Annotated in this window: 105 protein-coding genes and 2 pseudogenes (2 of these 107 cut by a window edge); 86 read left to right on the top strand and 21 right to left on the bottom strand. The window is 44.5% G+C overall.

Annotated elements, in window-relative coordinates:
* The 7 genes from RT138_RS04735 to RT138_RS04705 all read left to right on the top strand — a co-directional run.
* On the top strand, nt 1-3510 hold the 3' portion of the coding sequence (locus tag RT138_RS04735) for a response regulator (RefSeq protein WP_313189776.1). Its footprint begins 66 nt before the window's first position; only the last 3510 of its 3576 coding nucleotides appear in the window; the start codon falls outside the window, past its left edge; its stop codon occupies nt 3508-3510.
* A gap of 13 nt (nt 3511-3523) precedes the next feature.
* Complete coding sequence (locus RT138_RS04730) at nt 3524-3889, top strand: response regulator (RefSeq protein ID WP_185217794.1); 366 nt, start codon at nt 3524-3526, stop codon at nt 3887-3889.
* Between the two features lie 3 nt (nt 3890-3892).
* Complete coding sequence (locus RT138_RS04725) at nt 3893-4702, top strand: protein-glutamate O-methyltransferase CheR (protein WP_313189775.1); 810 nt, start codon at nt 3893-3895, stop codon at nt 4700-4702.
* Between the two features lie 42 nt (nt 4703-4744).
* Nucleotides 4745-5110 carry a response regulator gene (locus RT138_RS04720; RefSeq protein WP_313189774.1) on the top strand — a complete coding sequence of 122 codons (366 nt, stop codon included), beginning with the start codon at nt 4745-4747 and terminating at the stop codon, nt 5108-5110.
* Between the two features lie 658 nt (nt 5111-5768).
* Complete coding sequence (locus RT138_RS04715; protein ID WP_313189773.1) at nt 5769-7430, top strand: FAD/NAD(P)-binding protein; 1662 nt, start codon at nt 5769-5771, stop codon at nt 7428-7430.
* 231 nt (nt 7431-7661) lie between these two features.
* Nucleotides 7662-8357, top strand: a complete 696-nt coding sequence (locus tag RT138_RS04710; protein ID WP_313189772.1) for a KGG domain-containing protein — start codon at nt 7662-7664, stop codon at nt 8355-8357.
* A 52-nt stretch (nt 8358-8409) separates the two neighbouring features.
* On the top strand, nt 8410-9006 hold the full coding sequence (locus RT138_RS04705; protein ID WP_313189771.1) for a DUF892 family protein: 597 nt from the start codon (nt 8410-8412) through the stop codon (nt 9004-9006).
* Nucleotides 9007-9172: 166 nt separating this feature from the next.
* Here the strand turns inward: RT138_RS04705 and RT138_RS04700 are convergent, their stop codons facing one another.
* Nucleotides 9173-9307, bottom strand: coding sequence for a hypothetical protein (locus tag RT138_RS04700; protein WP_313189770.1), 135 nt, complete (start codon nt 9305-9307; stop codon nt 9173-9175).
* A gap of 285 nt (nt 9308-9592) precedes the next feature.
* Between RT138_RS04700 and RT138_RS04695 the strand changes: the two genes are divergently transcribed.
* Entirely contained in the window at nt 9593-9781 is a 189-nt protein-coding gene (locus RT138_RS04695; RefSeq protein ID WP_313189769.1) for a hypothetical protein, read from the top strand.
* Between the two features lie 162 nt (nt 9782-9943).
* Here RT138_RS04695 and RT138_RS04690 read toward each other — a convergent pair whose 3' ends face one another.
* From RT138_RS04690 to RT138_RS04675, 4 genes and pseudogenes are all read right to left on the bottom strand, one after another.
* Nucleotides 9944-10951, bottom strand: coding sequence for a DNA topoisomerase IB (locus RT138_RS04690; protein ID WP_313189768.1), 1008 nt, complete (start codon nt 10949-10951; stop codon nt 9944-9946).
* Between the two features lie 563 nt (nt 10952-11514).
* A complete protein-coding gene (locus RT138_RS04685) occupies nt 11515-11712 on the bottom strand; it encodes a DUF892 family protein (RefSeq protein WP_313189767.1) in 198 nt (65 codons plus the stop codon).
* A 603-nt stretch (nt 11713-12315) separates the two neighbouring features.
* Nucleotides 12316-12525 (bottom strand): annotated as a pseudogene (locus RT138_RS04680) (RNA polymerase sigma factor); the annotation flags it as partial.
* A gap of 18 nt (nt 12526-12543) precedes the next feature.
* Entirely contained in the window at nt 12544-12819 is a 276-nt protein-coding gene (locus RT138_RS04675) for an RNA polymerase sigma factor (RefSeq protein WP_313189766.1), read from the bottom strand.
* Nucleotides 12820-13261: 442 nt separating this feature from the next.
* Here RT138_RS04675 and RT138_RS04670 point away from each other — a divergent pair, with 442 nt between their 5' ends.
* From RT138_RS04670 to RT138_RS04655, 4 genes are all read left to right on the top strand, one after another.
* On the top strand, nt 13262-13900 hold the full coding sequence (locus RT138_RS04670; RefSeq protein WP_313189765.1) for a class I SAM-dependent methyltransferase: 639 nt from the start codon (nt 13262-13264) through the stop codon (nt 13898-13900).
* 455 nt (nt 13901-14355) lie between these two features.
* On the top strand, nt 14356-14880 hold the full coding sequence (locus RT138_RS04665; RefSeq protein WP_313189764.1) for a penicillin-binding transpeptidase domain-containing protein: 525 nt from the start codon (nt 14356-14358) through the stop codon (nt 14878-14880).
* Nucleotides 14768-15208 carry a penicillin-binding transpeptidase domain-containing protein gene (locus RT138_RS04660; RefSeq protein WP_313189763.1) on the top strand — a complete coding sequence of 147 codons (441 nt, stop codon included), beginning with the start codon at nt 14768-14770 and terminating at the stop codon, nt 15206-15208. The genes RT138_RS04665 and RT138_RS04660 overlap by 113 nt, the downstream gene beginning before the upstream one ends.
* Nucleotides 15209-15251: 43 nt before the next feature.
* A complete protein-coding gene (locus RT138_RS04655; protein ID WP_313189762.1) occupies nt 15252-15533 on the top strand; it encodes a penicillin-binding transpeptidase domain-containing protein in 282 nt (93 codons plus the stop codon).
* 280 nt (nt 15534-15813) lie between these two features.
* Here RT138_RS04655 and RT138_RS04650 read toward each other — a convergent pair whose 3' ends face one another.
* On the bottom strand, nt 15814-16317 hold the full coding sequence (locus RT138_RS04650) for an RNA polymerase sigma factor (protein WP_313189761.1): 504 nt from the start codon (nt 16315-16317) through the stop codon (nt 15814-15816).
* A 425-nt stretch (nt 16318-16742) separates the two neighbouring features.
* Here RT138_RS04650 and RT138_RS04645 point away from each other — a divergent pair, with 425 nt between their 5' ends.
* The 9 genes from RT138_RS04645 to RT138_RS04605 all read left to right on the top strand — a co-directional run bounded on the left by RT138_RS04645 (nt 16743) and on the right by RT138_RS04605 (nt 26449).
* Nucleotides 16743-16979, top strand: a complete 237-nt coding sequence (locus RT138_RS04645; RefSeq protein WP_313189760.1) for a hypothetical protein — start codon at nt 16743-16745, stop codon at nt 16977-16979.
* A gap of 360 nt (nt 16980-17339) precedes the next feature.
* A complete protein-coding gene (locus tag RT138_RS04640) occupies nt 17340-17885 on the top strand; it encodes a ferritin-like domain-containing protein (RefSeq protein ID WP_313189759.1) in 546 nt (181 codons plus the stop codon).
* Between the two features lie 172 nt (nt 17886-18057).
* On the top strand, nt 18058-20193 hold the full coding sequence (locus tag RT138_RS04635) for a catalase (protein WP_313189758.1): 2136 nt from the start codon (nt 18058-18060) through the stop codon (nt 20191-20193).
* A 316-nt stretch (nt 20194-20509) separates the two neighbouring features.
* Nucleotides 20510-20662, top strand: a complete 153-nt coding sequence (locus RT138_RS04630) for a hypothetical protein (protein WP_313189757.1) — start codon at nt 20510-20512, stop codon at nt 20660-20662.
* A gap of 544 nt (nt 20663-21206) precedes the next feature.
* Nucleotides 21207-21776 carry a hypothetical protein gene (locus RT138_RS04625; protein ID WP_313189756.1) on the top strand — a complete coding sequence of 190 codons (570 nt, stop codon included), beginning with the start codon at nt 21207-21209 and terminating at the stop codon, nt 21774-21776.
* An 87-nt stretch (nt 21777-21863) separates the two neighbouring features.
* Nucleotides 21864-22652 (top strand): hypothetical protein, encoded by a 789-nt coding sequence (locus tag RT138_RS04620; RefSeq protein WP_313189755.1) that lies wholly within the window; start codon nt 21864-21866, stop codon nt 22650-22652.
* Nucleotides 22653-22680: 28 nt separating this feature from the next.
* Complete coding sequence (locus tag RT138_RS04615) at nt 22681-25398, top strand: hypothetical protein (protein ID WP_313189754.1); 2718 nt, start codon at nt 22681-22683, stop codon at nt 25396-25398.
* Between the two features lie 5 nt (nt 25399-25403).
* On the top strand, nt 25404-25928 hold the full coding sequence (locus RT138_RS04610; RefSeq protein WP_313189753.1) for a hypothetical protein: 525 nt from the start codon (nt 25404-25406) through the stop codon (nt 25926-25928).
* On the top strand, nt 25925-26449 hold the full coding sequence (locus tag RT138_RS04605) for a hypothetical protein (RefSeq protein ID WP_313189752.1): 525 nt from the start codon (nt 25925-25927) through the stop codon (nt 26447-26449). The genes RT138_RS04610 and RT138_RS04605 overlap by 4 nt, the downstream gene beginning before the upstream one ends.
* 285 nt (nt 26450-26734) lie before the next feature.
* Here the strand turns inward: RT138_RS04605 and RT138_RS04600 are convergent, their stop codons facing one another.
* On the bottom strand, nt 26735-28627 hold the full coding sequence (locus RT138_RS04600) for an acyltransferase family protein (RefSeq protein WP_313189751.1): 1893 nt from the start codon (nt 28625-28627) through the stop codon (nt 26735-26737).
* 169 nt (nt 28628-28796) lie between these two features.
* Here RT138_RS04600 and RT138_RS04595 point away from each other — a divergent pair, with 169 nt between their 5' ends.
* The 11 genes and pseudogenes from RT138_RS04595 to RT138_RS04550 all read left to right on the top strand — a co-directional run bounded on the left by RT138_RS04595 (nt 28797) and on the right by RT138_RS04550 (nt 41249).
* Complete coding sequence (locus RT138_RS04595; protein WP_313189750.1) at nt 28797-31214, top strand: polysaccharide biosynthesis tyrosine autokinase; 2418 nt, start codon at nt 28797-28799, stop codon at nt 31212-31214.
* 269 nt (nt 31215-31483) lie between these two features.
* Nucleotides 31484-31609, top strand: a complete 126-nt coding sequence (locus RT138_RS04590; protein ID WP_313189749.1) for a hypothetical protein — start codon at nt 31484-31486, stop codon at nt 31607-31609.
* Between the two features lie 35 nt (nt 31610-31644).
* Nucleotides 31645-32550, top strand: a pseudogene (locus RT138_RS18860) (fimbrillin family protein); the annotation flags it as partial.
* 147 nt (nt 32551-32697) lie between these two features.
* Nucleotides 32698-33525, top strand: coding sequence for a hypothetical protein (locus tag RT138_RS04585; protein WP_313189748.1), 828 nt, complete (start codon nt 32698-32700; stop codon nt 33523-33525).
* Between the two features lie 92 nt (nt 33526-33617).
* On the top strand, nt 33618-34070 hold the full coding sequence (locus RT138_RS04580) for a S24/S26 family peptidase (protein ID WP_313189747.1): 453 nt from the start codon (nt 33618-33620) through the stop codon (nt 34068-34070).
* On the top strand, nt 34067-34336 hold the full coding sequence (locus RT138_RS04575; RefSeq protein ID WP_313189746.1) for a PqqD family protein: 270 nt from the start codon (nt 34067-34069) through the stop codon (nt 34334-34336). The genes RT138_RS04580 and RT138_RS04575 overlap by 4 nt, the downstream gene beginning before the upstream one ends.
* Complete coding sequence (locus tag RT138_RS04570) at nt 34333-35442, top strand: nucleotidyltransferase family protein (protein ID WP_313189745.1); 1110 nt, start codon at nt 34333-34335, stop codon at nt 35440-35442. Before RT138_RS04575 ends, RT138_RS04570 begins: the two co-directional genes overlap by 4 nt.
* Nucleotides 35442-37064, top strand: a complete 1623-nt coding sequence (locus RT138_RS04565; protein ID WP_313189744.1) for an ABC transporter ATP-binding protein — start codon at nt 35442-35444, stop codon at nt 37062-37064. Before RT138_RS04570 ends, RT138_RS04565 begins: the two co-directional genes overlap by 1 nt.
* A gap of 86 nt (nt 37065-37150) precedes the next feature.
* Nucleotides 37151-37996, top strand: coding sequence for a hypothetical protein (locus RT138_RS04560; RefSeq protein WP_313189743.1), 846 nt, complete (start codon nt 37151-37153; stop codon nt 37994-37996).
* 814 nt (nt 37997-38810) lie between these two features.
* Nucleotides 38811-40970: a mechanosensitive ion channel family protein gene (locus RT138_RS04555; RefSeq protein ID WP_313189742.1), complete on the top strand. Its 2160-nt coding sequence runs from the start codon at nt 38811-38813 to the stop codon at nt 40968-40970.
* 24 nt (nt 40971-40994) lie between these two features.
* On the top strand, nt 40995-41249 hold the full coding sequence (locus RT138_RS04550) for a hypothetical protein (protein ID WP_313189741.1): 255 nt from the start codon (nt 40995-40997) through the stop codon (nt 41247-41249).
* A gap of 355 nt (nt 41250-41604) precedes the next feature.
* Here the strand turns inward: RT138_RS04550 and RT138_RS04545 are convergent, their stop codons facing one another.
* Nucleotides 41605-42078 (bottom strand): hypothetical protein, encoded by a 474-nt coding sequence (locus tag RT138_RS04545; protein WP_313189740.1) that lies wholly within the window; start codon nt 42076-42078, stop codon nt 41605-41607.
* A 309-nt stretch (nt 42079-42387) separates the two neighbouring features.
* On the opposite strand from RT138_RS04545, the gene RT138_RS04540 reads away from it, so the two are divergent.
* Nucleotides 42388-42636 carry a hypothetical protein gene (locus RT138_RS04540; protein WP_313189739.1) on the top strand — a complete coding sequence of 83 codons (249 nt, stop codon included), beginning with the start codon at nt 42388-42390 and terminating at the stop codon, nt 42634-42636.
* Nucleotides 42637-42704: 68 nt separating this feature from the next.
* On the opposite strand, the gene RT138_RS18855 is transcribed toward RT138_RS04540, so the two are convergent.
* A complete protein-coding gene (locus RT138_RS18855; protein ID WP_409529445.1) occupies nt 42705-43112 on the bottom strand; it encodes a helix-turn-helix domain-containing protein in 408 nt (135 codons plus the stop codon).
* A 407-nt stretch (nt 43113-43519) separates the two neighbouring features.
* Between RT138_RS18855 and RT138_RS04530 the strand changes: the two genes are divergently transcribed.
* From RT138_RS04530 to RT138_RS04380, 31 genes are all read left to right on the top strand, one after another.
* Nucleotides 43520-43798 (top strand): hypothetical protein, encoded by a 279-nt coding sequence (locus RT138_RS04530; RefSeq protein WP_313189737.1) that lies wholly within the window; start codon nt 43520-43522, stop codon nt 43796-43798.
* A gap of 519 nt (nt 43799-44317) precedes the next feature.
* Entirely contained in the window at nt 44318-44593 is a 276-nt protein-coding gene (locus RT138_RS04525) for a hypothetical protein (RefSeq protein WP_313189736.1), read from the top strand.
* Between the two features lie 922 nt (nt 44594-45515).
* Entirely contained in the window at nt 45516-45665 is a 150-nt protein-coding gene (locus tag RT138_RS04520) for a hypothetical protein (RefSeq protein ID WP_313189735.1), read from the top strand.
* A gap of 1044 nt (nt 45666-46709) precedes the next feature.
* Nucleotides 46710-47189, top strand: a complete 480-nt coding sequence (locus tag RT138_RS04515; protein WP_313189734.1) for an adenylyltransferase/cytidyltransferase family protein — start codon at nt 46710-46712, stop codon at nt 47187-47189.
* Between the two features lie 261 nt (nt 47190-47450).
* Complete coding sequence (gene rfbB, locus RT138_RS04510; protein WP_313189733.1) at nt 47451-48506, top strand: dTDP-glucose 4,6-dehydratase; 1056 nt, start codon at nt 47451-47453, stop codon at nt 48504-48506.
* Nucleotides 48507-48523: 17 nt separating this feature from the next.
* The gene (rfbC, locus tag RT138_RS04505) at nt 48524-49084 is read left to right on the top strand and encodes a dTDP-4-dehydrorhamnose 3,5-epimerase (RefSeq protein WP_313189732.1); all 561 of its coding nucleotides are present in this window, start codon (nt 48524-48526) and stop codon (nt 49082-49084) included.
* Nucleotides 49085-49090: 6 nt separating this feature from the next.
* Nucleotides 49091-49963 (top strand): dTDP-4-dehydrorhamnose reductase, encoded by an 873-nt coding sequence (gene rfbD, locus RT138_RS04500; RefSeq protein ID WP_313189731.1) that lies wholly within the window; start codon nt 49091-49093, stop codon nt 49961-49963.
* A gap of 21 nt (nt 49964-49984) precedes the next feature.
* On the top strand, nt 49985-50854 hold the full coding sequence (gene rfbA / locus RT138_RS04495) for a glucose-1-phosphate thymidylyltransferase RfbA (protein WP_313189730.1): 870 nt from the start codon (nt 49985-49987) through the stop codon (nt 50852-50854).
* A gap of 83 nt (nt 50855-50937) precedes the next feature.
* The gene (locus RT138_RS04490; protein ID WP_313189729.1) at nt 50938-52734 is read left to right on the top strand and encodes a hypothetical protein; all 1797 of its coding nucleotides are present in this window, start codon (nt 50938-50940) and stop codon (nt 52732-52734) included.
* Nucleotides 52735-52826: 92 nt separating this feature from the next.
* The gene (locus RT138_RS04485; protein ID WP_313189728.1) at nt 52827-53339 is read left to right on the top strand and encodes a winged helix-turn-helix domain-containing protein; all 513 of its coding nucleotides are present in this window, start codon (nt 52827-52829) and stop codon (nt 53337-53339) included.
* 45 nt (nt 53340-53384) lie between these two features.
* A complete protein-coding gene (locus RT138_RS04480; protein ID WP_313189727.1) occupies nt 53385-54764 on the top strand; it encodes a nucleotide sugar dehydrogenase in 1380 nt (459 codons plus the stop codon).
* A gap of 20 nt (nt 54765-54784) precedes the next feature.
* Nucleotides 54785-55267, top strand: a complete 483-nt coding sequence (locus tag RT138_RS04475) for an adenylyltransferase/cytidyltransferase family protein (protein WP_313189726.1) — start codon at nt 54785-54787, stop codon at nt 55265-55267.
* Between the two features lie 11 nt (nt 55268-55278).
* Nucleotides 55279-56601, top strand: a complete 1323-nt coding sequence (locus RT138_RS04470) for a nucleotide sugar dehydrogenase (protein WP_313189725.1) — start codon at nt 55279-55281, stop codon at nt 56599-56601.
* 16 nt (nt 56602-56617) lie between these two features.
* Nucleotides 56618-57739, top strand: coding sequence for a non-hydrolyzing UDP-N-acetylglucosamine 2-epimerase (gene wecB / locus RT138_RS04465; RefSeq protein ID WP_313189724.1), 1122 nt, complete (start codon nt 56618-56620; stop codon nt 57737-57739).
* A 5-nt stretch (nt 57740-57744) separates the two neighbouring features.
* On the top strand, nt 57745-58953 hold the full coding sequence (wecC, locus tag RT138_RS04460; RefSeq protein WP_313189723.1) for a UDP-N-acetyl-D-mannosamine dehydrogenase: 1209 nt from the start codon (nt 57745-57747) through the stop codon (nt 58951-58953).
* Between the two features lie 5 nt (nt 58954-58958).
* Nucleotides 58959-60008 carry a dTDP-glucose 4,6-dehydratase gene (rfbB, locus tag RT138_RS04455; protein WP_313189722.1) on the top strand — a complete coding sequence of 350 codons (1050 nt, stop codon included), beginning with the start codon at nt 58959-58961 and terminating at the stop codon, nt 60006-60008.
* A gap of 5 nt (nt 60009-60013) precedes the next feature.
* The gene (rfbC, locus tag RT138_RS04450) at nt 60014-60550 is read left to right on the top strand and encodes a dTDP-4-dehydrorhamnose 3,5-epimerase (protein WP_313189721.1); all 537 of its coding nucleotides are present in this window, start codon (nt 60014-60016) and stop codon (nt 60548-60550) included.
* Between the two features lie 12 nt (nt 60551-60562).
* Nucleotides 60563-61420 (top strand): dTDP-4-dehydrorhamnose reductase, encoded by an 858-nt coding sequence (rfbD, locus tag RT138_RS04445; protein WP_313189720.1) that lies wholly within the window; start codon nt 60563-60565, stop codon nt 61418-61420.
* 13 nt (nt 61421-61433) lie between these two features.
* The gene (rfbA, locus tag RT138_RS04440) at nt 61434-62294 is read left to right on the top strand and encodes a glucose-1-phosphate thymidylyltransferase RfbA (RefSeq protein ID WP_313189719.1); all 861 of its coding nucleotides are present in this window, start codon (nt 61434-61436) and stop codon (nt 62292-62294) included.
* Between the two features lie 5 nt (nt 62295-62299).
* Nucleotides 62300-63553 carry an oligosaccharide flippase family protein gene (locus RT138_RS04435; protein WP_313189718.1) on the top strand — a complete coding sequence of 418 codons (1254 nt, stop codon included), beginning with the start codon at nt 62300-62302 and terminating at the stop codon, nt 63551-63553.
* 10 nt (nt 63554-63563) lie between these two features.
* The gene (locus RT138_RS04430) at nt 63564-64733 is read left to right on the top strand and encodes an EpsG family protein (RefSeq protein WP_313189717.1); all 1170 of its coding nucleotides are present in this window, start codon (nt 63564-63566) and stop codon (nt 64731-64733) included.
* A gap of 9 nt (nt 64734-64742) precedes the next feature.
* Nucleotides 64743-66476 (top strand): DUF4838 domain-containing protein, encoded by a 1734-nt coding sequence (locus RT138_RS04425; protein ID WP_313189716.1) that lies wholly within the window; start codon nt 64743-64745, stop codon nt 66474-66476.
* A 1-nt stretch (nt 66477) separates the two neighbouring features.
* Nucleotides 66478-67479 (top strand): glycosyltransferase family 2 protein, encoded by a 1002-nt coding sequence (locus RT138_RS04420; RefSeq protein ID WP_313189715.1) that lies wholly within the window; start codon nt 66478-66480, stop codon nt 67477-67479.
* A gap of 1 nt (nt 67480) precedes the next feature.
* On the top strand, nt 67481-68434 hold the full coding sequence (locus RT138_RS04415; RefSeq protein WP_313189714.1) for a hypothetical protein: 954 nt from the start codon (nt 67481-67483) through the stop codon (nt 68432-68434).
* 6 nt (nt 68435-68440) lie between these two features.
* Complete coding sequence (locus RT138_RS04410) at nt 68441-70030, top strand: alginate lyase family protein (protein WP_313189713.1); 1590 nt, start codon at nt 68441-68443, stop codon at nt 70028-70030.
* 6 nt (nt 70031-70036) lie between these two features.
* Nucleotides 70037-71239: a glycosyltransferase family 4 protein gene (locus RT138_RS04405; RefSeq protein ID WP_313189712.1), complete on the top strand. Its 1203-nt coding sequence runs from the start codon at nt 70037-70039 to the stop codon at nt 71237-71239.
* Entirely contained in the window at nt 71226-72125 is a 900-nt protein-coding gene (locus tag RT138_RS04400; RefSeq protein ID WP_313189711.1) for an NAD-dependent epimerase/dehydratase family protein, read from the top strand. Before RT138_RS04405 ends, RT138_RS04400 begins: the two co-directional genes overlap by 14 nt.
* Nucleotides 72126-72145: 20 nt before the next feature.
* On the top strand, nt 72146-73114 hold the full coding sequence (locus tag RT138_RS04395) for a glycosyltransferase family 4 protein (protein WP_313189710.1): 969 nt from the start codon (nt 72146-72148) through the stop codon (nt 73112-73114).
* Between the two features lie 3 nt (nt 73115-73117).
* Complete coding sequence (locus tag RT138_RS04390; protein WP_313189709.1) at nt 73118-73543, top strand: WxcM-like domain-containing protein; 426 nt, start codon at nt 73118-73120, stop codon at nt 73541-73543.
* Between the two features lie 110 nt (nt 73544-73653).
* Nucleotides 73654-74409 carry a polysaccharide biosynthesis/export family protein gene (locus RT138_RS04385; protein WP_313189708.1) on the top strand — a complete coding sequence of 252 codons (756 nt, stop codon included), beginning with the start codon at nt 73654-73656 and terminating at the stop codon, nt 74407-74409.
* A gap of 10 nt (nt 74410-74419) precedes the next feature.
* A complete protein-coding gene (locus RT138_RS04380) occupies nt 74420-76798 on the top strand; it encodes a polysaccharide biosynthesis tyrosine autokinase (RefSeq protein WP_313189707.1) in 2379 nt (792 codons plus the stop codon).
* A 147-nt stretch (nt 76799-76945) separates the two neighbouring features.
* On the opposite strand, the gene RT138_RS04375 is transcribed toward RT138_RS04380, so the two are convergent.
* A complete protein-coding gene (locus RT138_RS04375; RefSeq protein WP_313189706.1) occupies nt 76946-77164 on the bottom strand; it encodes a helix-turn-helix transcriptional regulator in 219 nt (72 codons plus the stop codon).
* A gap of 841 nt (nt 77165-78005) precedes the next feature.
* On the opposite strand from RT138_RS04375, the gene RT138_RS04370 reads away from it, so the two are divergent.
* The 3 genes from RT138_RS04370 to RT138_RS04360 are packed head-to-tail and all read left to right on the top strand — an operon-like array spanning nt 78006 to nt 84231.
* On the top strand, nt 78006-81299 hold the full coding sequence (locus tag RT138_RS04370) for a SusC/RagA family TonB-linked outer membrane protein (RefSeq protein WP_313189705.1): 3294 nt from the start codon (nt 78006-78008) through the stop codon (nt 81297-81299).
* Between the two features lie 4 nt (nt 81300-81303).
* Nucleotides 81304-82680 (top strand): RagB/SusD family nutrient uptake outer membrane protein, encoded by a 1377-nt coding sequence (locus RT138_RS04365; protein WP_313189704.1) that lies wholly within the window; start codon nt 81304-81306, stop codon nt 82678-82680.
* Between the two features lie 27 nt (nt 82681-82707).
* Nucleotides 82708-84231 (top strand): thioredoxin family protein, encoded by a 1524-nt coding sequence (locus tag RT138_RS04360; RefSeq protein ID WP_313189703.1) that lies wholly within the window; start codon nt 82708-82710, stop codon nt 84229-84231.
* Between the two features lie 81 nt (nt 84232-84312).
* Here RT138_RS04360 and RT138_RS04355 read toward each other — a convergent pair whose 3' ends face one another.
* Both RT138_RS04355 and RT138_RS04350 read right to left on the bottom strand, forming a co-directional pair.
* Nucleotides 84313-84645, bottom strand: a complete 333-nt coding sequence (locus tag RT138_RS04355; RefSeq protein WP_313189702.1) for a hypothetical protein — start codon at nt 84643-84645, stop codon at nt 84313-84315.
* A gap of 26 nt (nt 84646-84671) precedes the next feature.
* The gene (locus tag RT138_RS04350) at nt 84672-85172 is read right to left on the bottom strand and encodes a MauE/DoxX family redox-associated membrane protein (RefSeq protein ID WP_313189701.1); all 501 of its coding nucleotides are present in this window, start codon (nt 85170-85172) and stop codon (nt 84672-84674) included.
* A gap of 290 nt (nt 85173-85462) precedes the next feature.
* On the opposite strand from RT138_RS04350, the gene RT138_RS04345 reads away from it, so the two are divergent.
* Nucleotides 85463-85741 (top strand): hypothetical protein, encoded by a 279-nt coding sequence (locus tag RT138_RS04345; protein WP_313189700.1) that lies wholly within the window; start codon nt 85463-85465, stop codon nt 85739-85741.
* A 270-nt stretch (nt 85742-86011) separates the two neighbouring features.
* On the opposite strand, the gene RT138_RS04340 is transcribed toward RT138_RS04345, so the two are convergent.
* Nucleotides 86012-86251: a hypothetical protein gene (locus tag RT138_RS04340; protein ID WP_313189699.1), complete on the bottom strand. Its 240-nt coding sequence runs from the start codon at nt 86249-86251 to the stop codon at nt 86012-86014.
* Nucleotides 86252-86324: 73 nt separating this feature from the next.
* Between RT138_RS04340 and RT138_RS04335 the strand changes: the two genes are divergently transcribed.
* The 7 genes from RT138_RS04335 (at nt 86325) to RT138_RS04305 (ending at nt 94189) form a co-directional block, all read left to right on the top strand.
* Complete coding sequence (locus RT138_RS04335; protein WP_313189698.1) at nt 86325-86453, top strand: hypothetical protein; 129 nt, start codon at nt 86325-86327, stop codon at nt 86451-86453.
* Between the two features lie 125 nt (nt 86454-86578).
* The gene (locus RT138_RS04330) at nt 86579-87529 is read left to right on the top strand and encodes a hypothetical protein (protein ID WP_313189697.1); all 951 of its coding nucleotides are present in this window, start codon (nt 86579-86581) and stop codon (nt 87527-87529) included.
* A gap of 79 nt (nt 87530-87608) precedes the next feature.
* Nucleotides 87609-88661, top strand: coding sequence for a hypothetical protein (locus RT138_RS04325; RefSeq protein WP_313189696.1), 1053 nt, complete (start codon nt 87609-87611; stop codon nt 88659-88661).
* 10 nt (nt 88662-88671) lie between these two features.
* Nucleotides 88672-89418 carry a LytTR family DNA-binding domain-containing protein gene (locus tag RT138_RS04320; protein WP_313189695.1) on the top strand — a complete coding sequence of 249 codons (747 nt, stop codon included), beginning with the start codon at nt 88672-88674 and terminating at the stop codon, nt 89416-89418.
* A gap of 82 nt (nt 89419-89500) precedes the next feature.
* The gene (locus RT138_RS04315) at nt 89501-90649 is read left to right on the top strand and encodes a hypothetical protein (RefSeq protein ID WP_313189694.1); all 1149 of its coding nucleotides are present in this window, start codon (nt 89501-89503) and stop codon (nt 90647-90649) included.
* A gap of 889 nt (nt 90650-91538) precedes the next feature.
* Nucleotides 91539-93467 carry a nucleoside-diphosphate sugar epimerase/dehydratase gene (locus RT138_RS04310; RefSeq protein ID WP_313189693.1) on the top strand — a complete coding sequence of 643 codons (1929 nt, stop codon included), beginning with the start codon at nt 91539-91541 and terminating at the stop codon, nt 93465-93467.
* Between the two features lie 569 nt (nt 93468-94036).
* Nucleotides 94037-94189: a hypothetical protein gene (locus RT138_RS04305; protein WP_313189692.1), complete on the top strand. Its 153-nt coding sequence runs from the start codon at nt 94037-94039 to the stop codon at nt 94187-94189.
* Nucleotides 94190-94285: 96 nt separating this feature from the next.
* On the opposite strand, the gene RT138_RS04300 is transcribed toward RT138_RS04305, so the two are convergent.
* On the bottom strand, nt 94286-94774 hold the full coding sequence (locus RT138_RS04300; protein ID WP_313189691.1) for a hypothetical protein: 489 nt from the start codon (nt 94772-94774) through the stop codon (nt 94286-94288).
* A 235-nt stretch (nt 94775-95009) separates the two neighbouring features.
* Between RT138_RS04300 and RT138_RS04295 the strand changes: the two genes are divergently transcribed.
* A complete protein-coding gene (locus RT138_RS04295) occupies nt 95010-95585 on the top strand; it encodes a KGG domain-containing protein (protein WP_313189690.1) in 576 nt (191 codons plus the stop codon).
* Between the two features lie 65 nt (nt 95586-95650).
* Complete coding sequence (locus RT138_RS04290; RefSeq protein ID WP_313189689.1) at nt 95651-96250, top strand: ferritin-like domain-containing protein; 600 nt, start codon at nt 95651-95653, stop codon at nt 96248-96250.
* Nucleotides 96251-96352: 102 nt separating this feature from the next.
* Here RT138_RS04290 and RT138_RS04285 read toward each other — a convergent pair whose 3' ends face one another.
* Nucleotides 96353-96718 (bottom strand): hypothetical protein, encoded by a 366-nt coding sequence (locus RT138_RS04285; protein WP_313189688.1) that lies wholly within the window; start codon nt 96716-96718, stop codon nt 96353-96355.
* Between the two features lie 484 nt (nt 96719-97202).
* Between RT138_RS04285 and RT138_RS04280 the strand changes: the two genes are divergently transcribed.
* The gene (locus RT138_RS04280; RefSeq protein ID WP_313189687.1) at nt 97203-97400 is read left to right on the top strand and encodes a hypothetical protein; all 198 of its coding nucleotides are present in this window, start codon (nt 97203-97205) and stop codon (nt 97398-97400) included.
* A 398-nt stretch (nt 97401-97798) separates the two neighbouring features.
* On the opposite strand, the gene RT138_RS04275 is transcribed toward RT138_RS04280, so the two are convergent.
* Complete coding sequence (locus RT138_RS04275; protein WP_313189686.1) at nt 97799-98041, bottom strand: hypothetical protein; 243 nt, start codon at nt 98039-98041, stop codon at nt 97799-97801.
* On the bottom strand, nt 98042-98164 hold the full coding sequence (locus tag RT138_RS04270; protein ID WP_313189685.1) for a hypothetical protein: 123 nt from the start codon (nt 98162-98164) through the stop codon (nt 98042-98044). It lies immediately after the preceding gene.
* A 538-nt stretch (nt 98165-98702) separates the two neighbouring features.
* Here RT138_RS04270 and dnaG point away from each other — a divergent pair.
* Together dnaG and RT138_RS04260 are read left to right on the top strand one after the other, a co-directional pair.
* A complete protein-coding gene (gene dnaG, locus RT138_RS04265) occupies nt 98703-100685 on the top strand; it encodes a DNA primase (protein WP_313189684.1) in 1983 nt (660 codons plus the stop codon).
* A 348-nt stretch (nt 100686-101033) separates the two neighbouring features.
* Entirely contained in the window at nt 101034-102086 is a 1053-nt protein-coding gene (locus RT138_RS04260; protein ID WP_313189683.1) for a glutaminyl-peptide cyclotransferase, read from the top strand.
* Here the strand turns inward: RT138_RS04260 and RT138_RS04255 are convergent.
* Entirely contained in the window at nt 102083-102739 is a 657-nt protein-coding gene (locus RT138_RS04255) for a response regulator transcription factor (protein WP_313189682.1), read from the bottom strand. The two genes, RT138_RS04260 and RT138_RS04255, sit on opposite strands and share 4 nt — an antisense overlap.
* 91 nt (nt 102740-102830) lie before the next feature.
* Entirely contained in the window at nt 102831-104051 is a 1221-nt protein-coding gene (gene def / locus RT138_RS04250; RefSeq protein ID WP_313189681.1) for a peptide deformylase, read from the bottom strand.
* Nucleotides 104052-104148: 97 nt separating this feature from the next.
* Here def and ruvX point away from each other — a divergent pair, with 97 nt between their 5' ends.
* From ruvX to RT138_RS04220, 6 genes are all read left to right on the top strand, one after another.
* Nucleotides 104149-104562 carry a Holliday junction resolvase RuvX gene (ruvX, locus tag RT138_RS04245; protein WP_313189680.1) on the top strand — a complete coding sequence of 138 codons (414 nt, stop codon included), beginning with the start codon at nt 104149-104151 and terminating at the stop codon, nt 104560-104562.
* A gap of 1 nt (nt 104563) precedes the next feature.
* A complete protein-coding gene (gene ybeY / locus RT138_RS04240; protein WP_313189679.1) occupies nt 104564-104998 on the top strand; it encodes an rRNA maturation RNase YbeY in 435 nt (144 codons plus the stop codon).
* Between the two features lie 759 nt (nt 104999-105757).
* Nucleotides 105758-108388 carry a cyanophycin synthetase gene (gene cphA, locus RT138_RS04235; RefSeq protein WP_313189678.1) on the top strand — a complete coding sequence of 877 codons (2631 nt, stop codon included), beginning with the start codon at nt 105758-105760 and terminating at the stop codon, nt 108386-108388.
* Nucleotides 108378-109226 (top strand): cyanophycinase, encoded by an 849-nt coding sequence (locus tag RT138_RS04230; RefSeq protein ID WP_313189677.1) that lies wholly within the window; start codon nt 108378-108380, stop codon nt 109224-109226. The genes cphA and RT138_RS04230 overlap by 11 nt, the downstream gene beginning before the upstream one ends.
* 195 nt (nt 109227-109421) lie before the next feature.
* A complete protein-coding gene (locus RT138_RS04225; RefSeq protein WP_313189676.1) occupies nt 109422-110942 on the top strand; it encodes an FAD-dependent oxidoreductase in 1521 nt (506 codons plus the stop codon).
* 377 nt (nt 110943-111319) lie between these two features.
* Nucleotides 111320-113149 (top strand): Xaa-Pro dipeptidyl-peptidase, encoded by a 1830-nt coding sequence (locus RT138_RS04220; protein ID WP_313189675.1) that lies wholly within the window; start codon nt 111320-111322, stop codon nt 113147-113149.
* Between the two features lies 1 nt (nt 113150).
* Here the strand turns inward: RT138_RS04220 and RT138_RS04215 are convergent, their stop codons facing one another.
* Both RT138_RS04215 and mobC read right to left on the bottom strand, forming a co-directional pair.
* Nucleotides 113151-114677: a hypothetical protein gene (locus RT138_RS04215; RefSeq protein ID WP_313189674.1), complete on the bottom strand. Its 1527-nt coding sequence runs from the start codon at nt 114675-114677 to the stop codon at nt 113151-113153.
* A gap of 148 nt (nt 114678-114825) precedes the next feature.
* A protein-coding gene (gene mobC, locus RT138_RS04210) for a conjugal transfer protein MobC (protein WP_313189673.1) crosses the window boundary here: on the bottom strand, nt 114826-115343 show its end. 1456 nt of this gene lie beyond the right edge of the window; 518 of the gene's 1974 nt are visible here — the last part of the coding sequence; its start codon lies off the right edge, out of view; the stop codon is at nt 114826-114828.

Raw genomic sequence — 115343 nt, 5'->3', positions numbered from 1 at the left:
TCATCGGCTGTCATGTTCTTTTCGTTCCGAAACCAGCGGGAAAACAAGGTCCTTATGGATCAGTCCCAAAGGACCATACTCAATTCACAGTTGATACTGATCGACCTTCAGAATGCGGAAACGGGCCAGCGCGGCTATCTCCTGACAGGGCAGGAAAAGTTCCTGGCTCCTTACAGGGACAGCCAGAGAGATCTCCCACAGCACCTCAGTGGTCTTGTGAATGGAAATCTGAGCTCCGAGCAGTTGGCCCGGGCCCAGCAGCTAGGCCGTTTGGCCAGGGAAAGGATTGAAGTACTTGACGAACTCATAGGACAGCGACTGAGGTCCGACGACCTTTCCCCGGGCCTGCTGGACAGGGGAAAATCGATCATGGATTCATGTAGGAACCTGATCATCGAGATCCAGCATGAGGAAGAGAGCCGGGCAGGGAAACGTTCCCAACAACTCGATAACTCCACCTTAAGAACAAATATCCTTTTTGCTTTCGCCTCCCTGCTGTCCCTTTTCATCACAGCCATCCTGTTCTGGAAACTTAGAGGAGACTACATAAGGCGGGCAGAACTACAGCAGGAATTGCTAGAGAAGGACCTTGACATGAAGCACAGGCTGAACATTATCAGGGGAATAGCCCGGCAGATTACCCAGGGGAACTATTCTGTGATCATAGATGACACGAAAAAGGATGACCTTGGGAACATTGCGGAGAGCCTTCGCATAATGACCGAGTCATTGAAGAAGAACTTTGATCAGCTCCAGTGGAACGATTGGCAGAAAAATGGCATGGCCCAGCTGAACTCCGGATTGATGGGGAACCCCGATCTTGCAGAAATTTCGAAGTACAGCATGGAATTCATCACCGACTTCATGGATCTGGAGAACGGAGCAATTTTCATGGTCCAAGGGGGATCCTTCAAGGTCATGCATACGGTGGGTCTTCAATCCCTTCCTTTCTCAGAGATTCCTTTAACGGACGGGATCTTCGCAGAGGTCCACAGGACCAAACGCCACCGGGTCATCAAGGACCTATGTCCCGATGAATTCAAGCTCTCATTTGCACAGGGGGAGATATCAATTAACCAGATAGCGTTGGTACCCATTGTCTACCAACAGGAATGCATGGGCATCATCGAAGTAGGTTCTCGAAGAGAGATAAGCGAAGAGAAGCTCGAGGTTATTTCCGACTTCTGTGAAATCATCGGGATTTCCCTGGTCGCGGCACAGAGCCGGCGCAGGGTACAACAGCTATTGGAAGAAACGCAGACCCAGACAGAAGAGTTGCAGGTCCAGCATGCGGAACTGGAGACCCTCAATAGCGAACTGGAAGCACAGGCCGGTAAGCTCAGGATCTCCGAAGAGGAGCTAAGGTCGCAACAGGATGAACTGCTTATCTCCAATGAGGAGCTCGAGAAAAGGTCGCATCTTTTGGAAGAAACCAATCAGTTGATCGTCGCACGGAACAAGGAAATACAGGAAAAGGCGGAAGCCCTAGCCCTGAGCACAAAATACAAATCTGAGTTCCTTGCCAATATGTCACATGAACTGCGGACTCCCCTTAACTCAATCCTTTTGCTTTCACGTGTGCTCACTGAGAACATTGAGGGCAACCTTAACCATGAACAGGTGGAATCAGCCCAGGTCATCTGGTCATCCGGTACGGGACTGCTTAACCTGATAGACGAAATATTGGACCTTTCCAAGATCGAGGCAGGTAAGATGGACGTAGAGCTCGAGGAATTTAGGTTGGCCGACCTCATTTTGGAGCTTCAGCAGATGTTCCGCCCCCTAACCAGGGAAAAGGACCTGGACCTCCGGATCGAGAACACCCTGCCGAAGGATTTTAAATTGAAAAGCGACCGCCTAAGGTTGGAACAGGTCCTTAGAAACCTGCTCTCCAACGCCACCAAGTTCACAGAAAAGGGATACATAACCCTCAGCGTAGAGCTTATCGATGGAAAGGACCCTTCTGTCCTGTTCCATGTCAGAGATACCGGGATCGGGATTCCCCAAGAAAAACAGAAACTGATATTCGAGGCCTTCCAGCAGGCGGACGGATCTACCAGGAGGCAGTACGGTGGAACCGGCCTGGGACTTTCGATCAGCAGGGAAATCGCACGATTGCTGCACGGCGAACTTACCGTTGAGAGCACCCTGGGCAAGGGAAGCTGTTTTACACTCTCGCTGCCCATGGATTTTTTAGGCAGAGGCGATATCAGTGTGCAACAGGAGCAGCCCATCGGTCCCATAGTGCAGGCAGTTGGTGCACCCGTTGTTGGTCCAGAGAGCTTTATCCCGCAATTCATTGCCGATGACCGAGGGGACATTGTACCGGGAGACAGGACCATATTGATCGTCGAGGACGATGAAGCGTTCGCCAAGCTGATACTGCAGTATGCAAGAAGGGCTGGCTACAAGGCAATAGCTGTCGGGAGGGGTGACCTCGCCATGGAAGCTGCCCTGCGGTTTTCCCCCAATGCCATCCTCCTGGACATCGTCCTGCCCCATATGGACGGGTGGCAGGTTCTCGAAGGGTTGAAGTCCAACCCGGATACCCGCCATATCCCAGTCCACATGATGTCGGCCGAACAAGCCAAGAAAAGCGATAGCATTCGTAGGGGCGCCATCGATTTTATCAGGAAACCTTTCCAAAAACAGGGTTTCCAGGAGATTTTCTCCAAAATAGATGCTGCCCTCAGCAATGGTCCAAAAAAGGTATTGATCTTCGAAGAAAATCCCAAGCATGCCGAAGCCCTGTCCTCCTACCTTGAGAGCTTCGACATATCCACAGAGGTGAAGTCCTCCCTTGACCATGGCGTAAAGGCCCTTAAATCTGGAAACGTTGAATGTGTAATCCTGGATATGGGGATCCCGGGACAGGGGGCATATGAGATATTGGAAACCATAAAGGGGCAGGATGGACTAGAAGATCTTCCAATAATCGTCTTTACGGGAAAGAGCCTCTCTGGGCAGGAAGAGATGCGCATTAAGGAATATGCAGACTCGATCGTCCTGAAAACGGCCCATTCCTTCCAGAGGATCCTGGACGAGGTGAGCCTGTTCCTTCATTTGGTTGACCATAAGTCTTCAGGGACCCCTTCGCAATTGAATCCCAAAGGTAACCGACTGTCCGAAATCTTGGATGGGAGAAAGGTCCTGATTGCCGACGATGATATCCGAAACATCTTTTCGATATCTAGGGCACTTGAAAAATTCAACATGGAAATCTACTCTGCCATCGATGGGGTTGAAGCTTTCCAGATCCTGGAAGGACATCCCGATATAGACATCGTGCTGATGGACATAATGATGCCAAAGATGGATGGTTTCCAGGCCATCGAAAAGATACGTTCTGAGGAAACGTTCAGCAAACTTCCCATAATCGCAGTCACGGCAAAAGCGATGATGGGGGACCGAGACCGTTGCATGAAGGCAGGAGCCTCCGATTATATCTCCAAACCAGTGGATGTGGACCAGTTGGTCTCCTTGCTCCGGGTGTGGCTTTTTAACCGTTAAACCTTAAAAACAGATGAGCATATTGATTATTGATGATGACAGACGGAATATATTCGCCCTCAAGACCGCGCTCAGATCAAGGGGCTACGATGCCCTGGGCGTCATTACCGCCCAGGAAGGCCTTGATATCCTAGAGGTGGGAAATGGGATAAGCGTAGTGCTGCTGGACATGATGATGCCGGAATTTGATGGATTCCAGTTTTTGCAGCACATCAGGGATTCCCCAGGAAAGGATTATCCGCCCGTTATTGCCGTGACCGCAAAGGCCATGAGCGGCGACAGGGAGAGGTGCCTTAGCGCGGGAGCGGATGGGTATGTTTCCAAGCCAGTTGATATCGATCTCCTGTTGACCGAGATCCGGGGATTAGTGAAAGGCTGAGAAATGGAAATCGGATCCCATTTAGATATGTTCCTTGCCAGGTTACTCGAGGAATTCGGCTATGATTTCACCGGTTATAGCCGGGACTCCCTTCAGAGGAGGATTGTCCGGATAATGTCCCTATGGAAGGTTGCCGAACTGGAAGGGCTCCTGGAAAAGATGCTCATGGATCCCTCCATGGCAGGGAGCTTCGTGCAACAGGTCACCGTTCCCCTGACCTCCATGTTCCGAGATCCCTCATTTTTCCTCGACCTCCGCCAGAGGGTGATCCCTTACCTGAGTACATACCCCCTGATCCGGGTCTGGATAGCGGGTTGCTCCACGGGTGAAGAAGCATATTCAATGGCCATACTGCTAAAGGAGGCAGGACTGATGGAACGGTCCCTAATTTACGCAACCGACCTAAACCCGGTCTCTGTAGAGATTGCCTGCCAAGGCCTTGTTCCCATGGAGAACCTTGGGGAGTATACGGAAAATTATTTCAGTTCGGGCGGTACAGGGGAACTATCGGACTATTTTTCTTCGAAGCAGGGCAGATTTCGGTTTAGCGATGAGCTCCGCTCCCGTATGGTGTTCTCTACCCATAACCTTGCTGGTGACTCTTCCTTCAATAGCTTTCAGCTGATCCTGTGCCGGAATGTACTGATCTATTTCCGCCGATCCCTGCAGGGCACTGTTCTAGAACTCTTCCATACGAGCTTGGAAAATGCCGGGTTCCTAGGCCTGGGTCCCAAGGAAACCCTCCTGTTTTCCTCTCTGAGGGGCAGGTTCCAACAGATTGGTGACCAAAAAATCTGGCAGAAAATAAATTAATGTTTCAAAATTTGGGGAGATTTGATATTTTCGCATAATACAATGGAAAACAAAAAGATACTTATTTTCGATGACGATAGGCACGTGCTTGAGATATTTACGATCGTATTGGAGGACATGGGTCATATAGTCTATCAATCGCGGACGTCGCACGACGTGTTGGAGAAAGTGAGCAGTTTTAAGCCTGACCTGATCTTTATGGACAACTGGATTCCGGATATCGGAGGGGTGGCGGCTACGCAGATGCTGAAATCCAGCCCACTTTATCGGGATATCCCGGTAATCTTGGTCTCAGCGAACAGTGACATAGAATTTTTGGCCGGTCAGGCAAAAGCAAATTGTTTCCTTTCCAAACCTTTTGACCTGGTCAGCTTTGAGGCAATAGTAAATAGGATCCTCCAACCATAGAAAAAATCTCCATTATCAAAAACAATTAATTCAATCTCCACTAATATTTAACGGGTTTCTCATGGTGCTCTGAAATTTTTAGTATCTTTATGGGATAATAATTGTTTGGTTAATAGGGGCTTGGGTCGTCGATTCAAGCCTTCCTTCTTTTATAAGGACTTTTTAAGGAGGATATAAATCATTATCAGCATGAAAAGTACCGTTAAAAAGATATAGGAATAGAAAAAATATCTCATTCCTCTATCTTCCTGGTCTATTTCATATCCCGCCTCCCACAGGTATTCCTTAAGTCTCCGGATGAGATCTCGCATATTTCGGTCCCCCACGTATTTTTTTATATATATAAAAAAGATTTGTTCATTGGTTATTGTTCAGCTTGGGTCTAACATCTATATAAATATACAAATCACAATCCGGTTTCGAAATATTTAACTGGACTATGGTTTTTTTAAAGCAGATATATTAAAAGAGGATTGGTAATTTAAAAAATGCATTTACATCTAACTTTTCCATAGCGTTTATGTTTATGGATTGTCCCACTAGCCATGGGACGATAATGTTAGCACTTGGCTCATATCAAATTTATATATAACAATTCCATGGACAAAAATAACATACAGCAGAATATTGCGATTGTCGGAGGCGGTCCAGCATTTTTATGCTCAAGCACATTGTTGAACGCAAAATTACCCTTCAAAAGCTTACCATTTTCGAAAGGTTCGATAGATTGGGGGTGGGTATGCCCTACGGCAAAATGGGGGCAGGAAAGGAACACCTGGCCAATGTTTCTGCAAATGAACTTCCCTTACTTGCAGAAGATTTTGAATCATACCTTCAAAGATTTCCGCCAGAGGGATATGCGTCTTTCTGTCAAGGGAAAAAAATAAATCCCTACGAAGTGATCCCTAGGAGGTTATTGGGTGATTATCTGGAACATTCCTTCCATAGCTATATCGGAATGGCTAGGTCATTGGGGATTACCGTAGATATACGTTTGGATACCTGTGTGGAGGACATTATTCCCGGCGATGGAGGAGAACCATTCAAGATACTGACATCCCAGGACACCACCCATGCGGACGTTGTGATCCTGTGCACCGGCCACGTATGGCCCCTTAAAAATGAGGGAAAGATCAATTCGTGGTACGATTCTCCCTATCCGCCCTCAAAGCTATCTTTGAATGCAGATTTCCCGGTAGCGATCCGGGGGGCGTCGTTAACGGCAGTTGATGCCATAAAAACTTTGGCCAGGGCAAACGGAAAATTCAGGGAAAGACCTGAAGGCGGCTATGATTTCATATTGAACGAAGACAGCAGCGGTTTTCGGATCGACCTTTTTTCCATCAGAGGGTTCCTTCCCGCCCTAAGGTTCCATTCGGAGGATAAGGCATTTTCCAGCGAGTGGACGATGGGTTTGGACGAAATCAATGAATATAAAGCGAAAAACGGGGGATTCGTGGATCTCGACCACGTATTCAAGAGAAACTTCCTGATCCCTCTCAGTCAGAGGGACCCCGAGTTTTACTCCAGGGTGAAAGATCTGGGAATTGAAGAATTTACCGAGAGAATGCTGCAACTCCGGGAAGAGATCGATGCCATAAAGCTATTTATGGCCGAATTCAGGGAAGCTGAAAAGTCTATAAAGCGGCAGCAGTCCATAAGTTGGAAGGAAGCTCTGTCTGCCTTTAGCTATGCCATCAACTATCCGGCAAAACATCTCAGCGCCGAAGATATGGTCCGGCACAAAAGAGTGCTTATGCCGCTCATTTCAATTGTTATCGCGTCCCTGCCCCAAGCTTCCTACCATGAGATGATTGCTCTATATGAACAGGATCTCCTTCGTAACTACGCCGTTGGTGAGGAAAGCGAGTTCGTTCCCAATGCAACAGGTTCAGGATGTAAAGTAACGTTCGCAGATGACGAAGGGGAGAGATTTGTAGAAAACTATGAGATTTTTGTAGATGCCATTGGGCAGAGGCCCATGCACTTCAACGACCTTCCCTTTGACGGGCTCAAGACGGGTAAGGTCACTTCCGGATTCCTATTTTTCAAGGATGAGGAAAATGCAAAAAAACATGTTGAAGACAGTGCAGCCAATGTGTACAGGGATGACATGGGCAAGTATTTCATGAAAGTGACGGGACTGGCCATAAATGATAACTTTCAGGCACTGGACAGGTTCGGGGCAGTCAATCCCTCACTCTTCATTATGGCAGTGCCCTTTCTCAGTGGGGTAAACCCAGATTTTTCTGGCCTGGATTTCTGCGATACAGCGGCTAAGAGAATTGCCAATATGTTGGGGAATAACGATATTGATTGAATATTATAGGACTGACCCTGCATTTCGGAGTTAAGGGGACGTCTCCCTCTTTCAGGAAATCAAAGAGTGATAATTGATCAAGTCTAAAAGCCTATTGTAAAATTTACACTAATTGTGAACCTTTTATATTTTAAAGGGTTCAATTTTAAGAAACCGGTTCTAGAGAGTGTTTCGTTATTTAATTATTATAAACAACTGTATCAAAACAGTTTAACATTTAAGTAATTTATCATGAAAAGAAATAATTCAAGCAGCCGCTCAAGAGGGGGGTCCTCTGACAATAACGAACATTCATTAGAAAACATTTACCAATTAGGGTACAGTCATGGATTCCGCGACGCATCAAATGATGAAGATTATGATGATGAGTTCGACGAAGAAGAATATGATGACTATGAGGACGAGGATTACGATAACGAGGATGAAGACTACGATTACGATGAGGATGATGATTATGACGAGGATGATGAGGATGATGAGGATGATGACGACTCTTCGGACGGCAGATCATCAAACCGACGCCGCGATAGCGATGGAAGGTTTACTTCATCCAGCTCTGGTTCCAGAAAAGGTAGCACTTCGGGAGGTAGGTCAAATGGTTCACGTCGCGAGTCTACCAGCTCGGCACGCGGATCGAATAACTCTGGGGCTAGCTCAACTAGATCCGGAAGGGGAAGATCAGGAAATTCAGGTAGAGGTGGATCAAACAGCTCCGGTAGAAGTTCTTCAGGCTCCAGGGGGAGATCAAGGAACTCCTCATCCAGCTCGGGTTCTTCCTCATCCAGCTCGGGTTCAGGTTCCAAACGCGGATTTGCCTCAATGAGCAAAGCTGAACGTACCCGTATCGCCCGCATGGGAGGCAAGGCATCTCACGGTGGAGGACGCTCATCCGGTCGATCGGGAATTGGGGGCAGAAGGAATTCTTAATTAATATCATCACTTCAGTGCCCTTTCATAGGGCGCTGAAAAAAAAATACTTATGGCAAAAAAAGAATTGCTCAAAGAAGGGCAGACTGAAGGTACCGAGGATACCAATCAAATAAGCGGAACTGATAAAAAAGCGGACCAATCCGCTCAAAAAGGTTCCCAATTATATGTCTTTTTCCTTTCATCCCTAAAGGATATACTTTATGCTGAAAACAAATTGGTTGAAGCTCTCCTAGAGATGGAAAGTGCAGCTTCTGCAGAGGAACTTAAGGATGCCTTTGAAGATCACCATCTGTTGACCAAGAAACACATCAGCAGGCTCAACAAGATATTTGGTATATTGGAGGAAAAGGCGGAAGCCAAGGAATGTAAGGCAATAGAAGGTATCTTAGGGGAGGCACGGGAGATTATCAAGAATACTCCTGAGGGCTCTGCCACTAGGGACGTGGGACTTATCATTGGTGCTCAGAAAGTTGAGCATTATGAGATAGCTACCTATGGAGGACTTGTCCAATTGGCAATCACCCTGGGATTTGAAAAGATTGCGGATCTTTTAGAAAGAACGCTCGAAGAAGAAGAAGAAACGGATCAGGAACTCACGTTTATTGCAGAGAACCATATTAATCCAGAAGCTGAAAAAGAGGATTAAACCTAATTTTAAAACATATCCATAATCTCTAATATCTCAAAAACGTCCATTTTTATGGACGTTTTTTATTCTTTATCTATTTTTGCAATTTTGCTGTTGCACTCAGGTCAGAGATAAGAGCCACCTATTTTCTGCAACTCGAGAACAGCATTCTAAAAAATTGGGATCAATTATGACTGTTTTCCATTGCACTATCTCCCTTAGAACCATTTTCTTGGCCATTCTCTCCCAAAATGGCTAACCATAATAGATAATATCCCTTTTCCTGACCAAGTTCTTCTGCTGTTTTAAAATTTTCCATATATAGATTATTTAGTTGATTTATTTTTAGATATTAATGCAAAGACCGTTCAACTTAATATCTTTTATGGAGTTTTCTTGAAAATATTTTATAACTGATAATTTTCGTGAGAAATAGATCAAATTATTTCTGTTCATCTTGTCCTAAAGAATTGAGTAAAATCATTAACCTATAGCTCGTCGCCTACAATTTTTAATCAAATCATTCATTTTCATTCAGAATTTTCACCGTAGAATGTTCTTTATCTATTTTAGTATTAAGACACTAAACCTAGATCATTATCCTATGGGAAACAATAATATGGACATCCTTGCATATGCGAAAGAAAAAGGGTTTGATGGATATCCTGACCCGACCAGTATCCAAAGCTGGTTGAGAAATAAGGGAGTGATTGTATTGGTAACACTCCGAGAAGTTGATGAGGGGGACTTTAGGTTTTCCTATCAGGTGTTTGAACCTTCATCAATCTATTAACACCATCCCCCCCTGAGCTCCACAGTTTATTGGAATATGTATGAAGAGGCCCTAGATCACGGGTTAAAACATGGTCTCAGCTATGTCTGATCGGTGCCGTGTGTTTACCCACCATAACAAATTACTCAGATTTTTTACGGGATAAAAACAATGATGATCTATCTAACACCCTTTCAATAGCATCAAGAGCTTTTTTTGGACAATTGTATCCTTCTCCTTCTTTGCAATTTTTGCATACCTTCTCATCCAGCCGTCAAGACTGCCCTCTTCAAACCTTTTTAAGATAACGGGACAGATGTAGTTTTTGCGTGCCACCGATGGTGTGTTTCCCAAAATGTGCGCGACGGAACAGACAAGTTCTCTGCAGCTTTTGTTTCGGTTCTTAGTGTTGCCAGGGTAAGTCTCCAAAAGATGACCCAAAGCCAAAAAGCATGCGTTCCACGTTCTTATGGTTTTACTGGTAACATTCCCGCCATATATTTCAGAAAGATAGCTGTTCAGATGGCAAGGCTTTATGGCTCTTTTAACATTCTGTTGGTCCACGTATTGGAGAAACTGTTTTCCCGATAGTTGCAATATCTTCTCAATCTTATCATACAGCCTTTTCTTACTTAATGCTTTCTCCTGCTTTACACCTTTTTTCCCCCTATATCTAAATATTACCTTTCCTTGCTGTAATTTAACATGTTTATTCTGAAGTGTGGTGAGACCAAAGGAACCATTGGAATTTCTATATATGGTATTTCCTGGGCGTATGGAGGTGTGCTGGATGATCATGATTGCCAGAGCACAGACATATCTCTGGTCACACAACTCCCTTTTGATATCTTTCTCCAACTGTTTTTTTAATACTGGCAGGCTCTTTCCAAAGTGATATAGTCTGCTGAACTTATCCTGGTCCTGGAAAGCTGTCCATCGGGGATGGTAGATATATTGCTTACGTTGCCTAATATCCAAGCCCGTGGCCTGGATGTGCCCATTTCTATTCGGACATATCCATACATTGGTCCAATTAGGCGGGATTACCAAGGAATGGATCCGAGATAGGACAGATGGATCCACAATCCTCACCTTTTTTTGGTCGTAGTATTCAAATAGCTCACCGTTTTGTATCCTAGAGATGCCCTTTGAATTGCAGTTTACATATTTAAAAGGTTTCTTTGCTTCCATACATTGTCATTGAATTATTCCTATACCTTTAATCCGTTTCGAATGTATTTTGTTTTAGCATATATAATTTAAAGGTCAAATTATGCTAGAGCTGCGCTGCCGCCATTATTTTAGTACGTCCTGTTCCCCTCCAGTGGGTGAAGTGCAGCTTTGTTTTCATTTTTGCCCATTCCTGGTTTATTTTCAGATGGAAAGTTGAATTCTATGTCCGTGAATGTTGATCCACCTTTCAGCGGGTAATTTATCTCTTTTTCCGTCAGATATGTTGCCTAGAATAGTTCGGGGATCAATTCGCTTGATAATTTTAAGTTTAATAATGATATTTCAGAAAGTTAAATGGGACATCGATCAAGGCGCTTATTTTCTCTTGTGATATCCGGCCATTTTTTTTGGGTTTAGTGAAAATTGCACGCTTTGGCTTGTAAGATAATATCTTACTGGATTTTTAAATGCCAACCTAGAAGGTTGGCATTTAAAAATACCTATTTTACTAGATATATATTACTCGGCTTTTGAATTTAAGTTCGTATCCGCAATGGCGCTTATTTTTCATCGCACGAGTTTTATTCTTTTAATGTCTTCAAGAGTAACTTTAATGTATCCTTATGTTCAAGCGCTTTTGCGAATTCTGCCAGCGTCCCATAAGTTTCAATCTCATAATGCTCTACTTTTTGCGAAGCAGCGATTATTCCCGCATCACGTACAGCTCCGGGTTCTGTCAATTCCATAATACTTTTACCATCTTCTGATAGCCCGGTCATAGCATCACATTTGTAAGCTTTCGCTTTAATCTCGATCGATTCAAAACTTCTTCAAGTGTTATGACATGTTCTTTGGTCTCTTCAAGTTGAGATAATAGATTTTATTGTTGCGATGATTAATATTGTTAAGATTGTTTGAGGAAATAAAAACCGATTTTCATAATTGTTCTGAAATGTCAGTAGTTATCCAAGCTTTTGTAGGTACTAGTTAAAACTAATGAAGATTTTATTCTGTAGATATAAATTTGGGCAGGAAATATTTTTATACAACATCAAACATATTTACCTCTAAACTGTTTATACTGGAAAGGTAAATTAATAGTCAAAAAACCCCATGCCACCTATATCCCCACTATAGGTGGCATATTTTTTTTAAATACGAGAAGGAGATAAAAAGAAGAGGATTGCATAGAGTAGTCAGCTTTTATTGGAGTGTGTCTGACAGTCTCGAATTTGAACTGATTTTATGTTAATCAAAAGTATTTTGTAGGGGGTTAAATCAATATTTTTTTATATTTTATAAAAAATTACCCCTCCCATAGGGAACATTTTTAGCGGAAAAAGGTCCTAAATTTTATATTAGGACCTTTACTTTATATTAAGTTAAGAAACTTTATAGCTTTTAAGTTTTTCCTGCAAAAGTTTTCTAGCGGTGTATATTCGAGTTTTGACGGTTCCTTCCGGTAGGCCTAGGTGTTCTCCTATTTCGTGGTATTTATAACCTTCAAAGAACATCATGAACGGCACATAATATTTTTCAGGTATTGATATTAGGACAGATTCAATGTCCTCTGCCAAAAAATTGTCCATACATTTGTTTTGGCTCTGCTGTTATGCGGGGTCAGAATCGGGGAAGACTGTTGACGCGTAATTTCTCTCCACTCCATTTTTACCGCACCTATTAATGAAAATGTTTTTCATGATCGTATAGATCCAGCCCAAAAGATTTGTGCTCTTCTCAAATTTTTTCTGGTATCGAATGACCTTCATGAGGGTATCCTGGAGGAGATCCTCCGCATCATCTTGGTCCTTGGTAAACTTGTTCGCATATTGAAGCAGCATGTCCGAATTAACCAACACTTCATTTTTTATAAAATCATTGTTCATTTTAAAAAGTGATTTAGTAGAAAACTGGTATTAATTCACCATTGCGCAAAGATGATTTAGATTGAAATTGGACCAGAAACAAACCTCGCGTTAAATCTCCGGCCCAATAAAAATCTTATGGTTGTAAGTAATTGAAGTTGCAATGAGTCTGCCAAAGAAATTTCTGGACATTTTCTTATATAACGGTGAGATCTGATTGAGACAATCCCTGGTATATCAATGTTAAAATAAAATATTCAAATAAAGATTGATTGCTATTTTTAATCTAAATAATCCATTAACTTTAATGAACGGATCGAATCGAGGTTTAAATTTCAATGATTTCCTTAAAACGTTTTTTAAAATAGAAAGATCGGCAGATATTAAAAGGAGGCGCTCCCCTATTACATTACTTTTTAAGTATAAGGATACTGCCTATATCTTTGAAACCTAATGGGAGCTATTGAAGAACCTTGCTTTTATCGAAGATGCTAGAAGATTTATGACTGAATTTTGGGAAAATGCATTTAAAGTTAAGCAGGAAATGTGGGGATCAACCCCTGCGAAAACTGCCGTCCTATCCGCCGAAATGTTTGCAAAAAAAGGTTTGAAGAAAATATTAATTCCCGGTATAGGGTATGGTAGGAATGCTACCCCGTTCCTCAATAAAGGAATGGCCGTGACTGGAATTGAGATTTCCGAGACCGCTATCAAACTTGCAGAACGAAATTTTGGAGAATCACTGAAAGTCCACCAGGGGTCGGTAACTGAAATGAAGGTCCATCCCGGTATCTACGATGGTATATTCTGTCATGCCTTAATACATCTGCTAGGAGAAAATGAGAGGAAGAAATTTATTGCAGACTGTTTCTATCAGCTTACTGCTGGAGGCTCAATGATTTTATCTGCAATCACCAAGGATGCTTCTACCTTTCGACAAGGAACACTGATAAGCAGGGATCGGTATGAACAATTTGGCGGTTTGAATATGTTTTTCTATGACCCGCAATCCATTCAAGAGGAATTCGCTAATCATGGACTTCATCAGATCGAAACGGTTCAGGAAAATTATCCATTCTATTTGATCCAATGCAATAAGTAACCAAATAGATAAATTGGGCCATTTCTGGACTATTATCCGAGGACATTATTTCGATCAGTAGGTTGGAGTATAGTGAAATTTAAAAAGATTTATTAAATGCGATTGGAGGTTGCTGGGATCTGGTCTCTAAATGGACAGAAATATTTTAAGAGCAGATTTTTATGCATTTCTGAAAATTTTTTAATCGAGTCTTATGGGATAAAACAGGAATTGGGATTATCAGATTCTGTAAAAGAGTCTTTAGAGTGTAATCGACAATGAATTTGGTGCGAGGAAATCCTGGATATCCCTTTGCATCCCCAAATATCTGTTGTCCATTTCTCCTAAAGCTCTCTACTTCGTGTCGGGCGGCCCACAAGATTCTAAAAATTGATTCTTGATTTTCGTCCTCCCGTGTGCTTTCTAAAGCTAACTGGACATGGTTATTGCTTTAATTAGTCTATGAATAGCTAATTATGGTCGCTGACGTCCATAACCGGCCCCAGGTAAGTTTTGCAAATGGGAAATATGACCGAGATCCTGTATATGGAATGGAATTCTCGGGTACCCTGGATATTGATCTCCAAGAATTTGGAGAGAAGCTGATGGGGAAAAGAAAAGGAAGTATTGTTGCAATTGAACCTAATTCAGGAGAGATATTAGCCTTTGTAAGCAGTCCGACTTTCGATCCCAATGATCTGATTGGGGACAAAAGGGCAGAGGGATTTAAAAAATTGCTTAATGACCCGGATAAACCATTATTTGTAAGACCCATTCATGCCCAATATCCACCCGGTTCAGTCTTTAAAGTGGTCAGTGCCCTAACCGCACAGGATATGGGAGAAATTACTGGATCTACGGTTTTAAACTGTCAGGGGGGATACCGATATGGTAGGAACGGCTATGGGATGTACCCATGTGCACGGACCTATAAATCTGTCTCAATCGATCCAAACCTCTTGCAATACCTATTACGGTCACATTTATTCAGCAATACTTGAAGGAGGTGATGTCTTACCTAGCCAACAGTATGATATCTGGAGGGAAAAGGTGATGAAGTTCAGTATCGGCAGGAGAATTGGTATTGATATTCCAGGCGAAAAACCGGGTTTGTTGCCTCCCAGCCAATATTATAGCAAGCGGTTTGGAAATGAAAAATGGATGTCGGGCTATAACATTTCACTATCGATCGGCCAGGGAGAAATGGGTATTACTGCACTGAAGATGGCTAATATAATGTCTATAGTGACAAATAGGGGTTATTATTACAATCCTCACCTTGTGAAAATGATGGACAATAGTTTTGGAATTTTCTCTGCATTCGGTTGAAACAAAGGACCGTTTTTTTGAACCGGTCATCCAAGGCATGAGCATGGCAGTTAATCAGCCGGGCGGCACGGCATATTCCGTAAGGATCTCTGGTACGGAGATGTGCGGAAAAACTGGCACTGCCCAAAACCCCCACGGAGAAAACCATGCTGTGTTCTTTGGTTTCGCCCCACGGAAAGCTCCCAAGATCGCTATAGCAGTTTTCGTTGAGAATGCAGGTTACGGAAGTACCTGGGCCGCACCCATTGGCAGGATGATGATAGAAAAATTCCTCCATGGAAAGGTCACTATACCTGATCAGATATACCAGAGGATCATAAATTGAAATATTTTTATCAGCATCAATTTCATGTGATCGGTAGGCGCATTTCGGATATTATTTGTGTTCTTGCCATCCAGTCCTCTTTTCCCTTAAGGATGGAATATAAGAAAGATTGTAGGTTCAAAAGACTGATATTATTGGGTCTTAATAATGACCTACGGACGGTAGAAAAATTTATTAGGTTAAAGGCTATCGATTTTCTTGCAGAGGTTGGCCATAAAGGAAACAAACGCTTAGCAGGGGTTCTGTTGCCATCACCCCTGGAAGCGCCTTAAAATTTTAGCTAATCAATCCTATAGTTGCGCAATTTTTTCTGTAGGATTTGCCTTGCCGTATGAATTCTGGTCTTTACAGTCCCTTCTGGGATCCCGAGATATTCAGCTATTTCATAATATTTGTACCCTTCATAAAACATCATGAATGCAGTATAATATATTTCAGGAATTGTTTTGATGACATTGTCTATTTCTTCACTTATTAGGGGCCCTTCGGACCTATCCTGACTGATCCGATTCTCCATATCCTGGGATTCCACAATTCCATTAATATACTTAAGCTGATGGGATCTCTTACGGCAATCGTTAATGAATGTATTTCTCATGATCGTATAGATCCATCCCAATAGGTTGGTTCCATTGACAAATTTCTTATGATACTTCAGCACCTTGACCAGTGTATTCTGAAGTAGGTCTTCTGCATCATTCTGATCTTGAGTAAATTTATGGGCATACTGCAGAAGTTTTGGTGTGTGCACCAAAACCTCCTCTTTCAAAAATTTGTAATTCATCTTTTAGTAGGGCTTTTGTGAACAAATATTACTATTTAATTACCCTTTGCGCAAAGGAAGATGTTGATATGACCTGTCATGGCACCTCGCGTGCGGACGGCTCATACCTATATGTAAAGGTTGTGTGATTTAGCAAGATTCAATACCCATGCCAAATACATTTTTGAAAATCCCCTGCCGGTGGAAATGGATTGTGCCATGTATTACATCCTTTGGACATTGATTTTCTTTTTTTTCAGTAGCTGCAAAAAAAGTGGTGTGTTCAATTTAATGTACACATGGCTATCTTTTTTTATACATGTAGCTATATCCCTACAGCTTGAGTCCTTTATGTGCCTTAAAATTGTATTTTAAAGGAAATACGAGAAGAATGAAACTATTTCTTCTTTGCCTTGTTCATATTTTGAACTAAAAAAGAAAACATTATGGCAATTAACACAGCGAACGAAGACCAGATAAGTAAAACTATTGAAAGTCAAACAGCAAAAATACCATCAGTGGTATTTCTAGGTGCGGCATTATTGTCGATGGGAGTTTCTGCAGCATTGAAATGCTCCCGGTGGAAAGATGATAAGGATGCTCTTTTCATTGGGCAGTGGGCCGCTCCGTTCCTTCTCTTGGGGATCTATAACAAGATCGTAAAAACTGAAGGACATGATTGATAATCCTTAACAATTAATTTGAAAAATTCATCAATAACTACAAAAGTTCCCTAAAACTGTTTTTTGGGAACTTTTATTCCTTTTGGTAGTGCGAACATGTTTGTTCGGTTCGGATCGGTCTTGCGATCGGTGTAGAACAACAATTTTGTTTAACCCAAAAAGTCCCCATCAACTGATGGGGACCCAAATAAACAACATTTCACTTCTTAAGAATGCTAAAATAAGAACTGAGGGCCATAGCCCGCAATTTAATGAATTATTTGGACTGTTAAAATAAGTCCTTGATCCATTTAAGCTTGCCAGAAGTAAAGAGAGAAATCAGAAATGAACATTTTAAACCTTACATCAAAATAAACAGCCATGGAAAGAAAAAAACAAACTTCAAATGCCAAAGATCTCAGGGATATATTTTTGACTGGCCTGAAGGATATTTATTGGGCAGAACAGGCATTGACAAAAAAACTTCCTGAAATGGAGGCAAAAGCTTCCGATGTGCGCCTGAAAACTGCAATAAAGGACCATTGCGCTCAGACCTATGAGCATGTCGCCAGGCTAGAGAAGGTATTTGGACTGATCGGAGAAAAAGCGGAAGGCAAAAAGTGCCTGGCAATGGAAGGGATCATGAAGGAGGGCGATGAATCTCTGGCTGATATCCAGGAAGGGACAGTCCGGGATTCTGTACTGGTTGCTGCATGCCAAAAGGTGGAGCATTATGAAATCACATGCTATGGGACATTGGCCGCATATGCCAAGACGCTCAACGAAAGGGAGGTACAACAACTTCTTTTGCGCACACTGGGAGAAGAAAAGAAATCTGACTGTATCCTAACCTCCATCGCAGATACTGACCTAAATTCCCGGGCATTGTCGGGAAGCCATCAGTCCAAAAATTTAAAAGCTGTTTAAGGTTAGTCGCCAAGCATTAAGCGGGCAATCTTTTTTAACAGAAAGCAAAACCAGGGACTATCCAAATATGCTGGATCCGCAAATACCTGAGGACATTGCTTCTCCGGATCTATTTGCAGCAACGATAAAGATAGTCCAGATTTTCCATCTTACCTTAAAATAATACGATAACATGAAACCCAACGAAAACGAGCCATTTGAAAATGGCGCCAACCCTAAGCAGGAACAGCTTGGCCGGTATACCACAGATACCCAGGGCGAGTTCCTGACCACTAATCAAGGCCTCAAAATTAACGATGACAACAACTCTTTGAAAACCGGGGACCGTGGTCCTTCCCTATTGGAAGATTTTATCCTAAGGGAAAAGATCACCCACTTCGATCATGAGAGGATACCGGAAAGGATCGTGCACGCTCGGGGTTCCGGAGCCCACGGAGAGTTCCAATTGTACAAATCCATGCAAAAATATACCAAGGCAAAGCTCTTCAACGACATCTCGGTGAAGGTCCCGGTCTTTGTCAGGTTTTCAACGGTAGCGGGCTCCCGAGGTTCGACCGATATGCCAAGGGATATCCGGGGGTTTGCCGTGAAGTTTTACACCCAGGAAGGTATATATGACCTGGTAGGGAATAACACACCGGTCTTTTTCATCCAGGACGCCATAAAATTTCCCGATCTAGTACATGCCGTTAAACCAGAACCGGACAATGAGATCCCTCAGGCGGCATCTGCCCACGATACATTCTGGGACTTTATTTCCTTGATGCCCGAAGCGATGCACAATATCATGTGGCTGATGAGCGACAGGGCCATACCCCGAAGCCTTAGAACAATGGAAGGGTTCGGTATCCACACTTTCAGGTTCATTAACGAGCAAGGTCATTCACACTTTGTGAAATTTCACTGGAAACCTTTACAGGGAGTACTGGGCCTAGCATGGGATGAATCTCAGCGCCTTGCGGGAAAAGACACAGATTTCCATCGCCGTGATCTTTGGGAGGCCATCGAGGCAGGCCATTTCCCGGAATGGGAATTAGGAGTACAGATTGTACCCCAGGAGGATGAACATAAATTCCCTTTCGATCTCCTAGACCCGACAAAAATTATACCTGAAGAAATGGTGCCGGTGGAGATCATCGGTAAAATGACGCTGAACCGTAACCCTGACAATTTCTTTGCAGAGACAGAACAAGTTGCCTTCCATCCGGGACATATTGTACCGGGAATCGATTTTACAAACGACCCCCTTTTGCAAGGCCGTCTATTTTCATATACAGATACACAGATATCACGTCTCGGAGGTCCAAATTTTCATGAAATTCCAATCAACAGACCCATTCAGGAAATCACCAATAACCAACGAGATGGAATGCACCGAATGCAGGTGAACAAAGGGAAGGCCAGCTATCATCCCAATACCCTGGGTGGTGGATGTCCTTTTCAGGCAATGATAAAAGAAGGCGGGTTCAATTCTTTTGAGGAGCGAGTGGAGGCTTCGAAGGTGCGAAAACGCAGCAAAAGTTTTTTCGACCATTTTAGCCAAGCAACCCTTTTCTACAATAGCCTGAGTAGGCATGAGCAAAGACATGTGCAGGATGCTTTTTCGTTTGAACTTGGAAAAGTCAAGACTGTACCGATCCGCCAGAGAATGGTAAACATGCTCTTAGAGGTAAGCGAGGGACTCGCAAAGATCGTTGGGGAGAATCTGGGTCTTAATCCTGAGAAACTTCCCCAACCCATAACTGACAGTATCCCTGCAGGTGCGGAATTGGCCGAATACCACTCCTACAGCAATCCACTGCCCATCGATTCTTCACCAGCCCTGAGCATGGCGGAGAAACTACCAAAGGACATTAAATCCCGCAGGATCGCGATCCTGGTTGCCGACGGTGCCGCTGACCATACGTTTACGGAATTTAAGCATAAGCTTTGCCAAAAGGATGCAATCGTTAATATAGTTGCCCCTAAACTGGGATTTGTGACCACCGAGAACGGGGATAGGTACCCAATTGATCATAGCTTTCTTACGTCCGACTCTGTGATGTTCGATGCTGTCTTTGTTGCCGGGGGGTGTGAAAGCTCCCTATGTAACAATGCAGAAGCTGTTCATTTCGTAGCAGAGGCATTTAAACACTGTAAGCCAATCGGGACTGATAAGAACGGCAGTGCATTTCTGAAAAAAGCACTCCCTTCCATTCCCCCTGAGGAAAAGGGAGTGGTTACCTCGGGTGACTTGGATGAGTTCATTGAAGCCCTAATGCAGCATCGCTTTTGGGAGCGTGAGGAGAGAAATTCGGTTCCCGCCTAAAGGCGAAAATGCAAATGGATGCCATTATCTATAAAAAATGTCAATTTTAATTAAAACTATCCTATTGCAATATTGTTAATATAACAGACATTTACGTTTATAACTAATGGTCATTTCAGGATGACCTATTCCCCGGTTCTTCATGGTCCCGGGGATTTTTTGCTGCAGTGGGCCAACAGTGTCCGATCCCTATAGCGTGGATTATATAAAGAATAAGACGCTAGGACTGGATGTAGGCGGTACTGTGGTGTCATTTATTGAATATTGATCTCAGGCGGGTTCGGCCCAAAGAAAGCGTCTGTCTGCTCAATTAGCGATGAACTACTATCATTATATTTTTAACTTGGGCGGAGCAGCGGGCTCTGCTTATATCTATTTAAAAATCGGTGTGTTTCACAAGGAAATCCAATTCTCCGAAGTAAATACCAATGGAATGATCGGAAACTTAACGGTTAATGTGTCAATTTAAGATTTTGTGAATCAATACCGATACCAGTGAGAGAGGAATCGTGAAGAGGTAATAGGAAGGGGGTAGCCCGTTGGCGACATATCTTGCCGCTACCATGATCAACAATGCGCACACAATAGAACAGCCAAGGAATACAGCAATGGCATTATACCAGTCCGTCCTCGTGAATTGAAAAGGTGCCAATCTGTCCTTTGCCGTCAATAATGTTCTTATTGCCCTGACAAGGTAATAGATAAAAAATATCCAGAACAGTAATACTAAAAAATAAAAAACTGTACGTCCTTCGCATCCCATTGTCGATGTTTGTAAAATTCATGTGTCCCTCCCAAAGCGACCATCACCACGGGACGGTATTTGCAGAGCTACTGCAATGCCCTAATTTACCAATATTTCCAGTTTCTTGACGATTTTTTCTCATTGGGTCCACATACACTGCAGAACATCATTTCATTCCCTACCAACTTAGGGGGGTTATTCCCATAAAAAGCGGAATGTGGAAAATAATTCATAAATTAGGGATATTCTCTCATAAACCAAGTGAATCATGAAAAATATCCCCTTAAAAAGTTATTTGGTTGCCATTATACTGATGGCCTCCTTGAACGCCCATTCCCAGGACACCAATGCCGACTTCCACACCATCACGATCGGTGTTCCCGAGGTTGCGATCGTGGACATCGAACCCATGGCCAGCAAAAATATAGTACTGGGCTTCACCGCACCGCTGGAGGCGGGTCTTCCCATAATTGCAGATGCCGCAAATAATTCGCTCTGGCTCAACTATTCTTCGATAAAATCGGAAACCGATGCTACAAGGACTGTCTCAGTTAGGCTCTCTGCGGTTGTTCCGGGGATCGACATCCAGCTTACCGCTGCGGGTGCGACGGGCTCTGGAGGTGGTAGCCTTGGCACACCATCTGCACAGCTAACCCTAACGGCTGCCGACCAGACCGTTATATCAGGTATAGGGAGCGCATATACCGGGGACGGGGTTTCCAACGGCCACAACCTTAGCTATGTTATCGCTCCATCGGCTTCCGAAGGCGGTTACGCGGACCTGGAGGCAGCTGCGGCAACGGTCGCCACGGTTACTTACACGATCTCGGACAACTAAAGGCCCAGACTCAATCAGAACAGGATAGGGACCTATTCTCCTTGGGGGAATTGTGCCCCTTTCCTAGTACCCCAAAATTTACAGAAAATGACCAGAAACGTCCTTATATTGACGCTGTTATTCCTGTTGAGCGCAGAGCTGCATGCAGGGATCGTCATATTAAATGGCCTTACCCATAGCTACCGGACCCAGAAGGGAAACGTCTACAGGGGAAAGATCGAACTGCAGAACACCGGTTCACGGCCGCAGTCAGTTAAGCTCTACCTCCAGGATCTTACCTATCAATATGACGGGACCATCCTATATTTGCCCCCATCGAGCAACCAGGGGTCCAATTCGCACTGGATCGACCTGCAGAGCGGTCTGCTAAACCTCAAGGAAAGGGAAAGGACGGAGGTATTCTATGAGATCCGGGTCCCGGACAGTGTGAGCCAGGGCGGGAGCTACTGGAGCACCATCATCGTTGAGCCCGTCGACCACATGGAGCCCAATGGCAGCGGCGGTGTCCAGATAACCTCGGTCGTCAGGTATGCCATCCAGGTCATCACGGACTTTGCCACGGAGGGTCTGCGACCCGAACTTGTCTTTAAGCGGATAGATGTGTCCCGAAAGGGAGATCAGGCCTTTTTGAACGTGGCCCTTGCAAATTCGGGGAAAGTCTATTGCAGGCCGCGGACCTCCATTGAACTCTTCGATGCACGTAATGCCGAAAAGGTCTCACATCTGCATGGCCAGGAACTCGGCCTGCTTCCCGGGACTTCCAAGACCTATTCCATTGATGCGGGCAAGCTGCCCCCGGGCAGGTATAAGGCAGTTCTTTACGCTTCGGACCGGGAGCACAATGTTTTTTCAATCCAGGTGGAACTAGAAATTTAGGATGAATGGAATCTGCAAACTGTTCCTTATGGTGCTCTGCATCTATGCCGTCCCTTCAAGGGCCCAGGGTGTGATCCAGTCGGAAGACCGGGGTGAGCTCAGGCCGGGGTCCGCAAGTTCGGTACCCTTCCTCATCAGAAACGCCTCTTCCCAGAGCAGGTCGTTCCATGTTCGGGTCCATAGCTCCGACAGTCTTGTACGTGCGGTTCTCCCCACTGACCGCCTGGTTCTGCAGGCCGGGGACAGTGCCGTGCTTATCGTCCCGCTGGTCGTCCATCCGGGTACATCTCCGGGGGAGAAGGTCCTGACGGTCTCGACCGTTGACGAATCGGATGGATATCTCAGGGACCATGTTGCCAAGATCCGCATCTCAAGCATCCGTGAGCTTTCTATCCGACCGCTGGATCCCTTGGTCTACGTACGAGCAGGGGAGCCCATGCGTCAGCAGGTTGTGATAAAGAACCTGGGAAACGCTCCAGAGGTTCTCTCGCTCAGGAGCCGTGGCCACATCCAGGGGAACATGCACGTCCTTTCGCTTTCACCAGGGGAGGAAGTCAGCGTTGGGCTGTACCATCAGACGGACCCCGGCCTGGGAAGTGTACAGACCCATAACCTGGACCTATCTGTCTTTACGGCTGATACCTCCGCAGCCCCATATATATTCAACCATGTGGTATCGGTCATCCCGGTCCGTCCCAAGAAGGACGACATCTACCAGAGGTTCCCGATTTCGGGCTCGCTCTCCCTCCTGGGGATGAATGACCGGGGAGTGAAGGAGACGGGCCTACAGGGCGAGGTCCATGGCAGGGGCAGGTTGAGCAAAGGAGGCAAGGACGAACTTGAATTCCGCGCCGTTACCAAAAATCCCATCCAGTTCAATACATTTTCGCGCTATGAGGAATACTATGTAAACTATTCCAGGAAAAACCTGTTTGTCCACCTTGGGGACAAGGTCTTCTCTTCCTCCATGTTAACGGAATATGCCCGGTACGGCAGGGGAGCGGAGATCAGGTTCGATGTGGGAAGGCTGTCCGTGGGAGGGTTCTATAATAGGCCAAGGTTCTATCGGGACATTGACCGGGAGTACGGTCTGCGAACGACCCTGAGGCTGGATTCGATCACCCGGTTCACCGCGGGCTACCTGTACAAGGTTCCCTCGCAGGGAACCGGTACCGGCCCTGGTTCCCCATATCTGTCAGGCCGGCCGGCACACCTGCCATACATCATGGGCCAAACAAGGCTGTTCAGGGACGTGGGTATATTGGGTGAGCTGTCGGTTAGCCGCAGCGGTCTGGACTGGGGGACGGGATACCGTCTGCGCGCCAATCTAAACCGGTCCGGCCTGCAGGCCGGTCTGGACCTTGTTGGGGCAAGCCCGACCTATGCCGGCTATTACAACAATACCACCATGCTCAACGGTAACCTGAGGTACCTTCTCCTGAAGAGGGTGGAGATCCTGGGGAGCGTCCACCGAGATGCCAGGAACTTCCACCGGGATACCCTGCTCTATGCCGCACCATTCAGGAATACCATGCAGTACGGCCTTAACTTTCGTTACCACAAGGACGGCAGCATCATGTTCTTCAATGGGTATCAGAGGTACAGGGACCGCCTGGTACCCCAACAGTTCAATTATGACGAGCTGTTCGTAAGGATTTCCCTTGAACAGGTCATTAGCGATCTCCACGTCAACCTGGAGTCCCAATTCGGAAAGACCAGGAACCATATCACGGCCTTCACCGGCAGCTCGAACTACTTCACGGCCAACCTGAGCATCGATCGCTTAAATACGCTATTCAGTCTCTTTGGGAGCCTGGCAAGGACCTCCAGGTACACAGAGAGGGACCAGCGCCAGCTATATTACGGAGGGAGGGCCATAAGCAGGCTCTCCCCAAGGACATCGGTAAACCTGTTCTACCAGAACAACTATATGCCCGAGGATTATTTCCGGGACAGGAGCCAATTTGAGCTCGGTGTCAACCAGAGGGTCGGTGAGAGCCATTCGTTCGACCTATCGGGCAGGTATATGATCCAGCGGGGGAGCCTGGGAAACAGGGACTTTATCTTTTCGCTGCGATATACGATGAAACTGGGCATCCCTATAAGGAAGCTGGCCAGATATTCCTCCCTCAGGGGGAGTGTCCGGAACCTTGGGGTGGGGAGTATCGAGGGAATAAGACTTAACCTTGCGGACAATATCTCGGTCACTGATCAGAACGGTGCCTTTTCTTTCAAGAACGTCGTTCCTGGAGACCATATCCTGGAGATCGATAGGTCGGGGATTCCACTGGGCGACATTCCGGACGTACCTTTGCCCGTTCGGCTGAACATCTCGGAGGACAGCGAGAGAACATTTGACTTTGGGATGACGCGTGCGGCCAGGATCTCTGGAAAGTTCAGCCTGGAAAGACCTCAGAGCGCCGGCACAGTTGGGGAGAGGACGGGTAAGCCTCCACGGACCGGAGGAATCATCATAGAGGCTTCCAACGGTTCGGAGGTCTACAGGAAAAGGTGCGGTATCGGTGAAGCTTTCGATTTCAGTTACCTAAGGCCCGGGAAATGGACGGTCAGGGCCTACCTGGGAGATCTCTCCAAAGAGTACAGAATGGACAGGGACCACATTGAGATGGATCTTGCCCCGGGTACGGAATCCCAGTTGACGTTCCGGATCACAAGGAAGGAGTTTGAAATACGGCAGCAGGCAGAGTCCATAGAGATCGGTCATATCAAGGAGGAAAAGAAATGAGATACATGAAGACTTTTTTGCTCACTTTGCTGATGGGAGGTGCCATGGCCTGCCTCAGCCAGACTACGGGTTCGGTAGGCATGGGGATAGCACTCCCTCCAGTCGCATTGGTCGACGTGGAGCCACCGGGCAACATTTCAATGGAGTTTCTGGCCCCGGTCCAGGCCGGTCTGCCCATTACACCTCCGAGGGCCAATGGATCAAAATGGCTGAACTACACCTCGGCCGTTTCCCCCGCAGGCAATAGCAGGAGCATCTCGGTTTCCATAAGCCAGACCCTGGAAGGGGTGGAACTCAGCCTCCTTACTGGAACGGCTGTCCAGGGTCGCGGCGTGCTGGGGATACCAAGCGGGCAGGTGGTACTGGGGACCACGCCCGTGGTGATCCTCAGCGGTATCCGTGGCGCCTCTACTGGCAATGGCGCCAATTCCGGTCACCAGCTCCTGTTTACGATTTCTTCAAGCGACTATTCAGTGCTGAGGAAGCTTCCGGCAACCAGCATAATAATTAATTTTACGATACTTGAATGATGAAGTTCAATCCAATAGAACGCAACACGATCCTTAGGCTGCTCTTTCTTCCCCTGTTGCTTTTGCTCGCTCCTTTGGCCAAGGCCCAAAGGAGCATAACGGTCTCGGGGTCCACATGGAACGTGGCCCCTGAACCGATAGTAGAGGCCGGAGGGGATTATCTGGGGTCCTACCAGAGCGCCCCTGACCAGGTCCTCTTGAATGTCAGGGTCCCCCTTCTTCTGGCCAGTGGAAGGGTCTCCGTACGGTATGAACCGAACCCCAATTGGCATGGGGACCTCAACCTATCTGCAAGACGGACCGGGGACGGCTCCACCCTCTGCCTGCTTTGTGCCATTTCCGGTGGAACTGCCTATCAACAGGTTACTTCCGTAGACACGGAGCTCTTCATAATCCAGGCCGTGCTCGCCCTTGCCTCCTATAGCAACATACCCGTCCAGTTAAGGCTGAGCGGGGTTTCCGTCACGCTCCCGACGGGAAACTATCAGGCCAAGGTCGTCTTTACGATCGGTCCGACCTAGGAGCGTAATCCCTGCTGGCACCTGGCAGGGATGGTAAGCACTTCTTTTTCCCTGCCCTAGCACTGCCCCCTGTTACAGGTCAGTTCTAAGCCGTTCTTCCTAATTTCCTAGTTAACAGTTCGGTATGGTTGGTTGTTTCAAAAAGAATTGTTAATTGTAGTTAAACGGCTATAAAAATTGAAATGCAATGTGATTTTTTTTTGCCGTGTAGCTATATTTGGAAATCATTTTCCTTAGAGGATTATGAACACTTGGTTAATGGGCCCCGATCTCCTGATCGGGGCCCTATTTTTTTTCCTTGTGGACTGCACGTGAAAATGCCCCCTTGAGGAGATCCATGAACTGCTCGGTTCCATAGGTGCTGTAGTGCTCGGTATCGTATAGCATCACGGACCTTCCATCGGAGAACCTCGTGCCCGAGTGCGCAAGAATGTCGATGTATCTTTCCTTCCCGGCAGCGTTCCTTACGAAGTCTCCGGCCCTGCGGCGATCGTTGCGGACGTACCTTTCCGGAGGGATCCCGTACCTTTGGTGCATCCACGCTGCAACAGGCGCCTCGATCCGGTAGCCCTCGACCTGACCGATATACGTGATGGGGATGCCGAGCCGAGTGAAGAAAAGCCTGTTCCGTTCGATGTAACGTCCCAGCTGCGAGCGGCCATATGCCGAATAGTTTGCCATGATGATTATTCCCTGGATGCGGTCCCTGTTGGAAGGGATGAACCCGGAAAAGGCACCCCTCATGAAATCCCCGGGCCCGGTATAGTCCGATGGGCTCTCGGGGGTGGGGAAGGTATCGTCAGCGGTGAGCTGGATCAGGTTGACACCCCTCTGTTCTGCTGCACGGCGGAGTGTGGCTGAGAACATAGCGGCGTAGCAATCCCCGATAAGGAGGTAGTTGGGCCTTTCCGGGTCAAATGCCAGGTCCTGTATGGACCTGAAGGAGGCCGTATCCTGGTTGTACCGGATGTGCGAGATATCGAAACCGAACTGTTCCGGTGCATGGTCCGCGTGGTATCCGTACATAAAGGAAGAAAGTTCCCCATGGCGTCGGAATAGCGCTCCCGCGGTCAGGCACATCGCAATGGAGAAGGTTCCCAAGATCACCATCACCATGGCCCTTCGGGGCAGTCCGGCTCCCGTGGTACCATACCGCCTTTCTACCAACGAATAGCTCAGGCAGGCCATGGCGAAGCTTATCGACAGTATGTAAAGGGAATGCCAGTCCCCCGTTTCCACACCAAAATAACGGAAGAGCACGATCATCGGCCAGTGCCAGAGGTAGAGCGCATAGGATCTTTTTGCCAGCTCACCGAAAACCTTCCACTTCACCAGGGCCGACCCATGGTCGATGGCGATTGCGGTCGCGCTGCACGCCACCACAAGCAGCGTGCCCGAACCGGGCCACTGAAAGCTGGCCAGGGGTATAGTGCCGGATGCGCACAGCAGTAGGACGCAGACTGCCACATAGAACACCGTCGATCGCAGCAACCGTTCCTTCTTTTTCCTCGTCCCGGTATCCTTAATGGAACCCGTTATCGCCCATACCAGGACACCGGCCATAAATTCCCAGAACCTTGCCGGCAGCATGTAGAAAGCAAACGATTGGTCCCTTTGGCCCAGGTACACCATGGCCAGGTAGGAAAGGCAGGCCAGGGCAAGGCTCGCGCATGCCGAGGTCATCCTGCCCTGTCCCAACCTGTTGGCCATTGCCAGGACCACCGGCAAGATGAGGTAGTACTGCATCTCCAGGGACAGCGACCAGGTGTGCAGCATGAAATTCAGTTCCCCTTTGGGACTGAAGTAGCCCGATTGCAGGTAATAGTATACATTGGAAACAAACAGTATGCTGGATGTTGCGTCCTTGGCGTAGTCATAGGCCTTGATCCCCAGTAGGGTGCAGACCAACAGGAGAAAAGAAATGACAAGGGCAAGAAGGGGAAGAAGGATCCTTTCGGCCCTCTTCAGGTAGAACCGGCGGAAGGAGAAGGTGCCCGAGGCAATCGGGGGGGCGACGATTTTGCCCATCAGGTAGCCCGAGAGGACAAAGAAGACGTCAACACCGATAAACCCGTTCTGCAGGGCGGGCCACCGTAAGTGGTAGCCGAGGACGAAAATGATGGCCATGCTCCGCAGAAAGTCCAGGTCGGCCCTTCTTTTATGGGTGGTGTGTTCCATGATCACTTGGTTAAGTCAACTAATATAGCACATACCGCACAATATTTGTCGCCCTGTCAGGACAAAGGTTCAGATCTTTCAAAAAAAATACAGAAAAGCCATTAAAAGACGGAATTTTACGCGTATTATTGCGTAGGATTAAGATATTACCAAGTGTCATAACTCTAAGATGGAAAACTCTGCCGGACCAAAATCTGTAGGGGCCGGTCCCGTATCGCTTAAACAGCAGCTGGACCTGTACCTCCATTTCTGGAAATTCATTTCTGCCTTTCTCTTTCTGAGCCTGGTACTTTCGCTATTGTACCTCAGGTATGCACCAAAGACCTACTTTGCCCAGGGCATTGTCATCCTGCAGGACGAGAAACAGGCCGGTGGGGAGATGGCAGGGCTGGCAGAACTTGCCAACCTTGCGGGCAGGACCTCGTCCTCGGCCGCCTATGTGAACGACCAGACCCAGATCCTCCGGTCCAGGAGACTGTTGCGCAAGGTCGTGGAATCCCATGAACTCAATATCGGTTACTACGTACAGGGGAAGATCAGGGAGAGTGAGGTCCTCAGGGATCTCTCGCCCGTAAGGTTGGTTCTAATTGAGCCCAGGCACCCACGCCTGGACAGCTCTGTCCATGACCTCTGGGTAAAGAGGTCAACTGAAGGGCTGGAAGTCTGGGACGAGTACGGCCCAAAGAGACCATATAGGCAGGGGGAGAGGCTTTCCAGTCCGATAGGCCCCCTGGGGCTGCTTGACCGTGGCGGCGCAAATGGCTGGACGGGGGTGATACGTATCCAGTACCGTCCCGTGGATCTTGAGGTCAGTTTGCTCCAGAACATCGTCTCGGTCGAATCGAACTCCAAGGAACAGTCATTTGCCATCAGGCTCTCTGTGGAAAGCAGCTCCCCGGAGAAAGGCGTAAGGATCATAAATTCACTTATCGAACATTACGATATGGACCGGAGCAAGGACAAGGAAACCGTGTTCAGGAACACTTCCAGTTTCATAGATTCCAGGTTGGAGCTGATAGGCAGGGAACTGAGGTCAGTGGATTCCAGGATCGCTTCCTTCAAGCAACAGAACAGCCTTGCAGACATTAAGGCCCAAAGGGAAATGACGATGCGCGATGCCTCTGATCTTGAGAAGAAGCTGGCAGATTACAGGACGCAGCTCTACCTGGCCGATCTGCTAAGGAATAGTTCGGGTGCGGACCAAAGGGGACTGCTACCCTCTAACATAGGGCTGGAAGACGCTTCGGTCGAAAGGGCGGTAAAGGTTTACAACGACCTTGTCCTGGAGAGGGCCGACCTGCTGCGTTCCGCAACGGACCAGAGCCCCACGGTTCTCCGGCTGGATGAGAACATCGATATGCTCAAGGGGAGCCTGCATGCCTCCCTGGAAAATTATGGCGTAGGCCTGAGGGAAAAGGTGAGGGTGCTGGAAGCCCAGCAAAATGGCCTATCGGAGACCCTGGGGAATATCCCCGAGCAGGAAAAGGGGTACCAGGAGATTTTCCGCCAGCAGAACGTGGTGGAATCCATGTACCTTTTCCTGATGGAGAAGAAGGAGCAGAACGCGATAAATGCCTCGGCCGCGCCGGCCAACCTGAAGGTCGTCGACTTTGCCTACGGCTATGGCGTTCCCGTTTCCCCTAAAAGGGCATATGTCCTGTTAGCGGGCCTCTTGCTTGGGCTCGGCGTCCCTGTAGGCCTCCTGTACGTGAGGTTCATGCTGGACAACAAACTGAGGAACAAGAAAGAACTGGAGCAACTGGTGGGTGCACCTATCCTCGGAGAGGTGCCCAAGGGTAAGGAGGGCATAGTGAAGGACCACTCCAGGACACCGCTGGCCGAGTCGCTGCGGATCCTGCGCACCAACATAGCCTTTATGCTCGGACCCCGCAAGTACCCAGGGGGGGCTGTGCTCTACGTGACCAGTACGGTTGCCGGAGAGGGCAAGTCCTTCATATCAACGAACCTTGCTAGCATCATTGCACAGTCTGGGAAGAAGGTACTGCTGGTGGGCGCGGACATAAGGTCGCCGAAGGTCCTGGAATACCTGGGGATCGAACACCTGAAACATATCCAACCGGGAATCACGCAATACCTTGTGGATCCCCGGATAAGCGTCTCATCACTGGTGATCGAAAGACCCAAGGGATTCCCTTTCGACGTGATATATTCGGGTTACATCGCCCCGAATCCTGCCGAACTGCTGATGAACGGCAACTTTCGCGGGATCGTTGATTACGGCCGGGAAAATTACGACTACCTGGTGGTGGATACCGCCCCAGTCAGCCTTGTGGCGGACACGGTCCTTATCAGCGAATTTGCGGACCTGACCGTTTTCGTGAGCCGGGCAGGTTTCCTTGACAGGAGGCTCACTGAGGTAGCAAGGGACCTGTACGAAAAGGGCAAATTGAAGAACATGGGGATGCTGCTCAACGATGTGGAACTCAAGAGCGGGTACGGATACGGTTACGGCTACGGCTACGGTTACGGCGCACAGGAAGGGAAAGTGGGAGGAAAGATGGCACGGTCATTTAGGGTATTAGCCGTAGCTGTCCAAAAACTTTTCAAAAGAAGAAATCTTCCCTGAAAAATTTTAAATTAATAAAACTTTTAATTAACATTGTTGTTTAGCTATTGTTCAGCGGATAGTCCTTCTAAAGGCTGAAAGCCAGTAAAAAAATTATTAATCGAATCTAAAAAACACCATAAAAGCACGTGTGGAGCTCCCGGTAACTAAAGTGACGGCCAGGGACGGACATTGAATCAAAGAGAATGAAATAGATCAAAAACAGAAATTTTAACCAAAAAAGTGTTCATATGAAAAAAAAGGAAAATCAAGTTTACGAAGCGCCGCAGATGAAGGTGCTCGTAGTAGAATTGGAGCAGGGCATTGCCGGAGCATCGACTACGGCAGGCCCCACTCCTTCTGTCAATGACTGGACGGGCGGTCCCACAGAGACCGGAAACTGGGAAGGCAACTAATTTCATGTAATCAATCAAACTAAAAATCTAAAAGCATGAAAATTAGACTTCAACGCGCAAACTGGGTGTTGGCCATGGCAATGCTCGCGCTACCAGCTACGCTTATCACAAGCTGTTCAAAGGAAAACAAAACAGAAATAGTTGACACAAAAGGTCAAAAACTGACCATCTCGGTTGCAGGCATCAACGAAAGCCAGCAGGCGGGCCAGCCGGGCGCCAAGGCGTCTGCTTCCCATAAGGGAAGGGCCGGTTCAACCGCTGAGGCTGCAGATGCCAAGCTTTACCAGTTCCCTGACGTGGATTTGGCGTTATCGGTAGGAAATTCACTGCCGGCAAAGCAGTCCCGGTCGGTCGTTGTCCCGGCCAGCCGTGGAAAGTTCTCAGGAACCGGGGCAAGGGCCGCTGCTGAAATGGACCAGGGCATCAAGTACGTAGTATACATCTACGAGGGCGCGAACCTGGTTGCATCAAAGGAACTTTCGGCGGGCACCTCGGGGACCATCGATGGCCTTGACGCTACCAAATCCTACAGATGGGTAGCCGTATCGCACAACAGCGAAAATACGGCACCTTCGCTGTCCCCGTCGGCCGGTAGCCTGGAAATCCCTCAGGACACGGATTTGCTGTTTGCCAGTGGGAACCTAAGTATCGCCACCGATCCTAACCTGGCCATAACATTTGACCATGCCCTCTCGCGCATAGGCATCGAACTCAACACTATCGGTATATTCGGTGAGATAACGGGGAGTCCGACAGTGACTGTCACCGGGCTGAGCCTTGCCGCGGGATCGATAGACCTGATGGACGGATCGATCACACCGGGCGCCAGCTATGAACCGGTGCTTAGCTATGCTGACTTCCAGAACGTGGACCCTGATCATGAAGATGCCAAGATCGCATATGTCTATACGGCCTCCTCTGCACAGCAGAACATCACGGTCAACGTCCAGAACCTCACCATCCAGCATGTGGACCAAGGGGCTTCGGGCGCCGTGGTTACGACAAACCGGACATATTTCGCAAACGGTGCCGAGTTCACATCAGGTATCACTCCGGAGGTGGGCAAGAGCAGCCACCTGTTGCTGAACGTGATTGAATCGCCCCTGGTAACATCATATGGAGGCAATACCGTGAGATGGGCAAGGTCCAACCTGTACTATAGGGGCAACAATGGCGGTGGTAGGAACTATGCCTTCTATGCCAACAACGCCCAGGGATCACGCGCAGACGGTTATTTCGGATTCGGGGGAACGGTAGCGGGCACCTTTGCCACTACCTCGACCAGTGGGGACCCATGTGCCCTTGTATACCCTGAGGGTACCTGGAGACAGCCCCGCAATACCGATTTCAACAATATGGTAAACGGTCAGGGACTGCTTACCAACCTCCTTGGTAACATCCTTGGCGGACTACTTGGCGGGACAGACGCTCCGAATGCCGTACGCGGTGCCAACTACGTGGAGTATACCCTGGGAGCCAATTCAGGAGCCCCTACAAGCGGATCCAACGCTTTCGGCAACGCAAACAGCACATCTAACAAGCTAAGGTTCTACTATAACGGCCAGATCAACAACGTTGCCGTACTGACAGAGATCGGGCAAGGCGGCGGTCTGTTGGGACTTGGCCTGAACGACCTTTCTGTCAGCCTTGTAGGACAGACAGCGATCAACCTTGGGGTGCCACTGTTGGACAGCTACGGTAACCTTACGGCCCTTTGGACCAACGAACAGGTCCTGAACCTGTTGGGCCTTGTAGGCACGGGCACCTGGGGATACCTGGGAGCTACGGTTGACCCATTACTTGGCAGTGAATTCGTGACTGCGCAGAAGACCGCGGAACTGCTGAACGGCGTATCGGCCCTTAACATAGACGTTCTTAGCACGACGATGAAGAACGTCAGATGTGTGAGGAACTAAGATAGAAATGATAATGGGTTGAGCCCAGGAACAGAGCGGCCCCGATAATGCGGCCGCTCTTTCCTTTAATGTCCCAGGAAATCCAATGTCACATGAGAAAAACAGAAAATCTTATCCTCGAAAATGCCGATTTTTTCCAGATTGCCCAGGAATTCCTCGAGAGCGGACAGCAGGTCAAGTTCACGCTCAAGGGCTTCAGCATGCTTCCCTTCCTCCGTCAGGGGGACGCGATATGGCTGGAGGCCGCCAAGTACAGTGAACTCCGTACGGGCGATATACTGCTTGTCAAGTGGAAAGGGCTCTTCATCCTTCACAGGCTGGTCTTCAGGAACCGGACCCAGCTCTACCTGGCCGGGGACAACAACCTGTTCAGGATCGAGAAGGTTTCCTGTGATGACGTGATGGCAAGGGTCACCCGCTTTGAGAGCAAAGGCAAGCAGGTTTCAGCTGCAGGTGCCGAACAGAGGATCCGGGGCATCCTGTGGTTCATGATGAGGCCGGCACGTTGGGCCAAATATTCGATTGCAAAAATTTTAAGAAGATGAAACTAAGAAATGATCTCACTTTGAGAAAGATCGGGGGGGAATACCTGATCGTTGAACCGGGGAAGGGAACAACTGACCTTTCCAACGTCTATTCGCTGAACTGGACAGCAGCATGGCTGTGGGACGAACTAAAGGGGAAGGAATTTACCACCGAGGACGTGGCCAGGCTCTTGATCGAGGAATACCAGCTTGATCCAAGGACCGCTTACATCGACGGGGACAAGATACTGACCAGCTTCAGGGCCCAAAACCTGATCCTGCCATGAAGGGCGGTAAGCCCCAGATCGGCCCGAGGGTGAGGCTCGCCTTCCTTGAAGCCCTTCGGTCTTCCCTGTGGAACAGGGCTGCCATCCCTTCTTGCTTTGAGGGCCTTGACAGGCAGGACTGGCGGGAGATATTCACACTTTCCTTCCAACAGACCGTTGAGGGGCACATAGCCGATGCGATTGCAACGCTCCCCGCAGATCTCCTCCCTCCACATGAACTGGTGCTCAAATGGGCCGTAAGGTTACAGCGCATGGAAGAGCGGGACATCCAGATGAAAAAGGTCATCGCCTACCAGGGATGGATGTTCAGAGAAAACGGCATCAGGTCCGTCCTGCAGAAAGGCCACGGGGTCTCCCTGTACTATGAGAAACCTGAAATCCGCCACATGGGCGACATTGACTGGTTCTTTCCCGAAAGAGAGGGCTTTATCAGGGCCAACGGCTTGGTTTCGAGCACCTGTCCATCGTTCAGTCTCCATACACGTTACAGCTCGGGATATACATTCCAGGGGATCGAGATCGAGCACCACCGCAAGTTGGTCCAACTGAGGAACCCCTTGATTTCGCGATATGCCGAAGGCCTGGTGGGTGAGCTCCAGAAGGAGAACCTCTGGGTCGACATCGCTGGGGAATCCATCGAGATACCCTCACCGATGCTCAACATCATCCAGGTCAATGCCCACATCCTAAAGCACCAGGTGACCTATGGGATCGGCCTGAGACAGCTATGCGATTCAGCCAGGCTCTACCACCGCTTCAGCGGCCATTATGACGGCAATGAGCTAAGGCTCATCTATGGGCGGTTGGGGATACTCAGGTGGGCACATGCCTTCCATAGGGTACTGGTGGAGCTGCTCGGCCTTAAATTGGAGGACCTTCCCTTTGGGATCGAGGGCGACCAGGATGTCGAATGGATGAAGGAGTATATCCTTCGTACCGGCAATTTCGGTTTTTACGATCCTGAAAATCCGGACATAGAAAGACCTGGTGGCAGGATAAACAGGAGTAACAGGCTTTTGGAAAATTTCAGGAGGTTCTATCCCCTGGCACCCGCTGAATCGGCGTGTTTTCCAGTGGTGCACCTTTACAACAAGGTATTCAGGTAATGGCAGGACAGAAAGGGGATATGCTTTGGGCATGGAAGTTCTGCGGGACTTACCGCTCTGAGCTATTGGGGTTCTTCCTTTTGGAAATTGCCTCGCTTGCGCTGGGCCTTGTGTTCGTCTGGGCCTCCAGGGATGCGGTTGACATGGCTGTTAGGTCAGGATCACAGGAGCTGCTGCCAAGCATTGCTGTACTCAGCGGCTCCCTGCTCCTTGCATTCTGGTGCAACCTGGAGGCAGGGAAGCTAAATGAAAGGACCCGGGCAAGGATGTTCATGGACCTGCAGTCCAGGATCACCAGGGCCCAGCTCCACTCCAGGATCGACAGCGTCGGGGAAATGGACTCGGGCGACCTGTTGGTGCGGGCGGGATCGAATGCCCAGGAAACCGTCCAATTGCTAGGTAACTCCTGGATCTCTGCCCTTCTCACGGCGATCCGGATAGCTGCGGCCTTGGCCCTCCTGGGGAACCTCGACCCCCAGCTTAGCCTGATAATCCTGTTCCTCCTTCCGTTGGGACTGCTTTCCCGGGCCTATTTCCGGAATCTCAGGAGGCTGAACAGCTCCCTGAAGGAAAGTGAAGGGAGACTGGGCAACCTCATGCAGGAAAACTTCCGGAGCAGGCTCTTCATTCGCCAACTCAACAGACAGACTGAACGATGGGAAATGCTTCAGCAGGAAAACGGCGCTATATTCGGCCAAAGAATGGCACTCCTGAACTTTTCGACCCGCTCCCGGGGGATCCTTGGCACGTTCCTTCAGATCGGTTACCTCCTTACGTTTACCTGGGGGCTCTTTAAGCTGCAGCAGGGAGCAATTTCCTTTGGTACGATGACCGCTTTTTTGCAGCTTGTTGGACGGATCCAGGGACCTTTCGTCTCCCTGTTGGCTCTCATTCCATTAATGGTCCGCTCTCGCACCGCAATGGAAAGGGTGACCCAAGCCCTTTCGGTCCCCCAGGAGGTTCCGGCAATAGGATCCCAAACGGGAGCTGAGGTCAAGGGGATGGAAATCTCGCGGGTGGAATATGGGTACGGGGAAAAGTCCGTGCTGAGCGGAAGGTCCTACATTTTCAGCAAAGGCGTGCCAACATCGATCCTGGGACCGAGCGGCAAGGGTAAATCGACTCTTTTGAGGATCCTGATGGGCCTCCATCGCCCAATTTCCGGCCAAGTTTTGCTCCTCACCGATTCCGGGCCGATCGACATGTCCCCCGATTACCGTGAAAAAATAGCATTTGTCCCCCAGGGCGACAAACTCCTATCGGGAACCGTACTCTACAACCTGATAGGAATGGGTAAGGAACTGACGGAGGAAAGGCTGGAAGAAGCTTTAAGGACGGCATGTGCGGAATTTGTTCACGACCTTCCCCAAGGTCTACTTACCCAGGTGGGTGAGGGTGGATATTCCCTGTCCGAGGGACAGGCGCAAAGGATCGGGATTGCCAGGGCCCTTCTGCAGGACTCAATGGTCTGGTTATTCGATGAGGTCACCTCATCGCTCGACAGGAGAACCGCAGAGGCGGTCATGAGGAACCTCCTGAAAGCTGGTTCGGACAAGGTGGTCATCTTTGTAACACATGATCAGTCCCTAGCGGAACTTTGCGCACAAAAGATCTATATTTGATTAACTAAAAAAGTAAAGGAATGTCATCTATTACTCCATGCCAATATTTTAGGATTGCCGACCACCTGGTCCGGATCCATTGGAACATGAATGTCGATCTTGGCAGGACCCTTCCGAGCTTTAGGCCATTTCTGGCCAACTCCACGGCTGGGGAGGGGACCCTTATTGACATTGAGGTCTCCGATTCCCCGCAGCAGCGTGATATGGAGGGATTGGAGAAACTTAACGATGTCGATTACATCTTGGACGAAAGGTTTGTCCTTGAAAGGGCACCTGAGTCCTACCTTACAAGCATCCTTTCAGACGACGGTGAAAGGAAATGGACCATGGAGAGCTCCATGGATTTCTCTGTGTCCACGGTTAGCATACAGGCTTCCGAGCTCTACACCACCAATAAACTTAGCTGGTTGATCATGATAGCCTTCGGCCAGGCTTGCGTAAAGTGCGATACACTGCTCCTGCATGCCTCGGCAGTAAAGGTAGGCGAAATGGCCTATGCTTTCCTGGGCAAGAGCGGTACGGGTAAGAGCACGCACAGTGAGCTCTGGATGGATCATGTCGATGGATGTGAGCTGCTAAACGACGATAACCCGGCAGTAAGGGCATTTGAGGACGGTTCCATTTACATATATGGGACACCCTGGAGCGGTAAGAAGGACTGCTACCTCAACCAGAGGGCAAGGCTTGCGGGCATTACCAGGCTAATCCAAGGACCCGTGAACGAATTCTCACAAAAAAAGGGGACGGATGCGCTTGTCGCACTTCTTCCAAGCGGTTCGGGGATCAGGTGGGATGAAACGATCTATTCACGGATGGTCGGAGTGCTGGGCAAGCTCATTGAATGCGTTCCGGTCGGGGAACTGGTAAACCTACCGGAAAGGGCGGCAGTTGAGCTACATTTTGGTGCGATCAGGGATTCCTGCAGAAAATAGGTCGGTAGCAGATCGAACCTTAAAACCCATAGTAGACTAGGACGGAAATATTTCACAGCAAAACAATATTATGAAATTCCGATTTAAATGTTTGGTTTCAATGTGGCTGTAGTAAATATAATTATGGATTTATAAATTTTTGTTCCCGTTCGGATTGCATGAAAATGGCAAAGCATTGAATTACTAATCTCATTTCATAAATTCTGATGATGCTAACTATCCGTTATAGTCTTTAAAAGGTTAATGGAATAATCCTGTAGAACTTATCTCCACAATGAAATAAAAGTGACTTTGATTTAGAAACTAATTCAATCGATATTTACCATTTGGTTCCTATTGTATTTCCAAAGTTGCTGAACCTCGACCCTGCTAACGTTGGTCGTTAGAAAATGGGAAAGGACACGGCGGCGAAAAAAGAGCTAGTTCAAGCTTTTTTAACAAATTTTAGCATTGTCGTATTTAATATGATTTTATTGCCATAATTTTATTTTCGACCTATCGATTCCAAATATAAATTGAACATAACTCATGTCTAAGCCCAACCACAGAATATTCATATTAAAGTGGCAAGAAACCATGATATAATCTCGTTTCCTGGCGTTTTCAGTTATTGGTTTTTCGCATTCTTTTATAGCAAATTGCTGGTTTGTAGGCCCTGGTAATTTTGCGGTACCAATAGCTCATTGCCTTTCTAATCGAACAATTTTGGTTTTTATTGTTTAATATATAAAGCACACTTTCAAAAGGGCAGAAAAATGTGTTAACTCCCGTTATGAAGGACCTTTTTTGTTCAATAGTAATGTAAATTAAAACTATGGTGATTTTTGTTGGTGTTCCTCACCCTATTGTGAAGGTTTTGATCTCTATTATTCTTTTTAGCTCTTTCGCCCACGGGTTGAAGGGACAAGAGAGGGATTCTGTTTTTTCTGCGGATACTGGTCATGCACAGGGTAATTACGTTGATTTGCAGGGCTTCCTTGAAACACGCGAGAACAGATTGGATAGTATAAAACGGGAGCAGGCCTGGGAAAGATTAACACCCCAACTGCACGAAATAGACATTGTCCTTGCCGATTTGGAAAATCTCTATCAGGAACTGAATGTTTACCATAGCACGATCTCGAAATCTTTACAAAATGGTATAGTTACCGACACAATAGGTGTTCCTCAGCTCGAACTTCAAGATTCAGCAATGACTCGACCAAGAATTAGAGATACCCTGGAGTCAATGCTTAACCAGACTCGTAATTTAATGAAGGAAGTAGAGCACCAACTTCTCTTAGCCAAAAAGTTACGCGCCGAAATCCTCGCCAAGGGCACGAGTGGTTCGAACTCCGAAAGGTGGATTCCACGATTGAAAAAGGTAGCTGATAAGAATTTGGCGAAGGATGGATTTAGTATGCCTTTTCTTTCTATTGCAGCTTGGCATGGACAATTTCTTCTGCTGTTGATTAGCGGTCTCTATTTCTATATCATTTACAAGCTAGGTCGTACACGAGAGGAAAACGACTCCTTGCCGCTGCACAAAAACCAACCTCTCTATATTCCTATACTCAAGACACTCATGTTTTTTTTGGTGCTTTTTCCATTGTCTTACCCAACTCTGCCGATATGGACCCTAGAACTGATTTTTTTATTGGCCTTTGGTATTATGTATATGCTGCTATATGCTAAATTGTCTAGGTTTAAAAGGAATGTAATGAATGTATTATTCATTTACTACCTTCTGTTAATTTTTACCAATTTAATTTTGCATGAGGGGGTTTTCATCCAAGGTAGTGCTATAGCAGCGAATGTTGTGGGTATTATCCTATTATGGAATCTGGGAAAGAAAACAGATAGCGACAATCCGATTGGCTTTCTTCCTGCCTATATTGTTTGGGTACTGATTGGCTGTCACCTGATAAGTGTCCTTTTTAATGTGTTTGGTTATCTAAATATTGCCCGTATCGCCAGCCTGACAGCAACATTGGGTGTCGTGCACGCGCTATCTTTGAGAACATTCCGTGATATGTTGCTCCATGATTTGACATCAAAGTTAGAGCAGGCAAAGCCAGAGTCTTTTATTGCTAAACTCAATCCTCACAAAGTTTATCGAAGCCTCGATAGGCTGATTTTATTTTGCTGCCTAGGATTGGTTACAGTAGTATTATTAGCGAATCTCCATCTCTCTGCAGAGGCTTTGCGGCATTTTCGCGATTTTTTGCAAAAGCAGTTTAGTCTCGGAGGCTTAAAGATAGAATATGGTGATTTCTTTACAGCAGCGATTGTTGTTTGGCTGGCGAATAAAATACAGCGCTCACTTGGAGCATTTTTCGCAGGGTCGAATACTGGTCACCGCGGGGCTGTAGTGACTTTGTTGCCCCTTTTAAGACTATTGGTTGTGATCATAGGTTTGTTATTCGCGCTCAGCTTGCTCGGGTTGGGGGTCGATAAGCTTACGGTAATCGTTGGAGCGCTTAGTGTAGGGATAGGCTTAGGATTACAAAATATCGTCAATAACTTTGTCTCCGGAATTATTCTCATTTTCGAGAAGCCCTTTAAATTGGGAGATTACGTGGAATTAGGCGATAAAAAGGGACAGGTTACACAGATTGGCATACGTTCGAGCACGCTGCATGTCGATAGTGGTGCGCGCGTCGTTATTCCCAATGGAGATCTTCTTTCAGGCAGACTTGTTAATTGGACAAAAGATAACTATGGAACATTCCTTAATCTCTCCCTCTTTGTAGAGGAGCCTATTGAAATTGATGAGTGGAAGAAAGAACTGATAACGCTGGCAAAAGCTCAGCCGGAAGTGGGTAACGATGCTCCTGTCCGGGTTACAACCGTTGAGATCGAATCCCAACGATATCTGCTGTCCGTTCAGGTAAGTATTCAGAGCGATGAGATAGAAGTCGTTAGGGGACGCTACCTTGAAGCCATAAAAGATGCGGCTCGCACAAATAACATAAAGATTTCCTCAATTAATTAATACAAACCTAAGACAACAATTGTTATGGAAGAAGCAATACGTCCAAGAGAAATACTAATTATACGGCAGATGCAAGGTGAAACTACAGACGTTTTTCACGAAGAAATTTTTATGCGCTGCCCTGATGGACAGGTAGTGGAAGAAGCCATGAGAAAGATACATGACTATTATAAACAAGACTGCGATTTTGATGACTTGAGCATTAAAGAAACGCCCCTTATGTTAACTTTTAGAAACATGCATACTGGAAAGCTTATTAAGTTTCTGACCAGTGGTTAAGCAGATCTCTACAACGAAAGACGTCTATAGGTCATAATATATAATTTTAAGAGAGAAAGGAAAGCAGAACTATTATGCTTGAAGAATTATTCAGCGAACAACAATATTTGCACAGGAATACGGCATTTTCGCTTAACACTGTAACCTTCCTTTTTTAGGACTGGCATCCAGGCGAGTTCAAAATATAATGTGTTTCTCCTTGTTTTTCAGACAGTTTGACTTAGGGTTATGGGTGTTTGTAGTTGTAAACCTGTATCAATTCTTCAGCGAGTATACTTCCGAAAATTAAACACCATAGACCGAATACCGACCTATAAAGGATAAGTTATTGAGAATATAAAATATTATTAATCGATTAATGTTTTTCATTTACCTCATTGTAAACAACCTGAGTATTATTTGTTTTTTCTGTCAATACTCCTCCCTTATATATTAATTGGCAACACTCATCAGTGAAATTTAAACCTGGGTTTGTTAAATCTAAAATATAGAACTTTGAGTTTCTAAATATCCCATATGTATACTTCTTTTTATCTTTTTTCATATTATTTGAATTGATTATAATATTACTGGGGGATTTAGCTTTTATTAAAGCAACAAATGGGTATTGAACTATAATAGTTAAAAAACCGCTATCTTTGCTTATAAATTCTTTTTTTCCTGAGAATAATGAAGTATAATAAAATTCCTCATCTTCAAATTTTTGTGTACTTCGTGCTTCCAACAGATCTTTACTTAAAGAAGAAATATAATTATTTATTGGCCCACCAAAGGTGATTCTCGGAGGGATTGAATCATTATAATTTGATTTCGCATCGATATTTATCATATCATTTGAAATTCTGGAATTTTTATTTTATCTATTATTACACCCGTAGATAAAGAAGATTATAACAATTATGGTAATAAATTTCATTAGAATGTTAAATTGTTGCCTTTCCATTTTTTAAACAATAAATAAATATAAAAAAACGCCTAAGAACCTAATGTTTTTTAGCGAATAACCAAAGGCTTAATCCTTTTAATGCTTTATGGAGGGGACTTATCGTATCTAACCAAAATAGGTCTCTAAGCTCCTTGTGAGATATTTAGACGAAAGATCTATAAGTTTATCAATAACGATTTGATTCTTTTTTATATGAATAGTAGCATGTATTACTACAACTACGATCAACAAGCTCTTTTAGAGTTTTCCTTGGGCCGTTCCCTGATTTCCGTGACAGTCCGTGCCCGGCAGAGCGAAAATGTTCATCCTGATCAATTTTTTGGGCGGAACCCAAAATCGCTTCCTGTGATGGACCATGGTGTTGAGGCCTTATTTACGGTACTGGCACAGGTGCTGACTGTTGCAAGGGGTTTCTCCCAGCTAGTAAGGAGGGAATCATGATGACCAAACATTCAGTTAGAATACATAGTCCAGTTCGGGCCATACGGTCCATGCTTGTATATCGCGTATTAAAAAATCCTTGACACATCAATAGGTCGATCGATGCTGAAAAGTTCTTTTGGAGAGATTCCGTACTCAAGGCGGATAAAACGTGCAAACTTAAAATATGATGAGAATCCACATTTGGCGGACAGGATCGTGAGATTTACCTTCGAGGAGTCGCCATTGTTGCCGAGCAACTGTAACATATAATTAGTCCTCAGCCGGTTAACATAATGCGAGAAATTTGTGTCGAGATTCCTGTTTATTATGTGCGTAATATATTTATGATTGGCCCCGATTTCCTTTGCAAGCGATTTTAGATCGAGTTTGGGGTCTAGAAACCGATTTTCCTGCTGCCAACGTTTTAACTGGCCAATAATCTTATTTTCAGTCAGAGCGCTTACGTAAGGTTTACCGTTCTTTTTGTCCTTCATTGTCTTGCATTTATTTAACTTATTTAAATCCCTGTAACTTTAAACCTATGCTTGTTGTGCGAGGGTTCATAGCTGAAAATTTTTTTAAGTTTAGTAAAATACCCGGCTAATATACTGTATTCATTTATCTTTTTGGAAAAGTAAATCTTCTTTGGTCATCAAGCGCACAGAAATCATCTGTTAGGAACCTGTTAGGGAAGACAATAATACCTGTCTTAGCCTCTTAAATTTTTGGAGAGACCATATATATGGTCCAAGTGACCTGAGAGAGAAGCTAACCAGGAATCCGATACAAGCACTCTGATCTCCAGGTGGAGGTTTGCCGAGGAGGATCAATGACCCTGCTCCCGGATTGCTGACTGAAGAATTCAAGCTATATAGGAGGGGGATCTGGCAAACCATTTAGCTTGAAAATTGTTATAGAAGAAAGAATCCATATGCCAAAGATATTGACTATAAGACGACCCCTTCTATGCGAGAAGGAAGATTATGATGAACTTATTCGACAATACGTCCAAGAAATAGAAAAGCATTTCTATTTTATAGAGGAGCTTTCCGATTATGTGTTCGTGGGCCATGATATCTGTTCAATTAATGACAGTACGAAAATTGTGAAGCTAAAGTTTTGTGTAAAGTGGCATGAGGACACCTCGCATCGTTCTTCCGAAGAGGCCTTGAGCTATTAAAAATAACATCCTTGGCCATTCCCCAACTTAGGAATCTGTCCAAAGGGTATAGGAAAGTGGAGTTAACGGGTGGCCGACCTGAAATTTGAGGTGTTCTGTCCGCAAAATTGCTGTTAGCCTGGGAAGTGGGAAGAAGTTGAAGCCACCAAACACCACTTGGCAAATATGGACCGGTTTTATGGACCCCACATCTGTCCGAGTTTGATAGTGTCGGGGGTAAGCTCCTCTTGACACTAACTCTTCTGATTGACCCAGAGCCATCAAGGTAACATAAAAGAAATGTGCAAAAGCTTTTTGGGGGGACATCTGTCCCCACCTTTTTAAGATAGCCTTTAGGTGAAGTCATTTCCAGAAGGTCAAAACAAGAAAAAATAGCGGGTGACACTCCCATCCGGAAGGAACCTTTCCGCCAAATGTAAGTATCACCTATATGGTGCTCTCGCGGGTGGGACAGGAGTCAAAATGGGGGGGGGGAGGGTACGAGCCATACGCACCGATCCAAGAAATCGAAATATTTGAATGGTGAACCAGTTTAAGAATGACGATATGTTAGAGATCAGTAAATCCCTCCTGGAGGAAGCGCTCGGTAAAGGTTATCAGATAATGGTCCTGCAGATAAGATCAAAAGACCCAAACCAGAATATGTGGGTATTTAAAAAGGTGCAAGAGGAACAGCTTGAGAAATATATAGTTAAACTAGATGCTGCCCAAGCAACCTATCATTATATTTTTGAAGCTATAGAAGATTTCCATTACCATCCCATATCTGGAAAGATAAGCTTGCCTTGGCAGTAATTTTTTATAAGAATACCATGATCCCGGCTATTAGCGGTGGGAAATGAAACGGATTTAGTGTATATCCCAGGGGAATATAATTTTTAATTTCGCTTAACGGGATTGAAGATTTGATGACGAGATTCCCAATGAAAGATGGCGAAATCAGGAAGGGGGGGCTTTAATACGGAAGGCCCTGACAGGCAGGGCATTTTCCGAAACAAATATAGTTCACTTTGAAACTTAACCCCGATTACCTATAAATTGACTGATGGTCTTGCCTAGGTAATTGCATTACAGAAATTTCACTGCAATATAAAAACCCCGTGCTGTAAAACCTAAAGAATGATATTAAATCTGACATAGTTCAGTAAGGCACTTCCTACGTTGAAAATTGCAATCCACGGTACGGTAACAGATAGAGGCAATGTACATATAAGGGTATGGAGGAAGGATATATCCTTGAATCATTGATAAATCCAAAATAATCATTTTTGTCCCTACAGTGGAATCCAGAAGGAAGTCCGATCGCTTAAATAACTAAGTACCGATGGATCGGAGATAATGAAGATCTCCTTATCTCCGGCATTCCTGCTGGCCATACCCTTGTTATTTCTTTTAAGGGCATACCTGTGGCCAGAAAATCCCCGTACCAACAATTTAAAACTTTTTGAGCCTAAGTTGGTTAACTATAGGTAAACCAAGGTTGTTGGATAAGATAACTTCAGATTGACTTGCCCGAGGGGGCCAGTAGTAATTTTAGCCTAAATATGGTAGGTGATTTTTTGCAATGACAAAAAAACGGCCCAATAACGAAAGGTGATATAGGTTTATCGTTTGGCTCAAGGCAATCCTTGTCGAAGGTGCATAGACAGGATTAGGCTGGGAGGCCTCGAACAGCTTTTATTGTCTCAATATTATTTAACGTACTTAATGATTTGTAATGGAAGTAATAATTTCTCTTTTACTGGTGGTGTTAAGTTTCCTCCTTATCAGGTATGGATTCAAGATAAACAAGATCATCGGGATTGTGCTGTTTGTCGCTGCCGTAGCTATTATAGTAAGGCAGGTCTATTTTAACGTATTGGAGTAAGGTACGTTAGTAATTAACGATGGACTTGATATTCAACAACCTATTATGGTCAAAATGTGAATAGTATTATTGACTTCCTGTAGTACTTATGTTTTTTGGACGGATGTAATATTTCATTTATTGTTCAATGCACCTCCAGCTCAACTGTTTTACCATCTGTCCACCCGGCACCAAATCAGGCCCCTCATGTATTGCTCTATAGATGGAACTGATCCATTTTCCCCTAACCTATCGGGAAGGTAAAGGGCCCGGCTCAAAATTTCGAGTACTGCCAAAATCAACCAAGGGACGCTGTAAGCTTCAGGCATTAATGATGGTTGCTCAGGCTTTGTTAGCATTCCGATATGAAGTTTCAGATAATGTTTGAAAGGCTTTTGCCATCATATTGTTATTCCACAGATAGCCAACCTGGGGTTCCAAATGCATATTAAACAGTCTTTCCTTTGCAAATCTCCAAATTGCCCATGGAACTGTATTGGCTTTTGGGTACGATCCTCCACATTATCCAGAGGTTTTTGTTTTTCTTCGCCAGGGGTCGCTACCGCTGCCGAGAACGCGCGCATCATTAGGCTCTTTTGATAGTTCCTCCAAATAGAAAATTAATTGCAAAATGCAGGTTAGGTATAATTCCCCACTACCCAGGTCAGTAGGGAGCTTTCATTGCATTCTTATTGACAGAAAATCAGGGCGGGAAAATTTTGGCACCGGCCTCAAGGGCAGGTTCAGGCTTTCCTAACCCTGCGATGGGTTTTTCCAAGAGCTTCGGATTTTTCTGGCGAAATCTGGGCTGGACTTCGGGGAACTTTCAGGAGATGGGAGAAGTATGTTTTTTGAGAAAAATGATGTCTTGGATATGGTTGCCATTATACCGTATCCATTAAATTGAAAAGGTGACCATATAGCCAAAGTTCTACAAAAACTTAGATTGTGGCATGGAATAGACGTATTTGTCGGTTTATGGCCGATTAGGGGCGTTAGTTTTTTGGACTCAAGGAACTTTTTCCTAAATTGAGAAGGTTTACATTATTGTACAATGCATGAATTATGAAACAGGAGAAAAAAGACCCTAAACATCTTGACTATAATCCGGGCCCCCGGGTAGGTATTACATTTTCGACATTTGATCTCTTGCACGCTGGCCATATCATGATGCTGGCAGAGGCTAAGAGGCAATGTGATTACCTGATTTGTGGGCTGCAGATGGACCCTACCCTTGACCGTCCCGAAAAGAATGCCCCTACCCAGACCGTTGTTGAGCGTTATATCCAATTGAGAGGTTGCGTGTCTGTGGATGAAATCGTTCCCTACTCTACCGAACAGGACCTAGAGGATATCCTTAGGTCCTTTAAGCTGGATGTAAGGATCGTTGGGGATGAATATCGGGATAGGGACTTTACGGGAAGGAAATATTGCGAGGAGAAAGGCATCGAACTATATTTCAATAGCAGGGACCATAGGTTTTCAAGTAGCGGCCTGAGAAAGATCGTTGCGGATAAGGAAAATCAAAAGAATAACCATAAATAGCATTTACAGTTTAAAATTTCAGCGTGGATCCAATGTTTCTATTGAAAGATAGGAATTGGGAGATACTTTATGCTTGTGGAAAACGTAGGTTAATGGCTATCTGGATGGAAGATCTGGATTATAGAAAGGATAATCCCATATATCGCATAATCGATAATCTACCACGAAATTCCAGGAATTCGGACCATATGGGTTCCCTAATTTATTGGAATTTGGGATTCACTGTTATAAGTAACTGGTTTTATTTATTTATTTTGTAGTATGAACAGAACGATTATTATCACTGGAGGAGCGGGATTTATAGGATCTCATGTCGTTAGGCACTTTGTGCACAAATATCCCGGATACCAGATTGTGAATCTGGATGCACTGACCTACGCAGGTAACCTGGAGAATCTGGTGGACATAGAGGATCGACCAAACTATAAATTTGTGAGGGCCGACATCCGTGATGGGAGAGCACTGGAAGGAATATTTTCAGAATATAGACCCGATTCAGTTATCCATTTAGCTGCAGAATCCCATGTGGACCGCTCGATCACGGATCCGCTGGCATTTGTGAACACGAACGTAATCGGTACGGTGAATCTATTAAATGTGGCAAAGGAATATTGGAAGGACGATTTAGATGGTAAACGGTTCCACCATGTCTCCACCGATGAGGTATATGGCACACTGGGAGAAACGGGATTTTTTACAGAAGAGACCAGTTATGACCCACATTCACCCTACTCAGCCTCCAAGGCGGCTTCTGATCATTTTGTAAGGACTTACCATGACACTTACGGAATGCCGGTTGTGATCACGAACTGTTCAAACAATTATGGACCCAACCACTTTCCTGAGAAACTTATCCCTCTGTGCGTCCTCAATATCCTCAATAACCGACCCTTGCCGATCTATGGAGATGGAAAATATACACGTGACTGGCTGTATGTGATCGATCATGCACGAGCGATAGACACAGTTTTCCATGCAGGTGTGAACGGACATTCCTATAATGTTGGAGGTTTTAATGAATGGAAGAACATAGACCTGGTGAGGGAACTGTGCAGGCAGATGGATGAAAAATTGGTCCGCGAGCCTGGGACCTCTGAAAAATTGATCCAGTTCGTGAAGGACCGACCCGGACACGACCTGAGGTATGCAATCGATGCGAACAAGATAAAAGATGAACTGGGTTGGGAACCGAGCGTGACCTTTGAACAGGGTCTGTCCCAGACAATCGATTGGTTCTTAGCCAACCAGCCATGGCTGGAAAAGGTCGCTTCGGGAGACTACCAGAATTATTATGATAAGCATTACGGTGGTATTTGATTCATAAAGTGATATTCATGAATGTCATAGAGACCGGTCTTAAGGACTGTTATATTTTAGAACCCCGTGTCTTTGGAGACAAAAGGGGGTATTTTTTCGAGAGTTACAACCAATCCGTTTTTAGGGAGCTGACCGGATTGGACGTGGACTTTGTGCAGGACAACCAGTCCTTCTCCTCCAGGGCAGTTTTGCGCGGACTTCACGCACAGTCAGGGGAATTTGCCCAAGCTAAATTGGTAAGGGTCCTGCAGGGCGAGGTACTGGATGTGGCCGTCGATGCCAGACCTGGATCGGAAACCTTTGGACAGCACTTTTCCGTACTGCTGTCCGCGGAAAACAAAAGGCAGCTGTTTGTCCCGAGGGGCTTTCTGCACGGATTTATCGTGCTTTCCGAAACTGCAGAGTTTTTCTATAAGTGCGACAACCTGTACAACAGCGCCGCAGAGTGGGGCGTGTCCTACAAGGACCCGCAATTGAATATTGATTGGCAACTTCCATTTGATGATCTGATCGTTTCAGAAAAGGATCTAATACTGCCTTCATTTAAGGATGCAGTTGCCAAATTGTTTTTAGATTAGGAAAAGATGAAAGCCCTCAAAATATTGGTTACGGGAGGTTCAGGGCAGTTGGGTTCGGAGCTTAGGGATATCTGGCAATCTGGTGATATCGCCGATTTGGTCTTTTTAGATCGTCAGGATCTGGATTTGTCCCACCCAGAGTTGGTTCAGTCCGTATTAGGAGTGTATCACCCCGATTATATCGTTCATTCCGCAGCATTTACAGCAGTAGATTTAGCAGAAACTGAAGTTGACCTAGCCAATAGGGTAAACCATCTATCAACGCTGGAAATTTCAAAATATGCGAAATCCCGCGGTTGCAGATTGATCTATATATCCACGGATTATGTTTTTCCTGGCAATGCTGACCAGGCCCTGGATGAAAACTATCCTACCGACCCGATTAATGTCTATGGCAGGACCAAACGAAGTGGAGAGGAGGCAATAGAGCAAAACTGTCCGGATGCTATCATCATTCGCACATCTTGGGTCTATTCAACCTTTGGGAAGAACTTCGTGAAGACCATGATGAACCTGATGAAGAGCAGGCAAGAGATCAGTGTGGTCTCTGACCAGATAGGATCCCCGACCTATGCCCGTGACCTTGCTGAACTGATAGAGCATATAGTGGTTTCAGGGCCCTGGGTTCCGGGAACCTACCATTATTCAAATGAAGGCAGGGCCAGCTGGTACGACTTTGCTGTCAAGATAAGGGATGTTTCAGGCCTTCAATGTAAGGTACATCCGATTCCCAGCTCCAGTTTTCCGACACCTGCCAAACGACCGCACTTCTCCCTATTAGATAAGGGTAAGGTCAGGACAACGTTCGGAATCAATGTGCCGCAATGGCAGGACAGCCTGGAGAGGATGATGGCAAAGCTTTCTGAGCGATCCAAATAGAAAACTAGAAAAAAATAGAATATGAAAGGAATAATATTAGCTGGAGGATCCGGGACCAGGCTACATCCGCTTACCCAGGTTGTTTCCAAGCAACTCCTGCCTGTGTACGACAAGCCGATGATCTACTATCCGCTTTCGGTATTGATGCTTGCCGGTATCAGGGACATCCTGATTATTTCGACTCCCCAGGATCTACCGAATTTCCAAAGGCTCTTCGGGGATGGCAGTCAGTTGGGGATAGCGATCAGCTATGCCGAACAACCTTCGCCCGATGGCCTTGCGCAGGCATTCCTCATCGGTGAAGAATTTATCGGAGGAGATGACGTGTGCCTGATCCTGGGGGACAATATTTTCTACGGGGCCGGACTTCAGCAGCAATTAATGGAGGCCAGGGCGAAAATCGAAAATCAGCAAGAGGCTGTGGTTTTCGGATATTACGTAGAGGATCCGGAACGTTATGGCGTTGCGGCTTTCGATGCAGCCGGTAAGGTCCTGGACATCGAAGAAAAACCAAGCGAACCAAAATCGAACTATGCCATTGTGGGGCTCTATTTCTACCCGAACTCTGTTGTGGAGATCGCCAGGGGGGTGAAGCCTTCGGATAGGGGCGAACTGGAGATCACCACGGTAAACCAGTCTTACCTCAACCAAGGGACGCTGCAGCTCCAGCTCCTGGGACGTGGATTTGCCTGGTTGGACACAGGTACACATGAGTCGCTCTCTGAAGCAACCGAGTTCATCAAGACCATCGAGAAAAGAACATCCCTGAAGGTTGCCTGTCTGGAAGAGATCGCTCTATCCAAGGGCTATATCGAAAAGGAAACCCTCTTCCAGAGGGTAAAGGACCTAAAGGGCGTCTATTTTGACTATCTAAAGAAAATCAGCAGATAAGGACCTAATTTAAGGTTAAATGTCCGTTTATTGATACGTTTGTTCCCTGAACATGATTTGTAGGTCGGCCGAGCGCCGATAATATGATAAAACCATACCGATATGTGGTAATTTACGATTTGGGGCTTGCATTTTCACCAATTGTCGCGAAATTTGAGATGATGAAACCTAGACCAAGTACATTGACCCTCCTTCTGATATTAGTGTTACAATTCCTGATGCACCCTGCCTTCACCCTTGCCGCACAATCGCAAAAAGAGAAGGACCTGGCAGAATTGGAGGAGATCCTAAGGACCAATGTGAACTTCAATGGCGATACCCTTACCCTGGTGGCCCGCTTGGACTCCGTAAAGTTGTTGGCGGAGGCGAAAAGGAGCGTACCCCTAAAATGGGCCTATTATATGTTGATGGCAGATGGCTTCTCCATGGCTTTTGACAGGGTAAACCCTGTTACCGACCGTTATTACCGCATGGCCAAGGAACTGGTGTCCGCAGGAAAGTACGATGAACTACTCCAGGTGGGCCTGATACGCCAAGGATACTATCATTTTATCTACAGGGACGTTTCAAATGCGATCCCCTTTTTCCTCAGGGCAGATGACATGGTTAATGATGTTAAGCTGGAGCGGGTTCCCAATATTGCGGAAAACTATGTGTTTGTCTCGAGCTTTTACAGTTTCATCGGCAATCAGGCCAAAGCAAAGGAATATCTCCAAAAAGCTCTTCCCTTTGCCAAAAAACCTAGCAGGAAACGCATCGATATGTTAAATTCGCTCGGAGTATACAGTATGAAGGATTCCCTTCTGGGGGCTGGATATCGATATTTCAAGCTCGCTCTGAAGGAGGCAAATCTGGCTCATGACTCGGTGTGGGTCGGGATCGTTACTGGAAACCTAGCCGATATCGAGGCCAAAAAGGGCAACAGAGAGATAGCCATAAAGCTTCTACTGGAGAACGTGGCGCTCTCAAGGAAGTTCGAGGAGACCCAGGATGCGATGCGTGCCAACCTTGAACTGGCAAACCTATACACAGAACAGGGAGAATGGGAAAAGGCCAAGAGCCATGTTTTGGAAGCCCAGAGCGACATGGAGCCGAAACCGTATTACCTACCATACATGATGGAGTCTAAAAGAGTCCTTTCCAAAGTGGCAGGGGGACAGAAAAGGCCCCAAGAGGAACTGAAGTACCTAAAGGAGTACCTCCAACTAAAGGACAGCATGGACGAAAAGCTTGATTTTGAGAAACTCCAGAAAGTGGCCTACCAGTGGGAGGTACAGCGATATGCACAGGGCCTAGAGAACGAAGGGCTGAGGCGGAGGAAAGATTTCCAGACATACATCTATGCGTTCATCTTTATTGTCTTGGGCCTAGCCCTGATCCTCTTACTGGTGAACCGCTCCAAGAACCGGATCATGTACATGAACGCTGTCCTTGAAAGAAACCAAATAGAACTGTCCTATGAAAAGCAGCTCGTGGACCACGAACTGGGTGTCCTGAACAGGTCTTTGCAGGATTTTGTTAATACCATCAAACAGAATGACCTAACTATCCAGAGGTTTCGCAACGAGGTGATGGAGAACCTTGACCACTTTCCCGACCGTCAGGAAAAGTTAAATGACAGTCTGAACAGGATGCTGGAGAAACAGGTGATGACGGAAGAGCGATGGACAAAGTTCAATGATATCTTTGAGCGTGTTTATCCGGGTTACCTGGCAGAGGAGAGGGGGGCCAACCCTAGGCTGACCGAATATGATATCCGCCTAATTTCTCTGATGAAGCTCGGACTGAACAACAGGAGCATGGCCGATCTGCTCGGTATTACACTAGAAGGGGTAAAGAAGGCCAAGCAGCGGTTGAAAAAGAAAATGGAAGCGGAGTAACCTGTTATTAAATTGTTAATTCTTTCCCTAAATTATTATATTCTTGAAATTACGGAAATCGTTGAGTACTTTTGTTGCTCACTTTCTATGGTATGTTAGATTCGCTGATCACATCAAAGACCCGACTGAAACTCCTGATCAAGTTTTTCGTAAGCTCGACCAATAAGGGGTATCTGCGGGGGATCGCTGAAGAATTCAATGAATCGACCAACTCGATCCGAAAAGAGCTCAACCAGCTCTCAGACGCAGGATATCTGATCAAGTACCAAGACAACAATAAAATTTATTATCGTGCGAATGTAGAGCATCCTCTTTTCCAGAGTTTGCAGAATTTGGTGCGTACCTTTTTGGGTATAGACCAGGCTATCGACCATGTGCTTGAAAGGACAGGTGACGTGGAGCAGGTTTCATTGTTGGGGGATTATGCAAATGGAGTTGATTCAGGGGTTATTGAAATTTTGATCACTGGAAAGGTAATCGATTCGGCATATTTATTGCAGGTTAGCGGCAAAACCGAGAAACTGTTGGGCAAAAGGATCAAGATCTATCTTGAAAAGCCAAAAGAAGTGAATGGGCAGATAATTTTATATCAGAAAGAAAATTGAAAACTGTAAATTGGTGCATGCCAATTATCACTTGGTAATTCAACAATGAAAATCAAAAAGATTGCATGTATAGGAGCAGGATATGTTGGGGGACCAACGATGTCTGTCATAGCTCAGAAAAATCCAAATATCCAAATTACGGTCGTTGACCTAAATGCAGCGCGCATTGAAGCTTGGAATTCAGATGATTTAGAGGAACTTCCAGTCTATGAGCCCGGACTTGACGCAGTTGTTAATGAAGCCAGAGGCCGTAATCTATTTTTCTCGACTGAAATTGAAAAAGCCATTTCTGAGGCAGATATGATCTTTATTTCAGTGAATACCCCTACAAAAACATATGGAAAAGGTAAAGGGCAAGCTGCTGACCTGAAGTTTATTGAATTGTGTGCGCGTCAGATTGCAGATGTAGCGACATCCTCGAAGATCATCGTTGAAAAATCAACCATTCCGGTCAGGACCGCTGCTACCATCAAAAGTATCTTGGACCATACAGGCAAAGGAGTACAGTTCCATGTATTGTCGAATCCTGAGTTTTTAGCTGAAGGTACGGCTATTCCAGATCTGCATAATCCGGACAGGATTTTGATCGGCGGAGAAGATCCTGAGGCTATAAATGCTCTGAAGTCAATCTATGAAGCATGGGTGCCCTCTGAAAGGATAATCAGTACCAATCTTTGGTCATCTGAACTGTCTAAATTGGTAGCAAATGCCTTTTTAGCGCAACGTGTTTCCTCGATCAATTCTATTTCGGAACTATGTGAGGTTACTGGAGCGAATGTGGACGAGGTAGCACATGCCATAGGACAGGATTCCAGGATTGGATCAAAGTTTTTAAAGGCATCAGTTGGTTTTGGTGGATCGTGTTTTCAGAAAGACCTGCTGAACCTGGTCTATATCTCTCGTTCCTATAACTTGAACGAAGTAGCTGATTACTGGGAACAGGTGATCTTGATAAACGACCACCAAAAGACAAGGTTTGCAGAAAAGATCATCCGATCCATGTACAATACGGTTAATGGCAAGAAAATTGCTTTTCTCGGATGGGCTTTCAAGAAAAACACTAATGATACAAGGGAATCAGCTGCCATTTATGTCGCAGACCATTTGCTGGATGAACAGGCTCAAATCGTAGTCTATGATCCAAAAGTGCAAGAAAATCAAATCTTTAAGGATCTGGATTACTTGGATACAAGATCCCCAGAAGAAAATAAGGAGCTGTTGTCTGTTGTGTTAGATCCTTATGTAGCTGCTAAAGATGCCCACGGTCTTGCCATCCTTACAGAATGGGACGAATTCAAGGACTTGGATTGGAAAAGAATCAAAGAGTCCATGAAAAAGCCTGCCTTTGTTTTTGATGGCAGAAAGCTGTTGGACAGAAAGAAAATTGAAAGCCTGGGATTTGTATACTATGCTATTGGTGAATAAGCAATAAATCTTAACTGTATATGAAAGAGAAGATTAAAGACATAAAAGAAGTTAAACATCAGGATTATAATCCTGGTCCTCGCGTAGGTATAACATTTTCAACATTTGATCTTTTGCATGCCGGACATATCATGATGTTGGCAGAGGCAAAACGTCAGTGTGATTATCTGATCTGTGGTTTGCAAATGGATCCAACATTGGATCGCCCTGAAAAGAATGCGCCTACTCAAACTGTTGTTGAGCGCTACATTCAATTGAGAGGGTGCGTTTCAGTGGATGAGATTGTTCCTTACTCAACCGAGCAGGATTTAGAGGATATATTGAGGTCCTTTAAATTGGATGTGAGGATTGTAGGGGATGAATATAAGGATAGAGACTTTACGGGAAGGAAATATTGTGAGGAGAAAGGGATAGAGCTTTATTTTAATAGTAGAGATCATAGGTTTTCGAGTAGCGGTTTGAGGAAGATTGTTGCGGAGAAAGAGAATCAGAATAAATATTAAAGAGTTTTTAAGTGGGAGATATTCAGGAGGTAAATAATCGGACGATTTTAGATCAGGTCAATATAGCCATAATTGGTTTGGGTTATGTTGGGCTCCCTCTTGCTGTTGAATTTGCAAAAAAATACACGGTTATAGGCTTCGATATAGATGCCGTTAGAATTGACGAACTTAAATCGGGTAGGGATCGGACACAAGAAGTTAATGAGGTAGATTTAAAAATCGTTTTGGAATCTTTGCCTGAAACTTCGAAAGGCTTGTCTTTTTCTTCAAATATGGAAGATATAAAAAAATGTAATACTTTTATTGTAACAGTTCCGACCCCGATAGATTCCTTTAAATTTCCAGATTTAAGTTTTTTAAAGAAGGCGTCTACCATGATAGGTTCAGTATTGAAATCTGGCGATATTGTTATTTATGAATCAACAGTATATCCTGGCTGTACAGAAGAAGAATGTGTGCCAGTTTTAGAGGAAACATCTGGATTGAAATTTAATCAGGATTTCTATGTAGGTTACTCACCAGAACGTATCAATCCAGGAGATAAAATCAGGACCTTACCTCAAATCCAAAAAGTAACATCGGGATCTACCCCGGATATAGCCAATCGAGTGGATGATCTTTATCGTTCCATAATCATAGCGGGTACTCATAAAGCTCCATCGATCAAAGTTGCTGAAGCTTCTAAAGCCATCGAAAATGCTCAACGTGATGTTAATATTTCATTTGTAAATGAATTGGCACTGATATTCGATAGGCTTGGTATCGATACCAATGACGTGATTGAAGCAGCTGGGACGAAATGGAATTTCTTGAAATATAAACCTGGATTGGTAGGGGGACATTGTATAGGTGTTGACCCCTATTACTTGACCTACAAGGCTCAATCAGTTGGTTACCATCCTCAGGTTATCTTGTCAGGAAGAAGAGTTAATGATAACATGGGGTCATTTATTGCAAATAAAGTAGTGAAAATGATGATCCAAAAGGATATTCCTGTAAAGAACTCCAATGCCTTGATTTTAGGAATTACATTCAAGGAGAATTGCCCAGATATAAGGAATACAAGGGTTGTGGATATTTATGAGGAGTTGGTTTCGTATGGGGTGAAGGTACATGTTTGTGATCCCTGGGCGCATAAAGAAGAAGTGAAGAGGGTTTATGGGATTGAGTGTATTGATAAATTAAGTAATAATAATAGGTATTCGGCCATAATCTTAGCAGTTGCACATAATGAATTTCTAAAATTGAATTTTGGGAAGTTATTGAATGATAAAGGAATAATATTTGACAGTAAATCTTGTTTAAATCGAGATTTAGTGGATAGTAGATTGTAAAACAGTAAATATATATATGAAAAGGAATCTAATTGTGTTTGGTACACGTCCAGAGGCTATTAAAATGGCTCCATTAGTTAAAGCTTTTCAAAATCAATCAGATTTTGAAACTAGGGTATGTGTGACAGCACAACATCGTGAAATGTTAGATCAAGTACTTGAGTTCTTTGATATCAAACCGGACTATGATTTGAATCTAATGAAACCAAATCAGAACCTATATACTTTGACTGCAGATATAATTACAGAATTAAAACCTGTATTAGAGGATTTCAAACCTGATTATGTTTATGTTCATGGTGATACAACAACCACAATGGCAAGTAGTATAGCAGCTTTTTATTCAGGAGCTCAAGTTTGTCATGTTGAGGCTGGACTAAGAACCCACAATAAAAGATCACCTTTTCCAGAAGAGATCAATAGACAGGTGGCTGGTCGTATATGTGATTTTCACTTTGCGCCAACTGAAGCTTCTAAGGAAAACCTTCTGCGAGAAAACATTCAAGAAAAAGACATTTTAGTTACCGGTAATACTGTAATTGACGCTCTTTTTGATAGTTCAGAAAGGGTGAAAGACCTAGATAACGATGAAATTGAACAATTGAAAGGTATCGTTGATACCAGCAAAAAGTTAATTTTAGTGACTGGACATAGAAGGGAAAATCATGGACAGGGATTTATTAATATCTGTGAGGCGTTAAAGGAAATTGCATTAACAAATCCTGATGTTCAAATAATCTATCCAGTTCATTTAAATCCGAATGTTAAAAAGCCAGTTTATAAGATCTTATCAGGAGTTGATAATATTCAATTAATTGATCCTTTGGCTTACCCAGCTTTTGTCTGGTTAATGAATCAATCTTATTTGATTATTACTGATTCTGGAGGTGTTCAAGAAGAGGCACCTAGTTTAGGTAAACCAGTTTTGGTAATGAGAGATACAACTGAACGACCGGAAGCCGTGGATGCAGGAACAGTTATCTTGGTAGGTACCGATAAAAATAAAATCGTTTCTGAAGCGCAGAGTTTGATCGAAGATACAACTAGGTATAAGGAAATGTCAGGACTTCACAATCCATATGGAGATGGAAAGGCATGTGAAAGAATTGTTAAATTTATTAGAAACATAAATAAATAAAAGAAATGCAAGCGAAAGTTGTTACCGTAGGTTTAGGTTATATTGGATTACCAACCTCAGCATTGATTGCTAATAGTGGGATCCCAGTTCACGGAGTAGATATTTCCCAACATGTAGTTGATACCATCAATGCTGGAAAGATTCATATCGTAGAACCTGATTTAGATAAAGCTGTTGCTAAAGCAGTTCAGGATGGATTATTGAAAGCAGGAACTACCCCAGTTCCAGCAGATACTTACTTAATAGTAGTGCCAACTCCTTTTAAAGGAGATCATGAACCGGATATTTCTTACGTTCAAGCAGCTACTGAGGCAGTTTTACCCTTATTTAAAGAAGGGGACCTGTATATTATTGAATCTACTTCGCCAGTTGGAACAACTGAAAAAATGATGGCATTGATTTTTTCAAAACGTCCGGAATTAGAAGGAAAAATTTCATTAGCTTATTGTCCTGAACGTGTATTACCAGGAAATGTGATGTATGAATTGGTGCATAATGACCGTGTAATTGGTGGTGTGAATGAAGATTCAACGAAAAAAGCGATTGAGTTTTATAGCCAGTTTGTGAAAGGTGAATTACACCCAACAAATGCGAGAACTGCCGAGATGTGTAAATTGACTGAAAACTCTTCAAGAGATGTTCAAATTGCCTTTGCTAATGAACTGTCATTAATCTGCGATAAAGCAGGGATCAATGTATGGGAATTAATTAATTTGGCAAATAAGCACCCACGTGTAAATATTCTTCAACCTGGCTGTGGTGTAGGAGGCCACTGTATCGCGGTTGATCCATATTTTATTGTTTCAGAATTTCCTTTGGAATCGAGAATTATTGGAAAAGCACGTGAGATCAATAACCATAAAGCATTTTGGGTTGCTGAAAAGATAAAAGAAGCTAGAAAAGAGTTTCAATTAAAAAACAATAAAGAGCCAAAGATTGCCTTGATGGGAATGGCTTTTAAACCTAATATTGATGATCTAAGGGAGTCACCTGCGAAGTATATTGTTCAAAGGGTATTGCAAGATGCAAATGAAGAGGAATATTTCATTGTTGAACCTAATATCCATGAACATAAAATTTTCAAATTGACAGAATACGGAGAAGCTGTAGAAAAAGCAGATATTATTGCATTTTTAGTAGCGCATAATGAATTTAAAGATCTAAACATTGCCAACAATAAAGTAATCCTTGATTTCTGTGGCGTAAGGAGATAATTAATATGAAAAGAACAATAATAATAACTGGTGGTGCTGGATTTATTGGTTCCCATGTAGTTCGGGAAATGGTGCAAAAATACCCAGAATATAAAATCATCAATCTTGATGCATTAACTTATGCGGGAAATTTAGAGAACCTTATCGATATCCAGGATTCTCCTAATTATACATTCGTGAAAGCAGATATTACGGATGCAAACCTTATCAATGAGATCTTTGATAAATTTAAACCTGACGGTGTTATACACTTAGCAGCTGAATCACATGTGGATAGGTCAATAACAGATCCTTCTGCATTTGTTATGACTAACGTAATTGGCACAGTAAATTTGTTAAATGCATCAAAAGAGTTATGGAAAGATAATTTTGAAGGGAAATTATTTCATCACGTATCTACAGATGAAGTTTATGGAACATTAGGCGAAACAGGTTTATTTACCGAAACCACTTCTTATGATCCACACTCTCCTTACTCAGCTTCAAAAGCATCTTCGGATCATTTTGTCCGTGCTTATCATGACACTTATGGGCTCCCTGTAGTTATTACAAACTGTTCTAATAATTATGGTCCTAACCATTTTCCGGAAAAACTAATTCCACTTTGTATCCATAATATTCTAAATAATAAACCACTTCCCATTTACGGAGATGGAAAGTTTACGAGAGATTGGCTTTTTGTTAAGGATCATGCAAGAGCAATTGATTTAGTATTCCATAATGGAAATTTAGGTGAGTCTTATAATGTAGGTGGGTTTAATGAATGGCAAAATATTGATTTGGTTAAGGAACTCTGTAGACAGATGGATTCTAAATTAAATCGGGAACCGGGGACTTCTGCTCAATTGATCACCTTTGTAAAGGATAGACCTGGTCATGATTTGCGATATGCAATTGATGCAGCTAAAATTAATAAAGAAGTAGGGTACCAACCATCTGTTACATTTGAAGAGGGATTATCAGTTACGATCGATTGGTTTTTAAACAATCAGGATTGGCTTGACAATGTAACTTCGGGAGACTACCAAAATTATTATAATAAGCAATATTCTTAGTAACGATGAAAGCTATTGAAACAAAATTAAAAGGCTGTTTTATCATTGAACCTTCAGTTTTTCAAGATTCAAGGGGATATTTTTTTGAATCCTATAATCAAATTAAATTTGAGGAGCTAACGGGATTGAATCCAGTATTTTTACAAGACAATCAATCAAAATCTTCCTACGGAGTGATTAGGGGGTTGCACCAGCAAACGGGAGAATTTGCTCAGGCGAAATTAGTACGAGTGTTAGAGGGGAAGGTTTTGGATATTGCAGTTGATGTGAGGGAAGGTTCTGAAACGTATGGAGAATATGTTGCTGTTGAATTATCAGAAGAAAATAACCGTCAACTATTTATTCCAAGAGGTTTTTTGCATGGCTTCGCCGTATTATCAGCTTCAGCAACATTTTTCTATAAATGTGACAATGTTTATAATAAGGAGTCTGAGGATGGAGTTAATCCACTAGATCATACTTTGGCTGTGGATTGGCAAGTTCCTCTTGAAGAAATGATACTATCTGAAAAGGATAAGAATGCAAGATCATTTAAAAAATAAAATAATTTTATAATGCAGAGAATATTAATAACTGGTGTAAATGGTCAATTGGGTTCCGAATTGAAGGATCTTTTTGAATTAGAATCTGAATTTGAAGTAAGTTATCTTTCTCGTGGAGAACTGCCTCTTGAAAACACGGAAAAGATTAAAGCTGTTTTAAATGAATATCACCCAGAGATTATTATTCACGCTGCTGCATATACTGCTGTTGATAAAGCAGAAACTGAAGAGGAGGTTGCTGATCGAATCAATCATTTAGCGAGTAGAGAAATAGCAGAATATTGTGTTGAAAATGATTGCAGGTTAATTAGCATTTCTACTGATTACGTTTTTGACGGTAATTCAACCAGCCCATTAAATGAAGAGGCAGAGGTGGATCCTATAAATGTATATGGAAAGACAAAGTTATTGGGAGAAGTTGCGATTCAACGGGTTTTATCGGAGGCAATCATTATTAGAACATCATGGGTTTATTCGATCTATGGGAATAATTTTGTAAAGACGATGATTAGGCTGATGACAGAAAGAGAAGAAATATCTGTAATTAGCGATCAAATTGGTTCACCAACCTATGCAAGGGATTTGGCAAAGGCTATTATTAAAGTTATTAAATCCGGTGAATGGATTTCTGGAATTTATCACTATTCCAATGAAGGTGAAATATCTTGGTTTGATTTTGCTCAAGCAATCAAGGAACTCAATGGTTTTAACACAAAAATAAACTCAATATCAACTACTTCTTATCCAACGCCTGCAAAAAGGCCAAAATTTTCTCTTTTAGACAAAACTAAAATAAAAAGGGTTTATCAGGTGGATGTTCCATCATGGAAAGATAGTCTAAAGGAAATGATGGATTCATTGAACAATTAAATAAACTATAAAAATGAAAGGAATCATATTAGCAGGGGGATCTGGTACAAGACTTCATCCTCTTACATTAGCTGTTTCTAAACAATTAATGCCAGTTTATGATAAACCAATGATCTATTATCCCCTTTCCACCTTAATGTTGGCAGGGATTAATGAGATACTGATTATTTCAACGCCCCAAGATCTACCCAATTTTGAGAAATTATTGGGAGACGGGTCGCAAATTGGCTGCAAATTTTCTTATATAGAACAACCGTCACCAGATGGCTTAGCCCAAGCATTTATCCTTGGGGCAGATTTTATCGGTGATGACAAGGTCGCATTAATTTTAGGCGATAATATCTTTTATGGCTCAGGAATGTCCAAACTTCTACAGTCCTGTGCAAATCCAGATGGAGGTTATGTATTTGCATATCCGGTCCATGATCCGGAAAGATATGGTGTGGTTGAATTTGATAAGAACAAGAACGTAGTTTCCATAGAAGAGAAACCAACTGATCCTAAATCCAATTATGCAGTTCCTGGCCTTTATTTTTATGATAATGATGTGGTTGAAATTGCTAAGTCAATAAAGCCATCCCACCGAGGTGAATTGGAAATCACTGACATTAATAAGGAATACTTAAAACGAGGAAAATTAAAAGTTGGAGTATTTGATAGAGGTACAGCTTGGTTAGATACCGGCACCATTCAATCACTTATGCAAGCAGGGCAATTTGTGCAGGTAATCGAAGAGAGACAGGGAATGAAGATTGGGGCGGTAGAAGAAGTAGCATATAGAATGGGATATATTGGAAAAAACCAATTGGTCAAAATTGCGGAACCTTTGAGAAAAAGTGGGTACGGCGAATATTTGTTAAGAGTAGTAAAATAGTTAAGGTGTCTGTTTTAAGTAAATTCAAGTCTGGTTCAGCAAAAAAAGTAATAGAGAATTTTTTATCACTTTCTGTATTAAACATTGTTAACTACATCTTTCCTTTACTAATTATCCCCATTTTGATAAAGAGGATGGGTGTTGAGAATTATGGGATTTATATATTTGCATATACGATCTTAAATTATCTGAATTTACTGGTTCAATATGGCTTTAATTTTTCAGCAACTAATAAAATAGCCAAAAATCAGGAGAATCGCGATCTGATTTCTCGGACTTACAGTTCTATAACTGTTATTAGAGTCGCAATTTCAGCGGTTTTGATTCTTGGTTTAATCTGTTTTCAACCTTTTATACCTGATACACTTTCTATTTACCTATTCGGTAGCGGAATATTTTTAGGACAGGGATTGATTCCAGTTTGGTTATTTCAGGGGTTGGAAAAGATGAAGTTTATTACGGTTATTAATTTAATTGTAAGGGTAATTGTCTTTGTTTTAATCATCTTCTTTATTGAGAATGAAAAGGATATGGGGTTATTAATGGGATTTCAATCGATAAGTTTTTTACTTGGTGCGTTAGCCTCGATATGTATTCTTCATTTTGTATTGAAAATAAAGTTCGTTTTTCCCAAATTACAGGAATTGCTGATGGAGCTAAAAGAAGGTTGGCAATTGTTTCTATCTACCATAGGCATGAACTTTTATAGAGAATCCAATATTATTATTTTAGGATTAATGACGAATTATACCTTTGTAGGTTTGTATGCTCCCGCAGAGAAACTAGTGAAAGCAGTTCAATCTTTTACCAATATTATTGTAACTGCACTATATCCCCATTTCAGTAAAAGGTTTGCAGACTCAAGTAGCTCAACCATGGATACCTTTAATAAAACAGGCCAAATTTTATGCGGGCTGTTCTTATTTGGCAGTTTATTGCTTTGTGTTTTTTCCCCGACCATTATTAATTTATATTTGGGAGAATATATTCCTAATACTATTCTTGATCTAAGAATTTTGAGCTTTATTATCCTTTTTGGAGGATTAAACTATTATTATGGTATTATTGGAATGGTCAATATGGGGATGGATAGATATTTTTCTAAAGCAGTTTGGATAAGTGGATTGATAAGTGTGGTAATTTGTACCTCATTGTCGTATTTTTTACAAGATTTAGGGGCAGCGATTGCAATGGTTAGTGCAGAGATAGTTTTGTTTTTATTAATTTTAAAACAGGTTTTCACTCTGAAAGATATTTAAAAAAGGTAGAATGGTTTATGCTATTATATTAATTATTTTATTATTTGGTGTTTACTTTGAGATAAATGGTTTTATTAAAAAGGATCCAAATTTGGATATATTGTATTATTTTATTTTAATAATAATTATCTGTTTAAGTGGTTTTCGATATAGAGTTGGCGGTGATTCTTTGTCATATTTTATGATGTTTCCAGAATTACCTTCATTAGCAGAATTAAGACACTTTGATTTTATTAATGCTAAATATAATCCTCTATGGTATGTATTTAATGGAATTGCTAAAGTTATTTATAATGATTTCACGACTTTTCAATTTTTACATGCTATTCTTGTAAATTCAACCATCTTTTGGTTTGTTAAAAAATATTCTTCAAAAAAGTATCTCTTAATCACAGCTTATTTTATTTTTTCCTTTCCTTATTACAATATGGAAATTTTAAGGGAATCATTAGCAATTTCGGTTTTTTTAATTTCAGTTCCATTTATACTTAAAAGAGATTGGAGAAAATATTATTTTTTTTGTGTTATTGCGTTATTATTTCATACCTCAGCAATTATCCTTTTCTTTCTGCCATTCTTTTTTAGACCCATAAAAAAAATATATTTAATTATAGCTGGAGTCATTACAATCTTTTTCTCATTTATCGACTTATATTCTTTTGTAGAGGTTTTGCCGCTTCCTAGTCAAATAAGCGATAAGTTTAATTCCTACTTAACGAAGGAAATTAATATATATGGAAAAATCATGCAATCCTTGTTGTTTCTACCTCCAGTAGTGTTCTATTTCATTAGGAAAAGAATAGCTATCCAACATCCATTAGACAATTTTATTTTTGTTACATTAATTTTTGGTACACTTTCAATGGTAATTGGTGGGGCTTATAGAATATTGAATTATTTTTTAATTATTAATTTGGTCTATTCTATAGATACGATATTATTGGTCTTGCCTAGAAGATTTAACTTTTTGGTTCCTTTGAAAGCATTTGCTGTGTCCTGTATGTTGTTTTATCAATTTTATTACTATTACAGAGATATGTCAGATAGATTTCCCGACACTCGATTTTACATGTTATATTATCCATATCATTCCGTTATTAATCCTAAAATTGAAGAAAATAGAGAGAGAATGTACTATAATATTATGTACATGGATTATCATAGACAAAACGTATTATAAAAAACAGTTATGAGAAATACTACAGTTGTTATATTGCTTTTATCTTACATTTTTATTAGTTGTAAGTCTTTTGGAGTTGATATAATCAAAAATGGTCAGGCCAATGCAGTTATTGTATTGAAAAAGGAAGATAAAGACGGGATAAAGATTGCAAATATATTGAATGAATATATTGAAAAAGTATCTGGGACAAAGTTATCTATAAGTACTAAACCCGGCAGATATAATTTACATTTAATACACAATGATAATAAATTCCGATCTAGGTTAGCGAATTTTTCTGAAGATGCTTTTTTAATAATTTCTGATGGAACAAATATTACAATTTATAGTAATTCCTCTTTAGGTTTAGAATATGGTGTATATCATTTTTTAGAGAGTTATTTGAATGTAACTTGGTTGATGCCTACACATTATGGTGAATATTTTGAAAAAAAGGAAACTATATCTATTCCAAATATTGATCGTGTATTTTCTCCGAGTTTTAAAGGAAGACAATTATCTCCTATTGATATTAATTTAAAAGATGATATTCATTATTGGGGTAGAAGAAACAAATTGAATTATAACCCTGCGTTTCATCATAACATGAATTCATTTTTCGCTGAAAAGGAAATTAAGAATTATAATAAATCTCTTTTTCCAAAATATAATGGGAAGATTTATTATCCAAAAGATAAGTCTGATATTAATTGGAACCCTGATTTTAAATCTAATTTGTTTTTTGAACACTCTGTTGATGTAGTGGGAAAGTATTTGGAGAAAAATCCAACTGCTAGTAGTTTTTCTTTAGGAATCAATGATTCTCGCAAATCTTCAGATGGTGCTTCCCAAGGGAAGAATTATTTAGGATTAAACAGTTATTCAAATGAGTATTATGCTTGGGTTGATAAACTAATTACAGCTGTTAATCAAAAAAAACCAAACATAAAGTACGGTTTGCTAGCTTATTATAACGTTTCTGAACCGCCAAGTCTGAATTTCGAAAATAAATCCCAAATAATTCCATTTATAACATTTGAAAGGTTGAGATGGACAAATAATACTTTTAAATCTGAAGATCAAAAATTAACCTCTCAATGGAAGACAAAAGTTAATGAATTGGGTTGGTATGATTATTATTATGGAAGAAGCTACTTGTTCCCAAGGGAATATTTCGGTTTAACCTCTGACTATTTAAAATGGGCAAATTCAAATAATGTTAATTATTACTATGCAGAAATATACCCTAATTGGGGCGAAGGTCCAAGATACTGGATTCTATCAAAACTGCTTTGGGATGTGAATTTAAACGAAAAGGAATTATTGAAAGAATGGTGTACAAAAGCTGTTGGTCAGGACGCATCACCATATTTAGAAAAGTTTTATTTAATGATTGATGAAATATGGATAAAAGATATTTCAAATAGTCAATGGTTTAATCGAAATGTTGCCTTCTTACCCTTTAATGATTTGGGGTATATAAACGTAATAAATGAAAGTAAAATTAGTGAATTAAATAAGTTAATGACCCTAGTTCAAGAAAAAGCTAGGAACTCGAATCCAAGTCAGGTAGACAGAGCACGTTTACTGAGAAACATGTGGGAATTATATAAATCAGCCTTTGAAGAAGTCTCTAAAAACAGTAAATATAAAAATATTAAAGATCTAAATGGTTCAACTAAGTTTATGAATACTTTAGAAACCTTGAAGAAAAATCCTCTTCATTATAATACTTATTATTTAATTAAATCAAACTTATAAAATGAAGGATGAATTATTTATTGTTATACTCAATTGGAATGGTTGGCATGACACAATATTTTGTATTGAAAGCATTAATAAAGGAAGTTGCAATATAGTTTTAGTTGACAATGGATCTAATAACGAAGAAGTATTAGAAATTCAAAAATATCTGAGGGAAAAATTTTCGAACTATATTGAATTAACTGGGCCGGAAGTTTCACAACAAATTATTGATTCTAATCATGTTTCCTTAAATAATAATGGATTTTATTTTATTAAGAATGATGAGAATTTAGGTTTCGCAGGCGGTAATAATGTAGGTTTAGACCTTGTAAATCGAATCGGAGGAAGATATGCTTTATTGTTGAATAATGATACAGTAGTTTATGATAATTCTATTGAAAAGTTGTTTAGATTGTTAAAGTCAGACAAACATATTGGAGCTGTTATTCCTCAAATTCGTTATTTTAATCCTTCTGATGTGATTTGGAATTGCGGTGGTAAAATTAATTTTTTAGGTATTAGAAAATACTATTACGCCTTTAAAAATATTAATGAAACTCCGCAAAATGGAACTAAGGTTGTAGATTATGGAACAGGTTGTTGTTTAATGTTTGACTTAGATAAGGTAGGAAAACTATCAGAAAAATTCTTTTTTGGAGAAGAGGATATGGAATTTGCATTTAGGGTAAAAAAACTAGGTTTGAAAATAATATGTGATTTTGAATCTATTATCTATCACAAAGTTGGTTCTTCAAGAGATTTAATATCCAAAAATTCAGTAGGTAAAATGACCTATCATTACAGTCAAAGAATATCTAATTTGGCTGATAATTTGCCCAAATCGGCTTGGATGCTCTCAGTTGGTTTACATATGCTGTCTTCAATAAGATTATTGATAAGAATGAAGAAATTTAATTTAAGAACCTTTTCAAGAATATGGAAAGAAGTATTAAAAAATACAAATAAGGAAAAATTTTTAAGGGAAGATTTTATCTCCATTTCTAATAAAAATTATTAAGATGTCTTTGGTAGGAATACTAATAATAGGTAAAATCCCTCCTCCAGTTGGAGGAGTCACTATTCATGTTCAACGATTGTTGCATCTGCTGAAGATCAATAATGTGAATTATTCTTTTGTTGATTTAAGAAATTTCAGAATTCAAGAATTATTTAATAAAATTCTAAAAGCAAAAGTTGTTCATATTCATGTTTCAAATGTGTTTTTTCAATTTTTTCTAATTTTTATTGCATTTTGCTTAGGAAAAAAATCAATTATTACTTTCCATGGGGATTTGAATCGATTTTCAGGACTGAAAAAAATATTTTCGTTTGTTAATATTAAATTTACAACCATCCCTATAATGTTAAATGTTAGTTCCTATGAAAAGGCAAAACAAATTAATAAAAGAGCGGTGCTAATGTCAGTTTTTATTCCTCCAATAAATGAAGATAAATTAAATCGAGATATCTTAAGTAAGTTAACTACATTATCAAAAAAATACAAGAATATTTTCGCCACAAATGGTTCTGCATTAAATTATGATAAGGACGGTGTTGAAATATATGGAATTATTGATTTAGTGAATTATTTTAATTCACCTCTTGTAGAATCTTCCTCTTGTTTAGTTATTTCTGATCCATCTGGAGATTATGGAAATTATTTCTCTTCGAATAATATTAATATTAGGGATAACATTTTATTAATCTCAGAACCACATTCATATTTTGAAGTGTTAAAAATTTCCGATGCTAATATAAGGAATACTAGCACTGACGGTGATTCAATATCAATTAGGGAGTCATTGTATTTAAATAAGCCTACCTTCGCAACAAATGCAGTTAGTAGGCCAGAAGGTAGTATTTTGTATAAAAGGGGAGAATATAGGTTCGTTGAATTAATTCAATCTGTAGAGTTAACAGCGAAATCCAAAGATTCGCAAATTTTTGAAAAATTATCAATTATCTATAGTTAAATTTTAATGTACGAATTCGGAAAATTATTAAATACTATAAGGTTTCTACGGCCAATTCAAATATATAGTCAGTTAAAAACTAGATTTAAGGAGAAATCTTATATTTCAAATAATGATTACAGTTTAGAAATTGATAATGGCATAAAATTTAGGTTTTTCCCGTTATCCAATTATAATAAGTATTTAAAAAATAATGAATTTGTTTTTTTAAATATTAAGCATCAATTCGGTGATTCGATTAATTGGAATCTCACAACATATGGTAAACTTTGGAATTATAATTTAGAATACTTCGATTTTCTTAATCAAAACAATTTAGGAGTTGAGAAGAAAAATGAACTAATTCATGAGTTTTATGCTTTTTCCATAATAAATAAGAGAATATTAGAGCCATATCCTGTTTCTTTGAGAAGCATAAACATTATCAAATATTGTTTAAAAAACAATATTGTGAATGAAAAGGTGTTAAATTTCTTAAAACAAGAACTTGCTTATCTACATAACAATTATGAGTTCCATCTTTTGGGTAATCATTTGTTGGAGAATGGATTTGCGATGATTTTGGGAGGTGTTTTTTTTAAGAATGAGGATTGGGTTAAAAAAGCTAAAGAGTTAATTATTAGAGAGCTTAATGAACAGATTCTTGAAGATGGCGGGCATTTTGAATTAAGTCCAATGTACCATAATATAATATTTTTCAGGCTACTTGAATTAATTGATTGGTACTCCAATACATATCCAAAGGATAATGAGTTTTTAGGTTTTATCAAGGGGAAAGCTTCAAAAATGAAGAGCTACTTAGAAAACATTAAATTCCAGAATGGTGATATTCCTCTGTTTAATGATTCAGCAAAAAATATAGCATTAGATACTAAAGAGCTGCTTTCCTATTCTGAATTACTGGGTATTGAAGCCATTAAGACTCTAAAATTGAATGAATCTGGCTATAGAAGTTATATAAATAACAATTATGAGATTAAAGTGGATGTGGCAGAAATTGGCGCATCATATCAAGCAGGGCATGGACATTCAGATGCCTTAAGCTTTATCTTATATTTTAAGAATCGACCTTTCCTAATTGAGCAGGGAACTTCAACCTATAATGATAATAATAGAAGGAAGTTAGAGCGATCGACCGAAGCCCATAATACAGTAGTTGTAGCGGATAAGAATCAATCGGAAGTTTGGGGCGCATTTCGTGTAGGGAAAAGGGCAACAACCAAAATATCAAATGAAGGGATTGATTTCATTGAAGCTCAGCATGATGGATATAGTGATCTGAACGCACTCCACAAAAGAAAGTTTGTTTTTAAAACTGATTTCATTGAAATCATAGATAAAATTTCAGTAGAGAAGTTAACATGTTGTGCTTATTTACATTTCCCAGATTATTATGATCTTATTTTAGTTAATAATACTATTAGAGTAGAATGTAAATTGGAAAAGAAGGAAGTTGCTGTTTTGAAATTTGATCATGTTGATTCAATCGAAATTGAATCGTTTTTATATGCAGAAGAATTTAATATTCTACAAGAAGGGAGTAGAATAAAAGCCAAGTTTAGTAGTTCACTTAATACGGAAATAATTTTTAAATAATTATAGATGAAGATAGTATATTTTTATCAGTACTTTTCTACTCCAAATGGTTCATGGGGAACAAGAGTTTATGAATTTGCAAAGGAATGGGTAGATCAAGGTCATGACGTAACTGTTGTAACTAGTATTTATTCAAAATCAGATTTGGTTGCTGAGAAACTAGTAGAAGATCAAGTTTTTGAAGGAATCAAGGTAAAAGTTTTAAATGTTATTATTGACAATAAGCAATCTTTTATCAAAAGGATTTTATCCTTTATTAAATATAGTCTTCTATCTTCCTATTATGCAATTAAACTGCCAGCTGATGTTGTCATTGCTTCTTCTGGACCAATTACTATTGGTATTCCCGGGTTGATAGCTAAATACATTCGAGGTAGAAAATTGATTTTTGAAACAAGAGATCTATGGCCGGAGGGAGCCATTGAACTCGGCATAATAAAAAACAAAAATATTAAAAAGATTGCATATTGGTTTGAAAAGAAATGTTATGAAGCATCATCATATATAATTACTCTATCCCCTGGTATGACAGAGAATATTGAAAAAAGATTTGGCTATAAGAATGTTATTGATGTAACAAATGCTGCTAATATTGAATTGTTTTCCACAAAAAGACCATTTAGTGGTAATAATATTACAAGTAAGAGTTATGCAATTTACACTGGAAATATAGGCATGGTGAATAATTCTTATTGGTTATATAATGCTGCTAAAGAATTGAATAAAATGGGAAGAGAAGATATTAAAATTCTCTTAATCGGGGAAGGTCAGCAAAGAGAGGAATTAGAGAAATTAGCAGAAGAAGAAGGTGTGTCAAATTTTATCAGGCTTGGGTTAATCCCAAAGAATGCATTGGTTGGCTATGTTCAGAACGCATTTGTTTCATTAGTTCCATTAAAAGGTTCTCCAGTATTAGATACTTCATCTCCTAATAAGTTTTTCGAATCATTGGCTGCAGGAGTGCCGGTTGTTCAAAATACCCAAGGATGGCTAAAAGATTTTTTAAATGAACATAATGTCGGTTATACATTAAATCCAAATGATTCAAAGATGTTGGCTGATAAATTAATAGAATTACATGATAACCCAGCCATTACGAGTGAAATGGGAGAAAATGCCTTAATAATTGCTAAAAGATTTTTTGACAAGAAATACTTGGCAGGAAAAATGTTAGGTGTTCTTAAACAGGTTAATAATGATAATAGTTAGTGGAAGCAATGGTTTTGTTGGCCAATATTTATTAAACAGCATTCCGGAAGCAGTTGGAGTCTCACTGAGAGATAAGAATTGGCCAGAAAAGTTCAAGGATTCTAGCATCATAATAAATCTGGTAGGCAAAGCCCATGACCATATGGGAGTTGCCACAAAAAAAGATTATTACACGGTAAACTTTGATCTAACAAAATCAATCTTTGAACAGTTTGTGAGGTCAAAATCGAAATTATTTATTCATATAAGTTCAATTGCAGCTACTGAGGAAATTGAGTCTGTGGAGCCATTGGTTGAAGAAGGAGTGTGTAATCCAGTTTCTTGGTACGGAAATTCTAAAAGAGATGCTGAAGAATGGTTGTTGAATCAGGAAATGCCGGAAGGTAAAAAGATGATTATTTTACGTCCACCAATGATTCATGGTCCAGGAGATAAGGGGAACTTGGGATTACTTTATAAATTTATTTCAAAAGGTCTACCTTATCCATTTTCTAATTTCAATAATTCAAGATCTTTTATTTCGATAACAAACTTCATTTTTTATATTAAGGAAGTGATAGCTAAATATGAAAATATGGAAAATGGGATTTATCATGTTGCTGACAATGAAACCATATCCACAAACGATATAATTGAAATAATTAAAGAAGTTACAGGGAAAAATGTTTTGAGGTTTCGCCTTCCAAAATCAATTGTTAAATTAATAGCAAATATAGGTGAGGTATTACCTATTCCCTTAAATAAAACCAAATTAAAAAAGCTGACATCTACTTTAGTAGTTTCAAATAGAAAAATTAACAGGAGCTTAAATATAACTAAATTGCCTGAAACAAGTTCTGAAGGAGTAATGAGGACTATTAATTGGTTCAGAAGCAATAATCATTAAACATCGTTAAATTGGAATTAATGTTCGAATATCTGCTTGTTCTAGCAATTTTAATAATACTAGAGCTTTGCTATTTTAAAATTGCAGATAAATTTAATATTATCGACACACCAAACTTGAGGTCTTCTCATACTAAAGTTACATTAAGAGGCGGGGGGATTATTTTTTATTTTGGTGTTTTATTATTTTTTATCAGTTCAGGGTTTCAATATCCTTGGTTTTTCTTGGGGTTGTCACTTATGGCTATAATATCATTTTTGGATGATATTTTGACTTTGTCAAATAAAATTAGGTTAATTATTCATTTTGCTTCCGTTTTATTAATGGTTTATCAGCTTGAAATTTTCGATCTTCCGTGGTATTATTTATTGTTTACTTTCATAATAATAGTGGGAGTGATAAATGCCTATAATTTTATGGATGGTATTAATGGAATTACTGCATGCTATAGTTTCGCTGTTTGCCTGTTATTAATGCTAGTAAATTCTGATATTTCATTTATTAATCAAAAATTATTAGTTTTTTTAATTGTTTCAGTTTTAGTTTTTGCATTTTTTAATTTTCGAATAAATGCAAAAACTTTTGCAGGTGATGTTGGGTCAGTAGCAATTGCGTTCATTTTATTGTTTGCGCTAGGAGCTCTTATAATTAAAACTGGCAATTTGATTTATATTTTGTTCTTATCTATATACGGAGTTGATGTTATTTGGACGATTTTACGTAGATTAAAATTAGGCGAAAATATTTTTGAAGCACATCGGTCGCACTTATATCAATATTTAGCAAATGAAGCAAAATATAACAAGTTATGGGTTTCATTTTTCTTTGGTTTTTTTCAATTCTTGATTGGAATACTTGTAATATGGGTCACTAATTATGATTATTCAATGCAAATTATTTTTTCTGTATTACTGTTAACCATTATTAGTATATTATATCTAATATTAAAACGCTTTGTTGTTTCACGCTATGTAATAAATAAAAAATAATTTATGATCGATATTATTTTGGGAGGTGTCCATAAGGATAAACGTGGTCAAATTAAATTTTTCAATGGTTTTGATTTGAAAGATGTACGGAGATTTTATGTGATCAATAATTCTAATTTGAATGTTATTAGAGGCTGGAGAGCGCATAAAATTGAACAACGTTGGTTTTATCCAATTTCAGGAAGCTTTTCTTTTGACTTAGTTGAAATTGATAATTGGGAACATCCAGACAAAGAACTATACATCTTAAATAAGATTATTTGCTCAGGAGACAATAATATTTTACATGTGCCAGCAGGTTTTGGTACCGCAATTAAGGCACTTGAACCAGGCAGTGAACTGTTAGTTTTTGGCGATCATCCAATTGAACATGCTTCGTTGGATGATTATACTTTTGAATTGGATTATTTTGTGAATTTTAGAAAATAATTCTTTTTTTTCCATTATGGTATCAAAACTGGAATTCTTTCAAATATTAATCTATTTTTGTGAGAATTTATTTTTGTGGTTTAATATTTGATTGACTTAAAAAAAATATTATGAGAATACTTCTATGTTTCATTCTTTTTTTAGGAATGTTCACATCTTGTGCTTCTAGAAAGGATTTAATTTATTTTCAACCTGATTCACTTGACCTTCGGACTTCTTTTGAATTGAATTCTCCTAAACTTCAACCTGGAGATATCTTAACAATTTCTATTACAGCTGATGATGTTAGGGCAACAGAGCCTTTTAACCAGATTAATGCCTACCAAGTTGGAACTCCTCAAAATGCAAACCCTTTTATCCCTACTTATGCGATTGATAATGATGGATATATTGATTTTCCTAAAATAGGTAGGATCAAACTCACTGGGCTAACAAGAACTCAAGCTGTTAAGAGGATCAGGGAAGAAGTCAGTAAATATATAGTTAATCCTGGGGTGAACATGACGATAAGGAATTTTAAAGTTACAGTTTTGGGAGAGGTTGTTAAACCAGGAACATATGCTATAGATAATGATAGGATTACATTATTAGAAGCATTAGGATTAGCGGGGGATATGACCATTAATGGTGTTCGAAATAATGTTCTTGTCATTAGAGAACAGAATGGCAAAAAGACCGAATACAGAGTGGATTTAACAAAAAGAGATGCTTTGAACTCACCAGTTTATTATTTATCACAGAATGATGTCATCTATGTAGAACCAAATGGAGCTCGAATTCAATCATCAAAGTATACTCAGAATACTTCTATCTTTGTCTCCATTGCTAGTTTAATAATTACAATGGTTGCAGTAATAGTTCGTTAATTATCGATTCATGAATAATATCCAGAATAAAATGCAGGAAGAAACGAAGGAACAAGAGATAAATCTCAAACAAATTTTTGAGCAATATGTTTTTTATTGGAAATGGTTTATTCTTTCTGTAATTATTTGTTTAATAGGTGCATTTATCTATTTAAGATATGCAAATAAGATTTACAATATCACCGCCAAAATCCTGCTTCAGGATGAAGATAAAGCTTCAGGCGAATTATCTGGTCTTTCTGAATTAGCCTCATTAGCGAATGTATCTACAGGATCAGCATTTGTCCTGGATCAGATTGACGTCTTAAAGTCTAGGAGAATATTTAGAAAAGTAGTGGAACAAAACAGGTTGAATATATCATATTCAATAAAAGGAAATGTGAAGAATTCTGAAATGTTGGAATCACATTCACCTGTTAAAATGGTGATTTTAGATTTCAGTAATCAAAAATTAGACTCTCTTTCCTTGGATTTTATATTGAAAAAGAAAGGAAGTTCCTTTACCCTTGATGACAAGAAAAATGGAAACAGAAGTTATAGTTTAGGCCAAAGAATACAGACAGAAATAGGTTCAGTTATGTTTTTGCCACAAGGGAAAAAAGTAATTGAAAATGATATTTTAATTTCATATGAACCAGTTAACATTACTGTAGATAATTTACTTAAAGAGGTTCAAATTACACCTAATAAAGAAAAACAATCTTATGTGGTTAATTTTGCTTTAAATTCTAGAAATGTTGATAAAGCTGAGTTGATTTTGAATTCTTTGATTGAACAATATAATAAAGACGTTACTGATGATAAATCTAAGGTGACTAAAGCAACTTCTGAATTTATAGATTCTAGACTGACTTTAATTTCAAAAGATCTAGAATCTGCTGACTCCAAGGTTGCAGATTATAAAGACCGTAATAATATGGTCGATATGAGTTCGGAGGTTCAACTTTACATGCAGAATGCTTCTGATAATGAAAGGAAATTAGTTGAATTTCAAACCCAATTAAGGTTAGCGGATATGATGGGTTCAGCAGTCAATTCTAATGCAGGAAATTTACTTCCTTCTAATATTGGATTAGAGGATCAATCAATTCAATCTACTGTAAAAAGTTATAATGATTTAGTTTTAGAAAGAGACGATCTCTTAAAATCCGCTACACCCGATAACCCCGTAGTACAGAATTTAAACAAGAATATTAATGAATTAGGGGCAAGTTTAAGAAGTTCATTGAATAATTATAGGCAAGGCTTACAAAGTAATGTAAATTCTCTTTTATCCCAAAAAAATAAATTTGAAGGGAAATTGAATCAATTGCCAAACCAAGAAAGAGGTTTTAAGGATATTTCTCGACAACAACAGATTGTTGAATCCTTGTATCTATTTTTATTGCAAAAACGAGAGGAAACAGAAATCAAAGCTTCAGCTACTCCTGCAAATCTTAAAGTTATTGATGATGCCTATGGTTCGGATGTTCCTGTTTCGCCAAAAAAAGCAATCGTAGTTTTAGGTTGCCTTATTTTAGGTTTACTTATTCCATTTGCGATCCTTTATTTGAAGTTTTTATTGGATAATAAAGTTCATTCTAGAAAGGATATAGAAGATAAATTTAATGCTCCTATTTTGGGTGAGATCCCTAGTTCTGATGATCCGGTGGTTAAAGATAATGATCGTTCATCATTGGCAGAGGCTTTTAGGATTCTTCGCACTAACGTTTCCTTTATGCTAGGTGCTAAGAAAGATTCTGCAGTAATTTTCGTTACTTCTACAACCTCAGGAGAAGGAAAGTCTTTCGTATCGACGAACTTATCTAGGATTCTTGCTATGTCTGGAAAACGAGTGTTATTGATCGGTGCAGATATTCGCTCACCTAAGGTACTTGATTATTTAGGTTTGGCACATTTACAACATACTAATATTGGTATTACTCAATATTTAATTAATCCTGATATGCCAGTGGAAAATATCATCATCCGTAAGCCTGTTCCTTATGATTTTGATATTATTTATTCGGGTTATATTGCCCCTAACCCAGCGGAGTTGTTAATGAATGGTCATATCAAGGAGGTAATTGACTATGGACGCGAGCATTATGATTATGTAATAGTGGACACAGCACCAGTTAGTTTGGTTACAGATACACTCCTAATTTCAGAGTTCGCTGACTTGACCATGTATGTTACTCGTGCGAATTACTTAGACAAGCGCTTGTTGAATGTTCCTAAAGAATTATACGAACAAGGAAAGCTTCGAAATATGGCCGTTGTGTTAAATGACGTGGATTTCGCGAGAGGTTATGGCTATGGTTATGGTTATGGATACGGTTATGGTTATGTGGATGCTAGCTCAGTATCGTTGAGAGCAAAGCTGAAAAAACTATTTAAAATAAAATAAATATTATTAAGTTAGGAGCATTTTGAATGCTCCTTTTTTATTGCTTTAATTTCGTATTAAGTATATAAAATAAATGCTAGTGTTTTTATTAAATATTATTGCAAATTGGTAGAGGAATAAAAATCACTACGACAAAATTTAATAGGATTATTTTTTTATCCATTCACTAGGATAAAGTAAGTCTCTAATATCTACTTTGAGGAACTTTGCCAGGTCATTCAGGGTATTTAAAGTTGGCTGTTGCTTATTATTAACCCACCTTGATACCGTTTCTTTTTTTAAATTAAAATGAATTACTACATCATTGTTTTTCATCCCTTTTTCTAATAATACTTCAGCAATACGATTGATCTTGTTATTAAGCATAAAATTATTTTATTATTTTGTTGATTTTTAAAATCAACTTTTGTATATTTGTATTTGATTATTAAATGTTAATCAAAAAGTTTGAGCAGTAATTAGGAATTCCTAATTAATAAAACGAGTCTCCAACTTCTCAATTGGAACCTGAGATGGAGGCAGTAAGATTATGCTCATTTCCTGCGATTTATTTTATCTTTGAATAAAATTGCGTGGGAGTGAGCCTTACTGTGAATCCGCTTTCAGGTTCCGCCTAAGATTAACCTTAGGTCTGACCTAGGGTTTAGACCTTAGGGAGAAGAGCGGTGGATTGTAGGGCTTCACTCCTTACGTAATTTATCAGGCTCGTTCCATGATAAACCAATTAATTATGTGGACGAATTCTATTCCAATTAAGAAAATGCGACCTTCCCTGATCAAGGATCAGAGGTGGTTTTCTCGCGACCAGCAGATTAAGAATATTATTCGAAATCCTGAATAAATTCTATTCATAATCAGGGGAAGCAAAAGGCCCTTAGAATCGTAGTTTCTGGCTAAAATTCTCACATTCCCCTGTAACCAGTCATCCGAAAACAAACAGCAAAGGCTCATTGACCAGGACTAAAACAATGTAACCAGATTTATTTCTCGACTATCTAAATCTAGGTTTATTTTTTCAAACTGTCAAGTCTCCTTTATATGCTTATGGGCTTAAAAATCCATGAGCGTGGCTGTTATTTTCTAAAATATACTGAAAATCAGTCCTTGGAAACCAGTTATGAGAAACAATTATCCAAGACTTTATTAGGTAGGTCATCCACTAAAGGATATCCTTTAATATAAATGCGTTCCAGAAATCATTTAACCAATGAAACTAAATTATCGGATCAAAAATTTAACCCATCTAAGGTCACTCTCCATTCATCTGAGCAGGATGGAGGTTCAATTCCTTTCAAGATTATCAACAAAGAAATTTATAGTACTATTGTTTTCATGTTGTTTCAGTTTGTTTAATAATCAGTTAGACGCCCAGGAGCCCCTCACCGGGGCAAATGGGCAAACTGAAATAAGGGGAACCGTCAAAGACGGTCAAACTGGTCGGGCCTTGCAGGGTGCAACGGTTAAAATTGGCAGAATTGTGGCTAAGACCGCTATAAACGGCCAATTCCAGCTAAACGGAAAGTTCTCAACAAACAAGATCGAAATAACCCACCTGGGGTACCTTGATACCGCCATAGACTTTATGAGTACCAAAGAGGACATCCTGGTGCTGTTAAAACAGGTTGGCCACACGATAAAGGAAGTAGAAGTGGTCAGTACTGGATACCAGTCCATTCCCAGAGAGCGGGCTACAGGTAGCTTCTCCTATGTGGATGCAACTGCCATGCAGCGAAATACGGGCATGAATATCCTATCACGGCTGAACGGTGTGGCCAGTGGGCTACTGCTCGACAGGAATACTGGGAATCCCGACGGAATCAGTGTCCGGGGAAGGAGCACGATCTTTTCCAGTACGCGACCTCTGATCGTAGTGGACAATTTCCCCTATGAGGGCGATATTGACAATATAAACCCAAATGACATAGAGAGCGTTACGGTATTGAAGGATGCAACCGCTGCCTCGATCTGGGGCGTTAGGTCTGCAAATGGGGTAATCGTGGTCACAACCAAGAAGGCAAAGGGTAGGACCAGGATAGAGTTCTCTTCTGTTCTTTCAACCGCAGTGAAACCCGATCTGTCCTATCAGCCACAGATGTCCTCGAGTGATCTGATAGAGGTCGAGAAATTCCTGTTCGATCAAGGGTACTATGATCAAAAGATCAACACCGGGTATGAAGACATTTCTCCGGCCGTTGAGCTTATGGAACAGGTGCGCTCGGGAAAGCTTTCCGCTATAAATGCTGAAAAAAAGCTTTCTGAATATGGAAAGGTCGATAACAGGGGGGATTACCGAAAATATTTTTTTCGCAACAAAACGGAAAACCAGCAGTATGTGAGCATTTCCACTGGATCCTCCTCGGTCAGGAACCTTATCGGTGTCGGATATGACAGGTCCTTGAGCGAACGGGTATCGGTTGACCAGGAGCGGTTCAATTTGCGCACCTCAAGTCAGTGGACGGGGCTTGGTGAGCGGGTCAACGTGGACCTCAACATCTGGTATGCGGGCAATAAGCATAACAACGGTAATGCCGCGGGATATTCCCCGCGCTATCCATATGACCGGTTCGTAAACGAAAACGGCGAACCTCTGGAGGCCTCAGGACCTTCTACCCTTAGGGGATCCTACACGGATACGGTTGCGGCAGGCGCACTCCTGGACTGGAAATTCCGACCATTGGCAGAATTACGCAACAGGTGGAACGAGTATTCCAGCAGCGATCAGCAATTGAGATATGACCTTGGCATTAACGCCAGGATCTACCGCTCGCTTTCCATGAAGCTAAATTTCCTTTCCAGCAGGAACTGGATAGAAACCAAAACACATTATGACCGAAATTCATTTTTCGTAAGGGACCGCGTTAACAGTTTTAGTAGCCTGGACCCCAATTCAGGCATCCTTAGCAGGCCTTTGCCGTACGGGGATATCCTGGACCGCAATTCATCGAAACAGGATTCCCGGTATGGCAGGGCACAACTGGACTGGAACGAGACTCTGGGTGGAAGACACCGGGTCACCGGTCTGGTGGGCGCAGAATGGAGACAGGACCGCCTGCTATTTGACAGTCCCGGTTATCTCTATGGCTACGATCCCGACCTGGAGAATTTTATGGAAGTGGACATATTCAGCTATTTTCCGATATTCCATAATGGCGACTACAGCAAGATCCCACGCTATGGTTCCAGGCGCCGGCAGGTGGATAACAACCGATCCTGGTACGGTCTGTTTTCCTATACCTACGATGATAATTTCACCCTTACCGGGAGCATCAGGAAAGATGCATCGAATATCTTCGGGGTAGCTGCAAACCAGAAGGGGGTGCCGCTGTGGTCCGTGGGAGCTTCCTATTCCCTGGAAGGTCTCATCGGATGGAGACAACTTGATCGCCTGAAAATGCGGATGACATACGGTCACAACGGAAATGTCGACAAGGGTACCACAGCGTACCTGACCTCCATGCTCTACCAGAACATGAACCTATGGGGGAGCCCTGCAGATGTGATCGTGAACCCGCCCAACAGTTCACTGCGCTGGGAGCGCGTTTCAAATATCAACATCGGGATGGACTTCCAGGCTCTTGGAGGCCGTGTGGGGGGATCTGTCGAATATTTTGTCAAAAGGGGGCGGGACCTGATGGGGAATAGCCCGATAGCCCCACAGACGGGAGTGAGCGAATTCTACGGAAATGTGGCAGGTACATCGACAAAGGGTACCGATCTCCAGATCTGGTTCGACTGGACAAGGAAAAAGCAATTCAGTTTCCGTACGGACCTCAACCTAAGCATAGTAAGGGACAGGATAAGGGAGTACTATAAGCAGCCGGGCAGCAACACCGACATGGTTACTTCCTTTGACCTGGTGCCAATCGTAGGGTCACCGATTAATTCGCTGATCCTATACCGTTCGGCAGGACTGAGCTCCCAGGGGGACCCATTGGGCTATCTCCAGGGAAAGCCCACAGATGATTACAACGGAATACTGAACGGTTTTGACAGGGAGGCCATACGGATAGTGGGCTCCAAGGTGCCAACTCACTTTGGAAGCCTGCGCAATACCCTGGAATATAGGGGATTCGAACTGTCCTTCCAGGTCCTGTTCAAGTTCGGGAACTTCCTTCGTAAAACCAATTCCCTGAATTCCAATGAGCTCATCAATGGGAACTATCGTTTTGACGATTACGGTGACCGATGGAAAGAGCCCGGGGACGAGCTGTCCACCACTGTCCCCAGGTTCATTTACCCCATAGATATCGTGCGGGAGGAATTCTACCAGCGCTCCGATGCCCTGGCCTACAGCGCAAGCACCGTACGCCTCCAAGATGCCAGGCTATCATATACCTTGCGACCATTTCCAAGGGCAAGGGAATCCAGCCTGCAGCTATTTGTGTACGCCACCAACCTGGGGTTGATCTGGAGGGGCAATGGGCTGGGACTGGACCCGGATGTGACCACTGGCTACCCGGCTCCCCTGGGAATGTCTTTTGGATTAAAATTTAACTATTAGAATTATGGAAAGAGCAACAATCTATCTTCTGGCCGTGATCCTTCTGGTCTCCTGTAACCGGGATTTCCTGGAGGAGCGCCCGAACAGCAATATCATCGTGCCGAGCAACGAACATGATTTTCAGCGCCTGCTGGACAATTTCAATACCATCGGGCACACCGCAGCCCTTCCGCATTTGGCCGGTGATGAATATTTTATTCCTAAGGAGTCGGACTGGCTCTCGAGCAGGACTGCGGTCGAACGGAACTCCTATGTCTGGGATGCCGATGTCTATGGCGGTGAGGGGAACATCGAGGACTGGAACGGGCCCTATAGGAGCATTTTCTATGCGAACAGCATTATTGCGGAGATCCAGGGATCCCAAGGGAGCCCTGCAAAGGGTACTCTGCTGGCAGACACCTATGGGCAGGCGCTATTCCACCGCGCCAAGGCCAATTTTGACCTACTGAAGAACTTTTCCGTACCCTTCGATCCAAATACACAGAAAACGGACCTGGGAATACCTTTGAGAACGGACCCCTCGATCGACCATGTCCAAGAAAGGGCAACCGTGGAGGAATGCTACGGAGCAATTTTCCGGGACCTGGAGGAATCCCTTGGTTACCTGGTCCATCAGGGGCCCGTCGCTCAGCGCAACCGTGCGACCAGGCTGGCAGCCATGGCCCAGCTCTGCAGGATCTACCTCTATCGGGGAGAGTACGGCAAAGCAGAGGATTTTGCTGACAGCGTACTGAACCGATATGATAGGCTCATGGACTACAATACCGTTTCCACGAGCTCAAATACCCCGTTCTCCCTGACCAATGATGAACTGATCATGTACGGACGCACCAACAGCTACAACAATTCCGATCAGCTCAACCAGAAGGGCACGGTCTTTATCGACAGCAACCTAATAGATCTATATGATAGGGACGATTTGCGCCTATCGGTCTACTTCAAGGAGCTTGGCGAAGGTCGCTATATCATGAAAAGGGGATACAACGGAACGGGTCTGTCCCCTTTCAACGGCCTTGCAGTAGACGAGATAATGTTGGTAAAGATGGAGTGCCTGGTGAGACGGGGCGAATTGGGAGCGGCAGCGGAACTGTACAACAGGTTGAGAAGTAAAAGATATAGGAAAGGGACCTACGCACCGTCAAGTTTTACCGAAAAGGAGGCTGCGCTCAGGTCGGTTCTGACCGAAAGGAGGAAGGAGCTCGTCTGGCGCGGGCTTCGGTGGGACGATATCAAGAGGTTAAATAGACAGGGGGCGGGGATCGTACTGACCAGGTCCCTGGGTGGAAAGGTCTATACCCTTCTTCCCGGTTCAGGGAGATATGTCTTCAACATACCTCAGGATGAGATCAACCGTAGCGGAATTACACAAAATGAACGATAGTAAATTAGCAAAAAACAGAAAATAAGGATGGAAAAGAAAATAATTTTATGCATGGTGCTATTGGTCCTGGTGCTGTGTCCCATGGTGCAGATCAGGGCTCAGGCCGTTTTTAAGGGGAAGGTAGATCCTTCACTGGACCTGGAATATATTGAGGTAAGGTATGCAGTAGATAGGGCTCAGGTAGGTAAGATATACAACCTGGGCATCCCCTTGATAGGCAAGGTGGAATCGGGGGAGTTTCAGTTGGACTTTCCGGATATCGACGGACCTTTCTATCTGTTGATTTACCAATTTAAATCCAAGCGGGCAGATGTGGCGGGCATGTTCATCCCGATCCTCTCACATACCTTCCTGATGGAAAGTACCGATACACTGGACTTTAACATAACCAGGGATGGAGTTTTGCTAGCGGACCGATCTAGCCCCTCCCTGAAGTGCCAGATGGACCTCATCGGTCTGAACGCGAAAAATCTAAAAGACCGCATTTCCCTTACCCGTAGCTATCGCCTGGAGGATACGGTCGACCTGGAGACAAGGGCCCTGGCGTATTTCCAGGAGCTGCAGATATTCTATGACCGCTGGGAGGGCCAGATCCGAGAGGTGGTGCGCGGGCATTTCAAGGATCCCCTTCCTGAAATTGCGGAGGCCATCCTGTACAATAAGATCGGCGATACCCGGAGGATGGAGATCGCAGCTTTTGGACATATGGCGGAAAGGGCCGGGCCCGAACTCCGCAAGATAGCGATCAGGCATTACCTTGAGCACTATATGGGCCGCCAGCATGGACCGACCTTTGCCGCATACCGGGGAGGGGCTCCCGGGTATGCATCTTTTTTGGGCCAGAAGGTCGTGTACGACCTATTGGTGGGGCTTAACCTTGTCGAGCGCAACATGACCGTACAGCTGGAACCTGTTGTGGACATAATCGGCAAGAGGTATACTGGACGACTGTACGACGAGGTAGTTTTTGCTGCCTATCTGGACCGTGCCAGCAAAAGGTTCGTGGACGAAAAGACCTATTCCATCCTCACATCCCGGATCCGGGATCCTGAAATGCTGCAATATGTGGCCCAGCAGAGGGACCGTACCGTTGGGGGCAGTAAGTTCTATGAGTTTGAACTCCAGGACCAAAACGGCGGTCGCATCAGCAACAGGGACCTGGAAGGCAAGGTCGTCATCTATGATTTCTGGTTTACGGGATGTAGGGGATGCATCACTCTCCATAGATATATGGGACCGATCAAGGCCCGTTTCAGGGACGATCCGAACGTCGTATTCCTGAGTATCTGCGTAGACAGGAAAGAAGAGATGTGGAAGGGGTCGCTCAAGAGCGGGAATTACGCGGACATGGGCGATACCAATCTCTGGGTTGGGGAAATGGGGGATAACCATCCTATGGTACAGCACTTTTCCATCAATTCCTATCCAACACAGATCATCGTCGACGGGAACAATCGGATAGTAGCGATGAACCCTCCGGACGTTAGGAAGAAAGGGGAAGAGGAGGCCTTCGTCGAGATGGTCAAGGAGGCCCTTGAGAGGCGGAGATAGGCAGGAACAATATTTGGAAGTGCTGGATTTTGTCCGGTACCTAGGAATGGGTGTTCCCATAAAGGGAACACCCATTTGCGGTTAAGGAATATAGATTCCCTTTTTGGAATCCATTTCCTCGATCAGCCCCTGGTTCTTGAGGTTTTCGGCCTCTTCAGCTGAAAAGGTGCTTGGGACGCTCCCAGGCTTGTCAGTCCTTTTCCAAGCGCACGTATTTGGGCTCGTATGCTGGCAGTTGTCACTGTCATAGGGGTCGGTCAGTAACTTATATTCCCCTAATTCCGAGTTGTAGTAGACCTCGCCAGCAAATTTGCTTTCATTTGTACGTGTCGTAAAGGCACTTGTTGATAATGCCAGTCCTATCACGGCCAATCCCAACAGGAAAGGACCGGAATGTTTTTTGATCATCTTCATGATAATTCTTTTAAATGGTTTATCGATCAGTTACTTTGTCGGATGGACCATACGCCTAGCATCGATACGGCGATGTTGAACAAAAGATGTTCGTGCCATCCCAATGATCCGATGATGCCACCGCAATTGCAGAGTTTTTCCTTGACAAGTGTGATCATCAGGAACAGGTAAACTGTAAAGGCCCACATCAATGCCACCGAAAGTTTCATGGAAACCTCCCTCACCTTTGCCAATGGTAGGACCATTCCGATCGCAAGCAGGATCTCCGCGAGGGGTACTCCCCATGCAACGGCCCTTGCATACTGTCCCAAGAAAGGGACCTTGCTGATCCCTTTCGCAAAGGAGTCCAGATCGTTGAGCTTGCTGTAGCCAGTATATGTAAAAAGGAACACATAGAACAGCGTAATTGCCCTTGGTACCGCCCATAGTGGATTGCGGTGCCTTAAAGGTTTGGTACGGACCCAAGGTCCGTTCCCTGTCATTGGGCCCCTTCCCCTGTGTGGGTCCCTGTGTGATGGTTGTTTCATGGAACTGCAGTTAATGGTGCATCATGGACCGATTTATTTATCCCTATGGGAATACCGAAATCCCCGGCATTTCCCGTGTAGAATTTTCCTTTCCCCCTCAAAGGGGGGAATACCGCAAATTTTCTGTTATGGAGTGTCATATCTGTATCTGTTAGTCCTAGGTCAAATCTCGCGAGTATATCCCAGGGAATCCGGACCGGCTGGACATGCAAATTCCCCTAAAAGCGCGAAAAAAGGAGTTCTTTTTTTGTCTTTTGGACGGTATCCCTTGAAATTCCCAAAAGCGCGGCATGTTCTCTCTGGGTTGTTTCCTTGAGGACCTCGGGGAGCAGCAGCGAGAACTGCCTGTAGCGCTCCCTTGGAGGGACCAAGAGGCAACAGCTCCTGATGAGGTGAAGGAACCGGAGCTGCTTATTGCCAAGGGCGGATATCAGCGTGCTGAAGCAGGGATCCATTTGGATTGGTTCCAGAAGGTTCCGATAGGGGATACGGAAGACAAGTCCCGCTCTCAGGGCAACAATCTCCCCCGGGACAAAGGAGCCGCTGAAAAGGTGGGTGGTGGTCGTTAGGGACATGTTCGTCAGTGCGATATTCAGGATCCTGGGCCTTCCCGATGCGTACTGGACATTTGCCAGCAAACCTCGGGACACGATGAACATGGCTTTCTGGGACATACCGTCTCCATGGAGGACCTGCCGGCGCTTGACAGCTATCAGCTCCATGTGGCTGGATGCCCATTTGGCGTGATAATCTTCCAGCGTGCAGAGGCGCTCCCAGAATTGCAGGAAATCCCTGAAAGGCTTGTTGTTTGGGTGGATTGGTTTCATGGGCAAGTGTCGCTATGGTTTGGTGTCAGGTGAAAGATGCCTATCGGTCATTCCTAAATTGACTGCCCAAAGTACCTGAACATCCGCATTGTATTCCAAACGGTTTTGTGTGAAATGGACTTTGCTGTGTGCAAAATCTCTCTTGGTCCCCAAAAAGAGAGCAGAACGTAACATGCACATGGCAAATGGCATCACGGCACGAGATTTTTGGCAACTGGTCCCATTAGCGACATCTTTGTTGCGATCGATCATAAAGACTTCAAGGCCTGGAGCCGTTCATCCGATGCGAGATCGGAACATGGTAAAAAAACAGAAGACCTGATCTATGGAATGGTTACAGCTCATGGACCTGTCGGAGATCCTATCGGATTCTCCGGTCTCAATGGAGGAAATGCTGGAATTCCTGGGAGATGACCCGGATGACCGCAAATGCAATATCGTATTTCCCTTCTAGTCCACTGGTGATGCGTGCAGGACCCCCTGCACGCATCTTATCCTATCCCTCAGGTATTCTCAACAGCCCATAGCTCCCTGACGTTAAGGGGGATTGGAACCTATGGGGCTATAATCAACCTGTAAATGACCTACTCTCTAAAATCACTGTATGAAGCATTTGGCGAATGTAAGTGGAGGGATTTTGCCTATTTCATGGCAAATGCCCAACATGTCCTGGGTCCCACCGACCTTGCGACAAGCGTAAGGGACTATTGCCTTTTACGGGATTATGCGGACAGGCAGTCGGCCCAAGACCTCAGGGGCGGCTTTCCCTGCTCGCAAAGCGACCGTCAAGCGGCCCAGGAGATCGCCTCAGTACCGGGAATGTTCGTGTCCTTTCACTATGGGGCCTATAGGACGCTCCCGTTGCGCCTGCTATCGGCAGGCATATCGGTTTGCGTTGTCATCTCAAGGGACCTCCTGGCCGATTACAGTTCCTATTACCGGGAACTGTTGTCCGAGCCCCTCCGCGGAGCAGAACTGTATTTCCTTGCAGCGGAAGATCCAATGCTGTTTTTCAGGCTCAAGGGAATGGTCAACCGGGGTGTCCATCCCTTTGTGTATGCCGACGGAGCGAGGGGGGCGCTGGATCCCACCAGGGAAAAGGCACTTCGCAGGGTCATTGTCAAGAATGCCGGTCTACGGGTCAGGTGCGGGTTTCTGGATCTTGCCTACCTCCTGGGCATTCCCGTAAATTTTTTGCTGGACATCTCGGGCGACCCCGGGCAGTGCCAGGATTTCCGGGTATTGGGCCGGTACGGTGCCCATGGCTCTACAACCAGGGAAGAGTTTGTGGACAGTGCCGTAAAGGATATCTTTGGAAAGTTCTCCGGGCAGCTCGAGAAGGAACCTTTCCTCTGGGAGAGCTGGTTCTACCTCCACAGGTACTTCCTGCCCGTATCAGATCAGCTGGCATGGGACCCGTCCGATAGGCTCGTACCTATCAGGCGTGGGAAATATTTCTACCTGCTGGACAAATATTCCTACAGGGTACATGAAATAGGAGAGTGCCAGTTCAATGAATTGTTGAAATAGAGTTTTGTATTTTTAGTAATTTTCATATTTTGTGACATTCAGGGCGATTTTAGCCCAAATAACCTTCAAAAACCTAGACATGACCCATTTAGATAAATCCGCAATTGGAAGGCATACGGTGTTTTGGACTGCCTATCTGGTTTACTTTTACCTGATCAACCTGATGGGAAATCCCGAGCTCTCCTTCCTGACCGTGATCTACTCCTTTCCGTTCTTCCTATATATCTTTTATTCCGTTTCCTATATCCTCAAGAGGTTCCTTTCCGACCATAGATGGTTCCACCTGCTAGGCTCGCTTGTTATCGTTTACGGATCCTGCGGGGTATTGCTATACTGGATGACCTATGGTTGGTCCGGTAGCGGCCTTGTTTATGGAAGGTACCTGGTGGCTGGCCGCCCGTTTCTCTGGATGCAGTTCATTCAGGTGTATCTGATCATGATCGGGCATTTTACCTTCCTTGCGGTCCTGAACTTTCAGTACAGTAACAGGCTAAAGGCAAGCAGGGAAAAGATCGAGGAAATGCAGCTGCGGCTACAGGAGGAAAGATTGCGCAAACGGTACGAATATTTCACCCTTGCCCAGCAGGTCCCGGCGCACCTATTGGTGAATGTCTTTCAGTCCTGGGAACAGCAGCTCAAGGGGACCGAGCTGCCCATGAAGGCCCAGGTGGCAGATATGTACAAATTAATGCATTATTTTATGGTGGCATGCCTGCCCGAGGGACCCAAATTGGTCTCTCTGGACACAGAGATAGAGATCTGCCGGCGCTTTGTGGCCATCCAGCAGAAACTATCGGCGAGCCCCCTGTACTTTAAATGGGAGGTGGTGGGAAATACACAAGGGGCATGTATCCCGCCCACCGGCCTCCTGACCTTGGTAATGAACGTGTTCAAGCACGGAACGGCCCTTCACCCGGAAGCCCCGGCCAAGGTCCGGATCGATGTTGCCGGGGAAAGGTACAATATCGTGGTCTCGAATATGGTCACCGGTCCGGGAAACAGGCTTGCAAGCCATGGGCTTGGGCTTGACAATCTCCGTAAGAGGCTTGAATTTATCTTCAGGGACGGATTCCGTTTGAATTGTGGCTGCACGGGCGGAACGTACCTGGCGGAACTTACTGTAAACTTTTAAATATCATATCATGAAACAATGGTCCGTTATTATTGTCGATGATCAGCAAGCCAGCATAGACCGCTTGCTCGAATGGCTGGAGGTACTCCCAAATGTCAACATCCTCAGCACCTTTACCGACCCCATACGCGCGCTGACGTTCCTGCGCTTTAACCAGGTGGACCTGGTCATCCTGGATATCCAGATGGAGAACATGGACGGGTTCGGATTTATGTCCGCCATGCCCAAAAAGAAATCCAAGGTCATCCTCTACACGGCCTTCCCCGAATTTGAGGACAGGGGCTATCAGAGGAACGTGGTGGATGTGCTGCTCAAACCCGTCTCTCAGACCAGGTTGCTGATTGCCCTTGACCGGCTTGATACGGAGATGCGCCTGAATTCCCCTGAACTTGACGACCGCCACTCCTTGGACCATTACGATGCATATTTCAACGTAAAGGGCCCTACAAGGTACATGCGCAAACTGGTGCGGTTCAAGGATATCATCTATATCACCAGCTCAAACCGGTACGTGTTTATCTACTGCAATGATGGAAACGACCCACTGGTGAGCAATTCGCTCCTGAAGGACATAAGGGACATGCTCCCACGCAATTGGTTCATCCAGTGTGCAAAGGGATATATCTTCAACTCCATGTACTTTAATTCATACAGGAACAACAAGGTAAAGTTGAACCATGTGGAACAGGAAATCCCAGTAGGAAACAAGTCCCTGTACAAGGATTTCTGGGACCTGATCCAGAGGAACGTGATCTAGGGTCCTGAAGGTCCGGGATGCCGTGGGATGGCTTTTTCCAAACATCCATAGAACAGGTCTCCCAGGCAATAAAAGCAGAAAAATGGAAAATTTCAAGAACTTTCAACACCATTGTTTTGATGACCTCGTACAGACCATAAGGTCAGGGACCTATCCCAAACCTGGGGCCGAGTTCCAAAAGTGGTTAATGTCCGCAAAGGAAATGGTCTCGGCGGAATACCATTTATTCCTGAAGCGTGTAAAAGAGCGCGTTGCGGGGGAAACCTCAAAACGGGATATCTGCATGTACATTGACCAGCAGTACGCCGAATCGGTCGAAATCCTGGAAACGATCTCAGGAATTAGGTGCCAGCGAGCAGGACAGGAGCCAGGCCTGCAGGAGGTCCTTGAGAGCACCTCCAGAGTGTTGCTGGACGTTTGCGAATTCCTGGAAACGAGGTTCGGTGACCTGATCAGCCAAAACAGGAAAGTGCCCCGGGTAATCTTAGTGCCAGCCCTGAATGGATTGAGGCACCGGATTGAAGTTCTCGAGCAGCGCCTCCCTCGGTGCGATATCTCAGAACTGATCTTGAAGAGGGCCTGGGACTTTGTAGACCTGCGAGAACTTGACTTTACGCTCGATAAACGGGCACTGGACTATAAGGGCTCCCTTATAAGAACATTGGAGGGATGGGATTGGCAGGATAGGCAATCCCTTTTCGCTCCCATGGAGAGGTTGATCGTATACATGAACTTCAATAGCAAAAACGCAATCGACGCCATCTTGGGCAGGATCGATAAGATCGTTCGCGGACATCAAGACACAGTTGACAGGAAGTTCGCCCTAATGGACTTCCAAAGGGAATTCAGACAGCTCCACCGAAAACCCGGGGTTATCCTAAATCCCGGATATCATACCGTGGACGACTTTATGGGCAACTGGTTCCAGGCCGAGATTTCCTATTTCGATCAGATCGGCCAAAGGTCCACGCCGATGGCGCCCAGCGGAACGGGACAGGGGCACGCACCCTTACCGGCCCGGACTTCCGGGTACGCCAAATTGCGTTCAAACCTAACGGTGGACCAGCTTGCACTGGTCCTGAGGTCAGTGGACGAGGCCGGTCTGGTAGAGGCCCGTTCCCTTAACCAGGTCTTTCGGGAAATCGTGCCCTACCTGTCCACCCATTTCCGAACGGAGATCTCTCCAGGATCCATGCGCGTAAAATCCTACCATCCTGAAGAGAGGGACTAGGCTATAGTTATCGAAAAATTGGAACTGATGATCAAAAAGGTAAGGGACTGCTGATAAATGGCCTGGTGGTAATCGCTCACGGATATTTCCGTTGGGTTGCGGACATGGCGGAGGCTGTCCTACCGTATCCTACGGTCCGCTCATAGGGAAAAGGGATCCGCAAAAGGGCCTCCTCAACCGTTTTTTCGGTCCGTTGGGAGGACCGGGGAAATTGGCACAGGGGCACAGGAAAGCCGGCCCAAGTCATGAACGGTGGCCCTTAAGCCCTTCCGGCCGGACGCAGCTATTGCCTTACCATTTGGATCTCAGGTGCACTCCATTCAAGGATAAGGAGAATTACTGGATGAAACGGTCTAACCCCTGTCCAGAGATAGAACTGCAGCCGGCAAATTTCCATTTCATTCGGCTGCTTCACCCTTTCCTGGCCACTCCGTGCGCCCGGATAGGGATAACTGTTTGGCTCAGGGCAGTTTTTGGTAAACCTACTTGGCCAGCCCTGGGGGCCTAAGGGCCCGATTTCCCGCTTAGCGGCATTTGCCACACAAAAACTAGGACACCTGCCCTTCAAATGGCAATCATCGCACTTATCATCTCAATCACCTCTTTCTAAAATTTCGCCGGGTCGGTATATAACTGCCGGGAAAAGCATATTAATATAGGGTTTTGGAAGTATTAAGTTTTTTTGTTTTGCACCCCCAACTCGCTTTTATGATATATATTTGCCTGAGGGATGCGCCTTTCAGAACCTGGCATGTGCCCTCGAGCTCATCACTAATGGGACGGTTTATCCTTTTAGCCAGGTTATGGCATCAACTTTGTGAGGATTTGATGTCATGCGAACGTTCCTTGTTCTCACCGTCCGATAGGTTTATTAAGAAAATTACACCAAATGAATATTCTTGTATTAAGGAAATATTTTAAAAAGGATAGCCCTAGATGGGTAATCCTGTTCATAGATATGTTGATAGTGCTTTTCTGCTATTATTTTTCAAACTTCGTAATCAACAGCTTTAAGGGTAATTTTGCGATTGATCTAATGGTCAAGAAGTCCATAATCATCTCATTGGCCTACTATCTATCCTTTCTGTACCACAGGACCTACAGGGGAATTGTCAGACAGACGGGGTTTAGGGATGCCTGGACGATATTTAAGGCTGTTTTTGCTGCGTGGGCGTGCCTTACGTTGGTTTCTGGCCTTATCAGGATGAACTTTCCACAGGGATCACCTGTCAGTGATTTCATGCGGCCGTCATACGCGGTTTTGTTTACCCATGCCTTTTTCAGCACGGTCTGCTTGGTAGCGGCCAGGGCCTCTTACCGGACCCTTTACGAAAATTTCTTTTTTGGGGGACGGCAGGTTGAGAACGTTTTGATATTTGGAGCCGGGAACATGGGCACCATTACCCTGAACCTTCTGAGAAATGAAACCAGGAGGAAGGTCAAGGTCGTGGCCTTTGCCGATGATAATCCCAACCGGATAGGAAAGTTGATCAATGGGTACAAGATCATCAGTATGGACAGTCTAACGGTGGAGTTCGTGCAGAAACTCCAGCTTGACAGTATCATAATTGCCCTGGATGATAACAACAAAGAGCGCCTTTCCAGGATTTCTTCCAAAATAGAGCCCCTTCCCGTCAAACTGAAGATAATGCCGACTTCGGCGAAACTGATGAACGGAAAAGTGGCGACCCGCCAGCTGAGGACCTTAAAAATCGACGATTTGCTGGGGAGGGAGGCCATTAAGTTAGAAAATCCAGTTGTTCAAGAAATGATGCAGGGCAAAGTGATCCTGGTGACCGGTGGAGCTGGCTCGATCGGTTCGGAACTGGTACGGCAGATAAGCTTTGCCGATTTTGACAGATTGGTAGTCGTGGACCAGGCAGAATCCGCTCTTTATGACCTCCAGCAGGAGCTCAGGGCAAATTGCCATAAGGACGTAGTCTTTATGGTCTGCAATGTCCGTGATAGGCAGTCCATGGATTCTCTCTTCCAGCAGCACAGGCCGAACATCGTATTCCACGCTGCGGCCTATAAGCACGTTCCGCTGATGGAGCAGAACCCCTATGAATCTATCCTGACCAATGTCTGGGGCTCAAAGAACCTGGCAGATATGGCGGATAGGTACGGTGTGGAAAAATTTGTCATGGTTTCCACCGATAAGGCGGTAAACCCCACAAATGTGATGGGAGCGACCAAGCGGACTGCTGAAATCTATGTCTCTGCCTTGAATAAGAACAGTGATACCAATTTTATCGTCACCCGATTTGGAAACGTGCTGGGTTCCAATGGATCGGTGATCCCACTGTTTGAGAAACAGTTGAAACGCGGAGGTCCCTTAACGGTGACCCACCAGGATATCACCCGTTATTTCATGACGATCCCTGAAGCCTGCCAATTGGTCCAGGAAGCAGCTGTGATGGGACAGGGGGGCGAGATCTATGTCTTTGACATGGGCCAGCCGGTTAGGATCATGGACCTGGCAATACGCATGATCAACCTGAAGGGGTATAGATACCCTGATGATATTGCCATAGAGGTGACCGGTCTGAGACCAGGAGAGAAAATTTACGAAGAGCTGTTGGCCGACAATGAAAATACGACCCGGACCCACCATGAGAAGATCATGGTCGCAAGGGTCAGGACAGAAGAACTTGATGTCAATAAAACAAGGATCGAACGCCTATGCTCCCAGGTCGTATCTCAAGGAGCGGACCATAGCCCAATGGTACTGGTGGAACTGATAAAGGAGATAGTCCCAGAATATATATCTAAAAACTCTGTCTTCGAGAAGCTCGACAGGCATCAGGTGCTTGAATAGATTCTCCCCCTGCACAGGTATGGCCAGGTACTTCATGGATCTCTCTGTCACGCAATAGCGGTTTTCGGCAATATTGCCCGCTTGGAAAGCAAAAAAACTAAAGGAAGGGGATAAGGGAGGATCCCAACCCGCTTGGAAGCCCCTTTAGGGCCATGAGGCCAAAAGGGGGGCCATTTCGACCACTATTAAAAAAATCGCTTATTTGCCGTTGCAGGGCCCGATACACCTCTGGGCACAGGTACTTTGAAGTTGGTAAAATCGCTTTTGGGAGGGCCTTCTTCTGACAGCAGTACCTCCGTCCCGAATCACCGCGATGCCCATTGGCACCCTGAGGTTTTGGGACACCAAACTCCACGTGCCGCTCCCAGTCCCCATCAACAGGTTTCTCTCCGGAGGCAATCCATTCCCCGGATATCCGGCTTATCCATCCTTACTGTAATATACCACGTGGTGAAAGCGCAGCGCCTCCCCAGGGACCATGGGCAAGAGTCAGTGCACGACAGACCGATTGGCCAAATTTCTCTCATTGTTCAAGGGCATCTGGTACGGCGGATTTTCAGGTTGCCCCCATGTCGATCGTTGCGCTCAATCTAGGGAAACCTCTGTCTCTGGAAATCAGGGATGTCCCAGGTTCCGCAGTAACGACCGTTCTCTGTTGTGACGACTTGGCCTTACCGGCCCAGATATGTATCCTTGGTGAGATTGACGGGGATTTAGAGTAATGGAAAAGAACAATACCTGGGTTATATCGACCGATAGTTTTTAACCTGCTTATCCTGGCGGTGCGATGGCAGGTCCCACCGGCTCCTGATGAACTCTCATAATGGTCTGCCCATAATCCGGGGCCACAGGGCAATTGGTGCAATGGAAATGAAGGCAGCTGTTCCCAACACCGCCCGTTGTTTTGTAAAAGATAACAAAAGAGCCCCAGTTGAATGCTGAAAAACAACCGGGGCATAAAACGAAAAATACCATGTCGGACATGATTTTCCCAATATACCGAAAATTCCCCAGAACCATGACGGGCCGGGGAATCGTCTGAAAGGAAACGTATTCCTGATAGCTGTCCCTATGCCACAGACAAAGATTGCTGGAAATGGTTTGCAATGGGACCGGCTTTGACCGAGCAAAGTACCTGTGGACAAAAAAACCTGACAGGAGGCTATTCCGTCAGGTCCTTTTGATTTTCCTTCAAAGGTTGTAAAAGAGATTGTCAAAATACGCAAAAATTTCCGAAATGCAAAACGGCTGCCGTCCATATCCGGACCATTTTGCCTTCTGGGTCCAATAAGGTATACTTTTTTCATGGTTAACCGCCGCCCCTATGAAGGACGGTACATTTTGAGATGATACAAGGATCTTCCAGGGCATTACGTGTTGGGGTGGTCATGGACATGACTGCTGGAGAATTTCAAAATTTAATATTTTTCCAACCTTTTTGCCCGTTAAGGTTTCATAGATAGGAAGCACAATTCTAGATCCTGTTTCCATCGTTTAGTGCCCTGGAAATAATCAGGGGAAACATTATAAATATTAATAGCTATGAACAGGAAAAATTCAAGCAGGAGCAATTCGAGAGGTTCTTCAACAGGGAACCGGGAACATTCAATGGAAGACATCTATCAGTTGGGATACAGCCATGGATTCCGCGATGCATCCAACGATGAGGATTATGATGATGATTTCGATGAAGAGGATTTCGATGATTATGATGATGAGGACTATGATGATTATGATCGAGATTATGATGAAGAGGATAACGATGACGATGACGATGATAGATCAGACGGCAGGGGATCCAATAGGAGAAGGGACAGTGACGGCAGGTTCACCTCTGGGAGCTCACGTTCTTCATCCGGTAGGGGGAGAAACGGTTCGGGAAGTTCCGGAAGTGGCAATTCCGGCCGCGGTTCCTCATCTAGAGGTCGTTCGAGCTCATCGAGTTCCTCATCCGGTTCTGGGTCATCGAGAAGCTCCAGCTCCGGAACAAGCAAGCGAGGTTTTGCTTCCATGAGCAAGGCCGAAAGGACCAGGATCGCCCGGATGGGTGGGGAAGCTTCACATGGAGGCGGACGCCGCTCCGGACGTTCTGGAATTGGCGGGAGAAGAAATTCCTAATAAATCCATTTTTTTAACATGTGCCCCTACCTAGGGGCATTTGTAACTTAAACGAAAGAACACATATGGCAAAGACAGAATTGCAGCAGAAAGCAAAGAAAGGAACAGATGATTCCAAAAAAGACGATAATACCCCAACAATTTCATCATCAAAAAACAGCGCTGAAAAGAAAACCCCCTTATATGATCTCTTTCTGTCCGGATTGAAGGATATCCTGTATGCAGAGAACAAATTGGTGGATGCGCTCCAGGAAATGGAGCAGGCCGCAACGACAGAGGAACTCAAGGATGCTTTTGAAGACCACTACCTCTTGACGAAAAAGCACGTCAGCAGGTTGAAGAAAATATTTGAGAGACTTGGCGAAAATGAGGAGAGCAAGGAATGCAAGGCAATGGATGGACTTATTGAAGAAGCCAGGGAAATTATCAAATCCACTCAAGAGGGTTCGGTCACACGTGACGTAGCATTGATCATCGCTGCCCAAAAAGTTGAGCATTATGAAATTGCAACGTATGGAGGTCTGGCACAGATAGCCATTACGTTGGGGCTTGATAAAGTAGCCGATATCCTCGAAAAGACATTGCAGGAAGAGGAAGAAACCGACGAAACCTTAACGGATATTGCGGAATCCCATATTAATCCGGAGGCAGAAAAGGAAGATTAAGGAGCCAAGGAACAACAATTGGTTCATTTTTCACTCTATATCCAAACGTCCATTCATGTGGCTGGACGTTTGCTCTCCGGTGGCCAATCGAAAGCATAATCGCTACGTTAACGGTTTTCTGGCGGGCATCAGTACGGAGCGCCTTTTCGGGTGGCGATTGCCGCGCATTTGGCTGCCCTTTAAACTGTCCCTAATCAAAAAAGCGCAATTAGGATCAGCCGCCAGTATAGACATCTGGATTCCCAGGTCAATTACTTCCTCACCGATCTTTATCAGCCACTGTTTACCGTCCACCGTGTACATTGTCCACATTTCACCCCGAATCTCATTTATCTGTGAGTCCGGGGAATAGAACGGTCTACCTTCTGCCGTAACCGGAAAAGTTATTTTTTTTCGATTGGTCTCAATTCCTTCCTGCAAGAGTCTCTTTGCAGCCGACAGCACTGTTTCTATGGGTATCTTTTTCATAAGCCTTATATTGGTTGTCAATGTACATGCGTGTCTCAGGATAATGTGATTTGACTTCCACGGCACCCTATGGTCATAAAAATTCCCCGGTCCTATGGGTTACCGGGGTCAATGGACGATCTCCCAATAGGGATTGTTAACCGCGAGCTTACCGATTTCATTGCTGATGTGCAATATTTCAACCTGTCCTGAAAAAATTGCCACCTATAAAGGGGATTTATAGGCGGCAGGGTATTCTTAAGTTGTTACTTGTTCACATTGAACAATCCAGCCAGGTAATTGTTCTCTAGAAACGATCAATTTATATTCCCGCAGGGAGGACCTTAAATGGGGCCCTTGAGAATTCCGGTCTTTTATTTGGACCATGGAGCCTTGGCAGGGTACGAAAATACCGGAATATGCAAGAGAATTGCCCACAGACCTTCCAAGGGTAACACGCAGGAACTGCTCCGTTGAATTAACCGTAAAATGTAACGCTAAAGAAATGACAAAAGAACATATCAGCCAATTGATGGAACAAGGTTACCATATAATTGAATTCGGTGTCCCCAGGAAAGTTGAAGGTGATCTCTGGGAGTATCTTTCTGGCCTGGACGGTGAACTCCTCGAAATTTTTATACTGGAGGAACTGCTGACATGGGACGATGTGCAGCTGGAAAAGATTTACCTTAGGTTAACCTGAAAATACCCACGTTTTCCATTTTCGAAAAAAGTCGGGGAAATACCCTGGGTAATGTTATAGGCGGGTAGCCGGGAGAATTGCAGGGAAATACGCTCCGCAATTTTTTCTGGGTGCCCCTAAAGCTGTGCCTTGTCCGGTAGTTCTTTGGAAACAGGCATTAGTTCAAATGGATAAGCAGCCTTTGCTAGAACTACAATTTGGTCCGCTCAGCATAAAGCCCCGTGCCCAAAGGCATCCATTAATATAAGTTCCTGAACCTGCCCAATGTTTGGTTGAAGGTCCACTGGGTGCAGTTACATGGAATCCTTTCCGAAATGGTCCGTCTAAAACCCTCAATTGGGCTTTCAAGGGACATGCCCCGCAAAGAGTTAGCCCTGTTTGCGGTATGACCGGAATTATCATGTCATTTTCCATTTCAGGATTCCCAAGGGGGCATTCCATCTATGTGACCGTATTACCAGATTTGCACCATAGGACGGTCCACATTCCCCGGGACTGGACCCCAACAATCCGATATTGGCGAACCAGGTCCCCACCGGCAGCCATTCTGTGGGTATGATGGCCTTCCCCTGGATGGATCCATTGGTAGGCATGCCCAATTTCATGGTGGCACCCCTGATGCGCCATCGATCCTTGCCCATCTATCTTGCATGCTTCCCCTTATCGGTCCTCTCTAAGTCCTTGGCATCTAGTATTGCCAACAGTAATAGGTAATAGCCTTTTTCCAGTCCTAGTTCCTTTGCTTTCTTTTCGATCTTGTCCATTTCCATGCGATTAAATTTATAAGTTGTTCAGTCCCCGGGTTAAGTGCAAATCCGGTACTAATATCCGCGGATTAGCTACTTGTGAAATGAATTTTATGATAAAGAAAGCTGCCATTGGCTGTTGTGCAAGCAGTGTTCACTATGAGGAAAAATTGTTTCCCTGTTTTTGGTATTGGCTCTCTTGTGACGTCCTAAAAAAAGGACAGTTAGGTGCGTCCATGTTCAGCTGTTCCGCATCACAGCGCCCTTTCCCAAAGCCTGGCATTAGCCGGACCTATGTGGCTATGCCGGCCCAAAAGCCCGGTCCCGCCACCGTCCTGGCAAAATCTGTGATCTACCGCAGGAGGCCCCTCTGTCCTCAGGGATTTCCTTGCCAGTAGGGGGGACCCCCGGCCAATTGCGGCGGTACAGAAAACATCAGGATATCCATATGCAAGAAAGGACTTCTTTGGCGCCGTCTGGTTTGAGGGTAGGGCGGTGAACATTTTGTCCGTAGGGTTCACCATTCATGCGCAGTATTGCTATATTTGTTCCTGGGATGATTAAAAGAGAGACCATAGAGAAAGTACTGGACGCAGCTCGGATCGAAGAGGTGGTCGGAGATTTTGTCGATCTCAAAAAGAGAGGGACATCCCTGATCGGGAACTGTCCATTCCACAATGAGAAAACGCCTTCCTTCCATGTGTCGGTATCGAAAGGGATCTATAAGTGTTTCGGCTGTGGGGCAGGGGGAGATTCCCTAAAGTTCGTGATGGAGCATGAGAAGTATGCCTATCCCGAAGCCATTCGCTATTTGGCCAAGAAATACAATATTCCAATCGAGGAAGTCGAGCGAAGTCCCGCCCAGCTTGCCGCCCAGGATAAAAGAGAGAGCCTGTACGTCCTGAGCCAGTGGGCAGCCAGGTATTTCAAGGCCCAGATCTGGGAAACCGACCTTGGCAGGAGCATCGGCCTGAGCTATTTCCGCGAACGCGGATATCGGGACGAGACCATTCAAAAGTTCGATCTGGGGTACTCTCCTGAAGCATGGACAAGTTTGGTGGACGCCGCATTTACAGAAGGGTTCAGCAAGGAATACCTTGCCGAGGTCGGCCTTGCCGTGGAGCGTGATGACAAGTCCCTGTACGATCGCTTCCGTGGCCGGGTAATCTTCCCTATCCATAACCTCACTGGCCGTGTCATTGGATTTGGAGGGAGGACCCTCAAGACGGACAGGAACGTCCCTAAGTACGTGAACTCTCCTGAATCCGAGATCTACCATAAATCCAATGTCCTTTACGGATTGCATTTAGCAAAGAAAGCGATCTCCGAGCAGGATATGTGTTACTTGGTTGAAGGTTATGCCGATGTGCTCTCGTGCCACCAGGCGGGCGTGGAGAACGTAGTCTCCTCCTCAGGGACATCCCTCACGACAGGCCAGATCAAACTGATTTCCCGGTACACTAAGAACGTCGTCATCCTGTACGATGGGGACGAAGCGGGGATCAAGGCATCCATGCGGGGGACCGATATGCTATTGGAAGAAGGCCTGAACGTCAAGGTCCTGCTGTTTCCTGATGGGAATGACCCAGACTCCTACGTTCAGAAATATGGAGCATCCGCTTTCAAGGAGCATATCGAAAAACATCAGGAAGACTTTGTTTTCTATAAGACCAACATCTTATTACGAGACGCCAAGGAAGATCCTATCAAGCGAGCGGAAGTGATCCGAGAAGTCGTAAACAGTATTGCACTTATCCCCGATGAGATCAAGGTATCTGTGTACCTCCGCCAATGTAGCGGACTGTTGGACATTGAAGAACGCGTCCTGCTTACCGAACTTAACAAGATCCGGATGGATAAGGCTAAGGCAAGGGATAGAAAGGCAGCAAGTGCAGCTCCTGAACCTAGTCCAGATTACCCAGCGGATGATTTTATTCCGGCAGAGATGCTTGCTGCGATGGCCGCCGAGGGAATTGCTGTTCCAGAGCCCAAGGTAAATCAGGTAACTTCCGAAATCCTGATGGAAAGGGAGCTTGTGCGCGTACTGCTGAACTATGGGCGTGAGCTCGTGACCTGGGAAGGGGATGGCGATATCCCGGTGGCCCCCTATCTATTGGCGAGCATGGATGACGTGAGCTTCCAGGACAGGGCCAGCCTCAAGATCATCGAAGAGTTCAAGAAGCAGGCTGGAAACTTTGAGGTACCTGAAGCCAAGTTCTTCTTCTCCCATGAGGATGGAGAAGTTTCCAGGTTGGCCGTTGACAGCATTGCCACAAGATACGAGATCAGCCCCAACTGGAACGACGATAAGCGCAAGATCTTCGTGCCTGAGGAAAAAGATCAATTGAAGGACCTGGTCAACCAATTGATCTATAGGGTGAAGAAGAACAAGATCGAACAGGAGATGCACAGGATCAGGGAAGAACTCAAAACATGCAGTGACCCCGATGACATGCTTCTGTTGATCGCCAAATACCAGAAGCTGAAGGAAGGCGAGAAACTGTTGGGCGATTTTCTCGGAAATACGATCGTAAAATAATTAAAATTGACCGCCAGGACCCTTGGGCAAAAGGTAGAGAATTAGCGGTTTCATTTAAAATGATCGGTTTTCAGATTATTGGACCAAAATGGCGGGATAAAAAAACTAACGGTAGATATTATCGCCCACGATAATGGGTTTTGGTATTTTCGCAAGTGAAAGCATGGTCCCATTCGGCATTTGGTGCCGAAAGGGATATGGCCAGATCACAGCACAAAAATACAATGAGCGGGGCAAAAGAAGCCCATTTCAGGCAATACTGAAACCGTGGAGTAACCGGGTTGGATGTCATGACCCTTATCGAGGGTGGGCCAACATACATAAAAGACGAATTTTGGAACTATTGATATGAACAACAAACTAAAGCTTAGCATCCGGGCACTGACTGCCCTTTCCATTTCCTTGGTCATTGGTTGTAAGACCCAACAGAGCAAGGTTGAATTTCTCAACCCCACCGATGACAGCAAGGTCCTGAAAGGGGAGAAGGTGCAAGTGAAGTTGAAATTTCCTGATGCAGCGGTAGACTCGGTCGTCTATTCGGTGGACGGTGATATCTTTGACCGCAGGACCGACACGACAGCGGTCGTGTTTGATACCGAGGCCTATAGCTATGGAAATAAGAGATTGAGTGCAAAGGTGTATTCCGGGGGCAAAGAGGATATCGCATACAGCGAGGTCTTGGTCGTACCGCCCGCTCCAAAGCAATACGCTTTTGAAGTGGTAAATACCTATCCGCACGATCAGGGAGCCTTTACCCAGGGGCTATTCTTCGAAAACGGGACCTTATATGAAACTACCGGTCAGTTAGGCGAATCTACCCTGCGGAAAGTGGAACTCTCAACAGGAAAGGTCCTTCAGAGAGCGGACCTGGCCGCTGATGAATTCGGTGAGGGCATGACCGTAGTTGGAAATAACATGTACGTACTGACCTGGCAGAACAACAAGGGACATGTATATGATAAAGATACTTTCAAGCTATTGAAGTCCTTTGATTACCGGAACAGCAAAGAAGGCTGGGGCCTGACAAATGACGGCAAACGGTTCATCAAATCCGACGGATCCAACAATCTATACTTCTTGGATCAAGCAACATTGGAAGAAACAGGTTCCATAGCCGTATTTGACGATAACGGTCCCGTTGAAAAATTGAACGAATTGGAATTCATTGACGGAAAGGTCTATGCAAACCTCTATTACGGCGACAGGGACGAAATGGTGATCATCGATCCTGAGACCGGAATCGTTGAGGGCAGGATCAACTTTGTTGGCCTATATAGCGATAACCGCGCTCCTTATGATAATGAGATGAACGGGATAGCCTATAAACCGGACAGCAAAACCTTATTGGTAACAGGAAAGCACTGGACCAAATTGTTCGAGGTCCGCCTAAAGGAGCGCTAGATCAATCTGTTCTCTGTCGTTATCTTGATCAGCGACATCATGTTTTTTGTTTTGAACTTGCTCATCATCCTTTTCCTATGGGTCTCGATGGTGAGCGGGGACAGAAACAGTTCCTCCGCAATCTGGACCGATGTCTTCCCTAAAGCGATCAGTTTCAGGATTTCAGTCTCCCTTTTCGTCAGCTTGGGTAACAAGGGCAGGTCGGAACCTGTCGGATTGGCGATGATCTCCTGGACGGCAGAGCTGAATACCATCTGTTTGTTCACCGCCCGGTCCAGGCATTTTTCCAGTTCCACGATATCAATGTTCTTGAGCAGGTAACCTGAAGCTCCGTTCTGCATGAGCTGAAGGATCACGCTGCGCTCCGTATGGTTGCTCAGGCCCAGGATGATCACATCCGGAGCGATCCGCTTGATCTCCAAACAGAGGTCTAAACCGTTGATATCGGGAAGCGAGATGTCCAGCAGGACAATATCCACCGGGTCGGTGCGAAGGAATTGCAACAGTTCATTACCCTTGGTAAAGGTGGCGCTCACCTCATAGGACCTAATGCGGCCCAAGAGGCTGACCAACCCCTGTAGGATTAGCGAGTGATCATCGACAATGGCTATGCTATAGGCAGAATTGTACATGTTATGAGGGAAAGTTGTCAAATAATGATCCTAAAGATAGCCAAGTTCCCGGCAAAATGGATGGCCGATCTGAAATATCCCTGTTTACGGGTACACCGGGGTTTGCGGTCAATTAAGGTCTGATGCTCCCTTTGGGCACCATAAACTCCACCTTTCCTTTCAAAGGTTCAAATTCCAGCCTGTGCGACTCCTCTATCCGGTCAGGAAAAAGTATACCGTAGAGATGGTCTACCTCATGCTGGAATATCACGGCCGTAAAGCCTTCGATCAGTTCCTCCTTCACGTTGCCCCTGCGGTCGATATGCTGCAATTTGATTGCGTAGCTTCGCTTTACGTCCTGTTTCAGGTCGGGAATCGACAGACAGCCCTCGGCCCCCAGACGGGTAAGCTTCGACCGCCAGATGATCTTGGGGTTCAGATAAAACTCGAAAGGTTCGCCCTTTTTGTCCAGACGCTGTACCCAAATGACATTTTTGCTGATGCCGACCTGGGGGCCCGCAATCCCAACCCCGCGATGTTCCGGGGCCCTGACCGTAAGCAGCATCCTTGCCGCAAGCCTGTCCAGTAGTGGATCATCAAATTTAATGTCCTCAGAAGGTCTCTTCAGGACCGCCGACTCCCTTTCATCTGTAATCTGGTAAACGTGCATCAAGCTGTTCTGATCAGCGTCATTGATCAAAGATTTTTCAAAATCGTTAAAGTTCTTTGCCGTACTCTTATTCACGTTCCTTTCGTTTTTAGGTCCTTTGTACTTTTTCTCTCCCGCTTCGATCGCAGCATCCAAAACATTGTCCTTTGGAGGCTGAGGGCATCGGTATCCGTTGCTGTATGCGCAGTAGGGATTATATGCCCTGTTGAAATCGATCGTTATCTTTCCATCCTCAATGTCTGAAATGCTCAGGTCCAGATAACGGCCGCCCTCATAGGAGGTCTCTCCAGTGGTACTGTCCATGAAAGGAACAAAAAGGTGGTTTTTATAGGTCGCATTCTGGAATAGCGCCACACTTTGGTAAGCCGTGAGCCTGTGTTCCTTCCCATTGAGTTCAAAGCTCAAAAGTCCATACCTCCTGTACTCGTTTGATGTACCATCATAAGTTGGCATCCTGAAGGTAGGCTCGTTGAAAAGCTGCTCTACCCTTGCCGTAACGACATAATCTCGTTTTGCAGGATAGAAGGTCACATATTCAACCTGATCTTTTCGCAAGGGACCAAATTCATCCTTTGCCATTTCCTGGATCTGTCTGTCCCTATAGGACTGGATTTCCTGTTCCAAGGATTGGGCCATAAGAACAAACGGTGCAAAAAAGCTGATGAAATAGATAAATACTTTCATTTTTTGAATAAATATCTATCAAATGTATAGATATTTTGCGATTATCGGATAGGGGTATTCTAAAGTTTAATTGTAATTTTGTGAAAATTGCAGAGACATGAGAATAATGGCGTTTGATTATGGGACAAAGAGAATTGGAATCGCTGTTTCCGACAGCATGCAGATTATTGCAAGCCCATTGACCACCATACACCCAGAGGAAATCTGGGGATTCCTGTCCGGCTACCTTGCCAGCGAAAAAGTGGAAACGTTTGTCATTGGCAGGCCCAGGCAAATGGACGGAACTGCCTCTGGATCTGATCAGCATGTGGTCGGTTTCAGAAGGAAACTCCGCAGGACATATCCCAATATCCCGATTGTAGAGGTGGATGAGAGGTTTACCTCAAAGATTGCCTCCCAGGCAATTGCACAGTCAGGGATGAAAAAAAGCAAGAGACAGGACAAACAGTTGATTGACAAAGTTTCGGCAGTATTGATCCTGCAGACTTATATGGACACCAAATCTTTTTAATATGGCATTGAAGGACATTCAGTTTTTTACGGAGGACATCGATTTTACGATCAAGGAAAAACAAAGGGTTAGGGAATGGATTGGCGCAACGATCAAGGCCGAGGGATTCCGGCGCATAGGGGAGCTGAGCTTTGTTTTCTGTTCAGATGCCTATCTCTTGGAAATCAACAAACAATACCTAGATCATGATACCTTCACTGATATCGTGACCTTTGACTCTTCCGAGGAGCAGGGGGTCATTGCGGGCGATATCTTCATTTCGGTGGAGAGGATCAGGGAGAATGCCCAAAAATTCCATGTTTCCGAGCGCGATGAACTGCACCGTGTGATTATCCATGGGATCCTCCACCTGTGCGGATATGGCGACAAAGGCAAACGGGACAAAGCCCGGATGACCGAAAAGGAGGACCATTACCTATCTGTGAGGGGATTCTGAGGAGCTGCGGCCGAAAGCCGCTTGCCCCCTATATTCCGTTTTGGGCAAACCCTGCGTTCCTTCCATGTTTATCCGGACAGGGCTGTGCAACAGGACAATGCCACCGGAGCATGGGACTGCCAACAAGAGGCAGGCCTATAGGATTTTTGCACATTTTGCCACATCCCCCGTTCGCATATTGCAAAAGCCCAACCTTTTTCGTCCCCAGGGGACAGACATAACTTCCGAAAACTATCCCATAGACCTTTCCAGCGCAAAATAAAGGCCAAAGGTCCGGCACAGGACATTTGTCCCAGCTTGCCGTTGTTCAAGGACCAAAAACAGAAGGACCGAGTTTGATGCCCCCGGCCCATGGAAGTGCAGCATCTGGGTGGTTGCAATAATGCTCTTTCTTGCCCGGTGCAAAATGGCCTGGATGGACCCCTGGACCCGAGCGGAAAAAACCCCCCTAGGAATAGGGAGATCCCTAACATTTACTTTTGAGCCCGATATCCATGCCGCCGTTGGTGCTCAGGGATCCCTAACGTTGTCCATGGCTTGGACCCTACGGCTTTGTTGGCAGGGGCCCGGAAAAGGGAAAGAGGGCCTGGAGGGAAACAGTTAAACAGGTGTGGCATAAACGCCGATAGCAGGAAACAGAAGGTCAACAGTTTCCGTTCCCGAGTATTTTATCCAAAGCGAGGATGAACTACCCGAGGAAGAAAGGGTATTTTGGAACAGGCATTTTTGTGCCCCCGCTTGTTCTTCATTAAACACCATATGAATATCGAAGACATAAAAGTGCTGAAGGGCCCTAACCGCTGGTCCATCAAGCGGACGGACCTCATCCAGGTCACCTTGGACATACAGGAGTATGAATCTCTCCCCAGTAACCAGCTCGAGGGGTTTACCGAAAGGCTCTTCGAGCTTATCCCCTCACTCTATAGCCACCGCTGCTCGGAAGGGCGGGCTGGGGGATTCCTCCAAAGGATGTTGGACGGTACGTGGATGGGGCACATCATGGAACACATTGCGTTGGAGCTACAGTGCCTTGCCGGGATGGAGTGCGGGTTTGGAAGGACCCGCGCTGAAGGCAGGCCCGGGGTGTACTATGTGGTCTTTTCCTACCTATTTCCGAAAGCGGGGGCCTTTGCCGCAGAAGCGGCGGTGGACCTTGCCGATCGCCTTGCCAGAGGACTCCACTTCGACCTTGAACCATGCCTTGCCCGGCTCGCCCAGATCGGCCGGGAGGAAAGGATGGGGCCCAGCACCCAGGCCATTGTAGATGCCGCCACCAGGCGGGGAATCCCATGGAGAAGGCTCGACGAGAACTCACTTGTCATGCTCGGACATGGGATCCACCAGAGGCGCATCCGGGCGACCATGGCCGACAGCACAAGCAACATAGCCGTAGAGACTGTCCAGGACAAACACCTGGCCAAAAAAATTTTGATGGAAAGCTATCTTCCCGTACCGCAAGGAACGGTGATCAGCAATATATCGGGACTGGAGGGAGCCATAGCCCAATTGGGCTATCCCGTAGCCATCAAGCCCCTGGACGGAAACCATGGAAGAGGGGTAAGCTCTCATGTAGTTGACCTTACCTCTGCTAGGAAAGGGTTTGAAAAGGCGAGCAGCCATTCCCATGAGGTAATCGTGGAAAAGCACATCAGGGGCGAGGACTATCGGTTGCTGGTGGTAGGCCACAAACTGGTCGCGGCAGCCAGAAGGACCCCTGCCCATATCATAGGAAATGGACGGGCAACGGTCAGGGAACTTATTGTGGAACAAAATTCCGATCCTCGAAGGGGCAAGGGACATGAGAATTTCCTGACCAGGATCGAGGCGGACCATCAGACCCTTGCCATTCTGGAGGAGAACGGACTTGAAATGGACAGCGTGCTTGCCTTAGGTACCAGGCTTCTGTTGAAATATACGGCCAACCTGTCTACCGGGGGTACCTCGGAGGACGTGACGGGACTGGTCCATCCGCAAACAAAGTCAATGGCCGAAAGGGCATCCAGGATTGTGGGCCTTGATATCTGCGGGATAGACCTTGTGGCCCTGGACATTGAGCGTCCCCTTGGCGGGGGAAATGGAGCGATCATCGAAGTCAATGCCGCCCCCGGGTTGAGGATGCATACCCACCCCACCAAGGGAGATGCCAGGGATGTTGGAAAGGACGTGGTCGATATGCTGTTCCCGGCTGGAGTCCCATTTCGAGTCCCCATTGTTGCTGTTACCGGAACCAACGGAAAGACATCGACAGTCAGACTGCTGGCCCACATGGCGCAGGTGGCTGGTAAAAAAGCAGGCTGCACGACCACCGAAGGGATCTATATCGACGGTCAATGCATAACCGAAGGGGACTGCAGCGGTCCGATAAGCGCCGGAACCGTACTCAGTGATCCCCTCGTCGACTATGCGGTACTTGAATGCGCCAGGGGGGGCATCCTAAGGGCCGGCCTAGGTTTCGACCGTTCTATGGTAAGTATCCTGACCAACATTGCCGAGGATCACCTGGGCCTGGACGGAATTGAGGATGTGGAGGCCCTTGCCATTGTAAAGAGGACTGTACTGGAGACGACACAGCCGGACGGACTTGCCATCATCAATGCAGATGACCCCATTGCGTGCAGGTTGGCAGCGGGCCTGGGCTGCGGGGTGGGATATTTCGGGATGGTGGCATCTCCACTTCTATCCGAACATTTCTCCAAGGGCGGGGCGGTTGCCTATATTGATCAGGGCTGGTTAACGTTGGGCTGGAACGGGATCCTCCAAAAAATAGCCGAAGTAAGGAAAATGCCACTGACAATGGGCGGAAAATACGATTGCATGGTGCAGAACTGCCTTGCCGCTGCACTGGGTGCCAGGGCGTCGGGGATACCAGTAGGCGCAATAGCGGTTGGGCTCTGCACCTTCAATCCCGATGAAAAAATGAACCTTGGACGCATGAACACCTTTCAGCTGGGATCCAACAGGATAATTGTAGACTATGCGCACAATTCCCATGGTTATCGTGAACTGGCAAAATACCTTTCCAGGGTGGGGCCCTGCAGGAAAACGGGAATAATCACGGGAACTGGGGACCGTAGGGACAAGGACATTGCCGAGATAGGTTCGATATGCGCGCAAATCTTCGACAGATTGGTCCTGAGGACCGACCGAAACTGCCGCGGCAGAAAGCCCAAAGAGATTATAGAACTGCTCCTAACGGGCATCAGGGAACGGGACCGCGAAATGGAAGTGGTAATAGAAATTCCGGAAACAATGGCTATTGGTCGCGCACTGGACTCCCTTGAAGAGGGGGAATTGGTCTTCATCAGCAGTGATGACAGCCGCGCCACCCTTGAAATCGTAAAGAATGAAATTTTAAAAAGAAAATCTGGATATAGAAAATATGGAACCTAAGGGAAAGATCTTTCTCATTGGAGGAGCTGAGGAAAGGGCAGGCAATATGCAGCCCGAACGGTCCAAGGAATGCAGTTCGCGTTATGAAATCTTGGGACAGCTGTTGCCATCAAAAAAAATGAACGGACGGATAGAGGTAATAACCTGTGCATCGGGGGTACCCAAGGATATCGCCAGAACCTACGAACGTACCTTTGGGGAGATAGGATATGCTAACGTTGGATTTCTCCACGCGGACCGCCGCTCTGAGGTTTCTGCACAGGATTGGTCGCAGCGAATAGGGGATGCAGAGGTAGTTTTCCTGACAGGGGGCGACCAAGCCAAATTGGCCGCCATACTTGGCGGCAGCAGGCCCTGGGGCACTATTGAGGAAAAATACAGAGAAGATAAGGGCTTTACCGTGGCAGGGACCAGTGCGGGGGCTATGGTCCTCTCCTCTACCATGATCATGGGGGGAGGGAGTTCCGATAGTCATATCGAGACGCCTATCAGGCTAGGCCCCGGCCTGGGGATTGTAGACCACTGCGTTGTGGATACACACTTTGTGGAAAGAGGCAGGTTCGTAAGACTTGCGCGCTCTCTGCTACTAAACCCACGGTACTTGGGACTGGGCCTGGGCGAGGACTCCGCCGTGGTCATAGAGGGTGGCATTAAGGCCACCTGCATAGGTAACGGAATGGTAGTGGTGATCGATTGTTCAGGCGTGACCCAGACCAATAGCGAGGAAATCGATGCGGTAAATTCGATCTATGCACGAGACATCCAGGTCCACCTGCTCATCAAGGGATGCAGCATTGACCTTACGGAAAGAGGCCCGAATTTCTCAAACGGAAGGTGATGGCTGGAAATCTTTCGTGAATCCCCAGACTCAGGAAACCTGTCCAGGTAGGCAAGATTGAATCCCTTTGTGCTCAAAATTGGAAATCCCCTATGAGTTTTTAGAAAATAAATCTTTATTTGCTTCAGCCCCAACCAATCATTGCGCAGTTTGTTCTAATAATTAATAAATCAGTTCACCCCAAAACCGAAAGATATGTTCAGAGATGGAGCCCGAAAAAGTGCGTGGCAGAATGAAGTAAAATGGTACGGTACCGTATTCAGCAAAGATAGAGAATTTGATGCAGTCATTGTAGGTGGGGGCATCACGGGCATCTCCACTGCACTCAAGTTGCAGCAAAAGGGCCTGAAATGCCTTCTCCTGGAAGCAAATAACATAGGGTTTGGAACTACTGGCGGAACAACTGCGCACCTGAACGATTTCTTTGATACCACCTTCAGCTACGCTATCGCGAAGTTTGGCCTTGAGAAAGCCCGATTGCTTGCCCAGGCAGGCCGCGAGGGGTTGAGGACCGTCCAGATGAACGTTGCCGAATATGGGATCGAATGCGACTATGAAGGTAAAACAGCGGAACTCTTTGCGCTGGGGGAGGAACAGGCAAACCAATTGGCGGAAATTGTCGATGGGGCAAGGAAGATAGGATATGAGATGAATTACACGGACAGCATCGAATACCCCTTTCACTTTGAAAGAGCTGTCTCTATACCCGGACAGGCGCAGTTCCACCCCGTAAAGTACATCACGGCATTGGCAGACATATTCGTCGCAAATGGTGGGGCGTTGGCAGAGAACTGCTTATGCAGCTCCTTCAACGAGACCAGCGAAGGGGTCGTAATGGAAACGGGTTTAGGGGAAATTCGTGCAAAGAATGCAGTTTTCGCTACACACACCCCCCCGGGTATAAGCCTCCTGCATTTTACCTGTGCACCCTATAGGAGCTATGTGATCGCGTTCACCCTGAGAGAGGGAACCTTTCCAACCACCCTGGGTTATGACCTAGGCGATCCGTACCATTATTACCGTGTTCATGAGATAGATGAAAAAAAAATGATTATTGCTGGTGGCGAAGACCACAAAACAGGGCATAGTGACGATACAGGAGCATGCTTTTCCCGCCTGGAGGACCATTGCAGGAAGCATTTCCCAGTTGATCAGGTTGAATATGCCTGGTCCAGCCAATATTTCGAGCCGGTCGATGGCCTCCCCTCTATCGGTGTGCTGCCATCCAGCGATGGCCGTATATATGTAGCGACAGGGTTTAGGGGGAATGGGATGACATTTGGTTCGCTTTCTTCTGGGATCCTTTCCGACCTGATCACAGAGGGGGCAAGTAAGTACAAGGAAATTTTCGATCCCAAAAGGTTTAAGCCCAATGCCGGCTTCTCTAACCTCCTGAAGGAGAATGCCACTGTCCTCAAGGACCTACTGGTGGACAAGATTTGGATGGAGCGGGTGCGCTCCCTGGCCGATATCGGTGCGGGTGAGGCTAAGGTCGTCCAGCACCAGGGCAATTCGTATGCGATATTTGCCGAACAGAACGGTAAGCTGCACGTCTTAAGGAGCACATGCCCACATGCAAACTGTGAGGTCCGATGGAATAATGCGGAGCTTTCCTGGGATTGTCCATGTCATGGTTCGCGCTTCAATGTAAACGGGAAGATCCTAAACGGGCCCTCCACAACTCCCCTTGAGCAAATCACGGATCCGGAATTATAAAAAAGCCGGTTATAAAAAATGTGCCGGCACATTTGGAACTCCCTAAGGGAGCAATGTAACCTTTCTTGAGAGTTTTGGGGCAGTCCATAATCTCTAAGGACCCTTGATTTTTGACTTTTTCAAGAACGGTTCAGCGGAAAGCTCCCTGAACCGGCAGGATATTTAAAGGGTCAAGAGAATATTTGCAGCGAGGGAAAAATCATGGATCCTGCCCGATGCACCATCCAGGCCATGATCGAATCGTACAACCTACCTAGCTTTAGGAGGGAAATTATGGTGGGTGGCTATCGATTAACGGGGAAAATGATTAACATTGTAGTAAGATTAAGGGCTCGGTGGGATTTACCGACGATCTAATCACAAAAACTGTTATGCCGATGGTAAATAAATTATTCGCTTCCGTACTTTCTACTTATTTTGTGGCCAGCGCAACTGTACTTTTTGCACAGACCGTCCCTGTCATCAAGGAAGGCGAAGCTCAGATTGTGGAAGGTTTCAATACCCCTGAGAGATGGATCCGCGAAGACCTATGGGTGGAAACCGAATTTGACACCGATGGAGATGGGAAACCGGACCGGATGCACGTCGACGTGACCCGTCCCTTCCAGACGGAAACCGAGAGCCTCAAACTCCCTGTCATCTACGAAACCAGTCCCTATTATGCCGGAACGGCTCAGATGGTCGATGGGATTATGTGGAACGTTAGGCATGAGATAGGAGAAAAAGCTCCTGCTCCCAGGGTACATCCCGAGGTTAAAAGAACAGGTGAAAGACCTGTAATTTCCAATAGTCTTATTCGTGAATGGGTAAAACGTGGTTTTATCGTTGTGCATTCTTCATCCCCTGGTACTGGATTGTCTGATGGTTCGCCGACTATTGGTGGTCCTAATGAATCCCTTGCCCCAAAAGCTGTCATTGAATGGCTGTCAGGAAAGGACAATGGCTATACCAGCCGGGACGGAAACGAAAAAGTAAAGGCCTATTGGTCAACCGGAAAGGTAGGTATGACCGGAACGTCATTTAACGGCACACTACCTTTGGCAGCTGCTACGACCGGTGTGGAAGGCCTAAAGGCCATCATCCCCGTTGCACCGAATACCTCATATTACCATTATTACCGTTCTAACGGGCTGGTCCGCAGTCCAGGAGGCTACTTAGGTGAGGATATCGACGTATTGTATGATTTTGTCCATAGTGGTGATGAAGCTAAACGTGCATATGGCAATAAGGTAATCCGTGATACGGAAATGGCGAACGGATTGGATCGTGAATCTGGTGACTATAATGATTTCTGGAAGGGCCGCGATTATCTGAACCAAATGTCAGGGATGAAGGCCGCGTTATTGATGTCCCATGGATTCAACGATTGGAATGTGATGCCTGAGCATAGCTACAGGATCTATAAGGCCGCTAAGGAATTGGGAATTCCGGTCCAGATCTATTACCATCAAGATGGACATGGTGGTCCTCCTCCCATGAAAATGATGAACCGTTGGTTCACCCGTTATTTATATGATGAGCAGAATGGAGTTGAAAAGGACCCTAAGGCTTGGATCGTGCGTGAAAATGATAGACAGTTCAATCCTACTGCCTATGCCGATTATCCAAATCCTGCCGCTTCCAATGTGAAACTTTACCTAGCTGCAGGTGCTCCAAAACACGGTAGCTTGTCAACCAAACAAAAATCAGGAAAAGTTAAAGAGACTCTGGTTGATGATGTATCCTTTACGGGTGATTCATTGGCACAATTAGAAACATCCAAGCATAGATTGCTTTATCTGAGCCCAAAACTGACTAAAGATCTCCATATTTCGGGTTTGTCCCGGATCAATATCCGCTTATCGAGCAGTAAACCTGCAGCAAACCTTTCGGTTTGGTTGGTTGCATTGCCTTGGGAAAAGGGTAAGAATGTGAAGATCACGGATAACATCATTACCCGTGGTTGGGCCGATCCGCAGAACCATGGGTCATTGACCAAAAGCAGTCCGCTCAAACCGGGCAGGTTCTATGACTTGGCTTTCGACCTGCAGCCCGATGATCAGATCATTCCTGCTGGTCAACAGATCGGACTGATGGTATTCTCCTCCGATCAAGAGTATACCCTTTGGCCGGAGGCCGGAACGGAACTGACCCTTGACTTGAACGGAACCAGTCTGACATTGCCAGTGGTGGGCGGAGTTCAGGCATTTGATGCTGCGGTAAAATAACTCAATACCCAAAAATATCGCCCAAGATCTCTTTCTGCAAGATCGACAGTGTTGGTTGAATGGATAATTTCACACTGCTCTTGCCATCGGCGTTAACGGTCCTCTGGTACTGAATCCCTGCCATAGAAAGATATTTCTGATAATCTAGGTCCCCCGTGCCCTGTATATAAGTGAATATATCATCAAGATCCCGGCCCGCGATGCCCTCGCAGGCCGTTTTTATTTCCTCTTCCGTTGCGCCCCTATCTTTTTCCTTATAGTAGTTGTAGTAGAGGGCCCTCATCACATCGTTGAGCGACCTCTCATTCTTACTGGAATGACGGATAGCAATGTCAAGGAACATACCGATGATCGGACCCTTTTCATAATAGGAGATTGTTTCCCCTCGCCTCCCGAAAGGGCCGTCCTCCCAGGTCTCCCAGCTCGACTGGGCCAGGGTCTGTTTTTTCCTGCCCGCATTGTTCTCATATCCCTGGATGGTATTCTGCCAGTCTTCCAGGATCTGTCCCGGTTCAATCAGGCCGGCGTCCTTGAGGATGATGTTCTCATAATAGACCGTTAGCCCTTCGCTCAGCCATAGCCCCCTGGTCCTGTTGGGCCGGCTGTAGTCGAAAGGGCCGAGTTCAATGGGACGTATCCTTTTTACGTTGTAGTGGTGGAAATACTCGTGTGCCAGGAAACTCAGGGTCCTCAGCCGGTTGGCGGGATCTGAGTCCAGGCCATCCCCAGTAAAGGCAACCGCCGTCGAATTTAGCTGTTCGATGCCGCCATTGCCCATCCCCAGACCCAGGAAGGTGTAATGTTCATAGGGTATCTCCCCAATTATGTCACTGGCGCTCCTCACGATCCTTTGAAGGTCGTCCATAAAGGACTTTCTGTCAAATTGGGCCATTTGGTAACCCAGGAACCGGTGTTCGGCCCCCCGGACCCTGAAGCTCGGCAATTCGGTGAGGTTTCCCGCCAGAATCGGTGAATCATATAGGATATCGTAGTCCCCGGCCCTGAATGTGCGCGGAGCTATGGAATCCAGGCCCGTCGCGATATTCCGCCAGCTCGGATGCTCCATGATCTCTACGATCACTGTCCGGTCGAGATCCTTGTCTGGATACATGAAAATCCCCGTGGGCCTGATGAATGCCCTGTCCTTATCGATATAGGGAACTGCGACGAAGGGTCGTTCGGTGGTAACGGTATAGCTCACATGGATCCTCCCACCTCCTCCAGTTGCTATTCGCCACTGGTCGTCCCTCGTCCTTTGCCACGGTAGGCCATTGCCGCGAAGGTCGGATGCCCTGAACTCGGAAATATTCCTGCCAAATTCCAGCACCTGATAATATCCTGGGGTCCAGACAGGTATGTTCAGGTCCAACAGTTTTTCACCGTTGGGCACCGATAAGTGCATCTGGACCCTGAACCTGTTCCGGTGGGCTTCGGAGAAATCCACGGTGAAATTGACCGTATCCCTCTGGCAAAGGCCTTTGGTGCAGCATAGAAGGGAGATGACCGTCAGAAGAAGTAGTTTTTTCATGTTCCAATAATGTAGGGTGTTCAGTCCTAAAAATAGCAAACATGGAAGAGATTTCCGCAACAATTCTTTCAATTGTCAGTCACCGCGGAAAGCACGCCCCGTGGCGGTACCTACCTGTGCGGTCGGTGCCGCTTGACGGCCAGTCTTGTCATTTCTTAGAGATGACCAGGTGCCTGGTCGAGGGGTCGGAGATCAACCTGTCCATTTCCGAGAAGGTTATGTCTTGGATGTCGCGTTTTATCTGTTGATAGCTTTTGGACACCAGCCCCTCGCTGGGCTTGGTTAGCTCCTCGAGATCCTGGTAACTGGACTGCTCCCTTGCGATCCCCTCGTGGTCGTTTATCACCTTGCCATGGAAAGCCTTCAGGGATACGGGCAATTGGGGGTCGTCTGCCACCATTCCCACAAATTCCCCAGAGGAAAGGCTTGAGATTGTCGAGGGCGGTATGGCCACCTCAAGTTGGCTGGACAGCCCGACGGTCGTATCGCTGGAATTGATGGAAAGGCTTTCCCTGTCCTGCATGATCCTCCCAAATCTTTCTGAAAGCTGCTTCGAGGTCTCCCCGGAAACCTGGCCGCTGATCACATTTCCCACTATGTTCAGGATAACGTCGGCCTGGTCCCGGCCATAGTCCTTGCGGAGCTGGGAGATATCCTGGACGCACA

Origin of the sequence: Sphingobacterium sp. (genome assembly GCF_032065005.1) — a bacterium.
Taxonomy (GTDB): domain Bacteria; phylum Bacteroidota; class Bacteroidia; order Sphingobacteriales; family Sphingobacteriaceae; genus Sphingobacterium.
Note: the sequence above shows the minus strand (reverse complement) of the source record. Positions and strands in the feature narration are given on the sequence as shown.

Coding starts and splice junctions, on each gene's coding strand:
- RT138_RS04575 (WP_313189746.1), top strand. CDS start 34,067: ATGAAACTAAGAAATGATCTCACTTTGAGAAAGATCGGGGGGGAATAC.
- RT138_RS04410 (WP_313189713.1), top strand. CDS start 68,441: ATGTACGAATTCGGAAAATTATTAAATACTATAAGGTTTCTACGGCCA.
- rfbA (WP_313189730.1), top strand. CDS start 49,985: ATGAAAGGAATAATATTAGCTGGAGGATCCGGGACCAGGCTACATCCG.
- RT138_RS04485 (WP_313189728.1), top strand. CDS start 52,827: ATGTTAGATTCGCTGATCACATCAAAGACCCGACTGAAACTCCTGATC.
- wecB (WP_313189724.1), top strand. CDS start 56,618: ATGAAAAGGAATCTAATTGTGTTTGGTACACGTCCAGAGGCTATTAAA.
- ybeY (WP_313189679.1), top strand. CDS start 104,564: ATGGCATTGAAGGACATTCAGTTTTTTACGGAGGACATCGATTTTACG.
- rfbB (WP_313189722.1), top strand. CDS start 58,959: ATGAAAAGAACAATAATAATAACTGGTGGTGCTGGATTTATTGGTTCC.
- RT138_RS04640 (WP_313189759.1), top strand. CDS start 17,340: ATGGAAAGAAAAAAACAAACTTCAAATGCCAAAGATCTCAGGGATATA.
- RT138_RS04550 (WP_313189741.1), top strand. CDS start 40,995: ATGGAAGAAGCAATACGTCCAAGAGAAATACTAATTATACGGCAGATG.
- RT138_RS04330 (WP_313189697.1), top strand. CDS start 86,579: ATGACCTACTCTCTAAAATCACTGTATGAAGCATTTGGCGAATGTAAG.
- RT138_RS04515 (WP_313189734.1), top strand. CDS start 46,710: ATGAAACAGGAGAAAAAAGACCCTAAACATCTTGACTATAATCCGGGC.
- RT138_RS04580 (WP_313189747.1), top strand. CDS start 33,618: ATGAGAAAAACAGAAAATCTTATCCTCGAAAATGCCGATTTTTTCCAG.
- RT138_RS04415 (WP_313189714.1), top strand. CDS start 67,481: ATGTCTTTGGTAGGAATACTAATAATAGGTAAAATCCCTCCTCCAGTT.
- RT138_RS04715 (WP_313189773.1), top strand. CDS start 5,769: ATGCTCAAGCACATTGTTGAACGCAAAATTACCCTTCAAAAGCTTACC.
- RT138_RS04630 (WP_313189757.1), top strand. CDS start 20,510: ATGAACTACTATCATTATATTTTTAACTTGGGCGGAGCAGCGGGCTCT.
- RT138_RS04365 (WP_313189704.1), top strand. CDS start 81,304: ATGGAAAGAGCAACAATCTATCTTCTGGCCGTGATCCTTCTGGTCTCC.
- RT138_RS04710 (WP_313189772.1), top strand. CDS start 7,662: ATGAAAAGAAATAATTCAAGCAGCCGCTCAAGAGGGGGGTCCTCTGAC.
- RT138_RS04305 (WP_313189692.1), top strand. CDS start 94,037: ATGTCGATCGTTGCGCTCAATCTAGGGAAACCTCTGTCTCTGGAAATC.
- RT138_RS04320 (WP_313189695.1), top strand. CDS start 88,672: ATGAAACAATGGTCCGTTATTATTGTCGATGATCAGCAAGCCAGCATA.
- rfbC (WP_313189721.1), top strand. CDS start 60,014: ATGAAAGCTATTGAAACAAAATTAAAAGGCTGTTTTATCATTGAACCT.
- RT138_RS04605 (WP_313189752.1), top strand. CDS start 25,925: ATGATGAAGTTCAATCCAATAGAACGCAACACGATCCTTAGGCTGCTC.
- RT138_RS04655 (WP_313189762.1), top strand. CDS start 15,252: ATGGCAGTTAATCAGCCGGGCGGCACGGCATATTCCGTAAGGATCTCT.
- RT138_RS04615 (WP_313189754.1), top strand. CDS start 22,681: ATGGTGCTCTGCATCTATGCCGTCCCTTCAAGGGCCCAGGGTGTGATC.
- RT138_RS04220 (WP_313189675.1), top strand. CDS start 111,320: ATGGTAAATAAATTATTCGCTTCCGTACTTTCTACTTATTTTGTGGCC.
- RT138_RS04490 (WP_313189729.1), top strand. CDS start 50,938: ATGATAAAACCATACCGATATGTGGTAATTTACGATTTGGGGCTTGCA.
- RT138_RS04555 (WP_313189742.1), top strand. CDS start 38,811: ATGGTGATTTTTGTTGGTGTTCCTCACCCTATTGTGAAGGTTTTGATC.
- RT138_RS04300 (WP_313189691.1), bottom strand. CDS start 94,774: ATGAAAAAAGTATACCTTATTGGACCCAGAAGGCAAAATGGTCCGGAT.
- RT138_RS04400 (WP_313189711.1), top strand. CDS start 71,226: ATGATAATAGTTAGTGGAAGCAATGGTTTTGTTGGCCAATATTTATTA.
- RT138_RS04720 (WP_313189774.1), top strand. CDS start 4,745: ATGGAAAACAAAAAGATACTTATTTTCGATGACGATAGGCACGTGCTT.
- cphA (WP_313189678.1), top strand. CDS start 105,758: ATGAATATCGAAGACATAAAAGTGCTGAAGGGCCCTAACCGCTGGTCC.
- RT138_RS18855 (WP_409529445.1), bottom strand. CDS start 43,112: ATGAAGGACAAAAAGAACGGTAAACCTTACGTAAGCGCTCTGACTGAA.
- RT138_RS04480 (WP_313189727.1), top strand. CDS start 53,385: ATGAAAATCAAAAAGATTGCATGTATAGGAGCAGGATATGTTGGGGGA.
- RT138_RS04380 (WP_313189707.1), top strand. CDS start 74,420: ATGAATAATATCCAGAATAAAATGCAGGAAGAAACGAAGGAACAAGAG.
- RT138_RS04405 (WP_313189712.1), top strand. CDS start 70,037: ATGAAGATAGTATATTTTTATCAGTACTTTTCTACTCCAAATGGTTCA.
- RT138_RS04360 (WP_313189703.1), top strand. CDS start 82,708: ATGGAAAAGAAAATAATTTTATGCATGGTGCTATTGGTCCTGGTGCTG.
- RT138_RS04560 (WP_313189743.1), top strand. CDS start 37,151: ATGAATGTCGATCTTGGCAGGACCCTTCCGAGCTTTAGGCCATTTCTG.
- def (WP_313189681.1), bottom strand. CDS start 104,051: ATGAAAGTATTTATCTATTTCATCAGCTTTTTTGCACCGTTTGTTCTT.
- RT138_RS04295 (WP_313189690.1), top strand. CDS start 95,010: ATGAACAGGAAAAATTCAAGCAGGAGCAATTCGAGAGGTTCTTCAACA.
- rfbD (WP_313189731.1), top strand. CDS start 49,091: ATGAAAGCCCTCAAAATATTGGTTACGGGAGGTTCAGGGCAGTTGGGT.
- RT138_RS04350 (WP_313189701.1), bottom strand. CDS start 85,172: ATGAAACAACCATCACACAGGGACCCACACAGGGGAAGGGGCCCAATG.
- RT138_RS04425 (WP_313189716.1), top strand. CDS start 64,743: ATGAGAAATACTACAGTTGTTATATTGCTTTTATCTTACATTTTTATT.
- RT138_RS04730 (WP_185217794.1), top strand. CDS start 3,524: ATGAGCATATTGATTATTGATGATGACAGACGGAATATATTCGCCCTC.
- RT138_RS04685 (WP_313189767.1), bottom strand. CDS start 11,712: ATGACCGGGCTATCAGAAGATGGTAAAAGTATTATGGAATTGACAGAA.
- RT138_RS04230 (WP_313189677.1), top strand. CDS start 108,378: ATGGAACCTAAGGGAAAGATCTTTCTCATTGGAGGAGCTGAGGAAAGG.
- RT138_RS04225 (WP_313189676.1), top strand. CDS start 109,422: ATGTTCAGAGATGGAGCCCGAAAAAGTGCGTGGCAGAATGAAGTAAAA.
- RT138_RS04475 (WP_313189726.1), top strand. CDS start 54,785: ATGAAAGAGAAGATTAAAGACATAAAAGAAGTTAAACATCAGGATTAT.
- RT138_RS04700 (WP_313189770.1), bottom strand. CDS start 9,307: ATGGAAAATTTTAAAACAGCAGAAGAACTTGGTCAGGAAAAGGGATAT.
- rfbD (WP_313189720.1), top strand. CDS start 60,563: ATGCAGAGAATATTAATAACTGGTGTAAATGGTCAATTGGGTTCCGAA.
- RT138_RS04260 (WP_313189683.1), top strand. CDS start 101,034: ATGAACAACAAACTAAAGCTTAGCATCCGGGCACTGACTGCCCTTTCC.
- wecC (WP_313189723.1), top strand. CDS start 57,745: ATGCAAGCGAAAGTTGTTACCGTAGGTTTAGGTTATATTGGATTACCA.
- rfbB (WP_313189733.1), top strand. CDS start 47,451: ATGAACAGAACGATTATTATCACTGGAGGAGCGGGATTTATAGGATCT.
- RT138_RS04310 (WP_313189693.1), top strand. CDS start 91,539: ATGAATATTCTTGTATTAAGGAAATATTTTAAAAAGGATAGCCCTAGA.
- RT138_RS04390 (WP_313189709.1), top strand. CDS start 73,118: ATGATCGATATTATTTTGGGAGGTGTCCATAAGGATAAACGTGGTCAA.
- RT138_RS04625 (WP_313189756.1), top strand. CDS start 21,207: ATGAAAAATATCCCCTTAAAAAGTTATTTGGTTGCCATTATACTGATG.
- dnaG (WP_313189684.1), top strand. CDS start 98,703: ATGATTAAAAGAGAGACCATAGAGAAAGTACTGGACGCAGCTCGGATC.
- RT138_RS04725 (WP_313189775.1), top strand. CDS start 3,893: ATGGAAATCGGATCCCATTTAGATATGTTCCTTGCCAGGTTACTCGAG.
- RT138_RS04525 (WP_313189736.1), top strand. CDS start 44,318: ATGGTGAACCAGTTTAAGAATGACGATATGTTAGAGATCAGTAAATCC.
- RT138_RS04645 (WP_313189760.1), top strand. CDS start 16,743: ATGGCAATTAACACAGCGAACGAAGACCAGATAAGTAAAACTATTGAA.
- RT138_RS04280 (WP_313189687.1), top strand. CDS start 97,203: ATGACAAAAGAACATATCAGCCAATTGATGGAACAAGGTTACCATATA.
- ruvX (WP_313189680.1), top strand. CDS start 104,149: ATGAGAATAATGGCGTTTGATTATGGGACAAAGAGAATTGGAATCGCT.
- RT138_RS04600 (WP_313189751.1), bottom strand. CDS start 28,627: ATGGAACACACCACCCATAAAAGAAGGGCCGACCTGGACTTTCTGCGG.
- RT138_RS04285 (WP_313189688.1), bottom strand. CDS start 96,718: ATGAAAAAGATACCCATAGAAACAGTGCTGTCGGCTGCAAAGAGACTC.
- RT138_RS04635 (WP_313189758.1), top strand. CDS start 18,058: ATGAAACCCAACGAAAACGAGCCATTTGAAAATGGCGCCAACCCTAAG.
- RT138_RS04290 (WP_313189689.1), top strand. CDS start 95,651: ATGGCAAAGACAGAATTGCAGCAGAAAGCAAAGAAAGGAACAGATGAT.
- RT138_RS04270 (WP_313189685.1), bottom strand. CDS start 98,164: ATGGACAAGATCGAAAAGAAAGCAAAGGAACTAGGACTGGAAAAAGGC.
- RT138_RS04215 (WP_313189674.1), bottom strand. CDS start 114,677: ATGAAAAAACTACTTCTTCTGACGGTCATCTCCCTTCTATGCTGCACC.
- RT138_RS04675 (WP_313189766.1), bottom strand. CDS start 12,819: ATGAACAATGATTTTATAAAAAATGAAGTGTTGGTTAATTCGGACATG.
- RT138_RS04430 (WP_313189717.1), top strand. CDS start 63,564: ATGGTTTATGCTATTATATTAATTATTTTATTATTTGGTGTTTACTTT.
- RT138_RS04590 (WP_313189749.1), top strand. CDS start 31,484: ATGAAGGTGCTCGTAGTAGAATTGGAGCAGGGCATTGCCGGAGCATCG.
- RT138_RS04335 (WP_313189698.1), top strand. CDS start 86,325: ATGGAATGGTTACAGCTCATGGACCTGTCGGAGATCCTATCGGATTCT.
- RT138_RS04665 (WP_313189764.1), top strand. CDS start 14,356: ATGGTCGCTGACGTCCATAACCGGCCCCAGGTAAGTTTTGCAAATGGG.
- RT138_RS04695 (WP_313189769.1), top strand. CDS start 9,593: ATGGGAAACAATAATATGGACATCCTTGCATATGCGAAAGAAAAAGGG.
- RT138_RS04355 (WP_313189702.1), bottom strand. CDS start 84,645: ATGAAGATGATCAAAAAACATTCCGGTCCTTTCCTGTTGGGATTGGCC.
- RT138_RS04325 (WP_313189696.1), top strand. CDS start 87,609: ATGACCCATTTAGATAAATCCGCAATTGGAAGGCATACGGTGTTTTGG.
- RT138_RS04650 (WP_313189761.1), bottom strand. CDS start 16,317: ATGAATTACAAATTTTTGAAAGAGGAGGTTTTGGTGCACACACCAAAA.
- RT138_RS04540 (WP_313189739.1), top strand. CDS start 42,388: ATGAATAGTAGCATGTATTACTACAACTACGATCAACAAGCTCTTTTA.
- RT138_RS04705 (WP_313189771.1), top strand. CDS start 8,410: ATGGCAAAAAAAGAATTGCTCAAAGAAGGGCAGACTGAAGGTACCGAG.
- RT138_RS04545 (WP_313189740.1), bottom strand. CDS start 42,078: ATGATAAATATCGATGCGAAATCAAATTATAATGATTCAATCCCTCCG.
- RT138_RS04370 (WP_313189705.1), top strand. CDS start 78,006: ATGAAACTAAATTATCGGATCAAAAATTTAACCCATCTAAGGTCACTC.
- RT138_RS04610 (WP_313189753.1), top strand. CDS start 25,404: ATGAAGACTTTTTTGCTCACTTTGCTGATGGGAGGTGCCATGGCCTGC.
- RT138_RS04570 (WP_313189745.1), top strand. CDS start 34,333: ATGAAGGGCGGTAAGCCCCAGATCGGCCCGAGGGTGAGGCTCGCCTTC.
- rfbA (WP_313189719.1), top strand. CDS start 61,434: ATGAAAGGAATCATATTAGCAGGGGGATCTGGTACAAGACTTCATCCT.
- RT138_RS04520 (WP_313189735.1), top strand. CDS start 45,516: ATGGAAGTAATAATTTCTCTTTTACTGGTGGTGTTAAGTTTCCTCCTT.
- RT138_RS04420 (WP_313189715.1), top strand. CDS start 66,478: ATGAAGGATGAATTATTTATTGTTATACTCAATTGGAATGGTTGGCAT.
- RT138_RS04385 (WP_313189708.1), top strand. CDS start 73,654: ATGAGAATACTTCTATGTTTCATTCTTTTTTTAGGAATGTTCACATCT.
- RT138_RS04395 (WP_313189710.1), top strand. CDS start 72,146: ATGTTCGAATATCTGCTTGTTCTAGCAATTTTAATAATACTAGAGCTT.
- RT138_RS04275 (WP_313189686.1), bottom strand. CDS start 98,041: ATGGGCAAGGATCGATGGCGCATCAGGGGTGCCACCATGAAATTGGGC.
- RT138_RS04345 (WP_313189700.1), top strand. CDS start 85,463: ATGTTCTCTCTGGGTTGTTTCCTTGAGGACCTCGGGGAGCAGCAGCGA.
- RT138_RS04375 (WP_313189706.1), bottom strand. CDS start 77,164: ATGCTTAATAACAAGATCAATCGTATTGCTGAAGTATTATTAGAAAAA.
- RT138_RS04595 (WP_313189750.1), top strand. CDS start 28,797: ATGGAAAACTCTGCCGGACCAAAATCTGTAGGGGCCGGTCCCGTATCG.
- RT138_RS04565 (WP_313189744.1), top strand. CDS start 35,442: ATGGCAGGACAGAAAGGGGATATGCTTTGGGCATGGAAGTTCTGCGGG.
- RT138_RS04660 (WP_313189763.1), top strand. CDS start 14,768: ATGGTAGGAACGGCTATGGGATGTACCCATGTGCACGGACCTATAAAT.
- RT138_RS04620 (WP_313189755.1), top strand. CDS start 21,864: ATGACCAGAAACGTCCTTATATTGACGCTGTTATTCCTGTTGAGCGCA.
- rfbC (WP_313189732.1), top strand. CDS start 48,524: ATGAATGTCATAGAGACCGGTCTTAAGGACTGTTATATTTTAGAACCC.
- RT138_RS04690 (WP_313189768.1), bottom strand. CDS start 10,951: ATGGAAGCAAAGAAACCTTTTAAATATGTAAACTGCAATTCAAAGGGC.
- RT138_RS04340 (WP_313189699.1), bottom strand. CDS start 86,251: ATGATCGATCGCAACAAAGATGTCGCTAATGGGACCAGTTGCCAAAAA.
- RT138_RS04315 (WP_313189694.1), top strand. CDS start 89,501: ATGGAAAATTTCAAGAACTTTCAACACCATTGTTTTGATGACCTCGTA.